Annotated in this window: 98 protein-coding genes, 2 tRNA genes and 1 pseudogene (1 of these 101 only partly in view); 46 read left to right on the forward strand and 55 right to left on the reverse strand. The window is 47.3% G+C overall.

The window, feature by feature from the left end; genetic code table 11:
- The 4 genes in view from recG to CIK89_RS09940 are tightly spaced (at most 56 nt apart) and all read right to left on the reverse strand, a layout consistent with a single transcriptional unit that may run on beyond the window.
- Positions 1-1303, reverse strand: partial view of an ATP-dependent DNA helicase RecG gene (gene recG, locus CIK89_RS09925; RefSeq protein ID WP_094391202.1) — the 5' portion only. The gene continues 797 nt to the left of window position 1, outside the view; 1303 of the gene's 2100 nt are visible here — the first part of the coding sequence; its start codon is at positions 1301-1303; its stop codon lies beyond the left edge, outside the window.
- Positions 1300-1959 carry a 2-C-methyl-D-erythritol 4-phosphate cytidylyltransferase gene (locus CIK89_RS09930; RefSeq protein ID WP_094391203.1) on the reverse strand — a complete coding sequence of 220 codons (660 nt, stop codon included), beginning with the start codon at positions 1957-1959 and terminating at the stop codon, positions 1300-1302. The genes recG and CIK89_RS09930 overlap by 4 nt, the downstream gene beginning before the upstream one ends.
- A complete protein-coding gene (locus CIK89_RS09935) occupies positions 1956-2519 on the reverse strand; it encodes a DJ-1 family glyoxalase III (protein WP_094391204.1) in 564 nt (187 codons plus the stop codon). The genes CIK89_RS09930 and CIK89_RS09935 overlap by 4 nt, the downstream gene beginning before the upstream one ends.
- A 56-nt stretch (positions 2520-2575) precedes the next feature.
- Positions 2576-3289 carry a pyridoxine 5'-phosphate synthase gene (locus CIK89_RS09940; protein WP_094391205.1) on the reverse strand — a complete coding sequence of 238 codons (714 nt, stop codon included), beginning with the start codon at positions 3287-3289 and terminating at the stop codon, positions 2576-2578.
- A 125-nt stretch (positions 3290-3414) separates the two neighbouring features.
- Here CIK89_RS09940 and CIK89_RS09945 point away from each other — a divergent pair, with 125 nt between their 5' ends.
- Positions 3415-4302, forward strand: a complete 888-nt coding sequence (locus CIK89_RS09945; RefSeq protein ID WP_094391206.1) for an NAD kinase — start codon at positions 3415-3417, stop codon at positions 4300-4302.
- 24 nt (positions 4303-4326) lie between these two features.
- Here the strand turns inward: CIK89_RS09945 and CIK89_RS09950 are convergent, their stop codons facing one another.
- Positions 4327-4701, reverse strand: a complete 375-nt coding sequence (locus CIK89_RS09950) for a desulfoferrodoxin (RefSeq protein ID WP_094391207.1) — start codon at positions 4699-4701, stop codon at positions 4327-4329.
- Between the two features lie 179 nt (positions 4702-4880).
- The gene (locus CIK89_RS09955) at positions 4881-5861 is read right to left on the reverse strand and encodes a bile acid:sodium symporter family protein (protein WP_094391208.1); all 981 of its coding nucleotides are present in this window, start codon (positions 5859-5861) and stop codon (positions 4881-4883) included.
- Positions 5862-6239: 378 nt separating this feature from the next.
- On the opposite strand from CIK89_RS09955, the gene CIK89_RS09960 reads away from it, so the two are divergent.
- From CIK89_RS09960 to greA, 9 genes are all read left to right on the forward strand, one after another.
- Positions 6240-7061 (forward strand): ABC transporter ATP-binding protein, encoded by an 822-nt coding sequence (locus tag CIK89_RS09960; protein ID WP_094391209.1) that lies wholly within the window; start codon positions 6240-6242, stop codon positions 7059-7061.
- A 16-nt stretch (positions 7062-7077) separates the two neighbouring features.
- Positions 7078-7914 carry a hypothetical protein gene (locus CIK89_RS09965; RefSeq protein WP_144007399.1) on the forward strand — a complete coding sequence of 279 codons (837 nt, stop codon included), beginning with the start codon at positions 7078-7080 and terminating at the stop codon, positions 7912-7914.
- Between the two features lie 17 nt (positions 7915-7931).
- Positions 7932-8300, forward strand: a complete 369-nt coding sequence (locus CIK89_RS09970) for a GntR family transcriptional regulator (RefSeq protein WP_094391302.1) — start codon at positions 7932-7934, stop codon at positions 8298-8300.
- Between the two features lie 135 nt (positions 8301-8435).
- On the forward strand, positions 8436-9146 hold the full coding sequence (locus tag CIK89_RS09975; protein ID WP_094391211.1) for an ABC transporter ATP-binding protein: 711 nt from the start codon (positions 8436-8438) through the stop codon (positions 9144-9146).
- Positions 9147-9152: 6 nt separating this feature from the next.
- Positions 9153-10415, forward strand: coding sequence for an ABC transporter permease (locus tag CIK89_RS09980; RefSeq protein ID WP_094391212.1), 1263 nt, complete (start codon positions 9153-9155; stop codon positions 10413-10415).
- A gap of 36 nt (positions 10416-10451) precedes the next feature.
- A complete protein-coding gene (locus tag CIK89_RS09985) occupies positions 10452-11696 on the forward strand; it encodes an ABC transporter permease (RefSeq protein WP_094391213.1) in 1245 nt (414 codons plus the stop codon).
- Between the two features lie 41 nt (positions 11697-11737).
- Positions 11738-12853 carry an efflux RND transporter periplasmic adaptor subunit gene (locus tag CIK89_RS09990; RefSeq protein ID WP_094391214.1) on the forward strand — a complete coding sequence of 372 codons (1116 nt, stop codon included), beginning with the start codon at positions 11738-11740 and terminating at the stop codon, positions 12851-12853.
- A gap of 4 nt (positions 12854-12857) precedes the next feature.
- A complete protein-coding gene (locus tag CIK89_RS09995) occupies positions 12858-14198 on the forward strand; it encodes a TolC family protein (protein WP_254046310.1) in 1341 nt (446 codons plus the stop codon).
- Positions 14199-14243: 45 nt separating this feature from the next.
- A complete protein-coding gene (greA, locus tag CIK89_RS10000) occupies positions 14244-14711 on the forward strand; it encodes a transcription elongation factor GreA (RefSeq protein ID WP_094391215.1) in 468 nt (155 codons plus the stop codon).
- A gap of 117 nt (positions 14712-14828) precedes the next feature.
- On the opposite strand, the gene CIK89_RS10005 is transcribed toward greA, so the two are convergent.
- Together CIK89_RS10005 and CIK89_RS10010 are read right to left on the reverse strand one after the other, a co-directional pair.
- Complete coding sequence (locus tag CIK89_RS10005; protein WP_094391216.1) at positions 14829-15032, reverse strand: hypothetical protein; 204 nt, start codon at positions 15030-15032, stop codon at positions 14829-14831.
- 64 nt (positions 15033-15096) lie between these two features.
- Entirely contained in the window at positions 15097-15678 is a 582-nt protein-coding gene (locus CIK89_RS10010; RefSeq protein WP_094391217.1) for a hypothetical protein, read from the reverse strand.
- 203 nt (positions 15679-15881) lie between these two features.
- Between CIK89_RS10010 and CIK89_RS10015 the strand changes: the two genes are divergently transcribed.
- On the forward strand, positions 15882-16103 hold the full coding sequence (locus CIK89_RS10015; RefSeq protein ID WP_094391218.1) for a DUF4248 domain-containing protein: 222 nt from the start codon (positions 15882-15884) through the stop codon (positions 16101-16103).
- A gap of 462 nt (positions 16104-16565) precedes the next feature.
- Here CIK89_RS10015 and CIK89_RS10020 read toward each other — a convergent pair whose 3' ends face one another.
- From CIK89_RS10020 to CIK89_RS10035, 4 genes are all read right to left on the reverse strand, one after another.
- Positions 16566-16766, reverse strand: coding sequence for a hypothetical protein (locus tag CIK89_RS10020; protein ID WP_371591490.1), 201 nt, complete (start codon positions 16764-16766; stop codon positions 16566-16568).
- A 15-nt stretch (positions 16767-16781) separates the two neighbouring features.
- On the reverse strand, positions 16782-18005 hold the full coding sequence (locus CIK89_RS10025; RefSeq protein ID WP_256387357.1) for a phosphoribosylaminoimidazolecarboxamide formyltransferase: 1224 nt from the start codon (positions 18003-18005) through the stop codon (positions 16782-16784).
- A 63-nt stretch (positions 18006-18068) separates the two neighbouring features.
- Positions 18069-19763, reverse strand: coding sequence for a hypothetical protein (locus CIK89_RS10030; RefSeq protein ID WP_094391220.1), 1695 nt, complete (start codon positions 19761-19763; stop codon positions 18069-18071).
- 6 nt (positions 19764-19769) lie between these two features.
- Positions 19770-20888, reverse strand: a complete 1119-nt coding sequence (locus tag CIK89_RS10035; protein ID WP_094391221.1) for a CHASE2 domain-containing protein — start codon at positions 20886-20888, stop codon at positions 19770-19772.
- Positions 20889-21048: 160 nt separating this feature from the next.
- Here CIK89_RS10035 and CIK89_RS10040 point away from each other — a divergent pair, with 160 nt between their 5' ends.
- On the forward strand, positions 21049-21276 hold the full coding sequence (locus tag CIK89_RS10040) for a hypothetical protein (RefSeq protein ID WP_371327193.1): 228 nt from the start codon (positions 21049-21051) through the stop codon (positions 21274-21276).
- Between the two features lie 68 nt (positions 21277-21344).
- Here the strand turns inward: CIK89_RS10040 and rplS are convergent, their stop codons facing one another.
- Positions 21345-21704: a 50S ribosomal protein L19 gene (rplS, locus tag CIK89_RS10045; protein ID WP_094391223.1), complete on the reverse strand. Its 360-nt coding sequence runs from the start codon at positions 21702-21704 to the stop codon at positions 21345-21347.
- Between the two features lie 189 nt (positions 21705-21893).
- Between rplS and CIK89_RS10050 the strand changes: the two genes are divergently transcribed.
- On the forward strand, positions 21894-22655 hold the full coding sequence (locus CIK89_RS10050) for a 5'-nucleotidase C-terminal domain-containing protein (protein WP_094391224.1): 762 nt from the start codon (positions 21894-21896) through the stop codon (positions 22653-22655).
- 72 nt (positions 22656-22727) lie between these two features.
- Entirely contained in the window at positions 22728-23555 is an 828-nt protein-coding gene (locus CIK89_RS10055; RefSeq protein WP_254046670.1) for a bifunctional UDP-sugar hydrolase/5'-nucleotidase, read from the forward strand.
- A gap of 38 nt (positions 23556-23593) precedes the next feature.
- Here CIK89_RS10055 and CIK89_RS10060 read toward each other — a convergent pair whose 3' ends face one another.
- On the reverse strand, positions 23594-24343 hold the full coding sequence (locus CIK89_RS10060) for a porin family protein (protein WP_094391306.1): 750 nt from the start codon (positions 24341-24343) through the stop codon (positions 23594-23596).
- Positions 24344-24552: 209 nt separating this feature from the next.
- Between CIK89_RS10060 and CIK89_RS10065 the strand changes: the two genes are divergently transcribed.
- Positions 24553-24723: a 4Fe-4S binding protein gene (locus CIK89_RS10065; RefSeq protein WP_094391225.1), complete on the forward strand. Its 171-nt coding sequence runs from the start codon at positions 24553-24555 to the stop codon at positions 24721-24723.
- A gap of 93 nt (positions 24724-24816) precedes the next feature.
- Positions 24817-25182, forward strand: a complete 366-nt coding sequence (locus CIK89_RS10070; protein ID WP_094391226.1) for an MmcQ/YjbR family DNA-binding protein — start codon at positions 24817-24819, stop codon at positions 25180-25182.
- 183 nt (positions 25183-25365) lie between these two features.
- Here CIK89_RS10070 and CIK89_RS10075 read toward each other — a convergent pair whose 3' ends face one another.
- The 11 genes from CIK89_RS10075 to CIK89_RS10125 form a co-directional block, all read right to left on the reverse strand.
- Positions 25366-26481, reverse strand: a complete 1116-nt coding sequence (locus CIK89_RS10075; protein ID WP_094391227.1) for a DUF418 domain-containing protein — start codon at positions 26479-26481, stop codon at positions 25366-25368.
- 294 nt (positions 26482-26775) lie between these two features.
- On the reverse strand, positions 26776-28203 hold the full coding sequence (locus CIK89_RS10080; RefSeq protein ID WP_094391228.1) for a hypothetical protein: 1428 nt from the start codon (positions 28201-28203) through the stop codon (positions 26776-26778).
- A 48-nt stretch (positions 28204-28251) separates the two neighbouring features.
- The gene (locus CIK89_RS10085) at positions 28252-29211 is read right to left on the reverse strand and encodes a PstS family phosphate ABC transporter substrate-binding protein (RefSeq protein ID WP_094391229.1); all 960 of its coding nucleotides are present in this window, start codon (positions 29209-29211) and stop codon (positions 28252-28254) included.
- A 1-nt stretch (position 29212) separates the two neighbouring features.
- The gene (locus tag CIK89_RS10090) at positions 29213-30037 is read right to left on the reverse strand and encodes an energy transducer TonB (RefSeq protein ID WP_094391230.1); all 825 of its coding nucleotides are present in this window, start codon (positions 30035-30037) and stop codon (positions 29213-29215) included.
- Positions 30038-30070: 33 nt separating this feature from the next.
- Complete coding sequence (locus CIK89_RS10095) at positions 30071-30715, reverse strand: biopolymer transporter ExbD (protein ID WP_094391231.1); 645 nt, start codon at positions 30713-30715, stop codon at positions 30071-30073.
- Positions 30716-30718: 3 nt separating this feature from the next.
- Positions 30719-31345: a biopolymer transporter ExbD gene (locus tag CIK89_RS10100; protein ID WP_094391232.1), complete on the reverse strand. Its 627-nt coding sequence runs from the start codon at positions 31343-31345 to the stop codon at positions 30719-30721.
- Positions 31346-31375: 30 nt separating this feature from the next.
- A complete protein-coding gene (locus tag CIK89_RS10105) occupies positions 31376-32206 on the reverse strand; it encodes a MotA/TolQ/ExbB proton channel family protein (RefSeq protein ID WP_094391233.1) in 831 nt (276 codons plus the stop codon).
- Between the two features lie 181 nt (positions 32207-32387).
- Positions 32388-33581: a pyridoxal phosphate-dependent aminotransferase gene (locus CIK89_RS10110; RefSeq protein WP_094391234.1), complete on the reverse strand. Its 1194-nt coding sequence runs from the start codon at positions 33579-33581 to the stop codon at positions 32388-32390.
- A gap of 111 nt (positions 33582-33692) precedes the next feature.
- A complete protein-coding gene (locus tag CIK89_RS10115; protein ID WP_094391235.1) occupies positions 33693-34904 on the reverse strand; it encodes a bifunctional 3,4-dihydroxy-2-butanone-4-phosphate synthase/GTP cyclohydrolase II in 1212 nt (403 codons plus the stop codon).
- A gap of 83 nt (positions 34905-34987) precedes the next feature.
- The gene (locus CIK89_RS10120) at positions 34988-36916 is read right to left on the reverse strand and encodes an LptF/LptG family permease (protein WP_094391236.1); all 1929 of its coding nucleotides are present in this window, start codon (positions 36914-36916) and stop codon (positions 34988-34990) included.
- A 134-nt stretch (positions 36917-37050) separates the two neighbouring features.
- Positions 37051-37446 (reverse strand): START-like domain-containing protein, encoded by a 396-nt coding sequence (locus CIK89_RS10125; protein ID WP_094391237.1) that lies wholly within the window; start codon positions 37444-37446, stop codon positions 37051-37053.
- A 130-nt stretch (positions 37447-37576) separates the two neighbouring features.
- Here CIK89_RS10125 and CIK89_RS10130 point away from each other — a divergent pair.
- The 7 genes from CIK89_RS10130 to rodA all read left to right on the forward strand — a co-directional run bounded on the left by CIK89_RS10130 (position 37577) and on the right by rodA (position 44508).
- A tRNA-Met gene (locus CIK89_RS10130) sits at positions 37577-37650 on the forward strand.
- A 520-nt stretch (positions 37651-38170) separates the two neighbouring features.
- Positions 38171-38764 carry an IMP cyclohydrolase gene (locus CIK89_RS10135; protein ID WP_094391238.1) on the forward strand — a complete coding sequence of 198 codons (594 nt, stop codon included), beginning with the start codon at positions 38171-38173 and terminating at the stop codon, positions 38762-38764.
- A 34-nt stretch (positions 38765-38798) separates the two neighbouring features.
- Positions 38799-39821: a rod shape-determining protein gene (locus CIK89_RS10140; RefSeq protein ID WP_094391239.1), complete on the forward strand. Its 1023-nt coding sequence runs from the start codon at positions 38799-38801 to the stop codon at positions 39819-39821.
- A 6-nt stretch (positions 39822-39827) separates the two neighbouring features.
- The gene (gene mreC, locus CIK89_RS10145) at positions 39828-40694 is read left to right on the forward strand and encodes a rod shape-determining protein MreC (protein ID WP_094391240.1); all 867 of its coding nucleotides are present in this window, start codon (positions 39828-39830) and stop codon (positions 40692-40694) included.
- 8 nt (positions 40695-40702) lie between these two features.
- Positions 40703-41200 (forward strand): rod shape-determining protein MreD, encoded by a 498-nt coding sequence (gene mreD / locus CIK89_RS10150; RefSeq protein WP_094391241.1) that lies wholly within the window; start codon positions 40703-40705, stop codon positions 41198-41200.
- 4 nt (positions 41201-41204) lie between these two features.
- On the forward strand, positions 41205-43058 hold the full coding sequence (mrdA, locus tag CIK89_RS10155; protein WP_094391242.1) for a penicillin-binding protein 2: 1854 nt from the start codon (positions 41205-41207) through the stop codon (positions 43056-43058).
- Positions 43039-44508, forward strand: coding sequence for a rod shape-determining protein RodA (rodA, locus tag CIK89_RS10160; RefSeq protein WP_094391243.1), 1470 nt, complete (start codon positions 43039-43041; stop codon positions 44506-44508). The genes mrdA and rodA overlap by 20 nt, the downstream gene beginning before the upstream one ends.
- Positions 44509-44553: 45 nt before the next feature.
- Here the strand turns inward: rodA and CIK89_RS10165 are convergent, their stop codons facing one another.
- The 7 genes from CIK89_RS10165 to CIK89_RS10195 all read right to left on the reverse strand — a co-directional run bounded on the left by CIK89_RS10165 (position 44554) and on the right by CIK89_RS10195 (position 55545).
- Positions 44554-45018, reverse strand: a complete 465-nt coding sequence (locus CIK89_RS10165; RefSeq protein WP_094391244.1) for a gliding motility lipoprotein GldH — start codon at positions 45016-45018, stop codon at positions 44554-44556.
- Positions 45011-46369, reverse strand: a complete 1359-nt coding sequence (locus CIK89_RS10170) for a regulatory iron-sulfur-containing complex subunit RicT (protein ID WP_094391245.1) — start codon at positions 46367-46369, stop codon at positions 45011-45013. Before CIK89_RS10170 ends, CIK89_RS10165 begins: the two co-directional genes overlap by 8 nt.
- Before the next feature lie 84 nt (positions 46370-46453).
- Positions 46454-47566, reverse strand: coding sequence for a DNA polymerase III subunit delta (locus CIK89_RS10175; RefSeq protein ID WP_094391246.1), 1113 nt, complete (start codon positions 47564-47566; stop codon positions 46454-46456).
- On the reverse strand, positions 47563-48519 hold the full coding sequence (gene metF, locus CIK89_RS10180) for a methylenetetrahydrofolate reductase [NAD(P)H] (protein ID WP_094391247.1): 957 nt from the start codon (positions 48517-48519) through the stop codon (positions 47563-47565). Before metF ends, CIK89_RS10175 begins: the two co-directional genes overlap by 4 nt.
- 316 nt (positions 48520-48835) lie before the next feature.
- On the reverse strand, positions 48836-50512 hold the full coding sequence (locus CIK89_RS10185; RefSeq protein ID WP_094391248.1) for a glycoside hydrolase family 43 protein: 1677 nt from the start codon (positions 50510-50512) through the stop codon (positions 48836-48838).
- Positions 50513-50666: 154 nt separating this feature from the next.
- Complete coding sequence (locus CIK89_RS10190; protein ID WP_094391249.1) at positions 50667-54713, reverse strand: two-component regulator propeller domain-containing protein; 4047 nt, start codon at positions 54711-54713, stop codon at positions 50667-50669.
- Between the two features lie 759 nt (positions 54714-55472).
- Positions 55473-55545, reverse strand: a tRNA-Pro gene (locus CIK89_RS10195).
- A gap of 118 nt (positions 55546-55663) precedes the next feature.
- Here CIK89_RS10195 and CIK89_RS10200 point away from each other — a divergent pair.
- Positions 55664-56917 (forward strand): 3-phosphoshikimate 1-carboxyvinyltransferase, encoded by a 1254-nt coding sequence (locus tag CIK89_RS10200; protein ID WP_094391250.1) that lies wholly within the window; start codon positions 55664-55666, stop codon positions 56915-56917.
- Positions 56918-56936: 19 nt separating this feature from the next.
- Entirely contained in the window at positions 56937-60140 is a 3204-nt protein-coding gene (locus tag CIK89_RS10205; protein WP_254046665.1) for a tetratricopeptide repeat protein, read from the forward strand.
- Positions 60141-60497: 357 nt separating this feature from the next.
- On the opposite strand, the gene CIK89_RS10215 is transcribed toward CIK89_RS10205, so the two are convergent.
- Entirely contained in the window at positions 60498-61280 is a 783-nt protein-coding gene (locus CIK89_RS10215) for a hypothetical protein (protein WP_144007400.1), read from the reverse strand.
- 306 nt (positions 61281-61586) lie between these two features.
- Here CIK89_RS10215 and CIK89_RS10220 point away from each other — a divergent pair, with 306 nt between their 5' ends.
- Positions 61587-63113 (forward strand): hypothetical protein, encoded by a 1527-nt coding sequence (locus CIK89_RS10220; protein WP_094464403.1) that lies wholly within the window; start codon positions 61587-61589, stop codon positions 63111-63113.
- Between the two features lie 939 nt (positions 63114-64052).
- Here CIK89_RS10220 and CIK89_RS10225 read toward each other — a convergent pair.
- From CIK89_RS10225 to CIK89_RS10240, 4 genes are all read right to left on the reverse strand, one after another.
- Positions 64053-67196: a glycoside hydrolase family 2 TIM barrel-domain containing protein gene (locus CIK89_RS10225; protein ID WP_094391254.1), complete on the reverse strand. Its 3144-nt coding sequence runs from the start codon at positions 67194-67196 to the stop codon at positions 64053-64055.
- A gap of 23 nt (positions 67197-67219) precedes the next feature.
- Complete coding sequence (locus tag CIK89_RS10230) at positions 67220-69559, reverse strand: family 20 glycosylhydrolase (protein WP_371593431.1); 2340 nt, start codon at positions 69557-69559, stop codon at positions 67220-67222.
- Positions 69560-69590: 31 nt separating this feature from the next.
- Positions 69591-71582, reverse strand: a complete 1992-nt coding sequence (locus CIK89_RS10235; RefSeq protein ID WP_094391256.1) for a glucosamine-6-phosphate deaminase — start codon at positions 71580-71582, stop codon at positions 69591-69593.
- 139 nt (positions 71583-71721) lie between these two features.
- The gene (locus tag CIK89_RS10240) at positions 71722-72690 is read right to left on the reverse strand and encodes an ROK family protein (RefSeq protein WP_094391257.1); all 969 of its coding nucleotides are present in this window, start codon (positions 72688-72690) and stop codon (positions 71722-71724) included.
- Positions 72691-73500: 810 nt separating this feature from the next.
- Here CIK89_RS10240 and CIK89_RS10245 point away from each other — a divergent pair.
- The 4 genes and pseudogenes from CIK89_RS10245 to tsaE all read left to right on the forward strand — a co-directional run bounded on the left by CIK89_RS10245 (position 73501) and on the right by tsaE (position 76229).
- On the forward strand, positions 73501-73698 hold the full coding sequence (locus CIK89_RS10245; RefSeq protein WP_094391258.1) for a hypothetical protein: 198 nt from the start codon (positions 73501-73503) through the stop codon (positions 73696-73698).
- Between the two features lie 29 nt (positions 73699-73727).
- A pseudogene (locus CIK89_RS10250) lies at positions 73728-74036 on the forward strand (alpha-L-fucosidase); the annotation flags it as partial.
- A 218-nt stretch (positions 74037-74254) separates the two neighbouring features.
- Entirely contained in the window at positions 74255-75799 is a 1545-nt protein-coding gene (locus CIK89_RS10255) for a bifunctional response regulator/alkaline phosphatase family protein (RefSeq protein WP_094391260.1), read from the forward strand.
- A 19-nt stretch (positions 75800-75818) separates the two neighbouring features.
- On the forward strand, positions 75819-76229 hold the full coding sequence (gene tsaE, locus CIK89_RS10260) for a tRNA (adenosine(37)-N6)-threonylcarbamoyltransferase complex ATPase subunit type 1 TsaE (protein ID WP_094391261.1): 411 nt from the start codon (positions 75819-75821) through the stop codon (positions 76227-76229).
- A gap of 97 nt (positions 76230-76326) precedes the next feature.
- Here the strand turns inward: tsaE and CIK89_RS10265 are convergent, their stop codons facing one another.
- The 3 genes from CIK89_RS10265 to dnaE all read right to left on the reverse strand — a co-directional run bounded on the left by CIK89_RS10265 (position 76327) and on the right by dnaE (position 80787).
- Positions 76327-76647 carry a hypothetical protein gene (locus CIK89_RS10265; protein ID WP_094391262.1) on the reverse strand — a complete coding sequence of 107 codons (321 nt, stop codon included), beginning with the start codon at positions 76645-76647 and terminating at the stop codon, positions 76327-76329.
- Between the two features lie 19 nt (positions 76648-76666).
- Positions 76667-76981 carry a thioredoxin gene (trxA, locus tag CIK89_RS10270; protein ID WP_094391263.1) on the reverse strand — a complete coding sequence of 105 codons (315 nt, stop codon included), beginning with the start codon at positions 76979-76981 and terminating at the stop codon, positions 76667-76669.
- A gap of 80 nt (positions 76982-77061) precedes the next feature.
- On the reverse strand, positions 77062-80787 hold the full coding sequence (dnaE, locus tag CIK89_RS10275) for a DNA polymerase III subunit alpha (RefSeq protein ID WP_094391264.1): 3726 nt from the start codon (positions 80785-80787) through the stop codon (positions 77062-77064).
- A gap of 142 nt (positions 80788-80929) precedes the next feature.
- On the opposite strand from dnaE, the gene CIK89_RS10280 reads away from it, so the two are divergent.
- Genes CIK89_RS10280 through CIK89_RS10290 form a run of 3 tightly spaced genes read left to right on the forward strand, consistent with a single transcriptional unit; the run spans position 80930 to position 82733 of the window.
- On the forward strand, positions 80930-81619 hold the full coding sequence (locus tag CIK89_RS10280) for a phosphatidylserine decarboxylase family protein (RefSeq protein ID WP_094391265.1): 690 nt from the start codon (positions 80930-80932) through the stop codon (positions 81617-81619).
- A 28-nt stretch (positions 81620-81647) separates the two neighbouring features.
- On the forward strand, positions 81648-82349 hold the full coding sequence (gene pssA, locus CIK89_RS10285; protein WP_094391266.1) for a CDP-diacylglycerol--serine O-phosphatidyltransferase: 702 nt from the start codon (positions 81648-81650) through the stop codon (positions 82347-82349).
- Positions 82350-82364: 15 nt separating this feature from the next.
- On the forward strand, positions 82365-82733 hold the full coding sequence (locus CIK89_RS10290; RefSeq protein WP_094391267.1) for a DUF4834 family protein: 369 nt from the start codon (positions 82365-82367) through the stop codon (positions 82731-82733).
- Between the two features lie 80 nt (positions 82734-82813).
- On the opposite strand, the gene pyrH is transcribed toward CIK89_RS10290, so the two are convergent.
- The gene (pyrH, locus tag CIK89_RS10295; RefSeq protein WP_094391268.1) at positions 82814-83524 is read right to left on the reverse strand and encodes a UMP kinase; all 711 of its coding nucleotides are present in this window, start codon (positions 83522-83524) and stop codon (positions 82814-82816) included.
- Positions 83525-83575: 51 nt separating this feature from the next.
- On the reverse strand, positions 83576-84277 hold the full coding sequence (locus CIK89_RS10300) for a biotin--[acetyl-CoA-carboxylase] ligase (RefSeq protein WP_094391269.1): 702 nt from the start codon (positions 84275-84277) through the stop codon (positions 83576-83578).
- 571 nt (positions 84278-84848) lie between these two features.
- On the opposite strand from CIK89_RS10300, the gene CIK89_RS10305 reads away from it, so the two are divergent.
- A complete protein-coding gene (locus tag CIK89_RS10305) occupies positions 84849-85301 on the forward strand; it encodes a nucleoside deaminase (protein WP_094391270.1) in 453 nt (150 codons plus the stop codon).
- 42 nt (positions 85302-85343) lie between these two features.
- On the opposite strand, the gene CIK89_RS10310 is transcribed toward CIK89_RS10305, so the two are convergent.
- Together CIK89_RS10310 and xylE are read right to left on the reverse strand one after the other, a co-directional pair.
- Positions 85344-85700, reverse strand: a complete 357-nt coding sequence (locus CIK89_RS10310; protein WP_094391308.1) for a response regulator — start codon at positions 85698-85700, stop codon at positions 85344-85346.
- 22 nt (positions 85701-85722) lie between these two features.
- A complete protein-coding gene (gene xylE / locus CIK89_RS10315) occupies positions 85723-87177 on the reverse strand; it encodes a D-xylose transporter XylE (RefSeq protein ID WP_094391271.1) in 1455 nt (484 codons plus the stop codon).
- A gap of 510 nt (positions 87178-87687) precedes the next feature.
- Between xylE and rpsO the strand changes: the two genes are divergently transcribed.
- Complete coding sequence (rpsO, locus tag CIK89_RS10320; RefSeq protein ID WP_094391272.1) at positions 87688-87957, forward strand: 30S ribosomal protein S15; 270 nt, start codon at positions 87688-87690, stop codon at positions 87955-87957.
- Positions 87958-88092: 135 nt separating this feature from the next.
- Here rpsO and folK read toward each other — a convergent pair whose 3' ends face one another.
- Genes folK through CIK89_RS10350 form a run of 6 tightly spaced genes read right to left on the reverse strand, consistent with a single transcriptional unit; the run spans position 88093 to position 92456 of the window.
- Positions 88093-88560, reverse strand: coding sequence for a 2-amino-4-hydroxy-6-hydroxymethyldihydropteridine diphosphokinase (gene folK, locus CIK89_RS10325; RefSeq protein ID WP_094391273.1), 468 nt, complete (start codon positions 88558-88560; stop codon positions 88093-88095).
- Positions 88553-89695, reverse strand: coding sequence for a tRNA preQ1(34) S-adenosylmethionine ribosyltransferase-isomerase QueA (gene queA / locus CIK89_RS10330; protein ID WP_094391274.1), 1143 nt, complete (start codon positions 89693-89695; stop codon positions 88553-88555). Before queA ends, folK begins: the two co-directional genes overlap by 8 nt.
- Before the next feature lie 14 nt (positions 89696-89709).
- A complete protein-coding gene (gene truB, locus CIK89_RS10335) occupies positions 89710-90432 on the reverse strand; it encodes a tRNA pseudouridine(55) synthase TruB (RefSeq protein ID WP_094391275.1) in 723 nt (240 codons plus the stop codon).
- A 56-nt stretch (positions 90433-90488) separates the two neighbouring features.
- Positions 90489-91286: an undecaprenyl-diphosphate phosphatase gene (locus tag CIK89_RS10340; RefSeq protein ID WP_094391276.1), complete on the reverse strand. Its 798-nt coding sequence runs from the start codon at positions 91284-91286 to the stop codon at positions 90489-90491.
- Positions 91283-91549 carry a DUF3098 domain-containing protein gene (locus tag CIK89_RS10345; RefSeq protein ID WP_094391277.1) on the reverse strand — a complete coding sequence of 89 codons (267 nt, stop codon included), beginning with the start codon at positions 91547-91549 and terminating at the stop codon, positions 91283-91285. Before CIK89_RS10345 ends, CIK89_RS10340 begins: the two co-directional genes overlap by 4 nt.
- A 28-nt stretch (positions 91550-91577) precedes the next feature.
- Positions 91578-92456, reverse strand: coding sequence for an ABC transporter permease (locus CIK89_RS10350; protein WP_094391278.1), 879 nt, complete (start codon positions 92454-92456; stop codon positions 91578-91580).
- 120 nt (positions 92457-92576) lie between these two features.
- Between CIK89_RS10350 and CIK89_RS10355 the strand changes: the two genes are divergently transcribed.
- The gene (locus CIK89_RS10355) at positions 92577-93353 is read left to right on the forward strand and encodes a radical SAM protein (protein ID WP_094391279.1); all 777 of its coding nucleotides are present in this window, start codon (positions 92577-92579) and stop codon (positions 93351-93353) included.
- 769 nt (positions 93354-94122) lie between these two features.
- Here CIK89_RS10355 and lpxA read toward each other — a convergent pair.
- The 4 genes from lpxA to CIK89_RS10375 all read right to left on the reverse strand — a co-directional run bounded on the left by lpxA (position 94123) and on the right by CIK89_RS10375 (position 100986).
- Entirely contained in the window at positions 94123-94905 is a 783-nt protein-coding gene (lpxA, locus tag CIK89_RS10360) for an acyl-ACP--UDP-N-acetylglucosamine O-acyltransferase (RefSeq protein ID WP_094391280.1), read from the reverse strand.
- Between the two features lie 90 nt (positions 94906-94995).
- Entirely contained in the window at positions 94996-96390 is a 1395-nt protein-coding gene (locus CIK89_RS10365; protein ID WP_094391281.1) for an efflux transporter outer membrane subunit, read from the reverse strand.
- A 42-nt stretch (positions 96391-96432) separates the two neighbouring features.
- Complete coding sequence (locus tag CIK89_RS10370; RefSeq protein ID WP_094391282.1) at positions 96433-99693, reverse strand: efflux RND transporter permease subunit; 3261 nt, start codon at positions 99691-99693, stop codon at positions 96433-96435.
- Between the two features lie 81 nt (positions 99694-99774).
- The gene (locus CIK89_RS10375; protein ID WP_094391283.1) at positions 99775-100986 is read right to left on the reverse strand and encodes an efflux RND transporter periplasmic adaptor subunit; all 1212 of its coding nucleotides are present in this window, start codon (positions 100984-100986) and stop codon (positions 99775-99777) included.
- A 446-nt stretch (positions 100987-101432) separates the two neighbouring features.
- Between CIK89_RS10375 and CIK89_RS10380 the strand changes: the two genes are divergently transcribed.
- Together CIK89_RS10380 and CIK89_RS10385 are read left to right on the forward strand one after the other, a co-directional pair.
- Positions 101433-101858, forward strand: coding sequence for an Hsp20/alpha crystallin family protein (locus CIK89_RS10380; RefSeq protein WP_094391309.1), 426 nt, complete (start codon positions 101433-101435; stop codon positions 101856-101858).
- Between the two features lie 229 nt (positions 101859-102087).
- Positions 102088-102630 (forward strand): sigma-70 family RNA polymerase sigma factor, encoded by a 543-nt coding sequence (locus tag CIK89_RS10385; protein WP_094391284.1) that lies wholly within the window; start codon positions 102088-102090, stop codon positions 102628-102630.
- An 89-nt stretch (positions 102631-102719) separates the two neighbouring features.
- On the opposite strand, the gene CIK89_RS10390 is transcribed toward CIK89_RS10385, so the two are convergent.
- Positions 102720-104186 carry a CCA tRNA nucleotidyltransferase gene (locus CIK89_RS10390; protein ID WP_094391285.1) on the reverse strand — a complete coding sequence of 489 codons (1467 nt, stop codon included), beginning with the start codon at positions 104184-104186 and terminating at the stop codon, positions 102720-102722.
- A gap of 97 nt (positions 104187-104283) precedes the next feature.
- On the opposite strand from CIK89_RS10390, the gene CIK89_RS10395 reads away from it, so the two are divergent.
- From CIK89_RS10395 to CIK89_RS13860, 8 genes are all read left to right on the forward strand, one after another.
- A complete protein-coding gene (locus CIK89_RS10395; protein ID WP_094391286.1) occupies positions 104284-104742 on the forward strand; it encodes a hypothetical protein in 459 nt (152 codons plus the stop codon).
- Between the two features lie 68 nt (positions 104743-104810).
- On the forward strand, positions 104811-105359 hold the full coding sequence (locus tag CIK89_RS10400; RefSeq protein ID WP_094391287.1) for a DUF1599 domain-containing protein: 549 nt from the start codon (positions 104811-104813) through the stop codon (positions 105357-105359).
- A complete protein-coding gene (locus CIK89_RS10405; protein ID WP_254046666.1) occupies positions 105356-107428 on the forward strand; it encodes a BT_3928 family protein in 2073 nt (690 codons plus the stop codon). Before CIK89_RS10400 ends, CIK89_RS10405 begins: the two co-directional genes overlap by 4 nt.
- On the forward strand, positions 107386-108099 hold the full coding sequence (locus tag CIK89_RS10410; protein WP_254046667.1) for an SPOR domain-containing protein: 714 nt from the start codon (positions 107386-107388) through the stop codon (positions 108097-108099). Before CIK89_RS10405 ends, CIK89_RS10410 begins: the two co-directional genes overlap by 43 nt.
- Positions 108100-108681, forward strand: a complete 582-nt coding sequence (gene folE, locus CIK89_RS10415) for a GTP cyclohydrolase I FolE (protein ID WP_094391289.1) — start codon at positions 108100-108102, stop codon at positions 108679-108681.
- Between the two features lie 36 nt (positions 108682-108717).
- Positions 108718-109293, forward strand: a complete 576-nt coding sequence (locus CIK89_RS10420; protein ID WP_094391290.1) for a hypothetical protein — start codon at positions 108718-108720, stop codon at positions 109291-109293.
- Between the two features lie 357 nt (positions 109294-109650).
- Positions 109651-111576, forward strand: a complete 1926-nt coding sequence (locus tag CIK89_RS10425; protein ID WP_371593433.1) for a sialate O-acetylesterase — start codon at positions 109651-109653, stop codon at positions 111574-111576.
- A gap of 4 nt (positions 111577-111580) precedes the next feature.
- On the forward strand, positions 111581-114481 hold the full coding sequence (locus tag CIK89_RS13860; RefSeq protein WP_254046668.1) for a family 43 glycosylhydrolase: 2901 nt from the start codon (positions 111581-111583) through the stop codon (positions 114479-114481).
- Positions 114482-115343: the final 862 nt, after the last annotated feature.

Genomic DNA, 115343 nt, shown 5'->3' on the forward strand with positions numbered 1-115343 from the left:
TAGCCAGGGTGCGGGGAATGGGTGTGGCTGTCATTACGAGGATATGTGGCGGATTGTCGCTTTTGCTCCATAGTTTGGCGCGTTGTGCCACACCGAAACGGTGTTGTTCATCGACCACCACCATGCCCAGTCGTGCAAACTGTACTGTGTCTTCTATCACGGCATGGGTGCCCACGAGAATCTGCAACGTCCCGTCAGCCAGATCGTTGAGCACTTGTTCTCGCCGTTTGCCTTTCACCATACCCGTCAGCAGTCCGACGCTGATGTCCATGCCCTCAAGAAAGCTGCTGATGGTGCGTAGGTGTTGTTCGGCAAGAATCTCGGTTGGCGCCATGATACAGGCTTGATAGCCATTGTCGAGTGCCATCAGCATGGTCATGAGTGCCACCAGTGTCTTGCCCGAACCCACGTCGCCTTGTAGCAACCGATTCATCTGTCTGCCCGAAGCAGTGTCTTTGCGTATCTCACGGAGCACTCGTTTCTGTGCTTCGGTCAGTTGGAAGGGCAGGTGGTTATGGTAGAAACCGTTGAAGCACTCGCCGATATGCGAGAAAACATAGCCGCGGTATTTGCGCCGATGATCGCTCGCGTACCTTAATATATTAAGCTGAACGTAGAAAAGTTCTTCAAATTTGAGTCGCAGCCGTGCGCGTTCCAGTTCTTTGGCATTGTGCGGATAGTGAATCTGTCGCAACGCCTCGTCTCGGCTGATGAGGTGGTTGGGGCGCGTGATGAAGTCGGGTAGTGTCTCGGCAATAGGCTGCTTGAGCAAATCGAGTAGTGTTTTGGTCATCTTGTCGAGCGCCCGTGAGTTCAACCCACGTTTCTTCATCTTCTCTGTCGTATTGTAGTAGGGTTGCATCCCCATATCCGAGAGTTGGATGTTTTCGGCAGGTTCAAGGTCAGGATGCACCACCTGTACCCTGCCGTTATATATGGTGGGTCGCCCGAAAACGATGTATGGAATGCCCGTTTTGTAGCGTTTGGGCACATCCTTGGCATAGTTGAACCAGGTAAGGTCTATCACGCCCGTGCCATCGGAAAGGTGAGCCACTACGCGCGTCTTGCGGTGTCCCATGTCAAACGACTCGAAACTGAGTATTCTGCCGCATACTTGGACAAACGGCATGTCGCCCGTCAGTTCGTGGATGGTATAAATTCTACTTCTGTCGATATGTTTGTAGGGGTAATATTGCAACAGGTCGCCAAGGGTATTGATGCCCAGTTCTTCGCTAAGCACCTTTTTGCGGTTGGGTCCGACCCCCGCCATATACTGGATATCCTGTTGCAGTATGTCGGTCATCGGCAGAGTGTTTCGGCAATAGCCAAGTCAAAGGGAGTGGTAATCTTGATATTTTCTCGGTTGCCCTCTACCATTGTGATGGCATGTCCATAGGACTCTACCACCGACGCATCGTCGGTAAACGCCTCGGAGAAAGGTTGGCGGTTGGCAGCCTTCAGTAGTTGGATGTCGAAAGTTTGTGGAGTTTGCACCAAACGGTAGTCGCCTCTGGGCTTTGTGCCCTCGGTGATGTGGCGTAAAGTCTCAACCACCGGAGTCACCGGAATCACCGCTTTTGCCGTGCGTGCCGTGTCGTAGCAGCGGCGAATGACGTCGATAGCAGGGAATGGGCGCACACCGTCGTGCACACCGACCACACCCTGTGCATCATCGGGGATGAGTGCCAGTCCGTGTTGCACACTATGGAAGCGAGTCTCGCCGCCGTCAGCCAACATGTAGGGCACGTCAAACTGATACTGCCCACACAGCTCATGCCAGTAGGCCTGTTGGGCTTTAGGCAACACAAGGATAATCCGGAGCGCTTCCGAAAAATGGTGGAAGCGTTCGATAGTGCGCATCAGCACGGGTTTTCCGCCGATGGGGAGAAACTGTTTGGGAATGTCGCTGCCCATGCGCAGTCCTTTGCCACCGGCTACGATGATGATATAGTCGGTCATCCCATGAGGTGTTTATAGCGCATACCTTCTGCAATGGCATCTGCCACATCCACACCTTTGAGCTGTGCCAGCAGTTCGTAGGCAAATGGGAATGCTGCCGCAGGCCCTTCACCGGTGGTGATATTGCCGTCGATGGTCACCAGGTCAGCCGTGTAATGCGTGTTGGTCATATTGCCTTCAAATCCCGGATAGCATGTGGCTTTCTTACCGTCGAGCAGTCCGATAGCTGCCAATACTACTGCAGGCGATGCGCAGATGGCTGCCACGAGTCGTCCCTCTTCCGCCTGCTTGCACAGTGCTTCGCAGAGCGGCTTGCATTGATAGAGGTTGGTAGCACCAGGCATACCACCCGGCAGAAACAGCAGGTCGGCATCAGTCAAGTCGCACTGTTCGAAACAAGTATCAGCCTCGATGTTCACACCGTGTGCTGATGTCACAACGTTCTGACCGGTAACGCTGACGGTAGTGACTTCGATACCGCCACGACGCCAGATGTCAACAGGGATAAGCGCTTCGATGTCTTCAAATCCCGTAGCAAGGAATACGTATGCTTTTGCCATAGTTATATCATGTGTTGGTTAGTTTTCTGAATATGATGCCCATAGTGGCTGTATGCTTATTTCAGTGCGATGAGATATTTCTCGACGGTAGGTTTCAGTCCCATGTAGAGTGCATCGCAGATGAGTGCATGTCCGATGCTCACCTCGTCGGTCCAAGGAATGCGAGAATGGAAATAGTGGAGGTTTTCGAGCGAAAGGTCATGGCCGGCGTTGAGGCCTAAGCCTATGCGTCGTGCCTCCTCTGCAGCAGCCACAAAAGGAGCAATGGCAGCCTCTCTGTTGCTGTTGTATCCTGAAGCGTAAGGCTCGGTGTAGAGTTCTACGCGGTCTGCTCCGCATGCCTTTGCCCCTTCCACCATCTTCGGATCAGCATCCACAAAGATGCTGGTGCGTATGCCAGCCTGTGAGAAGGTGTGGCAGATGTCGGTCAGGAAATTGCGGTTTTCCAGTGTATCCCAACCGTGGTTGGAGGTGATTTGGTCGTGACCGTCGGGCACAAGTGTCACCTGTGTGGGTACAACTTCCAGAACCAATTTGACAAACGAGTCGATGGGATTTCCCTCGATGTTAAACTCTGTGGTGATGATGGGGCGCAGGTCGCGCACGTCCTGATAGCGTATGTGACGCTCGTCGGGGCGTGGGTGTACGGTAATGCCTTGTCCACCAAACGATTCGATGTTGCGTGCAGCCTCGATGACATCAGGGTTGTTGCCTCCTCGTGCATTGCGCAGAGTAGCCACTTTATTGATGTTTACGCTTAGTTTTGTCATCTTCTTCAAAAATTTGTCTTAACAGATAGTGATGTTTCGCCAAAAAATACTAATTTTGTGGCGTATATTCAGCGCAAAGGTACTAAAACTTTGTGAATTAACGCCTAATAAATTAGATTTTTTATATGACTTCAAGAAAACTGCGATTTGCCATTGTCGGCAACACCTACCAAGCTAAAAAGTCAGCATCTGTACAAAAGATACTGAATTGTTTAGCTATGCATGAGGCTGAAGTATGTATGGAGCGCGAGTTCCATCGATTCCTCGTTCATGGTCAGCACCTGTCACTTGATGGGGTAGAGGTGTTTGACGGCAATGATTTTGAAGCAGACTTTACGGTGTCGATGGGTGGTGATGGCACTTTTCTGAAAACCGCTTCTATGGTGGGAGAAAAGCAAATTCCCATCATCGGTGTCAACACTGGAAGACTTGGATTCCTTGCAGATATCAATCCACCGGAGATAGATCCCATGGTGCAAGCCATCTATGAGGGCGACTATGCTATCGATACCCGCACGGTGCTACAGGTAGAGACCGACGGACAGCCGTTGGCAGGATGTCCTTTTGCGCTGAATGATGTGGCTATCCTCAAGCGTGATGTGGCAGCGATGATTACTGTGCGCACCACGATCAATGGCGACTACGTGACAACCTATCAGGCTGACGGACTGGTCATCAGTACGCCAACCGGCAGTACGGCGTATTCCCTTTCAGTGGGCGGTCCGATCATCGTGCCCGGCACCCATGTGTTTTCCATCACGGCGGTAGCTCCCCATTCGCTCAATGTGCGTCCTTTGGTACTTTCCGAAGATTCAGAAATCACCCTCACCGTAGAGAGCCGTTCCCACAATTTCCTGGTGGCACTCGACGGTCGTTCGGAGAAATTGCCCGATTCCACCCGACTGACGCTTCGCAAAGCCCCATACCGGGTGAAGGTAGTGAAGCGCGCAGGTCAGAAATACTTCCATACCCTGCGCGACAAAATGATGTGGGGAGCCGATCAACGCGGATGATGCATGGATGGCGGGAATGATTTGTCAGCCTCTCCAGAGTCCGTGGAGGTTGCAGTATTCACGTGCCGTAACCATTTTCGCATCGGTTATGAATTCAGCCACAGGAGCCTCTCCGGGCTTCAACTCATGGCGCATCACGTCACGGTCGGTCAGCAGTTCAATCCATTCGATGTGGTGTTCAGGTGTCATGGGGTGTTCCACACTCCCCACGCTGACGCGGTAGCCGCCTTCAATGCGCTCTACTATGGGCACATGTTTCTCTACAGCACCATCGATACCTTTCTCGTTCATACGCTGCATGATTTTTCCGCAGCATGACATTTCTGCACCTTCGTGCAACACCTCTACGATATTTCCGCAGATGGTGCATCGGTAAATTTCTCTTTTCTTTGTTGCCATAGCTCTGAATAATTTAGTTTATAATATGGTTATCACCACAAAGTTACGGATTAATCCGTTACCTTGTGTCGTTTGATAGGTTTTCTTGTGTTTTTTTAACCATCATCCCACCATTCCAATCCATAGATTGAAAAGGTGGGACGATGTGATGTAGGTATGATAGGCTATGTGTTACTGCTTCAGTTGGTTTGCTCCTTGCGCTTGTCATACTTCAGGTAAAGCCCGGCAAGGATGGTTCCTGAAATGCTGTGCCACGCACAACTGATGGCGCATGGCAATACGGCGAGCGGTTGTGCAGCAAAGAAATTGCTTGCCAATACCGTGGCAAGACCGGCATTCTGCATACCCACCTCGATACTGATGGTGCGCTTCTTGGCAGTATTGAAACCGGCTGCGCGTCCGGCAAACCATCCTAACAGATAGCCCAATGAATTGTGGCAGAACACCACGGCAAAGGTCCAGAAGAAGAGCATCACGCCGCCTTCCAACAGATCGTCATGGACTGTAGAGATGACACCGCCCACGATGATGGCGAGACAAGTGACGCTAATGCCCGGCATGAGACTCTGTATGGTGGGAAAACATGCCTTTCGGCTGTAGATCTTGTTGAGTGCACAACCTATTGTCACAGGTATGATGGTCACAATCAGAATATTGATGAACATGCCGACGGCATCGATGTGGATGATTTCGCCTGCTGTAATCTGCATCAGCAGTGGTGTCATTACCGGTGCAAGGAGTGTTGAGGCACATGTCATGCCTACCGAGAAAGCCACATCGCCATGGCAGAGATAACTCATGATGTTGCTTGACACACCACCCGGACAGCATCCTACCAAGAGAATGCCCAAGGCTAACGGGGCATCGAGGTGCCATACATGTACCAGCAGCCATGCTACGGCAGGCATGATGAAAAATTGCGCACAGGTACCAATCAATACGTCAAACGGCCGTTGTGCCAGGATGCGGAAATCATCGGTGGTGAGCGTCAGACCCATGGTGAGCATGATGATGCCGAGAATGACGGTTTGGGTTGTGCCACGCACCCAGTCGAAGAGATGCGGGAAAAAGAAGGTGACGAGTGCCACGCCTATGACAAATACTGAAGCGTGGGCAGCCAACAGGCGGCTGACAGCCTGCATGTGTTTTATTGTGTTCATGTCTTTCTTTGTTGTTGAAACGGTTTGCAAAAGTACTCCATTTCTTGCAAACAAGCAAACAAAAAGCAGTTTTCTTGTCCAACAAGCGTTTCTCGAAGATCGTAAGTCCATGGATTGCGGTACGCATCGACAGCTGTGTACGACGTGTCGCACGGGCTGTTCGTGGAAACAGTCCTTGCGTAATACTGAAATGAATAAATCCCACCACAGCGGCACATCTTTTCCACCTCATCGCCCGATGCTCCTTATATATATTAAGGTGTAAATGTTAAATGTTGTGTGCAGTGCAAAAAAAATGGCTGAAAATGTTGGATGGTATTCGAATAATACATACCTTTGCGGTGTACTATTACAGTAATACACCAAACACGCAAGTATATGATACAAGTAGAAAACTTAAGTTTCAATTATGTTGGAACGAAACGTGAGGTCTTTTCCGACTTCAGTCTGCAACTGACAGACAACAAAATCTATGGGCTTCTTGGCAAGAACGGCACAGGCAAGAGTACGTTGCTCTATCTGCTTTGTGGCTTGTTGCGCCCCAAGAAGGGTGGTGTGTTCATTGACGGAGTATTAGCCAGCGACCGCCGGTCCGCTATGTTGGGAGATATTTTCATGGTACCCGAAGAGTTTACGCTACCTCCAGTGACCCTCGACACCTACGTGAAGATGAACAAGGGATTCTATCCGCATTTCAGCGAAGAGGTACTTGAACGCTGTCTGGCAGACTTTGAATTGTCTCGCCAAACCAAGCTCCACCAACTCTCGATGGGTCAGAAGAAGAAAGCCTTCATGAGTTTTGCACTTGCCACAGGCACTCGCTTGCTCCTGATGGACGAGCCTACCAACGGTCTCGACATCCCCTCGAAGAGTCAGTTTCGCAAGGTCATAGCTAACAATATGACCGACGACCGCATCCTGATTATCTCCACCCATCAGGTGCACGACATAGAGTCGTTGCTCGACCACGTGCTGATCCTCAGTCAGAGCAATCTCTTGCTCAATGCTTCGGTAAGCGATATCAGCGATGACTACAAGTTTGAATACCGCACACCGGCAGAGATGGACGATAGCGTGCTCTATGCAGAACCCAGTTTGCAGGGTAATGCCGTGATAGTCCGCCGACAGCCCTCCGACCATGAAACACCGATGAATCTCGAATTGCTGTTTAATGCAGTAATTAATGGAAAACTGAGATAAACAAACCAAATTAACAATGAATACAAAGAACAATAATTTTCAATTCAGCCGATTGCTGATGGTGATGCGTTGGGATATGTTTACCAACTTGAAGAGCTATCTGAACATGATGCTTGGCATGACCTTCGCCCTGTTGCCCTTCTTTATCATGCAGCTGTATCAGTTGAGCAAGCAGTATCAGCTTTTTCCCGATACCATCGACCTTAGCTATTGGGGGATGTCACAATATGTTTTAATGATTTTCAGCATAGCCATGTATATGATGGCCACACAGATATTCATGGTGATGAAGACCACTGGACAGCGCGAACAGTTTCTGATGCTGCCAGCCAGCAATCTTGAAAAGTATATCAGCAGATTCCTTTTCTCTACGCTTGGTGCTGCCGTCGCAATGATCACCGCCATCGTAGTATCTGACCTGGTGCAACTGATATTCAGTTTCGTACTCCTGCCCGGTCACCATCAGAGCGTATGCCTCTCTATCATGGCATTGCTATGGAAAATATGGACTACTTTTATAGAAAGCATCGATTCCGCCGGTGCCCTAATGCTGTCTCTGCTGATCATGACCTGTGGAGTGCTCGTCCATAGTTTCTTTATCCTTTGTGGAACCCTCTTCCGCAAGCACACCATTGTGGTGTCAGGCATCCTCTTCATCGTGATGATCTATCTGGTGATCTATGTGATTGAGAGTGTACCAGGCACTATAACGACCTGCCTGATGCATGGTGACAACAGCTGGATCTTTTGTCTCCTCATAGCCGAACTGCTGCTCGCAGGTTTTCAGTATTGGCTATCCTATAAGGTGTTCACCCGTATGCAGGTCATCTGCAACAGATGGATCAATTTATAAACAAAAAGAAAACTGCTATGAATTTCAGTAATGATAAAGCCATCTATGTACAGATAGCCGACCGCCTCTGTGATGAGATTCTGGCACAAATGTATGAGGAAGACGGACGCATTCCCAGTGTCAGAGAATATGCTGTGCTATTGGAGGTCAATGCCAATACCACGGTGAAGGCCTACGACCTGTTGGCTGCCGAGGGTGTCATCTATAACAAGCGCGGACTGGGCTATTTTGTGGCAAAAGGTGCAAGAGACCAGATACAAACGGTGAGAAAGACCGAGTTTATGAAGCAGCACCTCCCCGAATTGGCACGACAGATGAAGTTGCTCGGCATCACTATCAATGAAGTGGATGAGGCATTGCGCCAAGCACTCGACGCACAGCCTTGATGTAGCACAGAAACGGCTGTCATAGAAAAAATATCAGCCATGGTGCAACTTTTTTGCGCTATGATGCGTCAAACAGACATTAAAAACTCAAACCACACAATCGGTTTGAAACAATGAAACATAAAAACCAACAAGATGATTCACCTCAGTGACCTCAACAAGACCTATCAGGGCGTACAACCGCTCCACGTGCTCAAGGGCATCAACCTCGACATAGCCCGTGGCGAGTTTGTGTCCATCATGGGTGCATCAGGATCAGGCAAATCGACTCTGCTCAATATCCTCGGCATCCTCGACAACTATGATTCGGGCGAATATCTGCTCAACAACGTATTGATACGCGACCTCAGCGAGACCCGTGCCGCAGAATACCGCAACAAGATGATAGGCTTCATCTTCCAGTCGTTCAACCTCATCTCGTTCAAGACTGCCGTGGAGAATGTCGAACTGCCACTCTTCTATCAGGGCGTGGGCAGACGCAAACGCCACCAGATGGCGATGGAATATCTCGACCGCCTCGGTTTGGCACCCTGGGCAGACCATTATCCCAACGAGATGTCGGGCGGACAGAAGCAACGTGTGGCTATTGCCCGTGCCCTCATTACCAAACCGCAGATCATCCTTGCCGACGAACCGACGGGTGCGCTCGACTCTAAAACGAGTGTCGAGGTGATGGATCTGCTCAAGGAGCTCCATCAGAAGGATGGCATGACCATCGTCGTGGTGACCCATGAGAGTGGTGTTGCCAACGAGACCGATAAGGTCATCCATATCAAAGACGGACTGATAGGAAGTATAGAAAACAATTTCGACCACCACCTCGTGTCGAAAGACTATGTGAAATAATACATTATGCGAGAACTCATCAAAGAAATATGGAGCACGTCGAAGCGCAACAAACTGCGCACCTCGCTCACCGGTTTTGCCGTGGCATGGGGCATCTTCATGCTCATCTTCCTGTTGGGCGCAGGCAACGGACTCATCAATGCACAGTTGCAACAGTCTGACAGACGACTCTCCACCTCGATGCAGGTGTATGGAGGCTATACCTCTAAAGCCTATCGCGGACTGAAAGAAGGTCGTAACATACAGTTGCGCACCCAAGACCTCGACATTACCAATCGTGCTTTCTCCGACAATACCCAGGAGGTGGGTGCCCTGTTGTCGAAGTATGGGGTCAATATCACCTATGGCGACAACTACCTCTCTGCCCAAGACCTGTCGGGTGTGTATCCCAGCGACCAACGTATCAATAAGGTGGAACTGCTGGCAGGCCGCTTCATCAACGATATTGATATGAAGGAGCGCCGCAAGGTCATCGTGCTCTGCGAAGCACAAGCCAAAGAGTTGACCAAAGACCCTCGTGCCTTGATAGGCAGGCAGGTCAACGTCGGCAACATCTCGTTTCAAGTGGTGGGCATCACCAAGGACGACAAGCAGAGCAGAAACCAGAGCGCCTGCATACCCTACCACACCCTCAATGCCATCTATATGGGCAATGCCGGCTGGGTAGGCGTCATCCAGTTTGAAATCAAGAACCTGGTCACCGAAGATCAGAACGACGCTTTTGAGAAGCGCTACCGCGCCACCATTAACACCCAGCACGATGCCGACCCTGCCGACGAGTCTGCCATCTACATCTGGAATCGTTATATGGATAATATCCAGATGGCAAAAGGCATCCGTATGATACGCGTCGCCCTGTGGGTGATAGGCATCTTCACGCTGTTGAGCGGCATAGTGGGTGTGTCCAATATCATGCTCATCACCGTCAAGGAGCGCACACGTGAGTTTGGCATCCGCAAAGCCATTGGCGCCAAGCCCTGGTCCATCCTCAAACTCATCATCACCGAGAGCGTCATCATCACCTCCTTCTTCGGCTATATAGGTATGGTGCTTGGCGTAGCCGCCAACGAGTATATGGATGCCACCATCGGCCACGAGGTGATAGACACCGGACTCTTTCAAGCCACCATGTTTGTAGATCCCACCGTAGGTCTCGACGTCTGCTTCCAAGCCACCATGCTCATCGTACTGGCAGGAACCGTTGCCGGACTCATCCCTGCCGTCAAGGCAGCCCGCGTGCGACCGATAGAAGCCTTGCGGGCAGACTGACCTGATGTATCATTCAGATAAAACATATTCATTCCTATGAAATTTGATATAGATTCCTATCGCGAGATACTCGACACCATCACCCGCAACAAGAGCCGCAGCTTCCTCACAGGATTCGGTGTGTTCTGGGGTGTGTTCATGCTCATCGTCCTTATAGGCGGCGGACAGGGACTGAAGGAGATGTTGCAGTCTAACTTCGCAGGCTTTGCCACCAATACCGCCATGATATGGACGCAGAACACCACCAAGCCCTACAAGGGATTCCGCAAGGGCCGCTATGTGTCTATGGTGGAGAATGACATGACGCGCTTGCGCCAGCAGGTGCCCGAACTCGACATCATCACGCCCTATATGTTTGGCGGCAACAAGAAAGCCGTGGTGGGGGAGTACTCCTTCGATGCCACCGTCGCCGGTGTGGACCACGACTATGCCAGGGTGGCACCGCCCGTGATGTACTACGGGCGCTACATCAACGAGATGGACGTCAGACAGGCGCGCAAGGTGTGTGTCATCGGCAAGGAGGTGTATAAGAAACTCTTCCCCGGTGGTGGCGACCCCTGTGGCAGGCGCATCCGTGTCGATGCCGCCTACTATACCGTGGTGGGTGTTGACTACAAGGTCAACGGCATCAATATCAGCGGACGCCCCGACCAACTCGTCACCATCCCCTACACCCTCTTCCGTAAGACCTACAACACCGGTGACCAGATCCACAGTCTGGCGGTGACGGGCAAACCTGGAGTGGTGATGAGTACGCTGACCGACCGCATCCGCACCGTCATAGCACGTGCCCACATGATCGACCCGACCGACGAGAAAGCCATCACCACCTTCAATACCGAGGTGCTCTTCGCCATGCTCGACAATCTCTTCAACGGTGTCAACTTCCTGATATGGCTCGTGGGCATAGGCACGCTGCTGGCAGGTGCTATCGGTGTGTCCAACATCATGATGGTGACGGTCAGGGAGCGCACTACAGAGATTGGCATCCGCCGTGCCATCGGCGCCACACCGAAGATGATTCTCTCGCAGATCATGTCGGAGAGCATCGTCCTGACTGCCGTGGCGGGCATGAGTGGCATCCTCTTCGGCGTGGGTGTGCTTCAACTCATCGAACTGGCAAGCACTGAAGACGGTATCCTTGCCGCCCATTTCCAAGTGGGCTTCTGGACGGCTATCATCGCCACCCTGCTGCTCAGTCTGCTGGGCGGACTGGCAGGACTCGCTCCCGCATGGCGTGCCATGAGCATCAAACCCGTTGATGCCATGCGCGACGAATAAGCACAGCTAACCATATAAGAAAACAAAAACATATAAATGATATGAAGAAATACTCAAAACTCATCATCGCAGCCATTGTTGCCTTGGTATTCATCGGAACCTTCGTGTTCCTCTATCAGAAATCGCTGCCCAAGGAGGTGCAGTATAGTGAATATACTCCGAAGGTGGAGGATATCCTCAAAACGACCGTCATCACGGGCAAGATAGAACCGCGCAACGAGGTGAACATCAAACCGCAGATCAGCGGCATCATCACCGAGATATGCAAGGAGGCTGGCGACTATGTGCAGGCTGGCGAAGTCATTGCCAAGGTGAAGGTCATCCCCGACATGGGACAGCTCAGTTCGGCGGAGAGCCGGGTGCGCCTGGCTACCCTCAATATGCGACAGGCTGAGGTCGATTACAATCGCGAGAAGAATCTCTACGACCAGAAACTTGTCTCGGCTGACGAATACGACAAGGTGCGACAGCAGATGAAGCAGGCCGCCGAAGAGGCGAAGGCTGCACAGGATGCCCTTGAGGTGGTGCGCGACGGTGTGTCGAAGTCTAATGCCAACGCTTCATCCACCCTCATCCGATCTACCATCAGCGGTGTCATCCTCGACATCCCCGTCAAGGTGGGCAACTCCGTCATCCTCAGCAACACCTTCAACGACGGTACTACTATTGCATCGGTGGCAAACATGAACGACCTCATCTTCCGAGGCAATATCGACGAGACCGAGGTGGGACGCCTCGTGGCGGGCATGCCCATGAAGATCACCATCGGTGCCATGCAAGACCTGAAGTTTGACGCCAGTCTGGAATATATCTCTCCGAAAGCCATAGAAAACAACGGTGCCAACCAGTTTGAGGTGAAGGCTGCCGTCCATGCTGTCGAGGGCGGCAAGGTGCGGTCGGGCTATAGTGCCAATGCCGAGATTGTCCTGGCAAAGGCGTCAAAGGTCATCGCCGTACCGGAGAGTGCCATCGAGTTCAGTGGCGACTCTACCTTCGTCTATCTCGTCCGCGGTACTGCCGATAAGAAGACCTATACCCGCCAGGCTGTGGTCACCGGACTGAGCGACGGCGTGAATATCGAGATTAAGAAGGGACTCTCCCTCAAAGACAGGGTGCGCGGTCCGCAGATCATTGCCGATGATAACAAGGAGGAATAAGCGTATGAAACACCAGATCATTTCTCGCACAGCTCTCATGGCAGCAGCCCTGCTGACTGCTGCCGCCATGCCGGCGCAGACTCCGTCACAGCGCCAGTGGACGCTCCGCGAATGTGCCGACTATGCCGTGGCACACAATATCAGCATCCGTCAGCAGCGCAACCAGTGCAGCCAACAGGCGGTACAGCTCCATACGGCGAAGCACCGCCGCTTGCCCGACCTCTATGCGTCGGCAAGCGAATCGTTCTCCTTCGGTCGCGGACTGACCATGGAGAATACCTATGCCGACCGCAATACCAGCAGCACCTCGCTGGCGCTCTCTGCCTCCGTGCCGCTGTTTACGGGGTTTGAAATCCCCAACACCGTCAAACTCCGACAACTCAACCTCGAAGCTGCCACACAGGATTTGGAGAAAGCCCGAAACGATATCCGCATGCAGGTGGCTCAGGCATACGTGCAGATCCTCTACAACATGGAGATTGCCGATGTGGCTCAACGCCAGGTGACTATCGACTCCATGCAGGTGGCGCGCCTCCAGTCGTTTGTCGATCACGGCAAGGCGAGCATCGCACAGCTCTCCCAACAGCAGGCCACCCTCGGACAGGCGCTTTCCACGGCTACCCAGGCAGCTGGCAACGTCCGACTGGCGCTGCTCGACCTCTCCCAACTGCTCGAACTCCCTTCGCCTGACGGTTTCCAGATTGTGCGCCCGGCGACAACGGCGATTGCTGCCATTCCCGCCAGTCCCGAAGTAGTGTTTGCCGAGGCTGTTGCCCTCAAGCCGGAGGTTCAGGCAGAACAGCTGCGGCTCCATGCCTCCGACCGCAGCATCCGCATTGCGCAGGCAGGCTATTACCCCACGCTGTCGCTCAACGGCGGACTGCAGACCAATTACTACAAGACGAGCGGATTGGCTGCCGACGGGTTTGGCAAACAGTTGAAAAACAATTTCGCTCAGTATATCGGAATCAGTCTCAGCATCCCCATCTTCAACCGCTTCACCACGCGCAACAGCGTGAGGATGGCACGTCTCGACCGCGACAACCAAGCCCTCCAACTCGACCTCGTGAAGAAGCGCCTCTATAAGGAGATCCAACAGGTGTATTACAATGCCGTGGCAGCACAGGCCAAATACGAGAGTAGCCTGCTGGCGTGCCAGTCGGGCAGCGAGGCTTTCACCCTTACCCGGGCGAAATACGAGAACGGCAAAGCCACCGTCACCGAGTTCAACGAGGCCAAGAGCCAGCTCCTCAAGGCAGAGAGCGACCTGGTGCAGGCGCGCTACGAGTACCTCTACCAGACAGCCCTCCTCGATTTCTACCGTGGCAAGCCCCTGCAGTTTTGAGGGTGCATCATCCCCTCCGTCATCAACCCCTTTTTATTATCTATTATGGAATACATGTCACAAGAAGGCTTCGACAAGATAGCCAACGAACTCCACAACCTTGAAACCACAGAACTCTCCCGTGTGCGCGACGCCATTGCAGAAGCGCGCGACAAGGGCGACCTCAGCGAAAACTTCGAGTACCATGCCGCCAAGCGCGAGCAGGGTCGCCTGTTGGGGCGCATCCGTTTCCTGCAGCGCGTGCTGGAGAATGCACGCGTCATCGACCCTGCCCTGCTCAAGACCGACAGCGTAGGACTGTTGAGCCGCGTTGCCCTCACCAATATCGGCAACAACCACTCCATGACCTACACCGTAGTGAGTCCCCACGAGGCCAATATGGCAGAGGGCAAAATCTCTATCAAGTCGCCCATCGCACAGGCGCTCCTCAACCATCGGGCTGGCGATGAGGTCACGGTGCGCGTGCCTGCCGGCACTGTGCGCCTCCGCATTGACAGTGTCGAGTTAGGGTAGGGTGCGCGTGTCGTAAAAAAAAACAAAAGCAGGGGCGCATCGCGCGTCCCTGCTTTTCGAGTGTGTGTAAGGTCAATAATTGTCAAGAAATATAGCAATTCACTAAGAACTCTCAAACTAACTGTGCTTGCCCAGCCGTTGGTCTATCACGCAATCCACTCCGATAAGGCTGCCGGAGAATATCAGACACTGTGCCACAAACCACAATACCGACTCGCTGATCTCGCCCGTGGGCGGAGTGAAAAATCCCATGAAGGCAAACACGATGGCTGTGATGATGCAGGTCAGCGATGCCGTCTGCTTATAACGGATACTCTTCATGATAAGAATCTGCTGTTAGGGCAGTACCCCTCTCGCCTCAGGGAGCGAGGCACTGCGGTTAGGTTCATCCCTCCACTCCGCTACCGCCGCTTGGATTCTGTTCGCCAGAGGTGCTGCCAGCTGACGAGCTACCGCCACCACCGTTTGACCCCGGGTTGTTGTCGGTCACTTTTCCAGGGATGGGCAAGAGTCCCTCCTTGTTGGCCTCCTTGATACCCATGCACTCGTAGGCGTGGCGGTCTGCGCGAGTCGTTGAGGTGTTGTTAAACTTACCGCCGAGCTTCTTGCCGCTGAAGGGGAGGAAGCGGAGGTTCACACCGGCAATCTGTGCCACATCAAACTTGGATGGGTCGCTGACCGCCTTCTTGCCGTCGTTGCGGATGGAGTTGTAGAACGTTCCGAGTTCGCCCAGCTTCACCTTGTAGCCCTGCGCCAGCAGTTCGTTGATGCAATCAACCATTTTGGTCATCACTCCGACCACCACGTCGCGGGTATAGACTGATCCGTGGTCTGAGATGTGGGCTGCCAGCTCGTCAAGGTTCACGGTGCCCTGCGAAACGGGTTTTGCGTAATACTTGCCGTAAAAGTTGCTCTTGGAGTTCATGCTCTTCTGCAGGCAGTAGCGAATAGTAGTCAGTGTACTCATAATAGAAACGAATTTAGTTAAACAAAGAAGAAAATTATCGTCTGCAAAGGTACGGGTATGCTTTGGCGAAATGTCAGTTAATGTCACTTATTGTCACTTATGCCGTGTTAAAAGAACTTAAAGTCGGGCGCTGCGCCTCGCTTCTTTTGCCCCGTTGCGGCAAAGGCAGTAACTTTGCGTAAAAATAAAATCATCTGATCATCATGCCTACACTACGTCCCTACACCTCCATGAGCCGCACCTGTCTGGCACAGCTCTACTGCCCCGATGTCACTCCTCGCCATGCCTGGCGCACGCTGAAAGCATGGATGGATCGCTGCCGTCCGCTCATCGCCCGCCTCCGATCGCTCGGTTACGACGGCCGTCAGCGCATCCTTTCGCCTGCCATGGTAGCCGCCATTGCGGAGTATCTCGGAGAGCCTTAAACCGCCGAACGTCAATCGACGAGGGCGATTGGCGTTTTCTCCTTCGACGATTGGCGTTATCGCCACCGCCGAACGGCATACCTCGCGCGCGCCCCTGTTTACTGCCGATTCGGGCAGTTGCCCGAAAACGGTTACGATTTGAAACCCTTGTTGCGTGTGAATAGAAACTTTAACAGAAGTGTTAATGCGAATTAACGTTTTTTTGCTAACGCAAAGGTTCGTACCTTTGCAGCCGAAGTTCAGCCTCACGGATACAGCGGTATTCGGTCAAGTTACATACGGTGTAATCCTTTCCTCCGCCCCGATTTTAGGAAGACATCTGAGGTGTGCCACAAGGGAACAATTTTGTATTGTTTTTTTTGTATAATATTTTCAATAATAAACACTCAAGCGCAGCAACCCCGAAGGAATTTCGTAGTTTGCTGCGCTTGATGGTATGTGACAGTGCCCGACGGTGGGCGATTATTTCTTTTGGCGGTTGGCGCGCTGCTCACGGTATTTTGCCTTCTGGCGCGCTGAACCGCTGCCATGGGCGCCGGTGATATACTTCTTCTTCTTAGCCTTGGTCTTTACTTTGCCGTCGTCGGCTTTCGGACCGCCGCCCTTTTTGAAGCTGATGCCTCGCTCAAGGATCTGAGAGAAATCGTCGTCGTTCATGTTCATAGGGCAATGGGCTGTTTAGTGGTGGAACAGGCGAACGCCAGTGAACGCCATGGCAATGGAGTATTTGTCGCAGGTCATGATGACATGGTCGTCGCGAACGGAACCGCCAGCCTGGGCGATATACTCTACGCCGCTCTTGTGGGCGCGCTCGATATTGTCGCCGAAGGGGAAGAAGGCGTCGGAACCTAACGCCACGCGGGTGTTCTGGGCAATCCAGGCTTTCTTCTCTTCAAGAGTCAGCACTTCGGGCTGACGGGTGAAGAACTGCTGCCAGGCGCCGTCGCGCAATACGTCGTCGTGCTCGTCTTCTGAGAGATAGACGTCGATGGTGTTGTCGCGGTCGGCACGGCGGATGCCCTCCTTGAAGGGGAGCGCCATGACTTTGGGATGCTGGCGCAGCCACCAGATGTCAGCCTTGTTGCCAGCCAGACGGGTGCAGTGGATGCGGCTCTGCTGACCGGCTCCGATGCCGATGGCCTGTCCGTCTTTCACGTAGCATACGGAGTTGCTCTGGGTGTATTTCAGCGTGATGAGGGCGATGATGAGGTCGCGCTTGGCTTCGGCAGTGAAGGTCTTGTTTTGCGTGGGGATGTTTTCAAAGAGTGCGGGGTCGTCGAGCTTGATCTCGTTGCGGCCCTGCTCGAAGGTGATGCCAAACACCTGTTTGCGCTCGATGGGTTCGGGCACGTAGCTGGGGTCTATCTTGATGACATTATAGGTGCCCTTGCGCTTGGCCTTGAGAATCTCGATGGCTTCGGGGGTGAAGTCGGGGGCGATGACACCGTCGCTGACTTCGCGCTTCAGCAGGGTGGCGGTGACAGCGTCGCAGGTGTCGGACAGCGCCACGAAGTCGCCATAGGACGACATGCGGTCGGCACCGCGGGCACGGGCATAGGCGCAAGCCACGGGCGACTCGTCGAGTCCGGCAATGTCGTCAACGAAATAGATCTTTTTGAGCGTGTCGCTCAGAGGGAGACCTACTGCAGCGCCAGCAGGAGATACGTGCTTGAAGGAAGCGGCTGCCGGCAGACCGGTGGCTGCCTTGAGTTCTCTGACAAGTTGCCAGGCGTTGAAGGCATCCAGAAAATTGATGTAGCCAGGGCGGCCGTTGATAACCTCAATAGGGAGTTCGCCCTCGGTCATGAAGATGCGCGAAGGCTTTTGGTTCGGATTACATCCGTACTTGAGTTGTAGTTCTTTCATTGTTGTGTAGTGTGTATATTCCTTGTTTCCGGCCACAAAGTTACTAAAAATGTGGCAGAAAGTTGCATCTTACGGCGTCTTTTAGCGTGGGAGGTCTGCTTACTTGTTTTCGAGCAAGATGGCTTTGGCCTCGGCATTGTTCATGCCCGGCATGGTTTCGCCTACATGGGCGCCGATATAGGTGGGGTCGCAAACGGTGAATTTCTCGCCCTGGAGCATGATGCAATCGCCCTTGACATCATCGGTGAACTGTACTGCCATGGCTAAATGGCCGGGGTAGTGGATGAGGACGCAGCGCAAGCCGAGCAGGTCGCGCACCATGCGCGAGAGCAGGATGGAACGGTCTTCGCAGTCGCAGTAGGGGTAGTAGAGGGTTTCTTCGGGGAAGAAGGCGCGGTCGCAGCCCCACACCTTGTCGTCGTACTCATAGACGAAGGCAGTCTGGACGAAGTTTAACAGGCGCTCCATGGCTTCAAGTTGGCTGAGTCCTGCTATCTTTTCTTTCATCGCCGCCATGAAGGTCTGGCTGATGGCTTTGGGCATCGGCATGTTGGCATACATCGCCCAGAGGGTCTGCTGATTCTCGTTGATCATCGACGGGGGATAGCTGGCGTAGAAGGAGAGCGCTTTCTTGTTGACGGTGGCTTCGACGAGTACCTTGGGGAAGGCTGCCGACTTCAGGCTTCGTGGCGCTGAGGCTTCGTAGTCGAAGCGCTGTTCTTGGGGCAGGAGCATGGAGAGGGGTTGCTCCTGTGGGAAGGGAACTTCGCAGATGTAGAGTTTCTCAGCGTTGCCGCCGTAGGGATAGTAGTAGCAGTCTCCGATGGTATAATAGGACCGGTTGAAGAGCACGTGTTTGCTGCCGAAGAGCATGAAGAGGCGGTTGTCGGCAATGCCCATGCGCATCTTGTAGCCACTCTGACAGTAGAGATACGCCATGAGCAGGGTGGCTTCGTTGCTCTTGCCCAGGCAGGCCTGTGAGGCGCTGTCGAGCAGGTGGAGGTATGCCCAGTCGCTGAACTGATGGTCGCGACGGAGTTGGAGACAGTCGTGGAGTGTGTTGTTGTAGGCTGGCGTGGCGAGCCTGACCCACAGGTCGGCAATGGCATCCTTGTTGACAGCAGGCAGGCGGAAGCGCTCCTCGTCGCCGAAGCGGATGCGGCACTGGGTGCCAAAGACGGTGAAATCGACATACTGTGGTGCGTCGCCCTTGGGTTGCTCTTCGATGGGTTCGATGGGTTCGGGCTGCGGTTCAGCCTTAGGGATGGTGACCACCACGGGCTTGATGGGCAGCACGCGGTCTTCCTGGGGTCGCGGCTGCGGCTTGTCCTCCTGTGGCTTGATGACGGGCGGCACGTCTTTCTCCTTGGGTTGCGGGATGGGGGCATCGGCATCAAACTGCTTCCAGGCTTCGCGCAGGAAATTGGCATAAGCCTCGTTGATCTGGTTGCGGAAGTTTTCAAAGTCCTGTTGCATCGACTGGTTGAAATCGTCGAAGTTGGCGTTGAGGTCGCCCATGAAATCATCGAACGACTCATCGGCATCGTTCTCCTGCGTACTTTCAGCCTCCTTGACTTTCTGCTCGCGCGTCACGGTGGCAGGGTCGCTCGACCGCTTCTGGGCTATCTGCTGCTTGCCCTGTGCCTTCTTCTTCAGAAAGTTGATATACTGCTGGGTGAGCTGGATGGTGGATTTCTTGCCGTTGGAGGTGCTCTTCTGAGCATTTTGCGCCGTGGCGGCAAGGGTGATCAGGGCAAGTGCAACCAGTAGGGTGGTGATTCTTTGAGTCATCATATCGCATTATTTTGAGTTGTATGCCTCAATACTTTCTTTGATGATGCCCTCGGCCAATACCAGGAAGGCTATGGCGGAGAATGCCCATCCGAAGTTGAGACTGAAATTGTATTTGCAGAAAAGGATGAAGCCGAGCCATACCCATACTGCCATCCAGAGGAACATGAGATAGCTGCGGAAGAAGGTGGCAGAGAGCAGGAAGCGCCAGAAGCGATTGCCGATGCGGCTGACCCGATTCTTATAGAAGGAGAATATCGTCTCGGTGAAGAAGACGAGGAGGAAGGCTATGATCCACTGCTGCCATCCGCTGGCACTCTTCACTTCTGTTTGGTTGATGAGGGTGTCGATGGCATAACCTAACAGTTCCACTCCGGCAATCTTGCCGAGGGGAGTGTAGTGCATGTCGTACTCGTCTTTCATGGCACCGAAGAGCACCACCTTGCCGCGGATCAAATCGCCGCTCTTGCTCACATCTTCGGGATTGATCACGCGATAGTGGCGGGGCGAGAAATTGATGTTCAGGTCTTTGTCGAGGGGCTTGTAGATTTCTTTTCCCTGATAGGTGTTGACCACCTTGGTGATGAACGAGGGCTGGAGCTTGCCCTGATAGCGGCGCCCAAGACTGAGTTGGCGCTTCAGTCCTCCGTAGAGGTTGCGCTGCATATTGGTGAAGCCCTCCATGACGGGAACGGCTTCGGCAAAGAAGGAGTGGACCGATTCGGCATAACCGATGCTGTCGTTCTGATAGTCGAGCAGTTTGTAGGAATAGACGATGTTGTCGTATTTGGCAGCTGTCTCAAAGATCATGGCATCGCCCAAAGTGTCTTCCTTCAGTCCTTCAAACACCACATCGACGCCTACCACGCGGGGTTTCTGCTTGCCGATGGCATCGAGTGTGGCTGCTATCTCACGGCGGCTGTAAAGGTCGGACATATCGACAATGACAATGTCGGGACTGTCTTCGAGGATGTCACCATCCTGGAGGATGTGGTAATAGACGTCGGTCATCTCGAAGTCGGTTACCACCTGGGCTATGGGATTGAATACCGTAAGGTTGAACGCAAAGAGGGCGAACAGACCTGCAACGGCAAAGGACAGAATGGTGACGATGAGGTTGCGTATCATAAAGCGTGGTGTCAGTTTTGAGTTGTAGTATTTGCAAAATTAAACATTATATTTCAGATGCACAACCCTTGTTGACCATTTTTTTTGTTGATGTCAAGATGTTAACGGCTGATTTTTACGGAATGAACGATATTCTTTACCGAATGACACATTTTGGGGGATGTTTCGTTTGGTCGTCAGAAACATTTCTTGTAATTTTGCAGCCGTTATGGAGAAAAAGAGACATGCGCTTCGAAAACTGCTGGAGGCAGTGGAGAAGGAGTTGGTGAAGAAGCCCAACCGTAAGACGCTTGACCGACTGGCGCTCCTGGCAGGATTCCAGGACTGGCAGTCGTTTCAAGATGCACTTCATGGGGATGATGATGGGACTTCCAACTATGAGGACTAAAAAAGAGAGAGACACCGTTGCCTGATGGCAGGATGTCTCTCTCCTTATCTTTCTTTTGTCGCAAAGTCTTATTTTGCGATAGCGGTACGCTTCTCCTTGATGCGTGCTGCCTTACCAGTGAGCTTGCGCAGATAGTAAAGCTTAGCGCGGCGAACCTTACCAACCTTGTTCACTTCAATGCTGTCGATATTGGGCGACTCGATAGGGAAGATACGCTCTACACCTACAGTGCCAGACATCTTGCGAACAGTGAAACGCTTTTTGTCACCATGACCGTTGATCTTGATTACAACACCACGGTAGAGCTGGATGCGCTCCTTTGAACCCTCGATAATTTTGTAAGCGACAGTGATCGTGTCACCAGCCTTGAACTCTGGAAACTTCTTGCCGGTTGCAAATGCTTCTTCAGCAATTTTAATTAAATCCATTTTGTTTTTTAAATTAAATTTGTTGTATCGTTCCTACGCAACATAACAGGCAACTCGTTACTTCCTGCCAGCGATTACGTGGAAAGCGACTGCAAAGTTACGGCTTTTTCACGACACTTGCAATTTTTAGTTCTTCTTTTTTGCTAATTATCCGCTTTTTCGTACTTTTGCAGGAAAGACAGATTCGTTATGAAGAAAATTTTAATTACTTTTGCAGCTGCCACAATCATGGTGTCTGCATGCCATACTGGCTATCAGGTGGCATCGGTAGAAAGACAGCGTATCTTAGTGGATGCTCGCTATGATGTGCATCCTGACAAAAAAGCTGTGGGGTTTCTGGCTCCCTACAAACAGACGGTGGATAGCGTGATGGGACCTGTCATGGGACGTTCTTCCCACTATATGACGGCGCAGCGTCCAGAGGGTGACCTCTCTAATCTGCTGGCTGACATCCTGGTGTGGGCAGGCGAGAGCTATGGTGAGCAACCTGTATTTGCCGTATATAATATGGGTGGTGTGAGAGCTGCGTTGCCTAAAGGGGAAGTGACTTACGGTGATGTCCTCGATGTGGCACCCTTTGAAAACAAGATTGCGTTTGCCACGTTGTCGGGCGCTGATGTGTTGCAACTCTTCAGAGAGATTGCCCGAGTGGGCGGTGAGGGATTGAGCCATTCTGTGCGGTTGGTTATCAGCAGAAAGGGCGAACTGCTCGATGCCACCATCAATGGCGAACCCATAGATCCGGCTAAGGACTATCGCATCACCACTATCGACTACCTCCTCGGCGGTACGGATAATATGACGGTGTTTAAGAAGTGTCGCAATATCAATTCGCCACAGAATGCGGAAAACAATTCGCGGTTTGTGATTATGAACTATTTCCGTGAACAGACACGACTCGGACGTGAAGTGGATGCTAAGATTGAAGGCCGTGTGACTGTAAAAGACTAACCCGTAAAAAAGATGAATATCATGGATAAGAAAGATATGCTATATAATAAGGTGATGATACTGGTGGCTGTGATGCTTCCTGTCTGCCTGTGCTTTGCTGTGCCCACAGAGACAATGGCAAAGAAACCTAAGAAACTTGTCATTCTGCATACCAACGATACCCATTCCACCATTCTGCCCGTCAGCGAGCACTTGCCCGATACGATGAAGGCGGGACGTGGCGGCTTTGTGAGACGTGTGGCTATGATCAAAGAAGAGCGTAAGCGCAATCCAGACCTCCTCTATTTCGATAGTGGAGACTTCAGTCAGGGGTCGGCATACTATACCATGTTTAAGGGGGATGTGGAAATCGGTCTGATGAATCTCATGGGACTGGATGCCGTTACGATAGGCAACCATGAGTTTGATTTCGGACTGGAGAATATGGCACGACTGTTTCGTATGGCGAACTTCCCTATCGTGTGTGCCAATTACGACTTCACCGGTACGGTTTGTGAAGATGTGGTGAAACCCTATGTCGTTCTTCATCGCAACGGACTGAAAATTGGGGTGTTCGGACTGTCACCGAAGATGAAGGGGCTTGTGGCTGACAAAAACTGTGAAGGGGTGAAATATCTCGACCCTATAGCAACAGCACGCAAAACAGCTGAGGTGCTGAAGAAGAAAGAAAAGTGTGATGTGGTGATTTGCGTGTCACACATGGGATGGGCTGACGGAAAGGAATATGATGCCAACGTGATACAAGGGTCACGCTATATAGACCTCGTACTGGGGGGACATACCCATACCTATATGAAACATTTGGAATATGTCAAGGACCTTGACGGACATGACGTGCCTGTAGATCAGAATGGTAAACATGCCATCTACGTGGGACGCATTGTGATGAATCTGAAGTAATCGGGCTAGCAGAGATATTGACCCGGTGACGACGGATTCTATTCAAAATAGAAGGTGAGCACCACCATCTTTGTCTGCGCGCTGCTGACACTGCCGGCGAAAGCCTGCTTGTTGGCATCGCGCAGACGGTCTTTATGCCCTCGGTCAAGACTATTGCCCAAACCATAACAGAACTTGAGTTCGGGAATCCACTTGAAGTAGGGTAAGTAGAAATCACAGCCCAAGCCCACTTCGATCATGGTGGTGAAGCGCTTCAAACGGATATAGTCGCTCGAAGGACTCGTCAGATTTACCATCGGACTGATGCCAGCGGTAAGGTAGGGGCGATAGTTGTTCCAACGCTGGGCACTGAACTTGAGGCTTACAGGCACTGCCAGATACGTGTTTTTCAAGTCTTGCGTATATGGGTGGGGATGCCCTTCTGCATCGGTATCCTTCAGATCATGGAATGTGATGTGGTTGGAACCGAAGTGGAGGGCAGGAGATAAACGGAGCGACAAATGCTCGTGTAAGCGCCAATCGGCAAGTACACCGACGGTGAAACCGGTATTCCATCGTTCAGCATCAGTCACGATGAGACGCTCGTGGGGTGTTCCGTCCTCGCTCATGATGGCTTGAAGCCCCACGTTATCCATCTCGATGTCTTGCAGGTGGGTGCCTACCAGTATGCCGAAATGCAATGGGCGCTGATCGATATAGGGTTTGTTCTGCACTCTACGCTGCTGGGCTAAGCCTGTAAGCGTTGTGGTCAGAAATATCGTCAGTAGTATCGTGATTCTAGTCTTCATATTCACAATAACGCTCATTATTAGTGATTTATTGTATTCTCCATGTTTTTTCTTTCCCTATCGCCATGTCGTGATCATTTGTTTTGGGCTTTCTACAATACAAAAAAAACTAAAAAACAATCATCAAAATTAGGTAGTTTCGAAAATAATATATACCTTTGCATCATCAACATTTAGTATTTACATTTAACTAAACAAATATTAAGATTATGGCATACGTAATTGGTGATGACTGTATCGCATGCGGTACATGTATCGATGAGTGTCCCGTAGGAGCTATCTCTGAGGGCGACAAGTATTCAATTGACCCAGATGCTTGCACCGAGTGTGGAACTTGCGCTGGTGTTTGTCCTTCAGAGGCTATCAGCCTGCCTGCATAAGACAATACAAGTCAATAAAGAAATAAGACCCTTCATTTATTTTGAAGGGTTTTTTTATTTCATCACATTCAGAAAACTAACCTTTCAAAGACTATGAATATTGAAACGGTGAGAGACTATTGTCTGTCACTTCCGCTTGTCACAGAAGACTTCCCTTTTGATGACCAGACGCTTGCGTTTCGTATCATGGACAGAATATTTGCGTGCATGGATATGGAACGTCCTGAGTGGGTAACTATGAAATGTAATCCAGACCGTGCACTTGAACTACGAGAAGAATACGTTGAGATTGAAGGGGCATGGCATTGGAACAAAAAATACTGGAACCAAGTCAATCTCTATGGCCACCTTGACGATGAGTTGATACGGTCGCTCATACGACATAGTTATCGTGAAGTGGTGAGAAAACTCAAAAAGGCTGAAAGGCTTGAACACCCCGAAATTACAGACGTTTGTTGAGGTGCTTTCGTCCCTTTTATACCAAATATAACAGATTATTCGCCTACGACTCTATCCGAAACCGGCCGTTTATTACATGCAGGACAGTATTATATGTACAATGACCGATTTGCGTTTATAAAAGTCCAACAATCCCTCTATCTTTGCTCGACAGTAGCTTTCGTGTTAGACCATGGCAGACTCTTACAGCCAAGTCAGTCGTTTCCATAACTCTTCTAAAGGTCCTCGGCTATGATGCCTGAACCAATATTGACAGAATAAATATTGAACGATGACCATAACGATGCCGATAAGTGCTGCATAAGTGGTTCCTACTTTGTGGTAGTATCCAAAACCATAACCACAGAAAATAATGGTACCTATAATGGATTGCAGCAAATAGTTGGTCAGGCTCATGCGACCAAACAGACAGAGATGATGCATTACGCGTTGAAATCTTGGATATGCATACCAGAGGGTGACTATGGTAGAGACGATGCTTGACAGGATAACGAGATTGTAGATAGGAGATAGCCATTTTTCCAATGAACCAAACGGTGTCAGACTCATCAACACAGTAATCCCAACGGAAACAATCAGCACCTGATACCAATAATACAGGTGTTGACCTTCGTTGTAGAACAACCTATGTCTGCCCAACTGCATGCCGAGGATGAATAGGCAGAGTATTTGTGTCAACCGGCCTGTATAGACGAAAAAGAATACGTCGGTAGGGAAACCCAACTTCAAATTGATGAGCGTATTGTGCCAAAAACTGCCATATTGGTGTACTTCACTCATTGTCCCAAACATCTCCCAAAGGTGCGTAGGGTCTATTTCATATCCTGACAATAGGCACATGAGTTCTATCGGTTGAAGCGCTAGGAAGATAATGATAGTCCATACCCAGCGCGATGATAGATGGCTGATGGGGATGAGTAATAAGCCAATGAGTGCATAAATGATGAGAATGTCACCATCATAGAAGGCTACATTGACGATGCCAAAACAGAGTAGGAGGGACATACGCCACGAGAAACGCCAGTCGAACGACTGATGCTTTTGTTGCTGGTTGTCGTTCATGATGAAGAAACTCAAACCGAAAAGCATGGCAAAGATACCATACATCTTACCAGATAGTAGCCATGCCAATGTGTCTGCAACCTGTTGGTCGATTGGCAATGTGTTTGAAATGGGCTGTGACGTGAAGATGTTGAAATGCTCCACAGCATGATAGATGATAATACCTGCCACGGCTATTCCGCGTAAGGCGTCAGCCACGTCAATACGGGTATTGGGTATTCCTTTTGTCTTGTACATAACGATGTGTATTGTTGATGGTGCAAAAGTAGGCATAAAAAGTGAATTGCACAATAGCTCGCTCGTCTTATTCCGTCAGATGAAAACTTTTTCAGATATACCGCATCTTAGTAATTGATGTTATCAAACTAATGATATTCATAATTTAAATTTTCTTGTGATACCCTATGCATAACGGCGTGCTATTTGCACTACGTCTTCTATCATAAATAGTTGGAATGTCTCGAAAAAAAGGAAGAACCATCTTGCGATTGGCCCTTCCTCCCAGTTTAGTCCTTGAAAAATTGGGGTTGCTTATTTAACACCAAGTACTTGTTTGGCAATATCGTTTTCTGGATCGATTTTCAACAGCTTGTGTGCAAATTCTGTTGCTTTTGCCTTATCGTCCTTAGCTACATAGTAGTAAGAGATCATATAGCGATATGCCTCGATCAGACGGGCATTGTCTGCCTTGTCTTTTGTCTCTTTAGGTGCAATCATCTCTTCCAACTTCTGATAGAAGGGAAGTGCGAGACCCAGCTTCTGGTCGGGGTCTTGATATGAGTTTACACGTGCACGCATGAACGTTGCATATTCGATGGCATTCTCATAGCGGTTCTGCAAGTCTTCATATGCTAAATCAGCGTTCTTCAGTTCTTCTTTCTGAGCATCACCTTCCAAGGTTCCTGCTTTCTGGGTGTGAAGCTGACCGAGTTTTGCCAAATCGTTGGCTGTTGGTTTCTCTACAGTTGCAATGTACTCCTTGTGGTATTTGATGGCGTTGTCGAAGTCATCTTTGTTGAGATATGCCTCGGTAATCTGTTCAATGATACCAGCACGCTTATCCTTGTTGTCCATGTCGGGCTGGGCAAGCGCCTTCTCGTACATCTCAATGGCTTTGTCACTCTGCTTAGCACCGTTGTAGGCATTGCCATAGTAAGTGTAGTCGAAGTAAGAGAACTTTGCTGAGTCTGACTGGTTGAAGAGGGCATCTGCATATTTCAGAGCCTGATCATATTCCTTAAGGTCTGTACTGTTGAAGAATGCCAGACGGTTGAAAGCAGCGCTACGTGGCTTGCGGGTCAGACCATATTGAGCAATCTCAAGACTCTTCTGATTCTGCTGTTTGAAGAATGCAGACATGGCATAGTCGCTCAAGTCGCTATCCTCCATCTTCGTCATATCAGCCTTATTGTAGTATTCAAGAGCCTTCTCGAAATCGTTGGCGAGATAGTAGATACGACCTGCAATAGCATCAACAGCTACATCAGGACGCTGTGAGCGGAGCTCCTCAAGTACGCTGATTGCCTCAGAGGGACTGATCTTGCGATATACGTTGGCATACTTGAAATAAGCCTCAGGGTTCTTAGGATCAGCATAGCGAGCCTGTGTGTAGTAAGAGGCTGCTTCACCACCATTGTCACCCAATGCCTGAATATCACCCAGCATGATGAATGCCTCCGCATTCTTGTTCTTGCTGGCTGCGAGAGTGTAGTTAGCAAAAGTACGAGCATTAGCTGTATCCTTGGCTGCATAGAATGCCTTGGCAAAAGCCAACAGGTTGGCAACGTTCTTTTTGTTCTTCTTATAGTAGTTCTTCATCTGCTTGTCGAAGTCGGCAGGTTTGCTACTAATCATCTGTTTTACTGCAGCTACGTCGGCTGCGGTGCCATCCTGGGCGTTGGCCTGTGTGCTGAATCCTATCATCAGCGCACCCATCATTAGGTATTTAATTGTCTTCATAATCTCTTTTTTTATTATGTTAGTTAGACATAAATTTGTTTCTTCTCGTTATTTCACTATCACACTACGTGTTGTCATGTTGCCATAAGCAGGCAGAATTGACGAGTGGTAGATGATAAGCTGACCCTTGGGCGATGCGATATAATTGCTGAAACCGAAAGGCAGACCGCGATAGGAATCATTCAGCAAGCAATATATGGTACGTATCAATGGATAGCTGTCATCATAGATGTAGTATTGATAGGGCTTGTAGCTATTTTCTGGGGTGGCTGTCTCCATACGGCTGACAGACATCACACGGATATTCTTCTTAAAGGTGACGTTGGTCGTGTCACGTTTGTCGTTCAACCAGTTTGAACCGATGATGCCAATGGCATTCTTGGTGCTTTCCACATAGTTGATGACTTCGGCAGATTTCTCTACAGCCTGAATGTTAGGACTGTTGATGGGCTTGCCTCCCAATATGGAATCCTGACAATAGCGAACGGTGCTGGATTTCGGATGGTCGAATACCACTTCTATATCGCCTTGCTTTGAACCAGGATAGATATCACTCCACTTCTTGGCTTCACCACGGAGTATGCGGGCTATATCCTTGACGGTGATACAGGTGTCGGGATTGGATCTGTTGATGATTAGTGCCAAACCATCGTAAGCAATGGGAGCAGACTTCATCGACTTGTATCCTAAGTTTTTGAGTGTGTTAAACTCGTTTTTGGTGTATTGACGAGAGGTAATGGCGAGAAATATCTTTTCCTCCATCAGCATTTTTACGGCATCTTGCTCATTTGTATAGATGGCAGTAAGCTTGGCTTTAGGATGGTCGTTGTTGAACATCTCTACCTCTTCATCGATAATGGGTGCGAAACTATTATCAGAGGCGAAACTAATCGCCCCTGATGATATAGTATCTGCACGAAATTTTTTCGGCTTGCTGTCTTTGCAGGCAGCAAGTCCGAAAATAATTAGTGCTAATCCAACGAAAATGTTGAATGTGTTTCTTCTCATATTACTGAAGTCTGAAGGTTACAGGAAGGGTGTACTTTACACGTACAGCCGAACCATTCTGCTTACCAGGAATCCAGCGTGGCATGCTCTGCACAACGCGCTTGGCTTCCTTGTCGAGTGAAGAGTCAACTGACTTCACAACTTTCACGTCCGTGATAGAACCGTCGCGCTCAACGATGAACGATACGATTACACGACCCTGAATGCCGTTTTCCTCAGCTACTACTGGATATTTGATGCTCTTGTTCAGATACTCGAACAGGGCAGACTGACCACCAGGGTAAGAAGGCATCTGTTCAACAACGTCGAACACCTTGGCTACTTCTTCCTTTGGAGGCTCTGGCTGTGCGATAACCTCTTTAGCTTTCAGCACCTCACCGGCAGCATCGTCATTACCTTTCACGTCGAAAGAACCGATAGCAGTCTTAGTCTTGTTGAGGTCATCCTGTGACTTCAACTCTTCATCAGGCTTTACTTCGGAGTCCTTCTTGATGACAGGAGGAACGAATTTTACCGAACTCTTTACTTTTTCAACAGGTTTGGCTTCCTCGATCTTCACAGGTGCTTTCTTCTCAACTTTTACCTCTTTCTTGGCAATCTGTGAGAGCTCGACATCTGCTGAAATCTCTTCCTTGCTGTTTGCTTCAATGATGGCGTTGACACCTACGATAAGACCGATGGCAGCAGCCAGGATCACCATGATGATAATTGAATACACGTTACGTGATCCTGTGTTCTTGCGCAGCTTGTAAGCACCGTATTCCTTGTTTCTTCCTTCGAAGACAAGGTCAACCCATCCATTGTCAATCAAATCTATTTTAGACATAGTTTCTTGCTTTTAGATGTTACTTAATGTCATTTACTTGATACCCTTAGCTTTGAGAAGCTTCATGTCGTCGGGGCTAATCTCGTCGATGACGTACTTACCGATACTGCAAATCTGCATCTCATCCAGTGCAGTGACCATGTTCTCGTAGCTTGACGCATCGGTCGGCTTGATAATAATGGTCAGTGTAGGAACTTTCTCGCCATTGAGCAGTTCACCGTTACGAATCTTTGACAACTCATTGTTGTAAGTAGAATCGGGCATTTCTGTCTCCTTCTTTTTCTTGTCCAACTCAAGTTTTGCCAGGCGAATCTTTGCTACAGGAATGATACCTTCCTCTGTACGATGCTCGGTAATGATCTTACGGATACCATCTTTACCCCATGTAGTTTCCTTCATGCAGGTTGGATCGTCATACTTGGGAATACCCTTGATGTAGTAGATTTTGTTGTCGCCACCAAGATAAAAAGTAATGGTGTGTGACTCTTTGGTTGCGTTCTTATCCGCATCGCTGATGTTCTTGTCGTTACTTGGCATGGTCAGCTGCATGGCCTGCGGCTTGCTCAAAGACGTACAGAGCATGAAGAACGTGATAAGAAGCATCATCATGTCCACCATCGGCGTGAAATCGACGCGTACATTGACTTTCTTCTGTTTACTTGCTTTTTGCTTTGCCATTCTTTACTCCTCCGCTTCTTTAAACGATGTAATCAACTGATAACGGTTCTCATCCATAGAGCGCAGTTCTGACATGACGGTCTTAACAACCTTATAAGGTGTCTTTGAGTCTGCATTGATGCAGATCTTCATGTCTTCACCTGCGTCGAGCGCAGTTCTTACCCACAACTGGAATTCACTCATGCCTTTTGTACCGTCACCATTGGCGATACTGTCGGTGGGAATACCTTTGGTGGCCAGTGTCTCAGCCAACTTGCTCTGAGGCAGTGAGAGATACTGTTCCAACTCGTTCATGGGTACACCAAACTGTGTCTCTTCCAAGAACTTCTGCTGAAGGGCAGGGCTGAGGTTTACACCGAACTTGTCGGTCATATCCAACAGCGTTGTCTTCAGATAGTTCACATTGTCCATGCTCATGAACACCTTACCCTGAGGGTTGATGGTGATGTTCAGAACATTGTTCTCTGGAACCTTGACCTTAGCGGCTGACTGTGGTGTGTTGACCTTTACTGGTTCATTCTTCACGAATGTAGATGTCATCATGAAGAACGTCAGCAAAAGCACCATCACGTCAGACATTGGGGTCATGTCTATCCAGACGTCGCTTTTCTTAATTTTTACTTTACCCATAGTGATAAAATTTTAAAGGGTTAGCAAAAATTAAGCCTCTTCTGTGTGGTTTGCTTCGTAAGTCTGAGCAATTGAGTAACCAACCTCGTCGAGGGCGAATGTCAACTTGTCAATCTTGTTGGTGTAGTAGTTGTAAGCTACAACAGCTACCCAAGAGGTCAAAATACCAGATGCGGTATTAACCAGGGCCTCAGAAATACCGAGTGACAGAGCCTGTGAGTCAGCACCACCACCAGCGGCCAGAGCGGCGAATGAACGGATCATACCTACAACGGTTCCGAACAGAGCGGTCAGAGTACCGAGGGTAACGATAGTAGCGATGATAGGCATGTTCATGGTCAGAGTAGGCATCTCCAGCTGAGTAGCCTCTTCGTGAGCCTGCTGGATCTTAGCTACTTTCTGAGCCTTCTTGATACCAGAAACAGCTTCCATCTCCTTGTAAGCACGGAGAGAAGCACCTACTACGTTAGCAACAGAACCGCGCTGCTTGTCGCAGAGCTCCTGAGCCTTTACGAAATCATTAGCGTTAAGAGCAGCCTTGATGTTAGCCACGAACTTAGGGAGTTTGCCCTTACCAAAAGCGGTGTTCAGAGCCAGACCACGCTCGATAGACAGAGCGATTACTGAGAACAGCAGGGTAAGGATCACAGGTACAACGACACCACCTTTGTAGATGGTACCCCACATGTTACCGTCGATAACTTCACCGTTTGCAGGGTTGATGTGATCTGCATTACCGAGGAAGTACTTGAAGAAACATACTGCGAGAACGAAGCAGACAGCGATAATCCAGAATGCTCCTTTTACTCCCTGAAAGCCCTGGCCCTTCTTGGCGGGGGCTGCTTTTTTTGTAGTTGCCATAATTTTGAATGTAATTTTAGTTATTAAATAAAGTTATATATCTTTCTGATTTAGCGTACTTTGCGGTTTCTAGACAGTCGTAATAAAGCAGTTTTGCCTCTATAACTGAAAGCAAAGATAATCATTTGCGCCGTACAATTGTTATAATTAAGAACTTTTAACTAGTTAATAATTCTTTTTTTTATTTCAGCAGGGCTAATGTCTCCTTGATTCTGCGCATGGCTTCGATGATATTTTCGTCGCTTGTTGCATAGCTCATGCGGAAGCAGTCTGGATCACCGAATGCGTCACCGCCAACGGTTGCCACGTGACCTTTTTCGAGGAGGAAGAGGGCGAGGTCGCTGGAGTTGTTGATGGTGGTGCTTTCGTAACTCTTTCCATAGAAGCTGCTGCATTTGGGGAAGAGATAGAATGCACCTTGCGGTACGTTGACTTCGAGTCCTGGTATGTCTTGCGCGAGCTTGACAATAAGGTTGCGGCGGCGTTCAAAGGCCTGACGCATCTGCTCTACGCATTCCTGACTTTGTGTGTATGCGAACTCTGCTGCTTTCTGACTTACGGAGCATGGACCGCTGGTGTATTGTCCTTGCAACTTGTTGCAACCTTTGACAATCCATTCGGGTGCGGCGATGTAACCGATGCGCCAACCTGTCATAGCATATGCTTTTGATACTCCGTTGACGATGATGCTGCGCTCTTTCATGCCGGGGAACTGGGCGATGCTCTCGTGGTGTCCTACGTAGTTGATGTGCTCGTAGATTTCGTCTGCTAATACGAAGAGGTCATCGTGACGTTTGATAACTTCTGCAAGTCCTGCAAGTTCTTCCTTGGTATATACGCTACCTGTTGGATTGCTTGGTGAGCAGAGGATGAGCAAGCGTGTCTTGGGGGTGATGGCAGCTTCAAGTTGTTCGGGAGTCATCTTGAAGTTTTGCTCGAATCCAGCTTCTACGATGACAGGTGTGCCTCCTGCCAATTTTACCATCTGCGGATAGCTTACCCAATATGGGGCAGGTATGATGACTTCGTCGCCGGGATTGACAAGTGCCATGACGGTGTTGCAGACGCTCTGCTTGGCACCGTTTGATACAAGTACCTCGTTGACGGTATAGTCAAGTCCGTTTTCGTTTTTGAGTTTTTCTACGATGGCCTTGCGCAAATCAGCGTATCCAGGTACTGGTGAGTATCTGGAGTAATTGTCGTCGATAGCTTTTTTTGCGGCCTCTTTGATGTGGTCCGGTGTGTTGAAGTCAGGTTCTCCGACGCTCATGTTTATAACGTCGATGCCTTGCGCTTTCATCTCTGAGCTCTTCTGCGACATTGCGAGTGTTGCAGAAGGAGCCAACCGTTGGAGTCGGTCTGATAGTTGTGCCATGTTATTTTTGTATAAGTAGAATTGTTTGCAAAATTAGTCAATTATTTCTTTTTTACGAAAGAAATTAGTTGATTTTTACCTTTTTCGTATTAAAATACAATGAATTGGTTATTATTTGAGGTGCAGGGTGTGTCCCATGCGGTTTTTCTTCGTTTCAAGATAATGTCTGTTGAACTTGTTTGGAGTTACTTCAATGGGGACATTTTCAACGATTTCCAGTCCGTAACCTTCAAGACCGACGCGTTTTACGGGGTTGTTGGTGAGCAGTCGCATCTTGCGTACGCCGAGGTGGCGGAGCATCTGTGCGCCACAGCCATAATCTCGCTCGTCGGCTTTGAAGCCAAGGTGTAGGTTGGCATCTACTGTGTCGAGGCCTTCTTCTTGCAGTTTGTAGGCTGCAATCTTGTTCATCAGTCCGATACCGCGACCTTCTTGCTGCATATAGATTACCACGCCTTTGCCTTCTTTTTCAATGGCTTGCATGGCTTTGTGAAGTTGTTCTCCACAGTCGCATCGCATGGAACCGAGGATATCGCCAGTCATGCATGATGAGTGTACGCGTACGAGTACAGGTTCGTCTTCTTTCCATTCGCCTTTGATGAGTGCCATGTGTTCCAGCCCATTGCTGTTTTGGCGGAATGGGATGAGTCGGAAATGTCCGTATTCGGTGGGCATATCTACCTCTTCGCCTACTTCGATGATAGATTCTTTTTGCAGGCGGTAGGCTATCATGTCTTTGATGGTGATAACCTTCAAATCATGCTTTCTGGCAAATGCTATAAGTTCTGGCAGACGAGCCATGGTACCATCGTCGTTCATGATTTCCATGAGTGCTCCGGCGGGATAGAGTCCTGCCATGTGACAAAGGTCGATGGCGGCTTCGGTGTGTCCGCATCTGCGAAGTACTCCGTTGTCTTGTGCATAGAGTGGGTTGACATGTCCGGGGCGTCCAAAAGTCTGTGGTGTGGCGTTGGGGTCGGCTAATGCCTTAATGGTGGCAGCGCGGTCATGTGCAGACACGCCAGTCGAGCATCCTTCGATCTTGTCGATGGTGACGGTGAATGGAGTGCCGAGCAGCGAGGTGTTGTCCTGTACTTGGTGTGGCAGGTCGAGTTCGATGCTACGGCTGATGGTGACAGGTGCGCAGAGTACGCCACGTGCGTATTTCAGCATGAAGTTCACCATTTCTGGAGTGATTTTCTCTGCTGCACAGATGAGGTCGCCCTCGTTCTCGCGGTCTTCATCATCTACAACGATGACGAATTTGCCTTCGCGGAAGTCGTGAATGGCTTCCTCTACGGTATTTACTTTGAGTTTCTCCATATTGTAATTTTCTTTTTATACCTTATTTATATATAAATATTATGTTTCTTATGGTTATTGAATTCCTGTTTTGTCGTGATTGTCTAGGTTTTTTTCAGACTATTATAGTCTGTACCTGTTATTTCGGCTATTCGTTTGACAATGAGTTCGTTGTTTGTTGTGATGGCCGTGAGGTCTTTATACAATCGGAACCTGAACTGGCACATGCGGAGGTAGAATATGATGCCTGTTGGTAAGAATATTCCCGTGATGGCGTTGAGCCATTTGCGCCGGAAGGGCCGAGTGTGTGCATGGGTTGCAACGATGGGGAATCTGTTGAGGTAGGTAATGATGGCACGGTCTCGTGTGTTCATCAAATCTCGTATGATGTTTTCCTGCATTTCGTTGATGCGCTCGATGTTCTGGTCGTTGCCTGGACGGAAAAATACCTTGATAGGGTTGGGTAGGCGCAGCAGCCTGTGTTCGGTGTTATACTGTTGTATTTCGTTGTTGATGTGTAATAACAGCTGTGCATCGTTGATGTAGGATGGATCTTCGATGATGACCTCCTTACTGCTGATGTGTCGTTTGGATCTCAGGCCGAGTATGCGCATGAGAATTGATTTGTAGAGGTCGATATTGAATACTACCGAGTCGTTGTTGGCCTTGTAGGTGAAGAATACTGCGATGGGGGTGAGGATTGCTGTTCCCATGAGTTTTCCGAACCATACTGTCCAGTTGTCGTCACGTGCCATTTTCATTCCTGTGTTCTCGAGTATGAAGTATATGATGAACACGATGACTGATATGATTACCGGTATTCCCAGTCCACCCTTGCGGATGATGGCTCCGAGCGGTGCTCCGATAAAGAAGAATATGAGGCACGATAGTGATAGTGTGATCTTGTTGATGGCTTCTATCTCGTGCAATCTTTCGTTTCGGTTGAGATAAGTAGAATAGTCGGCTTTGAAATCGAGGTCTATTGCTGCCATTTGTGCATTGTCGGCAGCTCGCTTGATGACACTCTGTTTGACGTCAACCGGTAGCTTTGTGAAGGCTGAGTCGAAATTGAGTTGTCCTTTACTGATGTCTGCCATGACTTTGAGAGAGTCTTTCTTGTTGAACGAAGGCAGTCGCAGGTAGTTGTTTTGTGCTTCGTGAAAGACTGCGTGTCCTACCGAATCGTTGAATTCCCTAATGGAGTCTAAGTCGTGGAGTATCTGGCGCATGCCTTTTGAGCGTGCGTCAGTGGCTATGCCTCCTGCGTCAGCCATATTGAAGTCGCCGTCGAAGTCGAGTAGGATGCGCTTCTTGGAGAATGTCTCTCGTCGGTAGGGCACATTGGCAGGGCCGGCAATGTCTTGTTGTCTCATGTTTTCAAACCATTCGCCGCTGTAGAGTGTCAGCAGAATGTGTTTCTTCTCTGCGGTGGATTGCATGGTGCCTGAGTCTGCCAGGATGATGGCATGGTCGTCGTAGCCGCCGTTGATGCGGAATATCATGAGTCCGTAGAGTTTTCCTGTGTTGAGGTCTTTTTTCTGAACGTAGATATTTGAACCGCTTACGCCATCATAGAAGATTCCTTCTGGGATTTCCACTTCGGGGTTTTTCTGCTTCATCGACATGAGCAGTTGTCGGAATGACACGAACGACTCTGGTCCCACTACTTCTTGGAAATAGAACGAAATGCAACTGATGCAGCAGACAATGGCGATGAGTGACCGCATGGACTGTATGAGTGAGATTCCGGCAGCTTTGATGGCGGTAAGTTCTGAGCTCTCACCGAGGTTGCCGAAGGCAATGAGTGAACTTAGAAGAATGGCAAGAGGGAAGGCCTGAGGCATGAGCATCAGTCCCATATACCAGAAAAACTGTGCCAGAATATCGAGCGACAGTCCTTTTCCGATCAGTTCGTCCACGTATCGCCATAAGAACTGCATCATAAGCACGAACTGGCAGATGAAGAAGGTTCCTACGAATAGCAGTCCAAACTGCTTAGCGATAAATATGTCTAATTTCTTAATTCGAAACATTCATGAATGTGCTTTCAGACTGCAAAATTACTATAAAAATGTCAGAGCACGGCAATAATTTCGTTTTTTTTATCGTTTCAGGCGCATATATAATGTATGGCCATGGTTTTATGGTCGTCGTGAAGGGTGTGCGACTATAGTCCGCTGACACGGTGCAGGCGCTCCATGTTGTCGTCCCAAAGGTTGCTGAGGTCGTCGATGTCCTCGTCGTCGGCATAGTCGGTAATGACAAGATTGATGTGTCCGGTCAATTCGCTCTGTTCGATGCGTATTTCCCAGTATGCCTGTGGGTCTACTTCCTGATAGTCCCATTTTAGTCGGATATAACAGGGCTTGACGATTTCCAATACTTCTGAGACTTTTGTGTCGCGTTCAGTCCAGGGTTTTCCCCAGGTAAAGGTCCAGTGGTTTCCGTCTTCCGTCACGCTGTCTGCAAGCCATTTTTGCATGCCTGCTGCATTACCAATCATGTCCCAAACTATTTTTGGCGATTTTGCTGAAACGGAGTATTCTTTCTTTAGAATATGCATGGTTTCTTCGTTTTTTGGTTTGTTTCTGTTGCAAAAATACAAAAAAACACTGAAATAGCAATGTTTTTTTTGAAAAAAATTTTGGTATTTAAAAAGATTGTATTACCTTTGCACCCGCTTAACAGCCAATGGCGGGGTAGCTCAGCTGGTTAGAGCGTCGGATTCATAATCCGGAGGTCGAGGGTTCGGGTCCCCCTCCCGCTACTGAATAATTTAAATTGTCCTTTGCAATTGTAATGGTTGCAAAGGTTTTTTTGTTTCAATTCTAAGTGAGCGCAACTCGCTCTTGTCATCCTTTCTTCGGCTCACCCGATAAATCTTCTCCTAATGTCCTCCCATTCTTGTTCGCAAGTTTTGGAACTTTATTTGGGACTTACTTGGGACTTACTTCGGACATATTGCGAAAGTATCGATGTCGGCTTATTGACGATTAGTCCCGAACGCATCCCGAACGCATCCCGAACGCATCGGTGCGCTAATAGATTGATGAAAATAGAGATTGCCCTTCAGTTTGAAAAACCTTGGTTGCAATATGTTTGCAGACTGTAAATCGCTTCTCTTTGGAGCCTATGTAAATGGCTCGTGACCTATTCCATATCAGTAAAATGCGATAAAACCCGATTTTTTTCATAAAACAAGATACAATGTGGCGTCTTTTTTGTAATTTTGCAGAGCGTTTTGAGAAACGCAGGTTTAGACAAACATTATAACGTTATATCATTTTATGGCAGATTCAAAGAAAATTAAGACAGCGCTGATCTCCGTGTTCCATAAAGATGGACTCGAAGAACTGCTTAAAAAACTCAACGAAGAGGGCGTAAAGTTCCTCTCTACTGGCGGTACACAGACCTTTATCGAAAGCCTCGGCTATGCATGTGAAAAGGTAGAAAATGTAACAACCTATCCTTCTATTCTTGGCGGACGTGTCAAGACTTTGCATCCTAAAGTGTTTGGTGGAATCCTCGGTCGTCGCGACAATGAAGGTGACCGCGAGCAAATGGCACAATATGAGATACCCGAGATCGACCTCGTTATTGTGGACCTCTATCCTTTCGAGCAGACTGTAGCCAGTGGCGCAAGCGATGCCGATATTATCGAGAAGATTGATATAGGCGGTATTTCGCTCATCCGTGCAGGAGCCAAGAATTTCAACGACGTAGTTATCGTGCCTTCAAAGGCAGAATATAGTGTGCTGCTCGACATCCTCAACAAGCAGGGTGCAGAGACCACCAAGGAGCAGCGCCGCATGTTCGCTACTCGTGCTTTCGGCGTCAGCAGCCATTACGACACCGCTATTCATGCGTGGTTCGAGAAATAAGCATACTACAATTTAACGAACGAAACAGACTAATATGGGATTTTTTAGCTTTGTCCAGGAAATAGCCATGGACCTTGGAACGGCAAACACCATCATTATCAGTGATGATAAGATCGTTGTTGATGAGCCGTCCGTAGTGGCTCTCGATCGCCGCACCGACAAGATGATTGCCGTAGGCAATGAGGCCAAGATGATGTATGAGAAGACTCATGAGAATATTCGCACCATCCGTCCTTTGCGCGACGGTGTGATTGCCGACTTCTCTGCCTGCGAGCAGATGATGCGCGGACTTATCAAAATGGTGCATACTGGTTCAAGACTCTTCTCACCCTCACTCCGTATGGTCATCGGTGTACCTTCGGGATCCACCGAAGTAGAACTTCGTGCCGTTCGCGACTCAGCAGAACATGCCGACGGACGTGACGTATATCTGATTTTCGAACCCATGGCAGCAGCCATCGGTATCGGTATTGATGTTGAGGCACCAGAAGGTAACATGATTGTTGATATAGGTGGTGGCTCTACCGAAATTGCAGTAATCTCACTCGGCGGTATCGTCAGCAACAACTCCATCCGTACTGCCGGCGACGACCTTACTGCCGATATTCAGGAATATATGGCACGTCAGCACAATGTGAAAGTCAGCGAGCGAATGGCAGAGCGTATCAAGATCAACGTAGGTTCTGCCCTTACCGATCTTGGTAGCGAAGCCCCTGAGGATTATGTTGTGCATGGACCTAACCGCATTACCGCATTGCCCATGGAAGTGCCCGTATGCTATCAGGAGATTGCGCATTGTATTGACAAAACTATCGCCAAGATTGAGAATGCAGTACTCTCAGCACTTGAGAACACTCCACCTGAACTGTATGCCGACATCGTTAAAAACGGTATCTATCTCTCAGGTGGTGGAGCACAGTTGCGAGGACTCGATCGTCGTCTGACAGACAAGATCAATATTCCATTCCACGTAGCAGAAGATCCATTACACTCAGTAGCAAGAGGTGCTGGCGTCGCTCTGAAGAATATCAACCGTTTCTCATTCTTGATGCGATAACACGAAATGCAAAACCTGCTGGAGTTTCTGCAAAAGTACCATCATTGGTTTCTTTTCGTATTGCTTGAAATCGTCAGCCTTGTATTGCTGTTCCGATACAACAGCTATCAAGGTAGCGCATGGCTATCATCAGCCAACGCCGTGGCAGGACATGTCAATAGCGAAAGAGCAAGGGTGGAATCGTTCTTCTCGCTCACCAAGGTCAATAAAGACCTTACCTTGCGCAATTTCTACCTTGAAAGACAGGTGACACAGCTGCGAAAACTATATGCCGAGCTTACCGGCGATACAACCGCAGCAGAACGACAGGAACTCCAAATGCTCAGCCATTATGAGCTCATACCGGCCAAAGTGGTTACCAATGAGCTCAACCGTCCAGACAACCTGATGACCATCGACCGTGGAGCAGCCGATGGCGTCGAGGTTGGAATGGGTGTGGCATGCGGACAGGGAATTGTTGGCATTACTTATCTCGTCTCCGACCATTATTCCGTCCTCATCCCAGTACTCAATACTACTTCGCGCATCAGTTGCGCCATACGAGGAAGAGGATATTTCGGCGTATTACGATGGGATGGAAAAGATCCTAACGTAGCCTATCTTGAAGATATTCCCCGACATGCACGTTTTAATCGAGGAGATAAGGTGGAAACCAACGGATACTCCAGCATCTTCCCACCAGGAGTTATCGTAGGAAAGGTTAGCACAGTCTATAACTCTGCCGACGGACTATCATATCGCGTCAAGGTGGAACTCTTTACCGACTTCGGTTGCATTCGCGACGTTGTCGTCATTAGCGATAAAACCATCGGGGAACGCACACGGCTGCTTCAGGCTGCACGCGATTCCCTCAAACTTAATGTGAAGGAATAAAAAGGCAAATGTCTATCGATGTGTTGAAACGGGCAGGACTGTTCATCGCCTATGTCTTGGTACAGGCGATGGTACTCGGGCGTATCCATCTCTTCGGATTTGCTACCCCGTTGCTTTATGTCTATTTCGTGGTCAAATTCCCACGCAACTACCCTAAATGGGGAATCCTTGTATGGAGTTTCTCGCTTGGATTGGCTATCGACATCTTCTGCAACACTCCTGGGGTGGCAGCAGGAGCTCTGACACTTATCGGAGCTTTGCAACCTTATATCTTCCAACTCTTCGTGCCACGAGATTCTGTTGACGATCTTGTACCAGCCATCCGGACAATCGGATTAGCTAAGTTTGCATACTACGTCACCATACTCGTCCTGGCCTACTGTATTGTATTCTTCTCGCTTGAAACATTCTCATATTTTGATATAGTGGAATGGATGATGTGTGTATTTGGTAGCGCTGTATTTACTTTAGCGCTGATAATGACTTTCGAGAGCGTTAGAGGATAAATATATGAAGGATTTCGAACTCGATTACAGACACTTTGTTATCGGCGGAGTAGCCATACTCATCGTCGTTATCTATATCATACGCCTCTTCTTTCTGCAGATTATGAGTGATGACTACAAGAAGAATGCCGACTCAAACGCATTCCTCAAACAGGTGGAATATCCATCACGTGGTGTCATTACCGACAGACATGGAAAACTGCTCGTCTATAATCAACCCGCATACGACGTCATGGTCGTGGTCAACGAAGCGAAAAACCATCTCGACACCCTCGAACTCTGCAAAGCACTCAATATTACTAAAGAGGAGTTTGACTTGCGCATGAACAATCTTAAAGACCGCTCAAAAAATCCAGGTTACAGTCGGTTCACACAGCAGATGTTCATGAGCCAATTATCAGACAAGGACTTCTCTGTCTTTCAGGAGAAAATGTTTCGTTTCCCAGGATTCTATGTTCAAAAGCGAAGCATCCGACAATATCAGTATCCTTATGCAGCCCATGTACTTGGAGATGTGGCAGAGGTTTCGCCATCGGATATTGAAGAAGACAATTACTATATCCCAGGTGACTACATCGGAAAATTGGGAGTAGAGAGAAAATACGAAAAACAATTGCGAGGTGAGAAGGGGATGAAAATCCTGCTTCGCGATGCTCATGGCAGAATACAAGGACGTTATCAGAATGGCGCACTCGATAGGCGCCCCGTTCCGGGAAAGAACCTTACCCTTTCTATTGATGCAGACTTGCAGGCTTTGGGCGAGCGACTAATGGAAGGAAAAATAGGAAGTATCGTTGCCATCGAACCCTCTACAGGTGAAGTGCTCTGCATGGTGTCTTCGCCATCTTATGATCCAAGAAGCATGGTAGGACGTCAACGTTCAAAAAATCATCGAATCTTGACCGCAAGCCCACTTAAACCATTGCTAAACCGAAGCATTATGGGACAGTATCCGCCAGGTTCTACTTTTAAAACCACACAAGGACTAACCTTCGCTTCGGAGGGTATTATTAGTCCTGCCCATACCGCATTCCCTTGTTCTCATGGCTTCAACTTCAAAGGACTTCATGTGGGATGTCACGGCCATGCTTCACCCCTAAGCCTTGTTCCTGCACTATCCACATCTTGTAATGCCTACTTCTGTTGGGGACTCTATTATATGATGGGAGCCAAGAGTAAATATGGATCTGTACAGAATGCTATGAACCGTTGGCGCGACTATATGGTGAGCATGGGATTTGGCTACCGTCTCGGTATCGACCTGCCAGGTGAGAAACGAGGACTAATACCTAATGCAGATTTCTATGACAACGCCTATCGTGGATCGTGGAACGGACTGACTATTATTTCTATATCCATTGGCCAAGGTGAGGTTAATGCCACACCATTACAAATAGCCAATCTCGGTGCTACAATAGCCAATAGAGGATACTTCTATGTGCCCCATGTAGTGCGGAAGGTACAAGACGAACCTCTTGACACACTCTATAGACGCCGCCATTATACCATGGCCAAACGCCAAGCCTACGATTATGTAGTAGCAGGAATGCGGTCATCGGCTGTTGGTGGAACATGTCGTGAGCTCTCACGTTACGATATTAATGCATGCGGAAAGACAGGTACGGCACAGAACCGAGGTCATGACCACTCGGTATTTATGGGTTTCGCCCCAATGGACAATCCAAAAATTGCCGTTGCCGTCTATGTAGAGAACGGTGGATGGGGAGCCACATATGGTGTACCTATCGGTGGCTTGATAATGGAACAGTATATTCACGGCAAACTCTCAGAAGCTTCGATGAAGCGTGCTGAAGAGTTCCAACATAGACATATAGCTTATGGCAACATCGGCAGGTAGAAGACAAGGCAATAGTGTGTTGCGTTCCATCGACTGGTGGACGATATTGATATATATCGCTCTCCTGTCGTTTGGCTGGATTAGCGTATGTGGAGCCAGCTATGATTATGGTGACACAGACATCTTCAGTCTGAGCACTCGTTCGGGTATGCAGATTATCTGGATAGGCACTTCTATTACGTTGGGCTTCGTCATATTGATGTCCGATGACAGGTTCTACGACACTTTTGCCTATGTCATCTATGCGCTATTGTTGTTGTTGCTCTTTGCTACTATATTCAATCCCCATCAGATTAAAGGTTCTCGATCGTGGTTGGTATTAGGTCCACTACGCTTACAACCTGCGGAATTTGCAAAGTTTGCCACGGCTTTGGCTTTGTCGAAGTTTATGTCAACCTATGGTTACAACATTCATCAATGGAAACATTTTGCTGCTACATTAGCAATCATCCTGTTGCCTATGATGTTTATCGTGCTTCAACGTGAGACAGGATCAGCATTGGTTTATCTTGCTTTCTTCCTGATGTTCTATCGTGAAGGAATGCCCGGTTCTATTCTGTTTACTGGTGTTGCCGCCGTTATCTATTTCGTAGTAGGCATTCGTTATGCAGACGTTTACCTTGCAGGCTCACCGACCAGTGTCGGAAAGTTTGTGGTGTTATTGCTTATCCAACTGTTTACAGCCGGCTTGGTATGGGTCTATGGCAATAACAGACGATTGGCATGGCGCATTGGATGGATAAGTCTTGGCATTACTCTTTGCTCTCTCATGTTGCTACGTTTGCCTTTCGATATTGTCTATATCCAGTTGATAATGACCTTCATACTTGTTGGTTATCTTGTTTGGGAGGCATTGGGCACACGTTTACGCAACTATTATTTCATAGCTCTCTTTACCTTGGGCTCCGTCTTTTTCTTTTATGGTGCCAGCTTTATCCTTAACAATGTGATGGAGCCACACCAACGAACACGTATCAATGTGCTATTGGGATTGGAGGAAGACCTTAAGGGTGCTGGCTATAATGTGCATCAGAGTGAGATAGCCATCGGTTCTGGTGGACTTGAAGGCAAGGGCTTTCTGAATGGTACGCAAACAAAATTGAAGTTTGTGCCAGAGCAGGATACCGATTTTATTTTCTGTACTGTAGGTGAAGAGGAAGGTTTCTTGGGATCTGCAGGAGTTTTGTTGCTGTTTCTTGCACTTGTTTTGCGACTTATAAAATTGGCTGAGCGTCAACCGTTTCGATTTGGTCGTATTTATGGTTATTGCGTGTTGAGCATATTCCTATTCCATGTCTTTATCAATGTAGGCATGGTATTGGGACTGACACCAGTTATCGGTATTCCACTTCCGTTCTTCAGTTATGGTGGTTCTTCACTATGGGGATTTACCATATTACTATTTATCTTCCTGCGCCTTGATGCCGGAAGAAATCTCATTCGCTCATAACCATATGATGCTAATTGAAATCAAATAGACAACTTCTGTGTTTGGTTATTGGCGTATTAGGGTGACCCCAATGTCGGTAATGCCAGGTAGCATTTCACGCTTCATATCGTGCCGTATGGTGATGTGAAGTGAGTCTTCTGCTTCTAATGGTATTGTGGCGAGTTTGAACTCGTATTGGTAATGGCTCACGCCTTGTCCTTTGACATTACCGTTATGGTCTATAAGTTTGCAGTTGAGTGTGTCTCTATAGTTTTTTCCCGATTTTACTGCTGTTTGATCTACAATGAGTGTGAGTCCCATAAACGGGTATTCTCCGGTGATGCGCAATCCTACTTTTTCCTGATAATTGCCACTTATTTCAAGGGGAGAAACATCAAACGAAATAGTGTCGTTACGTTCCCATCCTTTTGTTGGTACATGTTCATAATGACTATACACCATATTGAGGTTGCAAGCAGCAACCAACAATATGGTGGATAGGGTCATAGTGTATCGTATCAGTTTACGCATTTTCGTTGTTGTCCTGATGTCTTGGCTTGTGCTGTTGAGGCTGTTGCTGCTTGTTGCGGCGCTGTTGGCCGTTACCTTGTTGGCGGTTAGGGCGAGGGCCGCGTTGCTCGCCGTTAGGCTGGCGTGGACCTTCGCTTTGTGGCTTAGGAACATTACCTTGCCCGCGTCGGTTGTCGTTTTGTGGGCGCTGGTTGTTGTTGGGTTGTTGTCCTGCATGGTCTTGCTGCCGAAGTGCGCTGTTGTCAGCAGATTTCTTAGCTGGTTTTTTCTTCTTTTTCTTGCTCTTATCGAAGCGATTGATGTTCTCCTGAGTAGCCAGGTCGAGCGATCTTTTATCGTTTTGCTTCTGTTCGCCTTCTACGAGAGACAATGGCTTTTCGCCCTTGCGGTTCATTTCTATGATTTGTTTGGCACGTTCTGCGGTGATGGTTTCCAAGTTTGCTGCCAAGTTTTTGTCGGTCGAGTAGGTGACGAGACCTGCCAAAATATCGGTTTTGAAGAGGTGATATTCAGCGTCCTGAGTAATCAACACGATGTCTTTTGAAGGCAGTTTTCTACTTGCCTCTACGTAGTCATCGACTTCATAGTTAAGGCAACATTTGAGTTTGGCGCACATACCAGCCAGTTTTTGGGGATTGAGTGAGATGTCTTGGAAGCGTGCTGCACTGGTACCAACGCTTACAAAGTTCTTCATCCAAGTGGCGCAACAGAGTTCTCTGCCGCATGGTCCTGTTCCACCGATGCGTCCAGCCTCCTGTCGTGCACCGATCTGTTTCATCTCGATACGTACGTGGAAGGTGGCTGCGAGGTCTTTGATAAGCTGTCTGAAATCTACTCGCTCGTCAGCGATATAGTAGAAGATGGCCTTGTTGCAGTCGCCTTGATACTCTACGTCACCGATTTTCATCTTCAACCCAAGGTTTTTGGCTATCTGACGACTCTCAATCATGGTGGCGTGTTCGCGGCTTTTGGCTTCTTTAAATTTATCCATGTCCACCGGGCGTGCTATTCTGTAGATACGCTTGATGTCATCTGCACTTTTCAGATGTGCCTTCTGCACCTGCAATTTTACCAGTCTTCCTGTTAGTGTTACCACGCCGATGTCGTGTCCAGGATTGGCTTCTACTGCCACAACGTCGCCTTTCTTAAGCTCCAATTTGTTGACGTTGTGGTAATATCCCTTACGTGTGTGCTTGAATTGCACTTCTACCAAGTCGGTAGTATCGATATTGCCCGGTACGTCAGCGAGCCAGTCGTAGGTATTCAACTGTCGGTCTTGACGCCCCACAGCCTGGTGACAGAGTCCGCGTGTGCAACCTGTTTTTATTTCGAGGTCTTTTGCTTTTTCCATGCTTTATATGATGTATTGAATGTATGCTAATGCTTTTGTTATTGTTGCTTGATGATATGTTGGTGTTCTTTTCCGAGCGGATAGTTATTTCTGTATGAGTAGCACAATCATTTGTATGGCGAGATGGAAGAATACGATTTTTGCATTTGCATTTTGTCCGATGTCGCGTATGGCGAGTGTGATGAGATCGCTGATTTCTATCACATTGGCTTCGTTAATGTATCGTGCGAATTTTTTTGCGAAGTCTTCTTCGCGCTCTGTCATATAGCAGAGGTCGCGTTCGCCAAAGTTGTACATGAAGTTTTCGCGTACCAATCGCAGGGCATATTCAAGGAATCGCTTCTGTTTCTCTCGTCCTGCTGTTGCCATTCGTTCGCTCCATGTTTTCATGTCCTTTACCCGTCTAGCGTATGCCATACGCATCAAGGTTTGAAACATATCCAGGAAGAACTCGTTTTCTGAGTCAGCCTTTAGTGCTTCCAAGGCTTTCAGCCAACTGCCTCCTGCCATGTGTGCCACTCGTTCTGCCTTATCGGTCATGAGTCCACGCTGTTCTATGAGAGCATCTGTTATGTCTTTGTCGGCAATGCGTTTCACGTCGATACGTTGTACGCGGCTACGAATAGTTTCCAACAAACGGTCTGGAGCTTCGCAAACGAGCAGGAAAACGGTCTGTTGCGGCGGTTCTTCGAGCAGTTTCAGTATTTTGTTGGCACATTCTATGTTCATTCGTTCCGGTAGCCAGATAAGGCTTATTTTGTAGCCGCCTTGACTCGATTTTAACGAGAGTTTATGCGACAGAGCATCGCTTTCTCCTGCGGTGATGATGGCTTGTTGGTTGGCTGCGCCCATGTGTTCCATCCATTCGGTCATGGTGAAGTAAGGTCCGCCTTTAATCATATCGTGCCATTGTCGTATGAAATCGTCAGACACTGGTTTGTGGTCTGCGCTCATAGATGGCAATTTGATGGTAGGAAAGGTAAAGTGCAAGTCGGGATGCTCCCATTTTGCCAACATGGCAGCATCGTTGGCATTGCGTCTGAGCAGGTGTGCGGCAAAAGCCATAGCTAATGCCATTTTTCCACATCCCATCGGTCCGCAGAGCATGATGGCATGCGGCAGGCGTTGTTCGTCCACCAGTTGTAGCAGTCGCTGTTGTGCTTCTTGCTGTCCTATCACCTGTTCAAATCCTGTCATAACAGTCGTTTAGTTATCTCTACCACCGAGTCAACGGCCGATACAGTATAGAAGTGGATATTCTGAATGCCGTGAGCGTAGAGCTCCTGACACTGTGCGGTAGTCCATTCGATACCCAATTGTCGGGCCTGTTCGTCTGTTTTACATTTGACAATCTCTTTGGCAAGTGCCTCGGGAATGTCGCAATGGAATGTTTTGGGTACTACGGTCAACTGGCTGAGTTTAGCCATTGGCTTGATACCTGGTATGATGGGAATGGTGATTCCCATTTGTCTTGCCTTCTCTACAAAGTCGAAATATTTCTCATTGTCGTAGAATAGCTGTGTTACTGCATATTGTGCGCCCAGCTCCTGCTTTTGCTTGAGATACTCCATGTCGCGTTCCAAGTTTGGCGCTTCTTCATGTTTCTCAGGATAGCTTGCCACTCCAAATTCAAATTTGGTGCCTGGGTGTTTGATGGTAGTGCCGTCTGCAAAAGTGCCATTGTTGAATCGTACCACTTGTTCTATGAGGTCGGTGGTGTGCGCATGTCCTCCTGGAGTGGGGGTGAATCGGCTGTCTTCTTTGGCTTTGTCACCTCTGAGGAGCATGAGGTTTTGTATGCCAAGGAATTGTAGATCGAGCAGTTCATATTCAATGTCCTCAATGGTCATACCGCTACATATCACGTGTGGTACTACAGGAATGTTGTAGCGTTGCTGTATGGCAGCTGCAATGGCCACTGTGCCTGGGCGTCTGCGGAGGCGAAGTCGCTCAAATTGCCCATTTTTCAATTCCCTGTAAATATATTCGCTGTGATGTGTTGTGATGTTGATGAAACCGGGGTTGAATACCGCCAATTTGTCTATTGTTCTGAACAGTGCTTCGGTGCCGTTGCCTTTCAACGGTGGAAGCACTTCGAAGGAGAATCCGCGCTCTCCGTTATTTTGTTTGATATACTCTGTTACTGTCATTCTTCGTTACTATACACAATTCGCTACAAAATTACAACAAAATGTGCTAATGACCAAAAGTATTCGCTGTTTTCATTTGATATACGTGCTTTTCCGCGACCGTTTTCGATTGAAAACATGTTGTTTAATGCTTGAAGAGACGCTTACCTTTAGTTATCATCTCCAGACGACCGAAAACTCACCTAAAGGTTTTATTAAATAGCTTTGATATTTGGATATCTTGATAGTTGTAAAAAAAAACAGGCGGCAAAACCTGTATCTCTTGGTTTTGTCGCCTGTCAAACGTGTATAATTGATGATTGAGTATGAGTCCTTTTTAGAACGGGCGCTTGGCTTTTGGCTTCATGTCTTTGTCCGATGAGGCATAGAGGCCTATGCATGCTCCGATAAATCCGCCACTCTTCTGGGTGCTGAGGTTAGAACCGTCAACACCGCGTGCCAGTATCATCCATTCGCCATTGCCTTCAGCATAGAAGAAATCATAGTAGCGGTCGTGGGCTTCCACTTTCAATTTCAATGTCCCGTTTCCGATGTAAGCTGATGCAATGGGCATGGTGAATCGCTCACTGCGTGTCAAGGTGATCATAGTTTTACCACCAACTAGTGTCTTACCGAATACGATGTTGTGGTCTTCTTTCTGTAACAAAGCAATACCTGCAATGTCCTTATCGTTGCGAGGAGTGAAGTCGAGCGTAGTTTCTGCAGTAAATGTGCCATGTTGCTGACGTGCCCAAACGGCAGAAAGTGGTTCACGCTGGTAGATATTGCCCGGCATCAGAGTCAATGTGAGATGTCCGTCGCCAGTTTTCCAGAAACCTTCTGAGTTTCTCAGGCGCATCCATCTGCTGTCGAGAGTAGCCTTGTCGAAATGGTCTTCGTAAGTAAAGTTGCCACTGAAATAATTGTTTTCAGTAGGTTTCAAACCAGCTTTTTCTCCCACAGGGCTTATGGCTTTGTTGGGTTCAAGAATGGTAGGCCATCCGTCTTTCCATGTCACAGGTAACAGGTATGTGTCGCGTCCTGTGTTGTACATGTCCTGCTCGTAGGGGCGGCAGCCAAGGAATACAGCCCACCAATTTCCCTTTTCATCCTCAACAAGATCAGCATGTCCGGCACTTGAAACAGGGTTCTGACGGTCAGCCTTCAGGCCTGTGCGCTGTGTGAGGATGGGGTTGTGTGGACATTCTTCCCAAGGACCATTAGGATTTTTGGCTCTGAGAATTACCTCGCTGTGCCAGGGGCCTGTGCCGCCTTCTGCGCACATCAGATAATAGTATTTCTTATATTTAAAGAGGTGTGGACCTTCAATCCAAATAGGACGTTCTTCTACATGTGTTCCTCCGCGCAATATCTCTTTGAAGTCACCTTTGATACTGTCGCCTTTCACGTCAAATTCGAACATTCGGATTGACCGTTGTCCTTCATAGTCGGCACCGCCAACTACAGGACCGTTGTGTACGATATATCCCTTGCCGTTGTCATCAAAGAAGAATGATGGGTCAATACCGTCAATCTTTGGCAGGTAGATAGGTTCGCTCCATCCGGCAGCTGGATTTTTGGTCTTGACAAAGAAGTTGCCGGCTCCTACATTAGTGGTAATCATATAGAACGTCTTATTCTTCTTGTTGTAACTGATGGCAGGTGCAAAGATACCGCCTGATACATTCTGTCCTTTCAGAGGAACCTGCGATGGGCGGTCGAGTACGTGTCCGGCAGGTGTCCAATTAACGAGATCCTTACTGGTAGATAGAGGAACACCAGGGAAGAAAGTGAATGAAGAGTTGACCAGATAGTAAGTGTCTCCTACACGGCATATTGACGGGTCTGGATAGAAACCTGCCAGGATAGGGTTGTAATACTGGTGTGTACGGTCAATAGACTCACTAAACCGGCTGTCGTTGCCGGTGTAACGGAAGTTGGAAAACTGTGCCGTTTGTGCCGATGCCGTTGTGGCTATTGCCATGGCGATGGTGGCGATAATGTTTCGTCTCATGTGCTATGATATTGTTTAACTGTTAGCATTAAGTTATCGATGCTGCAAAGTTACACATTTCATTGCACACAGGCATTTTTCCTTGTTACGGAAAGTTTGTGCTATTGCCCATTTTTGCTTTTTAGCATATATTCCTTGTTACGAAAAGTTTATGCTATTGTTCATTTCCATTATTCATGTATTCTCGTGGTGAGCAACCATATAGGTTTTTAAACATTGTGCTGAAGCTTGCAGCATTAGAGAATCCGCAGAGATACATCACTTCGGTAATGTTGCGCTTGGAGGTGCGCAGCATCTTAGCAGCCTGTTTCAGTCGGATGTTACGCACAAAGCTGTGTGGTGTTTGGTTGGTCAGCTCCTTCATTTTGCGGTGCAGGTGTACACGACTGATACCAACTTTCTGTGCTATAATATCTACGCTGAGGTCTGAATCGCTGAGGTTCTCGTTGATTACTTGCATGATGCGTTCCATCAAAGCTTCGTCTGGTGTCTGTACCGTAACCTCTTCGATGCGTGATTCCTGACTTTCGTTGCCATTGAATTTATTGCGGAGTGTGCGTCGTGTAGTCAGTAGATTGATGACTGTGCGACGCAAGATGTCCATATTGAAAGGTTTCAGAATATAGGCATCTGCACCGGTTTCAAGGCCTTCCAACTGATCTTCTTCTCGGCTTTTTGCTGTAAGCAGGATGACGGGGATGTGGTTGGTATTGACATTGGCTTTGATTTTTGAGCAGAGCGTCATACCGTCCATTTCCGGCATCATCACATCTGATATAATCAAATCGGGTTGCAATTTAACTATTTCGAGTAGCGCTTCCTTGCCGTTATGATAGGTTAGTACCTTGAAATCATCGGCAAATTGTGTGCATAGAAAGTCTCGGATATCGTCTTCGTCTTCGACGATAGCCAGTGTGGCTTTTCCTCCTTTGGTGTTATTTGTTAGTTCTTCTGCCTCCGTCTGGGGGGTGGTCTCCATAGTCATTGCCCGATTGTTTTCCAGTTCCATCTCTTGCAATAGGGTAGGCTCGTCTTTTATGTCTTCTTCGTTGACCATCTCCTCTGGCTTGAGGTGTGCATTACCTAATGGAATACGGATAGTAAACTCGCTACCATGGGTGAAGTCGGATCCCTCTGACTCTTCGTTGTTTCTTGCCACGATGGTGCCATAGTGAAGTTCTACAAGTGAACGGGTAAGGTCCAATCCGATTCCTGTGCCGATATTGCGGTCGTTGGGATTGGTCGGACTTTGATAGAAACGCTGGAATATGGTTTCTATTTTATCTTTTGGTATGCCTATACCATTGTCTTTTACAGAAATATAGGCATGGTGTTCGGTATGTGTAAGTCGGATGATAATATGACCTCCGGTGGGTGTAAACTTGAAAGCATTCGACAGTACATTCATGATTACTTTGTCGAAATTGTTGCGGTCAATCCATACTGGGAGTGTTTCCGAGTCGTGTTCAAACTCGAAGGTGATGTTTTTGTTGGTGGCTTGTTGTAGGAAGAGTTTGTATTCATCGTTGATGAAAGCCACGAGGTCTGTCTGACTCATGTGCATGGTCATTTGTCCCTTGTCAATCTTTCGCAGGTCCATCATTTGATTGATGAGGTGTAGGATGCGCTCAGAGTTTTTCCTGATAATCTCGTAGATACCTTGCCGTTGCGGGTCTTTGTCGTCTTTGATAAGTGAGAGCAACGGAGTGATGATGAGTGTCAGCGGTGTGCGTATCTCATGGCTGATGTTCATAAAGAAACGTAGTTTGGCTTCGCCCATTTCTTCGGCATGGATGTGGTTTTGTAGTAGCATGCGGTCTTGCTCCAGTTTGTGTCGATGCTTCATGTATGTCCATAATAGCAACATGGCAATGATGAAGTAGATGAATCGTGCCAAAACGCTGGCATACCATGCTGGATGTATTTCTACTGTAAATTCACGTATGGGAGTTTCTTGCTGATTGTTGATGGCTTTGACACGGAAGTTGTATGTCCCTGCTGGCAAGTGTGAGAATGTCACCTCGTTGATACCTGGTTGCATGAAGTGCCAGTCTTCTCCGTTGATGCTGTAGGCATAGGCAATTTGCTCCGTATTATTATAGGTGAGGGCAGAAAACTGTAGGGTGAAAGAGTTGTCATCGTGTGCCAAATCAAATTTCTTAGAGTAGAATACGCGTTCTTCAGTAATGGTATAGCTGCCCGATTCCATGCCGGGATATACGGTGCGGTTGCCTACGATGAGGCGTGATATACATACGTTTGCTTTCCAAGAGTGTAGTTTTAGCTTGAGTGGATCAAACCAGTTGAGACCTCCGGTTCCTCCGAGCAGTAGCAATCGACCGCCATCAGCGGCAAAAACTGCTCCGTCGCTAAACTCATTGCTTTGCAGTCCGCTTTCTAAGAAATAGTTGTTGGTTTTTCCCGTTTTCACATGCAGTCGGCATAAGCCATGTATGGTGCCGATCCAAATATCGCCACGTGCATCTTCCGTCACAAAGGCAATGCTGTTGTCGGGCAGTCCGTTGTCTGTATTGTAGAGCTTTGCTTCTGTACTTCCGTTGGAATAGCAATATACTCCATTTTCTGTTCCATACCACACGTTGCCTCTGCTGTCTGCAAAAACACAATGTGAGAACGATCCGTAATTGACGCAGTTTGTGGAGAATTTGCTTACCCAGTTGTTTGTGGCAATATCCATGCATGCCAAACCTACCGATGTGGCAACGTAGATATATTTATGGTCGGGCGACAGCGCAAGTTTCATGATATAGTCGTTGGGAATACTATTGATATGTCTGTCGCTGTCGGCTTTTGGTAATTGCCTGAATATTTTCAGGCTGCCGTCGGGCCGGCGACATATCAGTCCACTTCCCATAGTGCCTATCCAGATATTCCCGTTGCGGTCTGCTTTTATGTCAAAGACGCTGGAGTTTTTTCCTAAAGGCAAATCAAAGTTGTGGTAGTTGCCAGATGGATCTACGTATCCGCATCCGTCTTCATAGTTTCCTACCCAGATATTGCCATGTAAGTCTTCGCAGAGTGAAAGAATGGCCAACGGTTGTTTCACTACATGGGTTGAAGATATTGGCATTGAGGTGCCGAAGTGCAGTCGGTAAAGTCCGTCTTTGTCGGTTCCTACCCATACTGATCCGTCTTCGCTTCGTAGCACGCTTGTCACACTGTTCTCGCCTATCATGTTTCGAGAGCCTAAGCGGAATCCCATATATCCGAACTCGTAGGGTCTGGTGGGTTGCATGAATACACCTTTCTGAAACATACTCATCCAGATGTTTCCTTCTGCATCTTCGATGATGCTTGTCACTTTTGTTTTACTCAGATTGATGCGGTTGCAGAAAAACGGATTGTTGGTCAGTTTTCCTGTAGCAGGTTCATAGACGTAGAGTCCTTCGCCGTTGCACCCAATGTAGATGTTGTCATTGTGTGCAATATAGATGTTGTTGATGGCTAAGCCTGCCGTACCAGCCACATGGGTGAATCGGTCTGTCTGTGGTGCCATGACAAATAGCCCTTGTCGCAAGGTGGCTACGTAGATGTTGCCTTGTCGGTCTTCGGCTATCTCGCGTATCTGCAAACCAGCAGTTCCTGGTACATGCATGGTCACTTTTCCACTGGTTTCCTGTCTGAGTACGTCTCCATCGGAACAAACCATCCATAGCCTGTTGTTATGATCTTCGAAAGTAAAATTTATATATTTATATTGGTCGATGACTCCACCTATGCTTTCCGCCTTGTTTTTGTCAATTACACGCAGCAAACCAAAGCCAGAAGTGCATACGAGCACATCGCCATTGTTGCGTGTATAGATATATTGGATATAGGTGGTAATCTCTTTTCCGTTTACCAGCATAGGTATTTTTCTAAACTCATAACCGTCGTAGATGAACAGATTGTTGTTGGTTCCAAGGTAGATGTTACCTTCATGATCCTGTCCCATGCAGTTCACGTAGTTGTTGATGTTGTGTCCGTTCTTGTCGGTACTATTCATCACGGTGAAGTTGTAGCCGTCGTAGCGGTTGAGTCCGTTTCGTGTAGCAATCCAAATAAAACCGCGTTTATCTTGTAATACTTGGTTGGCAAAGTTGCTCGACAATTGGTTGTCTGTATCGAATAGTTTTCCTATCTGTGCACTCATCGGCATCAGAAACAGGCTGATGATAAGTGTAAAAATGGTTCTTAGCATTTCGTCTTAGTTATGTAATATGGTGCAAAATTACATAAAATAATCGTTAAAGTGGGTTGAAATGGCCATTTTTTTGTCTGAAAGTCGAAAAAGTTACAAGAAATAAACTTTTTGCGACTTGATTTAGTATTACTAAAGTTTAGGGTACTTACGACAAAGAGTATATCGAAATAACGTCGTATCTTTGCATCGTAGTTATTAGTTTTAGTAGTTTGGTAATATTATTTAGGGTAAAAAAAAGAAATGATAGTTTTTAAAGCTAATTGACTGGTGTTCCACCAGAGCTACGAAACGGAGATATTATGGTTTTTTAAGGAAAATCATGATTAATTGGTTTTTAGAAATGGTGCGTAGGGATACGTGCCATTTCTTTTATAATAGTATGTCTATTGAATTCAATTGCGCCATATAAAATCATCATGTCATAATCCACCACCTTCCTTCGGGATGACTTCGGGATGTGTTCGGGATTCGTTTTGAAAACCTTGGGACTGTCTGCGTATTTACTTGGGAGTATCTGCGTATTTACTTGGGAGTATCTGCGTATTTACTTGGGACTGTCTTCGTATTGCCTTGGGAGTATCTTCTTGATGCTTTTGGGATAGCATTTGTTGTACATTCGAAATGTCTGCGTAATGTGTCGGGAGATTCTTTTTATTGGTTTGTCGATATGAGTCAACGGCAGGTTGAGGGAGCTTTGAATAATGGCGGAAAACCAAAAAGAGCCGCATCCCATAAGAGATACAGCTCTTGTCTTAGTCGGGATTACTGGACTCGAACCAGCGACCTCGCGCCCCCCAGACGTGTGCGCTACCAACTGCGCTAAATCCCGATAAGCGAGTGCAAAGGTACATCTATAATTTGTAATATCCAAATTTTTGTTTCACTTTTTTTGTATTTATCCCCAAAAACACTACCTTTGTATCTCTAAACAAACCTAATTATAATATATGCAATACGAAATAACAGCTCCAAAGGAATTAAAACATACAGCAATCCTACCTGCATCGAAGAGTATTTCCAACCGTGCGCTCGTTATTCATGCGCTGGCTGGAGGCTCTATCTTACCCGAAAACCTATCGGATTGTGACGATACCCAAGTGATAATTTCCGCTTTGCGCGATAATCCTTATGAGATCAATATCAAGGCTGCAGGTACTGCCATGCGCTTCATGACAGCCCTGCTTTCGGTGAAAGAAGGCGAGGAACACGTGCTGACTGGTACTGAACGCATGAAACATCGCCCTATTCATGTGCTTGTTGATGCGCTGCGCTACCTTGGTGCTGACATCACCTATGTGGGAGAAGAAGGCTTTCCGCCTCTGCTTATCAAGGGTCACCGCCTTGATGGCGGTCTGCTCGAAGTGCCAGGCAATATCAGTTCACAGTTTATTTCCGCCCTGTTGATGATAGGTCCGACCTTGCAACAAGGCCTGACGCTCCGCTTGAAAGGTGATATTATCTCACGACCCTATATCGATCTGACCCTATGGACCATGCGCGAGTTTGGTGCCGATGCCGAATGGTCAGACTATGAGACTATTACGGTGAAGTCCCAACCATACCATGACCGTGCCTACCGTATTGAGAATGATTGGAGCGGCGCATCCTATTGGTATGAGATGATGGCTCTGGCAACTGGCGATGACGACGAGGTGATCCTCAACGGACTGATGGATGCCTCTAAACAAGGCGATTCCTCGGTGCGATATATCTTCAGCTTGCTCGGTGTGAAAACACAGTTTGCCACAACCGAACAGGGCATTCCCACCAAGGTGACCCTTCGCCATTCAGGCCGTTGCGTACCCCGTTTGGAATACGACTTTGTCAATTCGCCCGATTTGACCCAGACCTTTGTGGTCACTTGCGCTTTGCTTGGTGTGCCATTCCATTTCCGTGGACTTGCCACCCTTAAGATTAAGGAGACCGACCGCATATCGGCATTGAAGACAGAAATGCGCAAATTGGGATTTGTCATCTATGATATCAACGACAGCGAACTCGTATGGGACGGTGAACGTTGCGAGCCAGACTATGCCGACGGTATCGATACCTACGAAGACCATCGCATGGCGTTGGCCTTTGCACCTGCCGCATTGCGTTTCCCCAGTCTGCGTATCAACCATCCAGAGGTGGTCACCAAGTCGTATCCCCACTATTGGGACGACCTTCGCCATTGTGGTTTCCAAATCCAACAACGATAATTCTTAATCGCTATATGCTATGAGCTTTCTCCTCTTCGCCCTCATTGCCATCGGAGCCCTCGGCCTTTTGGCGGCCTTGCTGTCTATTGGCGACAGCGATAGCCCCGTGGTACATGGCGATCACGACTGCGCTTCCTGCACAAGCCACGATGACGGTTCGTGTAAGATAGCCTGTATGATGGAGGAGTCTCGTCGGCGAAAAGAGGAAAAAGCACGTGTTGCTGCATCTGCTGATACCGATGGAGATGATGGCGATGACGGCAATTGCGTGACCGATGTTCATAGCGACGAGTCAGACGAGGATACAGATGACGCGTCAGACGATAGGCCTTCGGCCACAGATCGTCTGCCACTTACTCCCATCATACTGCTGCTCGCCATACTCGTTGCCGCCTCGTGTTCTACACAGCGAAATAACAGTCAGACACGAATGTGGCATGCGTTCAATGCTCGCTACAATACCTATTTCAATGCATCGCAAGCCTTTATCGAAGGATGCGACGAACAGGAACGCGGCAATCGAGACGACTATACCCAGTTGTTGCCAATCTATGCGGTGGGCAACAAGCAGAGCCGCAGTATCGGAACAAGTCATTTTGACCGTACGATAGAGAAGTCGGAGAAAGCCATTCGCCGTCATAGCATCAAGCGGCGCCCCGAATGGAACAAGCAACGACGCAAGACTAAAGCCGATATAGAGTGGCTCAATCGCCATGAATACAATCCGTTTCTCTGGCGTGCTTGGCTTCTTTTGGGCAAAGCACAGTTTCATGAAGGAAATTTTGAAGAGTCTGCTGCCACCTTTGGATATATGGCACGGCTATACAAAACGCAACCCATCATCCTTGCCCGTGCTCGGGCATGGCAAGCCAAATGCTATGCGGAGATGGGATGGCGCTACGAAACCGAAGATCTCATCACCAATCAGCGCCGCGACAGCATACCCCGTCAGGCTGTGGCAGATTGGGATTTTACCCTTGCCAACCATTATCTTCGCACCGGACAATATGCCGATGCCACGCGTTATCTCATGCGTTGCATACGTCATGAGCGTCGCCGCCAACGCAAAGCCCGTCTCTGGTATATTGTGGGACAGATCGAACAACATCAAGGTCATTCCCAACAGGCATTCGAGGCTTATCGCCATGTGGTTCGTCTGCAACCGCCTTACGAATTGGAGTTTAATGCACGCATCTCACAAACCGAGGTGATGGCCTCTGCCGATGCTAAGGGTATGATACGTAAGTTGCAACGAATGGCTGCGTCAGACAATAATAAAGACTATCTCGACCAAATCCATTATGCCATCGGCAATATTCGTTTAGCCCAGCGCGATACGTTGCAAGCCATTGCATCATACGAAGAAGGTGCCCGTCGATCTACCAGAAATGGCACCGAGAAGGGAGCTTTACTCCTCCAATTGGCGCAACTCTATTGGCAGCGTGAAGCCTATGCCGATGCACGCCGATGCTATAGTGAGGCTGTGGGACTTATCGATACCGCCCTTCCATACTATAAGGAAGTGAATCGCAGGTCGGAAATTCTCGACCAGTTGGTCCCCCTGACCGATGCTGTCCATCTGGAAGACTCGTTGCAACGCTTGGTTGCCATGCCTGAAGCAGATCGCCTCACGGTGATAGACCGCCATATTGCGGAATTGAAAAATGCCGAACGAGAGGCCAAACGCGCACAGCAGGATGCAGAAATGCAAAGTCAATGGGAGACGCAAAACGCCCAAAATAATGGTATGTCGGCTGTCGGTAATGATACAAAATCCTCCACTTGGTATTTCTACAATCCGCAACTTGTCAGTCAAGGTCGCATTCGTTTTGAACAACTTTGGGGCAAACGCCCCAACGAAGACGATTGGCAACGCAGTAATCGTTCCGTCGTACCAACGTTGAATGGTGAAGCTGACCATGAAACAGAGGTTGATGCCGATTCCGCAAAAACGACAGCTTCTGCAACAGATACCGGGAGCGATACCACCCAGCTCAATCCCTTTACTCGCGAATACCATTTGGCACAACTGCCTTTCACCGCCGAACAAAAAGCTGAGAGCGATCGCAAGATGCGCGAAGCACTATTGCCTGCTGCGGTCATCATGAAAGATAAGGTGGAAAATCTCGCCTTGGCCCGTCGCATGTTTACCTATCTTGTAGATCGATGGCCCACCGATTCACTCAACGATTTGGCATGGTATCATCTCTATCTGATGAATGCACGTGAGGGACGGATGGCTGATGCTGATTCTGCTCTTGTGCGATTACAACGTCAGTATCCGCAAAGCGAGTGGACCCAACTGCTCTCCAATCCTTATTATGCCGACAACCAGCGTTTTGGTCAACATTTAGAAGACTCGCTCTATGCTGCTACTTATGAGGCTTTCTGTCAGGAACGTTACCAAGAAGTGGCAGCCAATGTGCAACTCTCTGCCCAGCGTTTCCCCCATGGTGCCCATCGTTCCAAGTTCTTGTTCGTAGAAGCTTTGAGCCTGCTTAACGAGGGTAGGGTAGATAAGTCGGCGCAACAACTGAAACAAGTAGTAGAGGACTATCCTGATAGTGAGGTCGGCCCAATGGCTGGTCACATTCTCCGTGGACTTCAGCAGGGCCGCCGACCACAGGGCACTATGCGCCCCAAGGACGATATCTGGCGACAACATGCCTTGGCAGAATCTTCAGACAGTACGGTCGTTGATACGCTCAGCCTTCGTCGCGATGTGCGTTTTGCTTTTGTTTTAGCGTTCCATCCCGATAGTGTGAACCAAAACCAACTGCTCTATGAATTGGCACGTTATAACTTCACTTCCTATCTGGTGCGCAATTTCGAGATTGCTGTCAATAGTGAGGATCCCGTTCATCGACTCACCGTTAGCGGTTTCCGTTCCTACGATGAGGCTTTGCAGTATGCCCGCCATCTTTATGAGACCCCACAGATGACAGTTCGGTTGAAGGGATGTCGTCGCATCATCATTAGTGAAGACAACTTGCCGTTGCTCGGCACACAGTTTAGTTACGACGACTACGACCGTTTCTTCCAAGAAACGCTTGCTCCCGTCAAGACCGATTCCCATCCGTTGCTCAACAGTCCCGAAACAATCGTTGAGCAGTCTGCCGACCGTGAAACCGATGATGATGCCGATGAAGATCAGCTTCCCATGCCGTCCTCTTCTCCCGACCAACCCATCGTCATCGATTTCGACGATGACTTCTATCGGTAGGGAGGAGCGATATAATCTCCAGTTTTAGTCTGTAGTTTATACCGCTCCAATCCTGTAATTTGCTCAATAATATCGTATCCACCCCTTTGCTACGATGTAGGCAAGGATCATCGCAATGCAGTATAGTGCCGATATATACCATGATTTCTTTTCTTTAATATCGCTCATAAGATACATGCAGAACACGATGAAAAATAGGGCGGACACTATATTGAGCGTATAGATGAATACTTTATAGTCTATAATGTGGTATGTTACCAATACCCCTAAGAGCATCCAACATATAAAGAAATACGACCATACCGCCCGTTTTGATAAATGATTTATTTTCATATTATAATCTTTTGGCTTTATGATTTAGTTTTCTGTTTTTTTTATGCTATCTGTTTCTTGATTGGTATAACCATTGGTGCATGCTCTGTATAAGGCCTTTCCTGTCTTATCACATTCAATATATTGATATGTAGAGTATGCAATTCCAAGTGTAGCCAAGAATGGAGTGCTAAAAAATGCTAGTGAACAACCTACGAGATAATCTCTTAAACAAACCCTTCTACCTTTATTAAAAACTCCTAAACAATCCTTGCTAGAATTAAAAGATAAAATATCCTTGTCAGTACTACTATTAATGACAGCAGACATATAAATCAAACATAATTGCTCTTTAGGGCTTAACGACGGATTGGCTAGTATGCTCTCAATATCAATAATTGAATAGTCACCATTTTCTATATTTTGAATAGTATGACAAAACTCGTGTGAGGCACTTTGATTTAATAAAGAATTACGTTCATCAATTGTAAGTTCGTTAATATTCTGATATTGTTGTTCCTCTTCTAAATTATAGTTCAAAATATCTTGGTGTTCCTTACAAAATGCTATCAAATCAATTTTGATTTGCTGGAACAGTTCGTCATTTTCAAATTCGTCATAACCTATGACACTATTTAAGTCTCCTGTCCTAGTGAAGGATTTGGTGTTGAATTTGTTCCATAATGAACATTGTTTTTCATAAAATGACTTGAGCTCTTTTTGATATACCTTGTTTTGATCAAACTGTGAGCTGTTCTCTGCAAAAGGTTTGCACGCAAAAATGATACCTATCATTGTTGCTAACATAATTAAGCATGTTTTTTTCATTTTCTTTTTATTGTTTTAAGTTAATTATTATTGATGTGTACATCATTTATTTGTAAATAAGCGATAATAATGTTGTTGCTGTGGCAAAATTATAAGTGTTTTTTTTAGCGAAAAAGCATTTAACATATATTAATATATCAAATGTTGCATCTGTTATCTGTTTGTAAAAGTCAGAATATGAAGTGGTTGTAGCGAATAATAGAAAAGACTATATGCGAAAATTGCAACATGTAGAAGTAATATTCCCTTGTGATTTTAACGGAAAAAGCTTAACTTTGATGCCGAAATAACAATAGGCAAGCACAAATGAAATTGTTACTATGTATATTGACATTGCTTGGCACCCTTGTAGGCTGTCTGAGTAGTGAACATCGACAACTTGTGGCTGTCGATTGCCTATTGGATGAAGGTATGACAGACTCTGCCGTTGCTATGCTTTCTACGATGAAAATCGGTGATATACAACGTTGCCAAGACTCTGCATATTATGAACTGTTGACGGTGGCGGCTGCTGTCGAAACAGGACGAGGATGTGATGATAGACAACGGATGGACCGATTGACATTGTTGTTGTCCAACGAGCGTCTTATAGCTTACGCCTACCATTATGAGGCTTTGGTACAGTATAATAAAGGATATGTGTTTAATGCTATATGTGATGAAAGGATAGCAGAAGACTTTGCAAAACATACTGGTGACGGCAGATTGAAATATCGCATACTGACTGCATTAAGCCTTTTCCACTTTGAAAACGATAATAGTAAAACCTCGCTGATCTACGATTATGGCCGGCTTATGCTTGCTCAACAGGTGAACAATCCACAATGGGTGGCTCACACATTTACTCGTATGGCAGCCAATTATGCCGTGCTTCACAAGAACGATAGTGCTGCATACTATCAGAAACGAGCGCAAACAAAGCAGAAAATAATGGATGATGAGCATCGTGCCTTGCTATGGACCACGCAGGGAATGCTCACTGAAGGAAAGCCCGACCAGGCTTTGCGATGTTATCGGCGAGCTTTGCAAATCAAATCCAGTCCCCGTTGTCGTATTCTTCTGGCACAACTCTATGAGAGCCAAGGTTACACCGAACGGGCTGTGGCAGAATGGCATCAGGCACAGAACAATGCCACCCTGCAACAGCAAGTGACGATACAAAAAGCCTTGCGACAGTATGCACAGCAAGACAACAATATGGTATTGGCCGACCAATTGGCTTCTAAGATCATCACCTTGAATGATAGTTTGACTAAATTGTCGAGACATTCGCTTGCGGAAGCTGCCGAGTATAAGGCAGACAATGACCTCGCTCTGATGAATTCGGTAGATGAACAGATACGTTTGCTCTTTATCATTATTGCCGTAACAATGGGACTTATCTCCGTTGCGTTGCTCTCTTTTGTCATAGTCCGACGTAGCAAATGGCATATGAAAAAGATGCATGAGCGGGCGACGGTCATGGCAAAGAATGAAATCAAATCGAAGAAAGAAGTAAAGAGACTGACTCGAAATATTTTCGATCTCCATCATAAGCACAACCAGATAATGGTTGACGGACGCCGTTGTTACGAACATATCAAACGTGGCGATACCGTGGTGATGTGGGACAAGAAAGATTTCCAAAATTTTATGGAGTACTATCGTAGTCAGGATCCAGACTTTGTGTTGCATCTCGAAACTGATTATAACCGCCTCTCGGTAAAGCTCCAGTTCTTTGAAACCCTTTATCGTCTTGGCTATAATGATGAAAGTGTGGCAAAGACGATGGGCATTTCTTATAATACGGTACGTGCAAACAAAAGTCGGATACGCAGCAAACGCATTAATTGAAAATGATTTTGCAACACACGAAGATGCCTGAAGTCATTATATAACCAAATGAAATATCAGTTGGCTTTGGTGCATTCCTCTCACGCGCATGCGCACGCGATGTTGCAAAAAATCGACCACTCGACCACCGGTGTGGTATAAAATGTTGAGGCACAATGTTTTTAGGCGGGTGGTCGATGGTGTTGTATTGGCGATTTCGACCACCCATCGACCACCCATAATTATTTGTTGACAGCATTCTAAAACTACAAACCCGATAGAAACCGATGCATGAAATGAAGTTGTTGACGCTTGATAACACCCCTTCCCAATATCATAAAATACTTGCTCCCAATATTTGATAATACCCTTTTCCAATAGCTGACAACACTTGTTTCTAACGTTGAAAAGGCTCTTGTCTAACGTTTGACAACACTCTTATCAAACGTTGGATAATGCCTTTATCAAACGTTGGATAATACTTTTATCAAACGTTGGATAATGCCTTTGTCAAACGTTGGATAATACTTTTGTCAGCGGTTTGAAAAACCCTGAAAATAATATTCGTTTACAACGTGTGGACGTATACCTCACGATTGTTGGGTGTTTGACAGATGCTCGACAGGTGCTTTGTAAACCCGAATGTGAATCGTTGAATATGGCAATAACGCTTTGTAATACAGAGAATTGCCAAAATGTGATATTCGGAGCTATATGTCCTTATGGAAACAGAAATGATAGTGTGTCACCTTCGGCGTGTTGTACCGGAAATTTATTAGTTTTATTGTCAAATAGCAACAAGGCAAATCATGATTCGGAAGAAATAGGATACGTAGAAAGATAACAATGGAAAAAGAAGAACCGCTTGACTGGTCCTCAGCGGATGGGTCAAGCGGTTTTACCCTAAAAATAAACCTAAAATTCCAATACTAATGTTCTGTTTTTTGCCAAATGTGTTTCCTATTTAGCTTTTATTTTAAAGGTAAATTCACGGTCTGCATAGTGGAGACGATATTTCTCCATTGGTTTTGCTCCCCAACTGTTAATGCATCCCAAACCATATTGGCGTTGCTGGATGTGAAGCTGAACAAGTCCTTTTTCTACCAAGTCGCCACTATGTTGTCCCCAAGCATGCTCTCTCTTGATGCCAGAATCCAAATCTTCTACCAGGTATGGAATGGCGCTGCACTCCATGGGGGCGTTGCCTTCGAAGGTCAGTCCCTTGCCAGTAGCGGGATTGAAGATAGAGAAATAGCGGATGTCGGTATGGTTACCGCTCTCTTGTGGACGAACGTATGGATAATACTCATCCTTCACGTTAGCCTCATATTTACCGATAAAGGCTGAAGAGTGGCGGTCGATATAGTTTTCTTCGGGACCTCTTCCGTAGTATTCCAACTTAGAGAATGTTTCGGGCATCTGTAACTGCATACCATATCTGAACAGATCGGCTACCTTAGCCTCCTTGTCGGTGGTCATCTTCTCGGTGACAATCACCTCGCCGGCGGTATTGATGCGATAGGTAAGCATCAGCTGTGCCTTCACTTCAGGCATGTCAAACTGGGCGGTAAGCACCACGTTGTCGGTGCCGACAGACTTGTAGAATGAGGTCAACTTCATCTGTGGATTTCTCCAAACGCGCAACTCTTTCTGCAAAGATGCGCCAAAGTCGTTGTCGGTAGGTGCACGCCAGAACTCAGGCTTCATGCTTTCGCGGAACTTCAGCATGGGTTCGCCATCCACATCGAGATAGTCAATCATACCTGTAGCCTTGCCAACTGTGACAGTCATTCTGTTGGCAGTCACCTTCACATAGGCGTTGGTTTCTTCCACCTCAATGTTGCTTGCAGCTTGCATCTTGCCGTTTTTGGCAGGTGCTTCGGCCATTTCAGGAGCCTCCAGCTTGTCGAACTGATACTCGCTGACAATGAATTGCTGGCGTGAAGTCACTTGGCCTTTATCAACCAGAGCTTCTGTACCGTCGCTGGCAAATGCGAAGTTGACGGTGATTTCCTCTTTGGCATGTTTCGATTCAGCCTCACCAATAGCATATTTCAAAGCGTCGCTCTTGATCAATTTGGTGGTCTGAGGAGCGATACCCTTTGCCTCTGGAATCTCAACAACGGTGAGCTTCTGACCGTTGGCATAGACGGTGGCAGTCAGATTCTGGTTATCGATGGTCTTGAAGAAATTCTCATTATACACCTTGAATGCACCGTTTACAGCATCGAAATCGTTAATCCAGATGTTCTGATGATAATACTGAATCTCATAAGCGTGAGGATTCAAACGACGGTCGGGAGCAATGATGCCATTGCAGTTGAAGTTGTAGTCGCTGGCAGGATAGCGACCGTAGTCGCCACCATAGGTGAAGATTTCCTTACCGGTGATGGGGCTCTTGTCGCGCAGACCCTGATCTACAAAGTCCCAGATGTAACCACCTTGGTATTTTGGATACTTGCGGATGAGATCCCAATACTCCTTGAAACCTCCCTCTGAGTTACCCATGGCATGGGCATATTCACACTGGATGTAGGGCTTTGTGCCATCGCTTTGGCAATACTTCTCGCTTCCTTTATAGTCAACATACATAGGACAATGGATGTCAGTCTTGCTGTCGTATCCGCCACGCTCATACTGTACGGGGCGTGTGGTGTCTTGTGCCTTCACCCAATCATAGGCTTTTTCAAAGTTGATACCATAGCCACCCTCATTACCCAAGCTCCATACGATGATAGAAGGATGGTTGATGAAGCTTTTCACATTGCCTTCGTTGCGCTCAATGTGGGGCAGAAGGTATTCTGGGAATTTAGCAAGCGACTTCTCGCCGTAGCCCATACCATGTGTTTCGAGATTTGCCTCGGCAGTGATATACAATCCGTATTCATCGCAAAGGTCGTACCAACGTGGGTCGTCTGGGTAGTGGCAGGTGCGAACAGCATTGATGTTCAGTCGCTTCATAATCTTGATGTCCTGAATCATGCGCTCTACGCTAACCAGATAACCACCGTCCGGATCTACTTCATGACGGTTGGCACCCTTGATGAGGACAGGCTGTCCGTTGATCAGCAATTGTGCATTCTTGATTTCCACGTTGCGGAAACCGATCTTCTGTGGAATCACTTCCAATATGCCCTGCTTGTTTTTCAGCGTAATAAATGCTTTGTAGAGGTTGGGAGTCTCGGCAGTCCATGCCTTTACGTTAGGCACTTTGATAGTACCCTGCGCTCCAGAGGCCTCGGCAATCTGTTTGCCATCCTTGTCAAACAAGGCAATCGCAACATCGGTCTTACCGCCCTTCAGTGAAACGTTATAGTTCAACACACCGTCGCGATAGTTGTTTTCCAGTCCAGCATCCAAGCGGATGTCGGCAGCATGCAGTTTGGGACGTGCATAGAGATAAACTTCGCGTGCGATACCTGTAAAGCGCCAGAAGTCTTGGTCCTCGAAATAGGAACCGTCACACCAGCGCATCACCTGCATGGCAATCAGGTTTTTGCCAGGTTTGAGATATTTGGAGATGTTGAATTCAGCAGCAACCTTGCTGTCTTCGCTATAGCCTACATACTTACCGTTGACCCAAAGAGTCAGGTTGCTTGTAGCAGAACCTACGTGGAAATATACGTCTTTGCCTTTCCAATCCGTGGGAAGGTCGAATGTGCGACGGTAAGAACCGGTATAGTTGTTGGTCTCGCTGATATAAGGTGGATTAGGGTCAAACTGAGTTGCCCACGCATAGCCCACGTTTTTATAGGTGGCATCACCGTAACCGTTCAGTTCGAAAAGTCCGGGAACGGGGAAGTCTTTCCACTTTGAATCGTCATAGTTGACTGCAAAGAATTTTGCGGGACGCTTGTTGTGGTCCTTTACAAAATTGAATTTCCACATGCCCTCCATCGAAAGATAGTTGGCAGACTTCTTTTTGTCAAAGCCTTGAGCCTTGTCCTGCGACTCGTATGCAAAGAAAGATGCACGACGCGGTTCGCGGTTTTGCTGATTGATGTCCACATTTTGCCAGCGTGACTCATTCTGAGCCCATAGGCCAGTACTTACAGAAAGCATGGCGAGGCAAATCGATACTTTTACAATTCTTCTGAAATTCATAGATCTATAATTATTGTTTTAAATTATCTGAATAGTTGAGAGCCACCAACAGCGGTAAACTCCTTTTCGTTGTCTTTACGCATTTCAATAGCGGTACTGCTCCACCATGAAGGCCATCCTCCAATGATATTTGCCAAGAAGACAACCTTGATGGGGTGTAACCCTTTGGCCAATGCCACAGAGCTGTCGTTCATCGTACTTGCCTTTACGTCGCCTTCGTTGTTGACGACGAGCTTGTTGTCAATCCATACTTGTTCCAAACGCGACGAGAGGTAATACACTCCGTCCTCAGGAATGTTGATGTAACCTTCGGCAATAGCAGCGTAATTGTTAGCTCCGCGCAGCGTAGCACCATCATCTTTACGTTGGATTTTAATCTGTTCCAGATTGCTGATGATGGATTTTTCCCATTCTGCATCAGTCCAGTTCAGGTCGTCAACCTTTAGGAAATTACCCTTCACACGACTCATCTGCAATCCAGATTTTACACCATCAATCTTAATGGCAGGTGCATAGGTCTGCTTTTCAACATTGACTGTTCTGATGCGGCTCATCTTGCCGGAAAGCAAAACCGTTGCAATCTTGATGATGGTATTGTCGCTTACCTTGATGGGCGAGGTGTAGATGGTTGACGATGGAGTAGGAGTGGTACCGTCAAGCGTATAGACCATCTTGATAGGACGTGAGGTGGTGAAGGTCACCGTAGTGTCTTTAGTGATGACGACCTTGTCGCAAGAACCCCATGGCTGTTCGGGCAATGGGATATGATAGCGCACGCGATGTTCGTCAAGACGTATGCTGTTGACATCCAAACGGCGGCTGAAATCCTCGAAATTCTTGCGATTCATGGGCGACCATGCAATCTCTGCAAGTGCCAGCGCACGTGGATACATCATATATTCCATTTTGGCATTGGTGTACATATACTCCGACCAGTTGTTGCATTGTACGCCCAAGATATGATGAGCCAGTCCCAACGACTTGATGGTGTCGGGCACAGGATTGTAGTTGTATGTTGCCGACAGATATCTGGGAGGACTTGGGATGGTTACGGGTTCCACTTTGCTGTCTCCCTGATACCAGTCAAGATACATACCGTCGCTGCCAGGAGTCATGATGACGTCATGTTTCTGCATGGCAGCCTGTATTCCACCTTCCGTTCCGCGCCACGACATCACGGTAGCATTATCGCTCAAGCCACCTTCCAATATTTCGTCCCAACCGATAATCTTTCTGCCGTAGCCCTCCAGCATCTTTTCTACGCGCTTGATGACATAACTTTGCAGTCTTTCTTCAGCAGAATGTTTGCCGTCGGCCTGTAAGCCTTCGCTTTCTATGCGCTTCTGACAGGCAGGACAACTCTTCCAGCTGGTCTTCGGACACTCGTCACCGCCGATATGGAAATACTTGCCGGGGAAGAGCGGCACAATCTCTTTAAACAGGTCGTCTAAGAAATTGAACATATCTTCCTTACCTGGACACATCACGATATCCTCAATGCCCCAGACTGTGCGTGGAGTCCATTGCTCACCTTTGCAGGACAGATAGGGGTAGGCTGCAATGGCTGCCATCATGTGGCCGGGGAGGTCTATCTCTGGAATGACGGTAATATAGCGCTTTGCAGCATAGTCAACGATAGACTTAATATCTTCCTGAGTATAGAAACCGCCGTAGGTAGAACCGTCGCCTTCGGTGCGCAGACTGCCAACGGAGGTCAGTTTAGGATATTTCTTGATTTCTATGCGCCAGCCTTGGTCCTCGGTGAGGTGGAAGTGCATCGTGTTTACCTTGAACATGGACATCAGATCCAACTGTTTCTTCACATTCTCCACCGTGATGAAATGGCGGCATGGGTCGAGGTGGAAACCGCGATAGCCGAAACGTGGGGCGTCTGTGATGTCGCAACATTGTGCAGCCCACTTCACTCCGCTTACCATAACGGGACTTTCTATCTGCGCGGGCAACAGTTGCATAAAGCTCTGCATGCCGTAGAAAGCACCTTTGCCAGTCTTCGCCTTGATAACCACACCTTTGGAAGTGACCGTGAGGCGGTAGCCTTCGTCTGCCATCTTCAAGGAGGGAGTGATTTGTATGGAGATATGTCCCTTCTTCTCGCCAAGACTTACGGCATATCCTGTTGAGGCTTTTAGCTTGTCGGCAAGATATTGGGCTATGTTTCTGCCTTCGGGTGTTTGATAGGAGATGGTTACTGTTTGTGGTAACACAAATTCCCCTTTCATGACCTGCGTCTTGACAGGAACAGGGATGATATTGACATCGCCAGCGCATGCTGGAGTGGTGTTACCACCCAGCATTATAGCGCAAACTGCCAACGAACAAAATATCTGATGAATCTTTTTCATGTTCATGAATAGTATTGTTAGTTGTTTTATCTTATAGCGGTTTGTATTCTACGAAGGCTTCCATAGCCTCATAGCAAGCCAATCCTAAATGGTCATAGAGCTTTGCGGTAGCGCGGTTGCGGTCTTCGGCTCTCTGCCAGAACAGGCGTTCATCGTTGCCTAAGAATGGTGCACTCTCCATTTGGGATTGGTGCTTGAGAATAGAGTTGCGCTTTGCTCTCAATTCCTCTGGACTAAGTGGAACGCACATCTCGATATTCTCTATTTCCCATTCTGCCCATGCGCCACGGTACATCCAGATACGGCAGTCTTTCAACCACTCAGCACCTGCTTCCTTCTCAAGATCAATGGCTGCGAGTACCGCATCGGTACATTTCTTGTGTGTGCCATGAGGATCGGCAAGGTCGCCTGCCACATAAATCTGATGAGGCTTTACCTTCTGCAATAGTGCTCTTACGATTTCTACGTCCTTTTCGGTCATAGGCAACTTCTCTATCTTACCGCTTTCGTAGAAAGGCAAATCAAGGAAGTGTACGTGGTCGAGGGGTATTTGATTGTAGGTGCATGCGGTACGAGCTTCACCGCGACGTATCAATCCCTTGATGGTCAGCACGTCTTTAGTATCGAAGTCACTTTCTTTCTTGTTGGCAAAGAACGACTTGATTTCTTTGTATTTGGTAGAGATGACACTATCCTTAGAGTCGGTGAAGAGCTGGTTGAAGCCGTTGATGAAGTGCATGAATCGTGTAACTTCCTCGTCGCCAACAGCAATATTTCCCGAAGTTTCATAGGCCACGTGTACGTCGTGATTCTGTTGTACCAATCGACGAATGGTGCCGCCCATAGAAATCACGTCGTCATCGGGGTGTGGGGAGAATACGATGACGCGCTTGGGGTATGGGGTAGAGCGCTCTGGACGATAGGTGTCGTCGGCATTGGGCTTACCGCCGGGCCAGCCTGTGATAGTATGCTGCAGATCGTTGAAGATCTTGATATTGGCGTTATAGGCTGAACCGTATAGGGCCAAGAGCTCGCTCAATCCGTTCTCGTTATAGTCTTTATTGGTCAGTTTCAATATGGGTTTGCCGATTTTCTGGCAGAGCCAAACCAAGGCAGAACGGATCATCTTGTCTGTCCATTGGCAAGATGTGACCAGCCAGGGGTGTACGATGCGGGTAAGTTGGCATGCTGCGCCTAAGTCAAGAACAACATGAGCATCTGGGTGAGTCTGTAGAAATGACGCAGGAAGTGTGTCGGTGAAAGAGTTTTCCACTACTTTCTGCATGATCTCTGCCTTTTCCTCACCCCACGCGGTAAGATATACGGTCTTGGCAGAAAGCAGGGTGGCAATACCCATGGTGAGTGAGCAGGGAGGGATGGTCTCCTTGGTTTTCTCACTTGCTTCCATTTCCTTACGTGAGATGTTGCCTATCAGAATGATGCGAGTCATCGACTGGATGCTTGATCCTGGTTCGTTGGCTGCAATGTTTCCTGAACGGCCAATGCCGATAAGGGCAATGTCTAAACCACCGAACGACTTGATGCGCTGTTCGTAAAGGCGGCAGCAATCCTGTACGCTCTCTTGCGCTACAAAACCGTCGAGCGTGAAGATGTTTTGTTCTTCAATATCTATATGGTCGAGGAAATGCTCCTTCAACTGGTTGATGCTGCGGATAGAGCTGTCCTTCTGGAGCGGATAGTATTCATAGGCGTTGAATACGACTACATTGCGGAAACTCAGTCTCTTTGTCTGATAACGGCGGATAAGTTCTTCATAGACTGCGATGAGCGACGAACCTGTGCCCAATGCCATTACATAAAACTTTCCTTCATGTTGTGCTGCTTTGATGCCGGCTTCGATTCCGTCGGCAACATGACTGGCACCTTCTGCCATAGAGGCAAAGATGTCGGTATGAATCTTCTCCATTCTGGAGATTTCGGAGTATTCTACGGTAGTCTTTGGCTTGTAGAATTCAACTGGAACTTTGTTAAGTACGATCTGTGAACTAAGATTGAGTCTCATAGTCAATATCAATTTTAAATAGGATGTCTTTTTAGTCTTTATACTCTCGTCACAGTTTTGCTAAACATGTTTAGTTCAATTCATGGCTTGAGGATAACTTTCTGTTGTTGTTATATATCTGATGAGGTCTGTTAATTGTTTATTTTAAGTCCCATGCTATGGCTGAGGCACCCAAAATGGCGGCTTTAGCACCATCAAGACCGCTCATCAAGAATCTGGCCTTACCTTTATATAATGAAAGGACATTTTCGTTATACGCTTCTTCTATCGGACGGAGCAACAGTTCGCCTGCCTGGGCAAGACCGCCGAAGAAGATGAATGCTTCGGGACTTAGGAATGTTGCGATATTGGCGCAAGCGATACCGATTCTTCTTCCTGTCTGTTTGAATACTTCTTGAGCCATGGTGTCTCCTGCCATTGCTGCTTTATATACTTCGTATGATGTGAGCTTGTCGGTGGCAATATCTCTCAGAGAGGTGGCTTCTGGTGATTCTTCCAACATGGCTATTGCTGTGCGTACTACTCCCGTTGCAGAACAATAGGTTTCAAGGCAACCTTTTCTGCCGCAGCCGCAGGGTCTTCCGTCTGGCTCAACAATCATGTGGCCCAACTCTCCGGCAAATCCGTCGAATCCGTAGATGAGTTGACCGTTGGCCACAATTCCTGAACCTACGCCTGTGCCTAATGTCAGTTCTACAAAGTTGTTCATGCCAACAGCCACTCCATATTTCATCTCGCCCATGGCTGCAGCCTTGGCGTCGTTGGTCACTACAACGGGGATTCCTAATTCGTTGACAAACATATTGGCTAATGGCACAATACCTTTGGCCCAAACCAGATTTGCTGCGTGTTCTATAGTGCCTTTGTAATAGTTACCGCATGGAGCACCAATGCCCATGGCACGGATCTTTTCAATACCACCGACTTGTTCGGCTATCTGTTTGATAACTTTTACAGATTCCATGATATACTGATCTACACTTGGGTAAGCTTGTGTCTTGATAGAAGTAGTGGCTATAATCTCGCCTTTGCTATCGACGACACCAAACACGGAATTGGTTCCTCCCAAATCCAAGCCTATCACTAAAGATTTTGCGCCGTATTCCATAATTCAATTGCCTTATTGTTTTTGCTTGAGTAATACCGTTGATGGGTGCTAAATACTCGTTTATAAACAAATTTAATAACAGTTATAAAATAACTAAAATATTTTATTTTGCAAAGTTACAAGTTTTATCATATAATGCAAGCGTTTTATGGTTAATATTTCTAAAACGTATCATTTTTTTTTCTGAGATGAGGTCTTAATGGCTTGAAATCGTTGTGTTTTTGCTTGTGCAGGGCCTGTTTGTAGTGGCTTGTGGATGGTGGGTGCTCGATTGGGCGTTTGTGGTTTTAGTCATTGGCATGTGAAAATTTGGTTTGTTTTTCACAAGTGTATTGATTTTCTTTATCTTCGGGATGGTTTCGGGATGTCTTCGGGTTGTGGTTGGTAGTGTGTGAGAGGAGTTTTTGCATAAATCCAAAGTAAGTCCCAACTGCCTCCCAAGTAAGTCTCATTTATTAGCAGAAGGTCATGGGAGTATGCTGGGAGAAATTGTTGGTGTGTAACGTATGATGCGTTTGCTGGTGTAAAAACAAGGCTGTGCTTCTTTGCTTGTATTCTATATATAATTAAGGTGTAGGGTGAATTGTTGCTGAAAAGTTTAGATGAAAACAGATAATTTTTATCGGTTTAAGATTTATTAACTACAAAAAAATAGTTATGAATATTAAAAAAGACTATCTTTGCAAATAAAAAATATTGTTTATGTTTTGTGATATAATTAAAAATATTAAAAATATAAATAAGTAATCCTCAGTTCAAGGGCGTATATTGGAGAAATTTGTCTCGCAAGGTGCCTTTACAATACCTGAGATGTCGAAGGCGGTCGGAGTAAGTCTTCCTACTACTACATGCGCCATCAACGAACTCATGAAGGCAGGGCTTGTAAGAGAGGCAGGGAAGAAAGATAACTCTGCCGGACGCATACTAATGGTCTATGACCTCATGCCTCAAAGGACTTGCCGGCATTACTGGAGCCTGCCTCATGGCAAGATACAGACTGTTGAATAAACTATAATAAATAAAATATCAATAACTTAAAACAACCAACTTATGCCTTCATCCACTTCGGTCTCAATACATTCAACGATAAGGAATGGGGATATGGCAATACTGATGTGAAGACATTCAATCCCAAAAAGTTGGATTGTGAACAGTGGGCAAAAACCTTGGTTGCCGTAGGTATGAAGGGCGTAAGTATTACCGCCAAGCACCATGATGGTTTCTGTCTTTGGCCAACACATACCACCGACTATTGTATCCGCAATACTCCATACAAAAACGGAGAAGGCGATATCGTTGGAGAACTATCCAAGGCATGTGAGAAATACGGACTGAAATTCGGAGTTTCCTCAGCAAATTCATCGAAATTGCCGACCAAATTCATTGAATTTCCTCAGCAAATTCATTGAATTTACTTTTCTATCTGCTATTTTAATCAGTGATAGCTGACGTTTTGGGGCAGTCCATGTGAGGTCGATGACCAAGGCAGATGGCATTTATCAGTAGCGAAAGCAGGTTATTTCAGAAAAAAACACTAATTTTGCACACATATTGATAATAAGCAATGACCAACGGACGAATACTTTGGGCTGACGATGAGATGGAACTGCTCCGTTCTCATCTGCTCTTTCTGGAAAGAAAGGGCTACGATGTCGTGACCGCTACCAACGGTACCGACGCCGTAGAACTCTGTAAGCAACAGCAGTTCGATGTGATTCTGCTCGATGAAATGATGCCCGGTATTACCGGACTGCAAGCGCTCGAACGCATCAAACTGATACAACCCACGGTGCCCGTAGTCATGGTGACGAAGAGCGAAGAAGAGAATATCATGAACGAAGCGGTGGGCCGCAATATTGCCGACTACCTCATCAAACCCGTCAACCCCAATCAGATTCTGCTCTCGCTCAAAAAACTTATCCATCGTAAAGAACTGGTGGCAGAAACTACGCAAACTGCCTATCAGCAGCATTTTCAGCAAATATCCATGCAAATGATGGATTGTTGCTGTTGGAACGATTGGGCTGCGCTCTACCGACAACTCGTAGATTGGGAACTCAAGCTCGTTTCGGCTGATCCAGCACTGGCAGACATGCTTCGCATGCAGAAGGCAGAAGCCAATCTCGGATTTGCCAAATTCGTGAAGCGCAACTATGTCGATTGGATGCAACACCACGATTTCATGATGAACCACGACGTCATGCAACACCACATATTGCCTATGCTCAAACAGGGTGAGAAAGTTTTTCTCGTGGTGTTCGACAATTTCCGCTACGACCAGTGGAAGGCTATCGAAACCGAACTGACCGATTACGACATCACCGAACAACTGTGTTGCAGCATTCTGCCCACTGCCACGCAATATGCTCGCAATGCCCTCTTTGCAGGAATGATGCCCAGCGAAATCAAGCAACGCTATCCCGATTGGTGGACTGAAGAAGATGCCGAAGAGAGCAAAAACCTCAATGAGCCACACCTCATACAAGCTTTCCTCGACCGCGTGCGTCGTCGCGATACCTTCTCCTATCATAAGATCAACACCACCGATGAAGTCGAACAACTCTTGGCAGAAGCCGACGAACTCTTGCAACGCAACAGCCTCAATGTTGTGGTGGTCAATTTCATCGATATGTTGTCGCATGCCCGAACCGAATCAAAGATGGTGCGCGAACTCGCTCACGATGAGGCTGCCTACCGTTCGCTGACGCTCTCTTGGTTTCGCCACTCCGCCATCAGCCAGTTGCTCCATCGGTTGTCACAGACAGACTGTCGCGTTGTGCTGACCACCGACCACGGCAGTATTCGCACCGATACACCGGTGAAAATCATTGGCGATCGCAATACCAACACCAATCTGCGCTATAAGTTGGGACGCAACCTCGCTTGTGAAAGTCGCGATGTGTTTACCGTCAAAGACCCTAAGAGCGTCTTTCTGCCCTCGCCAAATATAAGCACCAGTTATGTGTTTGCCACGGGCAACACCTTCCTGGCCTATCCCAACAACTACAACTACTATGTTGCCTACTATCGCAACACGTTCCAGCACGGCGGCATCTCTATGGAAGAGATGATCATCCCACTGGTCACACTGAAAGGAAAAAACAGATAACAGATAAAACAATAAAGATATGGAAATCACTATCAACGGTCTCGACACCATACGCAGCGCCGCACGGCAGTTTATCGAGAATATCGGTAGCTCGCGTGTCTTTGCCTTCTATGGCAAGATGGGTGCAGGAAAAACCACATTTGTCAAAGCACTTTGTGAAGAACTGGGGTGTGACGATGTCATCACTTCGCCCACCTTTGCCATTGTCAACGAATATACTGACGGCGAACAACAACCTGTATATCACTTCGATTTCTATCGCATTAAGAAACTCGAAGAGGTCTATGATATGGGATACGAAGAGTATTTCTACTCAGGGGCACTTTGTCTGATAGAGTGGCCCGAACTCATTGAAGACGTATTGCCCGATGATACCGTCCGCGTCACCATCGAAGAACAAGCCGACGGTAGTCGTCTGCTGACGTTCTGATCCGTCTCAACCATATCATAACAGGAGGCAATCACCGACTTCAGGTCGTGATTGCCTCCTGTTCTTGGTATGGCGGTAGCAGAACCGAGAGTGGCTCCTACAGGTTTTGTTCCTGCCAGTCGAAATCGGCTTGCACCACAAAGAACACGTCTTCTACCGGATAATCCTTCTCGTGGTACTCCTTGGCATGCTTGGCCACATAGTCTGCCACATCCTGAAGGTCTATCTCTACTTCCGCATCGGTACACTCCAGCATACCGCTGTCGTAGTAATACTCCACGATGAGATCCATCATAGTACGGATATCATCGGTGGTGTATCGGTCTTGAAGCTCGCTGGACAAGGTGTGGAGAATATATTCCGCCTCACGGGCATCGTTCTCTTCGTCCATGAGAAGCTCTTCTTCAATGCTTGTCATTGTTGTCAGGGTATTGGTACTACAGCAGATTTTCAATCTTCTCCTGCAACTTAGTCTTGGATTGGGCACCTACCAACTTGTCAACAACCTGTCCGCCTTTGATGAACAGCAGGGTGGGGATGTTGCGAATGCCCAGTTCGGCGGCAATATCTTCACACTCCTCAATATCACACTTAGCCACATTGACGCGACCTTCATATTCTTTTGCCAACTCTTCTACTATAGGAGCTATCATGCGGCAGGGGCCACACCATGTGGCCCAGAAATCTACTACAAGGGGCAGATCGCTGTTTTTCAGCTCTGCAAAGTTTTCGTTTGTGACATTCAATTCCATAATTGTAAGTTTGTTAATTAATACTATAGGTATTTATACACTCATGGGTTAAAAGGCAAATATCGTGCCATTTTCCCCGTTTAGTTAATCTTATACGACAGGGCAGACGATTGCTCTATATAGTTGAGCAATGCGGGTTTCACATCAATAGCGGTCGATTGGCTGCGCAACAGTATGCGGCGGCGCTTGCTCTGATCCACAAATTGGAAGAACAGCTGGGTCTTGCCAGGACTCTCGTGAGCCAGTTCGCCTAGTTCGGTCACTATCTGTGAGTCGAGTTGCGATACGTCGATAGAGATGGTGATGCGCTCAATGGCTTTGTCCTTGACACTCTGCATGTATTCTACCGAGGAGACGCGCAGGTCTTTAGGGCCGTTGTCATCTTTATTGCCATACTGAGAGTAGCGCGAAACCACCTTGCCGGTCACATAGACCGTGGCTCCCACTTCAAACATGCCGCGCATCTGTCCCCAGCTTTCGCCGAATAGTGCAAGACGCCCTGAACCTTCAAAATCCTCGATGGTGACAAAGCCGCAGGGGTCGCCGCGCTTGGTAAACTTCTGTTCCACATTGGTGACAATACCGCCCAGCACCACTGTTTCGCGGTCTGCCAATGCATTGATGTCTGCCAGTTCGGCACATTTGGTGTTGCAAAGTGCGTCAATTACCACTTTATATTCATCGAGCGGATGGGCAGAAAGATAGATGCCCACCAGATCGCGCTCCTTGTTTAGTCGCATAATGTTGCTCCACTGTTCGCCTTTGGGAATGGGCGGTGTGGCTATCTCCACAGCGTTTTCACCACCAAAGAGTGAGTTGCGCGCCTCTTGCTGCTCGGCCTGATACATCTGTCCGTAACGCACAAGGGTGTCGAGAAACGATTCGCCCTTGTTGTTCTTTGCGAAGAAATTTTCGCGCGGAATACGGAAACCGTCGAAGCCACCGCTCAGCGCAAGACTTTCTATCGTCTTGCGGTTGACAGCGCTGAGGCTTACACGCTGCACAAAGTCGAAGATGTCCTTGTAAAGACCGTTTTTCTCGCGCTCGGTAATGATGGCTATGGCGGCAGGGTCGCCCACGCCTTTAATGGCTGCGAGACCGAAACGTATCTCTCCTTTCTTGTTCACACCAAACTTCTGATAGCTCTCGTTCACATCGGGACCCAGTGTTGCAATGCCCATGGCCTTACATTCATCCATCAGTTTGGTGATTTCTGTAATCTGATCGCGACGTCGGCTCATGATGGCTGCCATAAACTCGGCAGGATAGTTGGCTTTCATATAGGCTGTCTGGAATGCCACCCATGAGTAACATGCCGCATGTGACTTGTTGAACGCATAGGATGCAAACTTCTCCCAGTCTGCCCATATCTTCTCCAATACCTTAGGATCGTGTCCGTTTTTCTTGCCGCCTTCGATGAATTTAGGCTTCATCGCATCAACGATGTCCTTTTTCTTCTTACCCATCGCCTTACGCAGCGCATCACTCTCACCACGGGTGAAGTCTGCCAACTGACGTGACAACAACATCACCTGCTCTTGATAAACGGTGATGCCGTAGGTGTCTTTCAGATATTTCTCCATGCAGGGAATATCGTAGGAAATTTCCTCTTTACCGTTTTTACGCGCGATAAACGATGGGATATAGTCCATTGGACCCGGTCGGTAGAGGGCGTTCATGGCGATAAGGTCTTCGAAAACGGTAGGGTGGAGCTCGCGAAGATACTTCTGCATACCTGCCGATTCAAACTGGAAGGTACCGATGGTGCGTCCTTGCTGATAGAGTTCGTAGGTCTTGGCATCGTCTATCGGGATGGTATCGAGATCCACTTCTATGCCACGGGTCTGCTTGATAATGGCACAGGCCTCCTTCAACTCCGACAGTGTCTTCAGTCCAAGGAAGTCCATCTTGATCAGTCCGGTCGATTCAATGACGTGACCATCGTATTGGGTGCAGTTGGTTTTCTCACCCTTGAAATCGGGGTCGTCGGCAGTAGATACCGGCACCCAGTCGCTGATGGGGTCTCGACAGATGATGAATCCGCAGGCATGGATGCCCGTACCGCGCACCGTTCCCTCCAACATCTTCGCATATTTGATAGTGTTTGCCATCTTCGAATCGGTCGATACCTCGGCATCGCGCAGCTCCGGCACGCAGGCTATGGCATTGGTGAGGTTCATCTTTTTGCCATCGGGCAACTTGTCGGGAATGGCTTTACAGAGGGCATTGGCTTCGGCAAGGGGCAGCTTTTCCACGCGAGCCACGTCCTTCAGAGAGTTTTTGGTTGCCATCGACGCATAGGTAATAATATGCGCACAGTTCTCATGACCGTATTTATCTTCCACCCATTTCAGCACTTTACCACGTCCGTCATCGTCGAAGTCGGTATCGATATCAGGGAGTGAGATACGGTCGGGATTGAGGAAACGCTCAAACAGCAGGTCGTATTTCAACGGGTCAATCTTTGTAATTCCCAGACAGTAGGCTACCACAGAACCGGCAGCAGAGCCACGTCCAGGGCCTACCATTACACCGAGTTCATCGCGTGCAGAGTTGATGAAGTCTTGCACAATGAGGAAGTAGCCGGGGAAACCCATCGTCTTCATGATGTGCAGTTCAAACTTTACACGGTCGTGCACCTCGTCGGGGATAGGGTCGCCATAGCGGTTGCGGGCACCCTCATAGGCGAGTTTTGCCAGATAGTCGGCTTCATACTTGATACGGTATATTTTGTCGTAACCGCCAAGTTTCTTGATTTTCTTCTCTCCTTCCTCTGGCGAGAGAGGGTTTTCACCATTCTCGTCGGTGGTAAACTCGTCGTAGAGTTGTTGTTCGGTGTATTTCTGGCGCCATTCTTCTTCGGTACCAAACGATTCAGGGATGGGGAAGAAAGGCATGATAGGGTCGTGGTCGAGACTGTAGATCTCAACCTTATCGAGTATTTCGGTTGTGTTCGAGAGGGCTTCGGGAATGTCGGCAAACACCTCGTTCATCTCTTCGCGGGTCTTAAACCACTCCTGTTTGGAGTAGAGCATACGTGTAGGGTCGTCCAAATCCTTACCCGTAGAGAGGCAGAGCAAGTGGTCGTGGGCCTCGGCATTCTCTTGATCCACAAAGTGGGCATCGTTTGAACAGACGAGCTTGATGCCGTATTCGTGTGCCAGTTCTATCAATACCTTGTTGGCTTGTTGCTGCAAAGGGAAGGTTTCGCGGTTGGCACGCTGGTGGGGATCGCGCACCTCATGGCGCTGCAGTTCAAGATAATAGTCGTCGCCAAACACGCGGTGATACCATTCCAAAGCTTCGCGTGCACCAGCCATATCACCGTCAAGAATCTTTTTGGGCACTTCGCCGGCAATACATGCCGAGCAGATGATGAGTCCTTCGTGGTATTTCTCCAAGTCGGCACGGTCGGTACGAGGGCGCATATAGAATCCATCGACCCAGGAATTGCTCACCAGTTTGATCAGATTCTTATAACCTTTATAATTCTTAGCGAGCACAATGAGGTGGTAACCGCCCATGTCTTCCTTGCCTTGGCGATTCTCCTTGCTACCACGGCGAGCCACATACATCTCACATCCGAATATGGGCTTGAAAGGCTCGAGACCTTCCTTCTTACGTCCCTTGTTGACACCGCCCACATAATCGTGGAATTCCTTGATGCCAAACATGTCGCCGTGGTCGGTGATGGCCATGCCGCGCATGCCGTTCCCAACGGCTTTATCCACCAGTTTCTTAATGCTCGACTGACCGTCGAGAATAGAGTAATAGGTGTGGACGTGTAAATGTATGAAATCTTGCATATCTATTGTTTATTGTTTGATAAATGTGGTGTAAAGTTACGCTTAAAAGGTGAGAACTCCAAAAGAATGGAATAAAAAATTTGTGAAATAGATAAAAATAGCGTACCTTTGCAGATGGAATAAAACAATCGTACCACTACGTATGGGAAAAAGACTAAAGAAACTTAAGAAAATTAGAATACACCGTGAAGGTACAAGCGAATTGGCCATTAGCATGATACTTATCATTGTTTTGGCTATCGGATTGTGGTTTGCCTTCGATACGAAGATTCCTTTTTGGATTAGCATACTTGGTTTGGGCACGGCATGGATGCTGGCGCTCAATTTCTATCGCTGTCCTATCCGTTATTTCAATGGAGATACCCACAAGATGGTCGTGGCACCTGCCGATGGAAAGATCGTTGTAATTGAGGAAGTGGATGAGAATGTCTATTTCCACGATAAGCGTTTGCTCATCAGCATCTTTATGAGTCCGCTCAATGTGCATGCCAACTGGTTCCCCGTTGACGGTAAGGTGAAGTTTGTGAGTCATCACAATGGAAATTATCACAAGGCTTGGTTGCCCAAAGCCAGTGAGGAAAACGAGCATGCAGACATCATGATTACCACTCCAGAAGGTGAGGATGTGCTGGTCAGACAGATTGCCGGTGCTATGGCCCGTCGCATAGTTACCTATGCAAAGGCTGAAGAGGAATGTAACATCGACGAGCACTTAGGCTTCATCAAGCTCGGATCGCGTGTGGATGTCTATCTGCCAATAGGTACAGAGGTGCGTGTCCGCATGGATCAGCCTACCACTGGCGACCAAACCGTATTGGCGGTATTGAAGTAATACAGTTACATTTTACGAATTCTACATTATGAGCATCAAAAAACATATTCCTAACACCATTACCTGTTGCAATCTCATCTCTGGGTGCATCGCAACATGTATGGCATTCTACAGCGAATGGGATAAGGCATTGCTGTTTATCGTTATTGGTGCGGTATTCGACTTCTTCGATGGTATGAGTGCACGCCTCCTTGGTGTTAGCTCACCCATTGGTAAGGAACTCGACTCGTTGGCTGATGACATCACTTTTGGTTTTGCACCTTCTGCAATCCTCTTCGACTATCTGTATTGTCAGGTTGAAGGCATGGGAGGATTATATTCCCTGTTGCCTTATGTCGCCTTTGTGATGGCTGCCTTCTCAGCGTTGCGCTTGGCTAAATTCAATCTCGATGAGCGTCAGACCACATCGTTTATCGGTGTGCCCACTCCTGCAAATGCCCTCTTTTGGGGGTCTTTGATTGTGGGTAGTGGCAAAGCTATTGAGGCATTACCCTACAGCATTTATGTTGTGGTGGCTGCCATCTTCTTCACCAGCTATCTGCTTATCGCTGAGATTCCCCTTTTCGCTTTGAAGTTTAAGCATTGGGGATGGCGTGGCAACGAGGTGAAGTATATATTCATTCTCTCTTGCATTCCATTGCTCTTACTACTCCAGGTCAGCGGCATTGCCGTTATCATTGCCTGGTATGTGGTATTGTCATTGTTTACCAATATCAACAAGAAGAAATAAGTAAACCCTATAGTCATGCTTAAAGCCATAGGAGGAATGATCCTCTTTGTTTTTTTCTTTATCGTGTTTCTTGTCCTACTTGTGGGGGGACAGGTGTTGCGAATGATTCGCCGCATGCAGAGACAGATGCGTGATGCAGCAGGCGAACATGCCAGACAGTATCGCAACGAGACTGGACGGCAGCGCCAACAGTATGATCGTCGTGCACAGACGGCTGGTTATACCAATAGTCGATGGGAGAATGAAACGGTAGAGGAAGATCCTGTCGAGGTGCATACCACGACACAATTTGGTGAAACCATCATAGACCGCAGAGGTCGTGAAAACAAGAAGATCTTTGATGATGGCGATGGAGAATACGTCGATTTCAAGGAAGAGAAATAATCCAAATAGTATATCAATATAACAAAGCGAGCCGCAACATTCTGTGTTGCGGCTCGCTTTGTTGGTATAAGTAAGTGGGATTAAGGATGTACGAGGGTTCCAATTTCCTCACCGTCCATGACTTTCTTCAGATTGCCCACCACGTCCATGTTGAATACATAGATAGGCAGATTGTTGTCCTGACACATGCAGATCGCGGTAAGATCCATGACCTTCAAACCGCGTGACAATACTTCTTTATAGGAGATTTCGTCAAACTTAGTAGCGGTTGGGTCCTTTTCGGGGTCGGCGGTATAAATACCATCCACGCGTGTGCCCTTCAGCATCACGTCGGCTTCTATCTCTATGCCACGCAGACTACTGCCGGTATCGGTAGTGAAATAGGGGTTGCCAGTACCTGCAGAGAAGATGCATACCTGTCCTGCTTCCATCGCCTCGATAGCTTTCCATTTGGTGTAGAATTCGCCGATAGGCTCCATGCGGATGGCTGTCAGCACCTTGTTCTTCACACCGATAGCTCCCAAAGCAGATGATAGTGCCAGCGAATTGATTACTGTGGCACACATGCCCATCTGGTCGCCTTTCACGCGGTCGAAGCCTTTCTGACTGCCGCTAAGTCCGCGGAAGATGTTGCCACCGCCGATGACGATACCAATCTGTACGCCCATCTCACTGACTTCCTTAATTTGTCGGGCATAGTCGCTGAGGCGTTCTGCGTCGATGCCGTAACCTTGATTGCCCATCAAACTCTCACCAGAGAGCTTCAGGAGGATTCTTTTAAATCTTGCCATATTATCTTTGTTTTTTATTGATTATTGTCTATCATCATGTAGTAGGGGTGTTCAGATCACAAACGATACTTCTTTGAAAGCATAGCGGCGTCGCTCCCCATCTTCGGTCATCAGTACCAGGTGTCCGTCTTCCTCCACATCTTCTATGCGTGCCATAAAAGCGCCTTGCGCATCGCAGTAGGGGTGAAAGCCTTTTCGGCGGTATAGGGCCTGCATGTAGCGTTTCCTTACATCCTGCAGCATATAGCTTTCAATGTGACAGATAATATCTTCCAATAGTGCTTGCCGGTTGGTTTCCTGTCCGGTTATCTGCCAGAGCGATATGGGGTTTGGGGCATCGCTTTGAAATTCGCGTTGGTTTACGTTGATGCCTATGCCCGCAATGCTATCGCATATCTGCATGCCTTTCAGTCTGTTTTCTATCAGCATGCCACAGATCTTAGCATTTCGCCAATAGATATCGTTAGGCCATTTCACGCTTAAGTCGCCTATATATTGTCCTAATGCGTCGGTCACCGCCAGTGATACTGCCATAGAGATATGAAACTGTCGGTTGGCTGGTACGTGTGTGGGGTGCATCAATACCGAGAACGTGAGGTTTTTGCCTCGTTCCGATTCCCAATGGTTTGATCCTTGTCCGTGTCCATCTGTCTGATAGTTTGCCCATACCACACAGTCTTCATCACCGCCATGTTCTCTCAGCCATCGGTTCGTGGAATCTGTCTCCTCGATATACACTATTTTTTCTTTCATAGTACAAAGGTAGTGCAAACCGAATGGAATACAAAATAAAAACTCGTTTTTATTTTTATTCCTGAGGTGCCGCCTACTTAAGAAATCCTTTCAAAGGTAGTGCAAACCGAATGGAATACAAAATAAAAACTCGTTTTTATTTTTATTCCCGAGGTGCTGCCTACTTAAGATGGTAATCACTGGTTAGTGAAAACCAAAATCGGATGGTGGTCGAATGGTGGTCGAAAACCCCACAAAATGACAATCGACCACACCTATAATAGATTGAAGGATAGTATGATGCAAGTATCGGTGGTCGAGTGGTCGGATTTTTTTGAAAACTGAATTAACTATATGTGTAGGTGGTACGACCATTCGCCTGTGATTTCTCTTGCTTACAACAGCAGGCAACTTGCTGTTTTGATGGCTGTTTGATAGCAGGTGTATGATGATAACGCGTGCGCGTACGCAAGCATGTGTACCTTTATTAAATGAAACAAGGTATATGAAATTTTAGTGTGAAAACGGTTTTCTTCTGCATTTATGATCCTTTTCTGAGGATATTCAACTATTTTTTTGTAATTTCGCAACCATGACACAAGAAGAACAATTGAAAACCGACGAACGCTATATGCGTATGGCATTGGTGGAAGCTGAAGCTGCTGGAGCAGCAGGTGAAATACCTATTGGTGCTGTAATCGTATGTCAGGGCAGGGTTATTGCCCGTGCCCACAACCTCACGGAAACTCTCAACGATGTTACTGCGCATGCTGAGATGCAAGCCATAACGGCAGCTGCAAACGAATTGGGAGGAAAGTATCTGACCGATTGCACACTCTATGTTACCGTAGAACCCTGTCCTATGTGTGCAGGTGCATTGGGCTGGTCGCAGATTCCGCGTATTGTCTATGGTGCTGCCGACGATAAACGAGGATTCCATGTCTATGCCCCCAAGGCATTACACCCTCGTACAACGATAAGTGGCGGCATTCTTGAGGAAGAATGTCGCCAACTTATGCAAGATTTCTTTAAAAGCAGACGATAGTTGTCATCGTGTGACTATCGTACTGGTAGTGAGGTTTCGGATTTATTCACCGATATACTTTGCGATGGTTTCCAAACACTTTTCTCTGCTAAATGGCTTCGACATGAAATCGCAGCAGCCTGCTTCAAATGTGGCTTGGCGGTCGGTTTCAAAAGCGTTTGCAGTCAATGCGATGATGGGGAGGTCTGGATGTTTCTCCTTGATGAGGCGTGTTGCCTCAAGACCATCCATCACGGGCATCTTCATGTCCATCATGATTAAGTCGAATTGTTGTTGGTCAGACAGTTCAACAGCTTCTTTGCCGTTGCTGGCGCGTACCACTTCATATCGATTTCTCAATACGTAAGTCATCAGCACGTAGTTGCTTTCGTTGTCTTCTGCTACTAAGATACGTTTCATATTCATTTCTTTTGTTTTATTCTTATTTTCTGTCTTTCCAGAGTTTGGTCATATCCTCCAAGGTCTTGCCTTTGGTCTCAGGTACCAACTTCCATACGAAGAGGGCTGCCAGCACACAGATAACACCATAGAGGCTATAGGTGAACCAATAACCCAGACTGTTGGCCAAGGGGACAAACGATGTTGATACGATCCAGTTGAATATCCACTGGAAGGCTACGGCAATGGCTACTGCTGCACCGCGGATGGTATTGGGGAATACTTCGGCGATGAGTACCCAGCAGATGGGACCCCATGAGAACATGAATGATGCTGAATAGATCATGATAGATACCATGCAGACGAGCTGCAGTTCGGGATTGCCGAAGGTGCATGCTACACCGATAGCACCTATTGCCATGCCGAGAGAACCAACGATGAGCAAGGGCTTACGACCGAGCTTCTCTACAGTGAAGATTGCTACACAGGTGAAGCTCAGATTGACGATGCCGTTGAATACGGTAAGCATCATAGGATTGTCGAAACCCATGGCTTCATAGATGCGTGGGGCATAATAGAGCACAGCATTGATACCTACTGCCTGTTGGAATACCGACAACATCACACCAACAAAGATGCAAAGGAATCCGTAGGTCATGAGTTTCTCGGTCTTCTCTGTTACGGTGTTCTTAATGTCAAACAGAATCTGTTTGGCTGCTGCTGCACCATTGATCTTTGCAAGGATGCGCTCTGCTTTGTCATCTTCGCCAATCATAGCAAGATAGCGTGGTGTCTCAGGTACAAAGCAGATGAGGATGGCAAACAGTCCGGCTGGAATCATTTCCGATCCAAACATATAGCGCCAGCCAGTCTCGATAGCCCATTTGGCTTCTGTGCCGTTGAGTATTTCGTTCAAACCGCCACCAACACTTGCAATGGCTGGGGCAATATGGTCGCCAAGGATGAAGAAGTTGACGAAATAAACCACCAACTGTCCGAAGATGATAGCAAACTGGTTCCATGATACCAACATGCCACGAATACCACTTGGCGCAATCTCACCAATATACATGGGGCAAACAGCAGAGGCAAGGCCTACGCCGATACCACCTATCACACGATAGAGATTGAACACGATGAGCAGGGTGAGGGTGGGTTTGCCTTCGGGCAACAACATGCTCTCAGGACACATAGAACCCCATGCCGATATGAAGAACATGGTGCCGGCGAATATCAATGAACGTTTTCTTCCAAATTTTGTAGCGAGCAAACCAGAGATGGCTGAACCGATGATACAACCGATGAGGGCACTTGAACTGGTGAAGCCATGCCAGAAATCGGTATATTGGAAGTCTTTAGCTCCCATAAAGAAGGCTTGAAGTCCTTTCTCTGCGCCAGAGATTACTGCGGTGTCATAACCAAAAAGAAGGCCGCCTAATACGGCAACCATCACAATAGAAATCAAATAGGATCTGCTTCCTGTTTGCTGCTGTTCCATAGTTTTTGTTTTATAATTATTGAAGTGTATGATTTGTTTGCACAAAAGTAACATTTTTTTGGAACTAACACGGCCTTTTTGCTTGCTTTTTAACGTTTTTTTGAGGAATAATGCATAAATGCATACGTTATAGGGGATTTCCTGCTAACAGGCTGCGTTTTGGTGATTGATGTGCTCTTTTTCTAGTTCCTATTAAAAATTGGGAAACGAATGGGAAAATAAAGGTAGCAGAAGGGAGATGTTCCTACCTCTAATCTTCCATAGTCATGGCACTTTTTCTCGCCATGGCATAATTAAAGCGAGCTTTATTCTGCTCATGGTTTAACGAAAACGTCCAATTTTAGCTACTCGCATTATGAAAATAAATAATTATATAAGGTTTTATTTGGTTTTTCGCTCACTTATTCGTACCTTTGCACCCGCATTTGAAAATGTGAACCGCCGTGATGAAGACGGGGAGCATCTGAAAGATGTCATATTATTAACAATTTAATTAAATCATCAACAATTATGTATTTAGATTCAGCTAAGAAGAAAGAAATCTTCGAGAAGCACGGACAGTCGGCTACTGACACCGGTTCTATCGAAAGCCAGGTAGCTCTGTTCACCTATCGCATCAGTCACCTCACCGAGCATCTGAAGCAGAACCGCAAGGATTTCGGTACAGCTCGTAGCTTGACCAAAATGGTAGGTCGTCGTCGTAAACTCTTGAAGTATCTCTACAACAAGGACATCAACCGCTATCGTGAACTGATCAAAGCCCTCGGACTGCGTAAGTAATAACGAAAGGTACATAACAAAAATTATCCCGCTGACTCGTAAGAGAAAGCGGGATAATTTTTGTTATAGCATATTGACGTGATGTTTATCTACCGTCAGCATGATGCTTGATTACATTGTAGTATCAATTATTCGCTACAGAACTTTTCGCAGAATTTCGTGAAGGGGAATCATTACGAAATCGCGTTCTTCCATTAACGGGTGGGGAATGACTAGCTCGGCACTGTCTATTCGCAGATCGTCATAGAGCAGTATGTCGATATCTATTGTGCGGTCAGAATAGCCATGATGGCTATCGGTTTTGCGCTTACGACCCATATCGCGTTCAATGGCTTGCGTCAGCAGAAGCACTTCGTGGGGCGTATGATTGGTGTGACAACATACTGCGCCGTTGAGGAAACGGTTGGAAGATTCAAACCCCCAAGGTTCGGTCTCTATCCATGATGATCGACGAATGACCTTGCCGATGCGGCGACCTATCTGTCTAACTGCCTCGTCGAGCATTTCCTGACGGTTGCCCAGATTGGAACCTAAAGCGAGATACACCTCATGGAGGTGATCGTCGCTTGTTGTCTCTGTCTGTTGCTGAGAAATGTTAGTCATTAAGGATGAGCATTGCATCGCCATAGCAACCGAACATGAAACCATTTTTGACGGCAGCTTCGTAGGCGTTGTAGATGAGATCGTAACCACCGAAGGCGGCGGTTGCCATCATCATGGTTGATTCGGGATGATAGAAATTGGCTATCAGCGAATCTGCCAGATTGAAGTTGTAGGGTGGGAAGATGAACTTATTGGTCCAACCAGAAAACTCTTTCAACATGCAGTCGGTGCCGACGGCGCTCTCTGTAGCACGTAGGGTAGAAATGCCGACGGCGCAGATTTTACGGCCTTCCTTCTTGGCATTATTGACTGTAGAGCAGGCTTTACTGTCGATAATCATCTGCTCGGAATTCATTTTGTGCTTGGTGAGGTCTTCTACCTCAATGGCGTCGAAACTGCCAAGACCACAGTGTACGGTGATGTAGGAGAAGTCGATACCACGGATTTCCAAACGTTTCATCACTTCGCGGCTGAAATGGAGACCTGAGGCTGGAGCGGTAACAGCTCCTTCATGGCGGGCATAGATGGTCTGGAAGTTTTCTTCGTCTTCGGGAGTTACATCACGTTTGTCAACGATATAGCGTGGTAGTGGGGCAGAGCCCAAGGCAAAGAGCTCGCGCTTAAACTCATCGTGGGGACAGTCGTAGAGAAAACGCAATGTGCGTCCACGGCTGGTGGTATTGTCGATGACTTCTGCTACCATAGGCCCGTCTTCATCGAAGAAGAGTTTGTTGCCAATACGTATCTTACGTGCTGGTTCTACGAGTACGTCCCAAAGACGCAGTTCCTCATTGAGTTCGCGAAGCAGGAATACTTCAATCTTTGCGTCGGTCTTTTCTTTGGTGCCATAGAGGCGTGCAGGGAACACCTTTGTATCGTTGAGAATCATTACGTCACCTTCATCGAAATAGTTGATGATGTCGCGGAATAACAGCGGTTGATTGGTGTCGTTTCCTTCATCATCTTTCTTGAAGATGTCGAATGTTTCGCTTTTGCGGTGTACAACCATCAGGCGACATTCATCGCGCCGATATACTTTATCAATGGTTCCGTCTTCATTTTCGAATGCTTTGTGTGGTGGCTCAAGGGCTACCTGTGACTCGGGCAACTTGAATTTAAATTGTGACAGTTTCATTGCTTATAGTTTTTTTAAGTTGTTTTTTTCTTCTTGATGTCTTCTATGTCTTGTTGGGCAAGCCATGCAGGGAAATCGTCCATCTGGATGCAATGTTCGATGCTGACTTCGCCCAAACGGGTGCGGCATAGTGCGGTGAGGTAGGCACCGCTTCCTAATGCGCGACCGATGTCGCGTGCAAGCGACCGGATGTAAGTGCCTTTTCCACATACCACTCGGATGGAGAGCTGCATGAGCTGTTGGTCGAATGACGTTACCTCAATCTCGTCGATATGTACGGTTTTGGCTGCAAGCTTCACTTCTTCGCCGTTGCGCTTCATGCGGTAGGCACGTTCACCGGCTACCTTGACTGCCGAATACTGTGGTGGCACTTGCTGGATATCACCGAGAAATTGTGGCAGCGTGTCGTCGATGAGCTGGCGTGTGATATGCTGGGTGGGGTAGGTCATATTGACGGTATGCTCTTTGTCGTAGCTGGCTGTGGTAGCACCGAGTTGCAGCGTGGCTGTATATTCCTTGGTGTGGTACTGCATGCGCTCAATCTCCTTGGTCATTTTGCCGGTACATAGTATGAGTACACCAGTGGCAAGGGGATCGAGTGTTCCTGCATGTCCCATCTTCACTCGTTTTACGCCAATCTTACGGGATACGAGATAGCGGATGTGTGCCAACGCGCCGAAACTCGACATGCGATAGGGCTTATCGATATAGATGACTTCTCCTTGTGTAAAATTCATATATTTTATTTAGAATATGTCCTAACCAGGTCAGGGGCATAAGGTAAATGTGAGTATTAAATGAGTGAGCAGATGATGGTGATAGCACCTGCTATGGCACAATAGATACCGAAATAGATGAGCTTGCCTTTCTTCACGATGTTGATCATCCACTTGCAGGCAAGGCATCCAGACAAGAAGGCTGCAACGAATCCTACTACCATGGGGAAGGTGTCGATGCCGCCAAGGGCTTCTTCTCCTTTCAGTCCTTTCAATAGGTCGAGTAATGCCTCACCAAGGATGGGAGGGATGACCATGAGGAACGAGAACTGTGCCATCTTTTCTTTCTTATTGCCTAATAGGAGACCTGTGGCAATGGTAGTGCCAGAACGGGAGAGTCCGGGCAGTACGGCAAGAGCCTGACCTAAACCGATGATGAAAGCATGCAGTGGACTGATGTTTTCACGCTGACGGGGCTTGGCAAAGTAGGAGAACGACAGAAGTAGTGCTGTTACGAGAAGCATGCAACCTACTATGAGCAGGCCCGAACCGAATATTTCCTCTACTTGGTCTTTGAAGAACACACCCACGATGCCCACAGGTATCATAGAGATGATGATGTTGAGGGCGTATTTGGTTTCATCGTTCATCTGGAATTTGAAGAGTCCTTTCAGTATCCAGTCGATTTCTTTCCACAGAATAACTAAGGTGCTCAATACCGTGGCAACATGTACCATGATGGTGAAAGTGAGGTTGTCTTCACCGTTGATGTCGACGAGATAGGCGCCAATGGCGAGGTGACCGCTACTGCTGACGGGGAGATACTCTGTCAGTCCCTGGATGAGTCCGAGTATAAGTGCTTCAAACCAATTCATTGTGCGCAACCCTCCTCTGTTTCGTTAGCTGTTGTCTCGGTGTTTTTGGGCTTGCGCATCACACCATAGATCATGAATACAAACCCGAACAAGCAGGTGATAGGAGCTATGGTGATGCGGCGTGTGCTGAAGATGTCGGCATTGTATGCCTCTAAGTCGGAACCGCTGCCACTCATCAGAATGAATCCGATGATGACGATAGCCATGCCTAATGCCAAAAGCAGATAGTTGGTGCGGTCAAAAGCGAGATTTCTTTTGTTCATAATGTATTGTTCGCAAATTGATGTGTTGTCAGATTTTGTAGAGTTCGCCAGCTGTCATTCTCAAGAAACGGTTGACGGCAAGCCATGCACAGAGGGCTGTGATGAGCAAACCGAAGAGAAATACTGCTACGCCGGTGATAGTAAGTTCCACCCAAGTGATGACGGTTAGTATGCCAGGCTGCATCACGTAGAGTCCGTAGAAGCATCCGCCCAATACGGCAATGGCTATGAGTGCAGCGATGATACCCACTCCCATGGCATGGTAAAGGAACGGACGACGGATGAATCCCCAAGAGGCACCCACAAGTTTCATGGTGTGGATGAGAAAACGTCGTGCATAGACGCTAAGTCGGACAGTATTGCTGATGAGCGAGAAGGAAACGCATGTCAGCAGGATGGCAAGCACAAGGAGGATGATGCTGATACGGCTCAGATTGTAGTTGACTTGATCCACAAGGTCTTCCATATATGCTACGTCGCTAATGCGGGCATCCTTGCGTAACTCTTTGGATATGATGCGCAAGGAGTCGCGGTTGGCGTAGTTGGCATTGAGCCATATCTCCAGTGTGGCAGGAAACGGGTTGAAGCCGAGAAACTCTGATGGGTCGCTGCCCAACTCCTTAATCTGTTCGCGCTGTGCCTGTTCTTTACTGATATAGTCGATATGGTGTGACCATGGCTTATGATAGAGATCGCGGCAGAGCAGGTGCCCCTGATTGACCGTGACATAGTCTTTCAACATGACGCTCATGGTCAGATTTTCTTTCATGTGGTTGGATAAGTTGCGTGCCAATAGTACGGAGAATACCACCATTCCAAGCAAGATAAGCACCATGGCGGTACTGATGCATAAGGTGACTCCCTGCATACCTCTACGACAACTGATAGCTTTTCTTTTTTTTGCCATTGTTCCTAAATGTCCGTAATATACCTAATTTCTTGCAAAATTACAATAATTCACTCAGATTGCAAAACAAATTACGTTTTATTTGCTAATTTTGCAGTCGATAACAAAACATTTGGATTTATGAGTACAATTATCTATCCATCTCCCATCTTCGGTCCCATTCATAGCCGACGCTTGGGTATTTCGCTTGGCATCAACCTGCTTCCTGCCGATGGCAAGGTTTGCTCGTTTGACTGTATCTATTGTGAATGTGGGTTCAACGAGGATCATCGACCTAAACAAACGATGCCTACAAGGCAGGATGTTGCAGAAAAACTCCAACTGACACTACAGCGTATGAAAAGCGAGGGACAGTTGCCCGATGTGCTGACGTTTGCTGGTAATGGTGAACCGACATGTCATCCCCATTTTCCGGAAATTATAGATGATACCATTCGTTTGCGTAATGCATATTGTCCGGATGCCAAAGTCTGTGTGTTGAGCAACTCTACGCAGATTCATCGTCAATCGGTACATGATGCGCTGATGAAGGTGGATGACAATATTCTCAAACTCGATACCGTGGATAGCGCTTACATCCATCGGGTGGATCGTCCGGCTGGCAACTATGACGTCAACCAGATTATTGAACGTATGAAGGCTTTCAACGGACATGTCATCATTCAGACGATGTTTATGCGTGGGGATTGTAATGGTGAAAGTGTGGATAATACTGCTGAGGAATATGTGGTTCCTTGGCTTGAAGCGGTCAAGACGATTGCACCTCAACAAGTAATGGTTTATACGATAGACCGAGAAACACCTGCCCATGGACTTCTCAAAGCTACCCATGAACAGCTTGATGCCATTCGGGATCGGGTTATTGCAGTTGGCATCCCTTGCTCAGCAAGTTATTAAATGCATTACGGGGGCGTTTTGTATTTGTTTGGCATAACCAGAAAGAGTCCGGAAATTGAAGTCTGCCATTCTCGTCAGGTTTGACATTTTTTCGTCGTGTCTTCGATAACTTCTCGTTCATCTTTCGTTCTTAGATAGATCCTCGTTCGGTTCTCGATCGGTCTACGATAGACTAACGAATAACGAACGAGAGACGAACGAGAAGCGAACGAGAAGTTAACGAGAACCAGTCGGGTGTTAATTGAAGACTCATGGTCCTTCTGTTGTAACCAGTTTGGGTTGTTGAATGTCGTTTCTGTAAACATAAACACCTTTTTTAATTGTACGATCAATAGTTTGTTACCAAGGTGCCTTCTTGTTTGAGAATTTATTCTCAGGTTGGTTTGCAAAGATACAATATCACAAAACCCAGATGTCCGCCTTTGTCACTCTCTATGCTTGTTTTTTATTTTATTTAACTTATTTATAGACTCTTTTGCATAGACTCTGCGTAAAAAATAACTAAACGCCTTTGATAGAGATGAGTAGTCGATCAATAGATGCTGTATCTTTTGTGGATAACAAGTCCATAATTGGTTGTTAGATGGAATGCAAAAACAATTTATCGATATTTGCTGATTTTGCTTTGAGATCCTAACAAAAACAAAATCATCCACAATACCAAATGTCTCGGTATTGCGGATGAAAGTATTATGATGTTCTGGCTACAAACAAACTGTAGTGGATGGTTACTGTTTGTTGTGCTCGGTGGAATTACCAAGCGGTTGGACTACATCTTAGAGATGATGCCAAGTTTGGTACCTTCGATAAACGAAATGATGTTGCGCACCTCTGGACCATCGGGCACCTGATCCTTGATCTGGTTGACGGCATCAAAAACTGATGTTTGACCGTGGAATACCAAGCGGTAGGCGTTGGCAATATGCTTGCGAACACGTGGGTCGAAACCTGCTGCTTCCATGATGACATTGTTAGGACAGCTGTATTTCACAGGTTTGCCACTTGCGATGATGTAGGGAGGAATGTCTTTCGAAAAGGTAGTACCTGCCTGGATCATGGCGAGGTCGCCCACACGAGTCTTGGCATTCTCCACCACCGAAGTGCTGTAGATGACACCATTGCCAATGACGCAGTCACCGGCAATCTTCGTACCATAGCCGAATACACAGCCATCACCCACTACAGTATCGTGGGAGATATGTGCACCTTCCATCAGGAAGTTCTTATTGCCCAATACGGTTTTGCTTCCTGCGTATGTGCCACGGTTGATGACAACATTCTCGCGGATGGTATTGTTGTTGCCAATTTCCACAAAGCTCTCAGCACCTTCGAAATTGAAATCCTGAGGTAAGGCAGCAATAACTGCGCCTTGGAACACTTTGTTGTTATTGCCCAAGCGTGTGCCGTTGAGGATACTTACGAAGGGGTAGAGTACGCAGTTGTCGCCAATCACTACATCGTCTTCGATATAGACAAAGGGGTATATTTTGCAGTTGTCGCCAATCTTTGCTTTGGGCGAAACGTCTGCTTTGGGACTGATAATACTTGCCATAATTTCTGATTTATATATTTATATAGATCCAGCAGCTAAATCGCCATGACAATGATGGTTGATATGCTTCCTGGATGTATCATCCGATGATTATTTTGCGCCACCTCCTAATGCATAGTAGAGATTTACCACTGCCTGCATCTTGTAGAAGTCATCAGCTACCTTTGAGAGTTGTACGTTGAGCAGTGAAGACTGCGCCTGGATTACCTCCAGATAAGAACCGCCAGCCTCTGACATCAACTTACGTGTATCCTCCACATTCTTCTCGAGTACGGCGATGCGTTTAGCCTCCACCTTACCCTTTTCGTCAGAATAGTTGTAGAGCACAAGGGCATTGCTCACCTCGCTACCAGCCTTCAGTACGGTGTTCTGCCAAGTATTGTAAGCCTGCTCGTACTGCATCTTAGCCACCTTCAAGCCGGCAATGATTCTACCATTCTGGAAGATTGGCTGAACCAATGAACCAACAGCAGAAAGCAACCACTTGCCTGGATTCACAATACCTGCACCAGCAGAATTGGTGAATGCACCTGTACCAGAGATGGTGATAGATGGATAGAACTTGCTGCGGGCAGTCTCTATGCCATAGAAGCACTGAGCCAGATTCATCTCGGCTGCGTGAACATCAGCACGGTTGTTGAGCAACTGGATGCCTACACCGGTAGAGAAGGTTGCAGGAAGACTCTGATTCTCCAGCTTGCCACGGGCAATGGAATGAGCCTGGTCGCCGATGAGAAGACTCAGGGAGTTCTCTGTCTCACGAATCTGGCGCATCAGGTCGGTCTTCTGAGTCAACACTGCATAGTAGTTGCTCTCGGCAGCCTGCACGGAAGTTCCGCGATAACCAATCTTGGTATCCTTCAGCACCTTCATGGTCTCCCAGGTATCCTTGGTCAATCCTTCCATATTGTTAACCAGCTCCACCTGCTTGTCGAGCATCAACAAGGTATAATACATGTTGGCGATGTTGGCGATGAGGTTGGTCTGTACAGACACCTGATAGTCCTTCAACTGGAGCAGAGCCATCTGGGCACTGCGCTTCTGAGAGAGCAGGTTGCCGAAGAGGTCAACCGTCCAACTGGCTGTAACAGGCAAGCTGTAAGTCTTGGTAGCAGCGTTACCATCCCAGGAAGCGATAGTTCCCTGAGGAGTGAAAGACAAAGAAGGCACGAATGCCAACTTGGCACATTTCAACTGTTCCTCTGCCATCTTCACGTTCAAAGCCGCATTGAGGAGGTTGACATTATTGTTCAATCCCTTCTCAATGATCGACTGGAGCTGAGGGTCGGTGAAGACGCTGCGCCAAGGGATGTTGGCGAAGGTAGTAGTATCCTTTACAGCCAAAGTATCTGTATCAGAAGCTACATCGCGAACGATACCGCTGGTCTTCACATCCGGACGCTCATATTTTCCGTAGAGAGTCTTGCAGCTGCTCAGAGAGAGCGCTGCGAGACACAGTATGATGCATGTGATATTCTTTTTCATCTTTTGCTTTGCATTTATTATTCTACACTTGCGTGTTCTACCTTATTTCTTTGAATCTTTGCGGGCAGAAGCCTCTGCATACTGAGCCAGTTCTGCAGCAGCCTCTTCGTTGTCTTCATCGTCGAAACGGAGCGGAGAAATCTTCTCTTGCAACCATTGGAATAGGGCGAATAGCGCAGGTACGATGAATATCTGGAGTAGGGTGCCAATCAGCATACCGCCTACAGCAGAAGCACCTAGAGTCTGGTTACCATTCTTACCTACACCTGATGCGAACATCAGTGGCAATAGACCGATAATCATAGCTAATGAAGTCATCAAAATAGGACGCAGACGAGCTCCTGCACCCAGAATGGCAGAGTATTTAATGGCCATACCCGTACGGCGACGCTCAAGGGCGAACTGTACGATAAGGATGGCATTCTTCGCCAACAGACCAATCAACATAATGAGTGATATCTGCATATAGATATCGTTAGCGTGGCCGAAGATGTTGGTGAAGGTGAATGCACCTGCCAGACCGAATGGAATAGAGAGTACTACCGACAATGGCAAGATGTAACTCTCGTACTGGGCACTCAGAATCAAGTAAACGAATACAATACAGAGTGCGAAAATCAGACCAGTAGAGTTGCTTGATTCAGCCTCTGAACGGGTCAAGCCAGAATACTCGTAGCTATAACCTTCGGGCAAAGTGGTCTTAGCCACTTCGGCAATTGCCTTCATACCATCACCTGAAGAATATCCCGTGTTAGGCGTTACTGATACGTCCATAGACGTAAACAGGTTGAAACGGGTGATGTTTGAAGGACCATAAACCTTCTTCAGATTAACAAACTCGCTCACGGGAGACATCGTGCCGTTGGCGCAACGCACATAGATTTTGCTCATATCGTCAGGACGCATGCGGCTTTCGGGACCTGCTTGTATCATTACACGATAGAGTTTACCGTATGAGTTGAAGTTGGAGGCGTAGAGTCCGCCGAGGTAGCCCTGCATGACAGCAAGTACGGATGATGGCGAGATGCCTGCCTGTTTGGTCTTAGCCACATCCACATCCACCATATACTGGGGATAGTTAGGGTTATACTGGGTCTGTGCAGTCTGGATTTCCGGACGGTCGTTGAGCTCCTTTAGGAAATTCTTTACAATATCAAAGAAACGGTTCAGATCACCACCGGTCTTGTCCTGCATGGTCATTGTAATACCACTCTGGGCAGAGAATCCTGAAATCATTGGCGGTGAGAATGCAAGGATCTGAGCATCCTTGATGGTTGCGGTCTGTTTGTAAATCATACCCAAAACTGAAGTATATTCCATGGGGTTGACGAACAATGCTTCGATGCCACCACCTGTCAGCGCACTCTTGATGCGATGGAAGAATCCACCTGGACGCTCCTCAAAAGGTTTGAGTTTGATGATGATAGTACCTTGGTTGGAACCGGCACCAGCGATAAAGCTATAACCCATGATAGCTTCACGGCGCTGGATGGCTGGGTTGGCTTCCAGCATTTTGTCGATTTGCTTCACTACTTCGGTTGTGCGCTGCTGTGTAGTACCTGGGGCTGTAGAGATACAAACAAACAGTGTTCCAGTATCTTCGTTAGGTACCAAACCTGTTTTGGTGACACCCATTAGTGCTACAAGAGCTATAATACCTGTTGCAACAACACCTCCGGCGATGACGCCATGCCCAATGACCCACTGTACACCTTTCTTATATTTATTGGTAATCTTCTCAAACTGATAGTTGAATCCTGTATGGAAACGGTCGATGATCGACATTTTCTTCTCATGTCCTTCTTCGTGTGGTTTCAGGAAGATGGCACAGAGTGCAGGAGATAGTGTCAACGCATTGACGGCAGAAATTACGATAGATACAGCCATGGTCACACCAAACTCACGGTAGAAATATCCTGAGGTTCCACCGATGAATGATACAGGAACGAACACGGCTGACATTACCAATGTGATAGAGATGATGGCGCTCGAAATTTCGTTCATGGCATCGATAGATGCTGTAAGTGCACTCTTATAACCCTGGTCGAGTTTGGCATGGACCGCTTCAACCACCACGATGGCGTCATCGACCACAATGGCGATAGCCAACAACAAGGCTGACAGCGTCAATAGGTTGATGGAGAAACCGAATATCCATAGGAAGAAGAATGTACCAATCAATGCCACAGGTACGGCAATCATAGGTATTAGAGTAGATCGGAAGTCTTGCAGGAAGACATATACCACGACGAATACCAACAAAAGGGTGATAATCAGCGTAAATACTACTTCCTCAATAGAAGCAAAGAGGAATTCGGTGATGTCCTGCTCGATGGTGTATTTTAGGCCAGGAGGGAAGTTCTTGCTCAGTTCTTCCAGTTCCTTCTTAACATCGGTTGCAATCTGTGTGGCGTTAGAACCAGCAATTTGCTGTACCATACCCATTACGGCAGGTTGGCCGTTGTTGAGCAGGTTTACGCTATATACCAGACCGCCCAGTTCTACCTTGGCAACCTCGCCGAGGCGGAGTGTCTGACCAGAAGTATTGCTCTTGATGAGGATGTTCTCATACTCAATAGGAGTCTTCAAGCGACCCTTGTAACGCAGGGTGTATTCGTACTGCATATCAGAACTTTCACCAAAGCTACCAGGGGCAGCCTCGATGTTCTGTTCCGCTAAAGCATTGGAGATGTCAGATGGTACGAGACCAAACTCCTTCATTTTCTCAGGCTTCAGCCATATACGCATAGAGTAGTTACGGGTAGAAGGGCTCTGCACATCACCCACACCATTGATACGCTTCAACTGTGGAACCACGTTGATCAAAGCATAGTTGGTCACAAACTGGTCATCGTAGCGTCCGTCGTCTGTGGTTAGCGAGAACAGAATCACGTTAGAACTCTGACGTTTGGTAACCGTAACACCTACACGTGTAACCTCGGCAGGCAACAAAGACAGTGCCTGTGATACACGGTTCTGCACGTTGACGGCAGCCATATCAGGGTCTGAACCCTGTTTGAAGTAAACGGTGATGCTGGCATAACCTGAGTTTGACGCAGAAGAGGTCATGTAGGTCATGTTTTCCACACCGTTGATACTCTCCTCCAGCGGGGCGATGACTGAATTCAATACCGTCTGGGCATCGGCACCTTGATAGGTGGTAGATACCGAGATAGTAGGCGGCGCGATATTTGGATACTGCTCAATAGGTAGCGATATCAAGCCGATGGTACCCAGCAAGACGAAGAAGATGGAAACCACCGTCGATAGTACTGGGCGTTTTATAAAGTTTGTAAATGTCATAATTTACTATTTTCTTTATACCTTATATTATAAATGGTTATTTGCTGAAGAATTGCTTCTTGCTTGATAGTGATGATGCAATTACTTCTTGCCGCTCATGGCTTTGGCAAACTCATGGGCATTGTCTTGCGACTCTGCGAGCTTGGCTGCTTCGGCTATCTTCTGATTGTAGCGCTCTAGTGTGATAGGCTTAATCTGTTGGCCATCAGTCAATTTGGTAATGCCTTTTACAACGATGCGGTCACCGGTACGGAGTCCAGAGGTCACAATGTAGTTCTTGCCGTCATCTTGTGGATTTACTTTGATTTCTGTATATTTCACTTTGTTGTCTTTGCCTACGGCATAAACAAAAATTTTATCCTGTACTTGAGAACATGCTTCCTGTGGAACAACGATGGCGTTGCTGTTGTCGTTAGAAATAACGATAGAGCCAGAACCACCGCTCTTCAGCAGTTTGTCGGGATTGGCAAAGTGTGCAATCAGCGATACGGCACCTGTAGAAGCATCGATGACGCCACTCATTTTTACAACCTTACCCGGTTGTTCGTAGAATGAACCATCTGCAAGTTGCAGTTTGACGGGAGGGAAGGCTGCGATGGCAGCCTGCATATTGCCGTTGTTTTTGCCCATATTCAAGAGTTCAGACTCAGATACAGAGAAGAAAACTTCCATGGTACTGATGTTTGAAACGGTGGTCAATGCCTGGCCAGAAGCGCTAACCAAAGCACCTTCTTTGAAGGGGAGACTTCCCACAACACCAGCCGAAGGACTCTTTACTACACACCATGCCAATTGTTCGCGAGCTGATGCCAATGCAGCTTCTGCCTGTGCAACCTGTGCTTCTGCGGTAGCAAGAGTATTGGCTGCGGTTGAAAGTTCGTACTCACCGATAATGTGACTATCGAAAAGATTCTTGTTGTTTTTGTAAGTCAGCTTGGCGGTGTTAGCCTGTGCCTTTGCCGTATTGACTGCGGCCTGACATTGACGGACAGCAGCCTGATAGGTCTCGCTGTCGATAGAGAACAATGGTTGACCGGCTGATACCGTTTGGCCTTCATGGACAAATACTTTTGTGATGAATCCTGAAACCTTTGGGCGAACCTCAACATCCTGAATACCTTTAATGGTGGCGGGGTACGTGGTTTGTAAAGCAGCACTTGATGTGCTGATGGTGCTTACGGCAAACTCGTCGTCACTGAAGTTGGGCAGACCATCCTTCTTGCTTCCTCCACATGAGGTTAAAATCGCGATTGCAGCAAAAACCGCAATGGTAATAACGTTTTTACTTTTCATACCTATTTATTTAAACTATTCTTAAATTCAATACTATTTGTTTGTGTACTGGAAAACCGAATATTTAAGTTTGGTTTTCGAAGTGCAAAGATACATAAAAAAAAATACTCTTATATATAATTATATAATATATATAATACATTTAACAATATTTATGCTACGCAACCAATAAATGCCAGATATTTGCCTATAAAAGACGGAAAACATATGTGGTCCATAGTGTTGGTCGGTAATTGTTGTTCGTGAGGAATATAAACGAGTGAATAGCATGCTATTTTATATACAAAACGACAATATGACACACAAAGGTGACAATGTGACATGTTTTATTGGTGTGGCATGAGACTTGCATTAATTGTTAGTGAACGCGGAAGCGAAGGCAGAGGCGCTCGGTAAACAACATATAAAACAGAACAATTAAACAAATAAAATTAGGAGGTATGATTATGTTACCAGTAATGTTTAAAAACAGTTGGTTCCCAACAGTGTTCGATGATTTCTTCAACAGTGATGCAATGGCAACTGCCACAACGACCGCTCCGGCAGTCAACGTCAGAGAAGATCTTAATGAATATACCATGGAGATGGCTGTGCCTGGTATCAAAAAAGAGTATTGTCGTGTACAGTTGACCGATGACGGCAACCTTCATGTAGCCATTGAAAACAAGATGGAACATAAGGATGAGGATAAGAAACAGCATTATCTGCGTCGTGAGTTCAGTTATACAAACTATCAGCAGACTTACACTTTGCCTGACGATGTAGCTAAGGATAGAATTTCTGCTAAGGTTGACAACGGTATTCTTACTGTGGTGATGCCTAAATTGAAGAAGGAAGAGAGTAAAGTGGCACGTGCAATTGAGATTGCATAACGTAGCTGAAAGTATAGTCACTTTAACATAAACGTATGTAGCGGGCTGCAAAATTCGTTTTGCAGCCCGCTATTTTGTTATGTCTGTATCTCCTTGTTTATATAAACTGTTTTTTTTTAGTTTTGTTGAATATATGATAAGGGTTTTGCTTGCATGATTGATGAAGTTTGGTGGTTTGCGGAATTATTCGTATCTTTGCAAGGTAGAATAATGACTAAAAATAGCGAATATGACAGATAAAGAAAAACTGATAACAGATAATATGGGGTATGTGGTCACATTGGCGCGCCAATATTCCTGCGAACTTCTTGATACAGATGACTTGGTGAGTGAAGGAACTATCGGTATTATCAAGGCGGCGGAAAAGTTTGATCCGAATCGGGGTAAGCCTTTTGTTACTTTTGCCGCACCTTATATTCGTACCGCCATTGAAGCTGCTATACGTCGAGTGACTGGTGAAGTGACAGTGAAATCGACGGACGAGAGTATCCCTGCAGGGTCACGTAATAATTATACGCTACTAAATGTGTTGGAGGATAAAAACTCGCAACGGGCTGATGCCGAGATGGAACGGGAACTGTTGAAGTCAGACTTGGAGCGTTGTATCTATCTGCTCGACCAGCGCGAGGCAGCAGTCATTAAAAGGTATTTCGGATTAGGTTTTGATCGTATGACCATGGCGGAAATTGGTGGTGAACTTGGGTTGAAGCGTGAGCGTGTGCGCCAAATACGCGACAAGGCTTTGCGCAAACTGCACAAAGCCTCGTCGTAGAAGATAATGCCGATGGTGGTATGGTACCATTTGGCAGACTGTCACGATCAATAGATTGTAGTGTTGTGATAGTTTCTATTTTTCTATGGTCATTGTTGCTCCTGATGTTCGGTGGAGAGCCCCATGGCATTGGCGCGCTCCATGAGCAGACGCATCAATGGTTCACGTTCATTTTCCACCCGATTGTCGAGTACGGCATCTTTTAGGTATTGTTTGAGTGTTCCCACCTCGCGAGAGGGTTTCAGATGGAACATCTCCATGATTTCGTTGCCGTCAATTACAGGTTGTAACAACCGTTTATAATCCTTTTCTTGTAAATCGGTGAGTTTTTCACGCACCATGCGGAAATTCTCCAAAAACATTTGTTTGCGCACCTCATTCTTTGAGGTGATGTCGGCTTCGCATAGGGTCATTAGATCGTTGATGTCGTCACCGGCATCGTTGAGCAGGCGTCGAACGGCAGAATCGGTTACAATCTCATCGGCAATGGCTATGGGTCGCATGTGCAGTTCTACCATTTTCTGTACGAAACGCATCTCGCTGCCCATAGGCAATTTCAGCCGGCGGAATATCTCCGGCACCATTTTTCCACCAAGATAGTCATGGTTGTGGAAAGTCCATCCAGCCTTAGGCTCCCAACGCTTGGCACGCGTTTTTCCGATATCGTGGAGTAACGCCCCCCATCGCAACCATAGGTTATCGCTATGCTGGCAGACGTTTTCCAGCACTTCCATGGTGTGGTGGAAATTGTTTTTATGAGCCCGGCCTTCTTTCTTTTCTACAATGTCGAGTGCGGAAAGTTCAGGAAGCATGCGCTGTAATAAGCCGCTACGTTGTAGGTATTCGAAGCCAATGCTTGGGTGTGGTGCCATCATGATTTTATTGAGCTCCACCTCGATACGCTCTCCGCTAACAATCTTGATACGGTCTACCATGCGTTCCAAAGCTTCAAACGTATCGTCCTCAATTTGAAAATTGAGCTGAGTGGCGAAACGAATGCAGCGCATCATACGCAAAGGATCGTCGGAGAATGTGATTTCAGGGTCGAGTGGAGTAGCAATAATGCGGTCTTCCATATCGGCAATACCGTCAAATGGATCTACCAATTCGCCGAATCGAGCGTTGTTGAGGCAGATTGCCATAGCATTGATGGTGAAATCTCGACGGTTTTGATCATCTTCCAGCGTACCGTCTTCCACAATAGGCTTGCGTGAATCGTGGCTATAGCTCTCTTTGCGAGCTCCCACAAATTCCACTTCCATGTTTCCCATCTTTACTTGTGCTGTGCCAAAATTACGAAATACCGAGAGGTGTGCACGCCATCTGCCAGTCTTTGGGTTTTTTCCCAAATTCTTTTGCAGTTGTCGGGCCACTTCAATGCCACTGCCTACGACAACTACGTCAATGTCGTTGCTGGGGCGTTCGAGGAATATATCACGAACAAATCCGCCCACAACATAACATTCTAACCCCAGTTCGTCGGCGGAAGCACTGATTTGGCGGAATATCGGCTTATCGAGTATTTTAGCCAGTGCAGCGTCTGAATATAGCTTCATGATGGTATGTTTTTCTACTTTGTCGTGTGCAAAGGTACGCAAATTTCATCTATTTCGGCTGTTCATTGCGCATTTTTTTGTAACTTTGCACCTTAGAATGACGAAGAAACTGATTATCATACTATCCGCAGTGCTATTTATAGTGGCTTGTGGCAATACCAACAACAAAGCGAAAGCATTGCTCGATGAAGCGCGTTTGGCACTAGACGAACGGCGTTACGATGATGTGCTTGCCAAGATTGACACCTTGCGCAATAAATATCCACGTGCCATTGAAGAGCGAAAACAGGCTTTACCGCTATGGCAAAAAGCAGAACTTTTGCGCACTCAAGACGAACTGGCAGTAGTTGATTCCCTGTTGGCGGTGGTGGGAAGTGCTTACAATGAAGTCCGTCAACTGCAAAATCAGGCCGATAAATCAGGTGATCAAGAGGCATGGAAGCGCCACAACCGCACAGCGAATCAGTTGAAAGCGCGTAAAGACTCGCTTCAGAATCGCTTCGATGTGGCATGTGCCAAAATCAAGTATATTCATAAAAAGCAGAAAGAAATATAATAAATAGGCATTTTCCTGACGCTAAACCTTGGTGATATGGTAGGAATTTTTTAATTTTGCAATCGATTATGACAAAAGATAACCACACGACAGAGGCCCAGTTTGAACAGGTGATGAGTGAATGTCGCACCTTGTTCACCAAGAAGTTGCATGATTATGGAGCTTCATGGCGAATACTGCGCCCACAGTCGCTTACCGACCAATTGTTTATCAAGGCCAAGCGCATACGCTCCTTGGAAATTAAGAAGGAATCGCTTGTGGGCGAAGGCATACGACCAGAATTTATAGCCCTCATCAACTATGGCATTATTGGATTGATACAGCTCAGCCACGGATTTTCTGATACTGTCGATATGCAACCCGATGAAGCCCTTGCACTCTATGACAAGTATGCCGATGATGCCTTGCAACTGATGATACGTAAGAATCACGATTATGATGAGGCATGGAGATCCATGCGTGTCAGCAGTTATACCGATTTCATCCTCACCAAAATAGAACGCATCAAAGAGATAGAGAACATCGGTGGAGACACCCTTGTCAGTGAAGGCATTGATGCCAATTACATGGACATCATCAACTATGCCGTCTTTGGAGCAATCAAGTTGAGTGAATGATGGTTAGAAAAATAGCAGTAAACGTTGCCCGTTTGGTCATCGCAATGACATTTATCCTATCAGGATTTGTCAAAGCTGTAGATCCGCTGGGCACACAATATAAGATTGTCGACTATCTCAAGGCAATGCAGCTGGGGACATTTGTACCCGATTTCCTCACACTTACTGCATCTGTACTTTTGTCGGCAGTGGAATTTGGATTGGGCATCTGTATGCTCTTTGCTATACGCCGTCGGTTGGTGTCACTACTTGCACTTTGCATGATGATTCCCATGACGGCATTAACACTATGGTTGGCAGTGGCCAACCCTGTCACCGATTGTGGGTGTTTCGGCGATGCTGTCACCCTCACCAATTGGCAGACATTTACAAAAAATGTGGTGCTTCTGGGTTGTGTCGCTATCGTGAGATACAGGCCGCTTGATATGATGCGCTTTGTATCGAAGACCAATCAATGGATTGTGACCAACTATTCGATGCTCTTCATCTTTGCTGTATCGGCATGGTCGCTATATGATTTGCCACAATTTGACTTTCGTCCTTATCATGTAGGAACCAATATCTTGAAGGGAATGGAGATTCCAGAAGGTGCAGAAATGCCAACCTTCGAAACGACATACCTGATGGAGAAGGACGGTAAGAGGCAGACATTCGATATAGACCACTATCCTGATTCTACCTGGACTCTTATCGAGGCCAATACTCGACAACTGACCAAGGGATATGAACCGCCCATCCACGATTTCTATATCAATGACATAGAAACAGGAGAAGACATCACCATGCAACTGTTGGAACAGAAGGGATACCTATTCCTGCTGGTGACACCACATCTTGGGAGTGCAGACGATAGCCAGTTTGACCGCATCAACGAACTCTATGAATATTCGCGCGATCATGGTTACCGCTTCTATGGACTCACCGCAAGCGATGAAAAGGCCATAGGACAATGGCGCGACATGACAGGGGCTGAATACACTTTCTGTCAATCAGACGAAACGGTGTTGAAGACCATCATACGTAGTAACCCAGGACTATTGTTGCTGAAAGACGGAACAATCGTGCGCAAATGGAGTCATAACAATCTGCCACAACTCGATGAAGAACAGGCAAACAAGTCTTTGGAGCAGTTGGATATTGGACATCTGCCAAAAGATACCACTCCAAGAAAGATACTTGATATCGTATTGTGGTATATGTTGCCCCTCTTCCTACTGACCATAGCAGACCGACTCTGGGCTTGGTCGAAATGGATGAAACGCAAAGAAGAAACAAACAAGATATTTAAACTCTTAAGAAAAAAGAAAATGAGAAAGAAAATTGTAGCAGGAAACTGGAAAATGAACCTGAACCTGCAAGACGGTGTGGCTTTGGCCAAAGAACTTAACGAGGCACTTGCTGCCGACAAACCCAATTGCGATGTTATAATCTGCACACCATTCATCCATCTGGCTTCTGTAGCTCAGGTGCTTGATGCCAATGTTATTGGCCTCGGTGCAGAAAACTGCGCTGACAAGGAAAAGGGTGCTTATACCGGTGAGGTTAGCGCTGAAATGGTTAAGAGCACTGGTGCACAGTATGTTATTCTGGGCCACTCAGAGCGTCGCCAGTATTACAGCGAGACTCCAGAGATCCTGAAAGAGAAGGTGCAACTCGCACTGAAGAACGGTCTTAAGGTTATCTTCTGTATCGGTGAAACTCTCGAAGAGCGTGAGGCTAACAAGCAGAACGAAGTAGTGAAGGCTGAACTCGAAGGAAGCGTATTCAACCTCAGCGAGGAAGAATTCCGCAACATCGTTATCGCTTACGAGCCAATTTGGGCTATTGGTACCGGTAAAACCGCTACCGCAGAGCAGGCAGAAGAAATCCATGCCTATATCCGCTCTATCGTAGCAGAGAAGTATGGTGCAACTGTGGCTGATGACACAACTATCCTTTACGGTGGTAGCTGCAAAGCCAGCAACGCTCCTGAACTCTTTGCAAAGCCCGACATCGACGGTGGTCTTATCGGAGGTGCTTCACTAAAATGTGCAGACTTCAAGGGCATTATCGACGCTTGGAAGAAATAAGGCTCAAACCAACCGGACTCAAGATGAAGCATCAGACTCTTCGTCGTGACCGTTGGATAGTCACCATGATTCTGTGTATCGGCATGGCAATCCATGCCGGTGCACAGTCTTTTACACAACGCATCCAGAAGAAAGTGGATGGTCAGGGTACTGTTACCATTCATCATAGTCAGGAGATAGACCGACTGGTCAATGTGCAACCCACATCGCCCAGCAGTACTACAGCAACTAAACCTTCTGCGGATAAGGCTGTGTCAAGTGGCAAATCCAATACTCCGACACCATCAGGTGCAGACAAAAACAGCGGCAACCCTTCTACTGCTAATTCCCCAATAGCGAAAGTTAATGCGCCGGAGAGTAGCAGTGAAGCAGAGGTCGATATGTCTAAAAAGGTGATGCGTAATGCCCAAAAAGTCATGGGCTATCGTGTACAGGCCTTTGCCGGTGGCAACTCACGTCAAGATCGTCAGAATGCCGAACGCACCCGCAACGCTATCAAAGCTCACTATCCTCATGTACCTGTCTATGTGCATTTCTATTCTCCTAGATGGATTTGTCGTGTCGGCAACTACCGTACATACGAGGAAGCGCACCATATGTTGGTTAACCTGCAACGGCTTGGCTATAAGCAGGCATCCATTGTGAAAGGAAAAATAACCGTACAGTATTAAATGAATCCAGAAACAGAATATAGAGAAGGACTTGACCAGTTGGCCGAGCACTACCATGAAGTGTTGTCGCTACTGGGTGAAGATCCCGAACGAGAGGGATTGCTTAAGACCCCCATGCGTGTGGCAAAGGCCATGCAGGTGTTGACACGTGGCTACAAAATGGACGCTCATAAAGTGCTGACCGATGCACTTTTCAAGGAAGATTATAGTCAGATGGTCATTGTCAAGGACATCGATTTCTTTTCATTGTGTGAACACCATATGTTGCCTTTCTATGGTAAAGTGCATGTGGCGTATATTCCAAATGGATATATTACTGGCCTTTCAAAGATTGCCCGTGTAGTAGATATCTTTAGTCATCGCCTTCAAGTGCAAGAGCGTATGACCCTGCAAATTAAGGAATGTATCGAACTGACCTTGCATCCGCTAGGTGTGATGGTTGTGGTCGAGGCTCAGCACATGTGTATGCAGATGCGTGGTGTAGAGAAAATAAACTCTATCACTACCACGAGCGACTTCAGTGGTGCCTTCAACCAGGCCAAAACTCGCCAAGAATTCATGAACCTCATCCATAATAAGTAACTCCTAATCATTCATAAAACTAATAAACATATACCCATGGCAGCCAATCAGAAAGAATCATACAAGACCAATCAGAACCTTCTGCAAGAGTTCTATCACAGTTGTTTCGGCAAGATTATAATCCTGTTGCTGATGATGGCACTGTTGCTGTTTGTGGCATTGATTACCCGTCCTACAAAGCAGCAGATGCTCGATGAGATGGAAGACAACATTCGCGAATGCCTCCAGGAAAACGATAGCATCAAGGCAGATGGCGTTGATGATGTTGTCAACAACTTCTGCAACATCTTCACAACTGCCGGTGAGTTAGCCTCCGACAGTGATGTCGTTGCTGCTTACAAGAAGTTTAACCGTTTGGAAGTATACCAGCATCCATTCTATTCTACCGCACACATTATTAATAATATTCATCCCAGTGGCGTCCGTGTCGGTATCGGTGTGTTTGGTGTTGTCATTCCTACGGTGAGTTATAAGGATTTGATACTATTTGTCAGTCCAATCAAGAACTACAACAAGACACATATTATCACTCCACCGGTTATTACCGATGATGACTTGGGTGAGAATCCCAATGTGCAGGAATACCATTATTTGGGTGATCCTGATCAGTAACTGTCAACAGAAGCGGCCTTCTCATAGTGTCGCACGACTGATATATTCATTTATTCCCAGTTGCACCTATGGTGTGGAAGGAATATTATTATCCCTACCATCATCTGTTGCTTTTGGGTATTTGAAAACTATTTTTTGACCTCATGAACAATTTTGGATAAAAGGTGTAACATAAGACAAAGACCGCACGTGGAATAATTGCTATATTTGCAAACGAAAGCCGTTGCGCTGACTGCTGACTGTATGAAGAAATCCACAGTGCGTTTGTCATGGGACGGCAGGTAGTGATACTAATTCAAACCTAAAATACCAATAATGATGAAAAGACTCAAACTTATTATCAGTATGTTGCTGTTGATGATATTGCATGTCAGTGCATCGTCAGCAGACCAGACGGTCTTATCGGTTGGAGTAGATCCTAATTTCCAAATCTATCTCTGCTTGGGACAGTCAAACATGGAAGGCAATGCCACTCCTGAGGCATGTGACCGTGTAGGTGTAAATCCCCGCTTTGTGTCGATGAATGTATTTGACGATGAAAAGGCTGGATGGCACAAATTCCAATGGCGCACAGCTGTTCCGCCATTGGTAGCACCTCAGACAGGTCTTACTCCTGCCGATTACTTCGGTCGTCGCATGGTGGATTTTCTGCCCGAAGAAGTCAGGGTGGGTGTGGTAATGGCAGCTGTTGGCGGCGCCAGCATCGACCTGTTTGACAAGCGCCTCTATAGCGATTACCTCAAGAAACAGCCCGATTGGATGAAAAACTTTGCTCGCCGCTATGATGGCAACCCTTATGCTTGTTTGATAGCAGCCGCTCGTGAGGCCATGAAGCAAGGTGTCATTAAGGGAATACTCTTCCATCAGGGTGAGACCAATACTGCCGATCCAACATGGCCAGCACGTGTAAAAACGGTCTATGATGATATTCTTGCCGACCTCGGCCTGCAAGCAGTCGACGTCCCATTGCTGATGGGCGAGGTGGTTCAGACCGATCAGGGAGGACACTGTGGTTCACACAATGCTATCATAGATGATATTGCCAAGACCATACCAACCGCTCATGTGATATCGTCGAAGGATTGCCCTCAGCGTGGCGATGGACTGCATTTCACCGCGGAAGGCTATCGAATCCTTGGCAAACGCTATGCCGATGTAATGCTTCAACTATTGGGTGCCCCCAAGCAGATGCATGCTTCTGCCAAAAAAGGTAGTTTGGCAGAAAATGCTATTGAAGGCAACGAATTTCCTCGCATTGATGCCCAGCATCGTGCTTATTTCCGTCTGCATGCTCCCGAAGCACGTGATGTGAAGGTAGATATCTGTGGCAAGAAATATCCCATGTTGCGCGATTCCAACGGCGAATGGTATGGAGTGACCGATCCGTTGGTTGTTGGTTTCCACTATTATGTCTTCAATGTAGATGGTGTCTCGGTTACTGATCCTGCTTGTGATACTTATTTCGGATGCCACCGTCTGATGAGCGGTTTGGATGTTCCTGAAGGTGACGAGGGTAACTATTACCATCCCCAACAGGGCGTGGCACAGGGACAAGTACGCTCTTGCACTTATTTTGCAGCTTCGCAAGGCAAGTTCCGTCGCGCCATGGTATATACGCCAGCCGAATACGAACGTAATAAGAGCAAGCGCTATCCTGTGCTCTATCTGCAGCATGGCATGGGTGAAGATGAAACCGGATGGAGTCATCAAGGCCACATGAACCATATTCTCGACAATCTGATAGCCACTGGCGAGTGTGTGCCCATGATAGTTGTTATGGAGAGTGGTGATGTGAAAGCGCCCTTCGTACCTAAGGGTGGAGCGACTCCTGATGCATCGCGCAACGGTTATGGTGCATCGTTCTATCAGGTTCTCAACGACGACCTCATCCCGATGATAGACAAGACCTTCCGTACTAAAACCGATCGCGAAAGTCGTGCAATGGCAGGACTGTCTTGGGGCGGTTTCCAAAGTTTCAATACCGTATTGACCCATCTCGACCGGTTTGCATATCTTGGAACCTTTAGTGGTGCCATATTCGGTGTTGATGTAAAGACCTGTCACAACGGTGTGTTTGCCGATGCTGACCGTTTCAACAAGCAGATGAAGTATATGTTCATGGGTTGCGGTACGGAGGAAAACTTCGGTACAGGCAAGATGGTCAACGACCTGAAGGCCCTTGGCATCAATGTTACTTATTATGAGTCGAAGGGTACTGCCCACGAATGGCTCACCTGGCGTCGTTGTCTTCGCCAGTTTGTTCCACACCTTTTTAAGAAATAAAACGATGAAATCAAACAACAACATTCTTTTTCTCGCCATAGCTTTGGCATCCTCTACTGCAGCCTTGGCACAGAATCCTATTATTCAAACCCAGCTGACTACCGATCCAGCTCCTTTGGTGTGTGGTGACCGCATCTATGTATATACCGGCCACGATGAAGACCATGCCGATTTCTTCTGGATGAATGAATGGCGTGTGTATTCTTCAACCGATATGGTCAACTGGACTGACCATGGTTCACCACTCAATCAATCGTCATTTGCTTGGGCTGACGACCGTGCATGGGCAGCACAGGCAATCGAGCGCAATGGAAAGTATTATTGGTATGTCTGTGCCCACTCCAAAATAACCGGTGGCATGGCTATCGGTGTGGCTGTAGGCGACACACCGACAGGTCCTTTCCGTGATGCCTTAGGCAAACCATTATTCGATAACGGTTCGTGGGACAATATAGACCCCACGGTTTTGATAGATACCGATGGTCAGGCATACCTCTATTGGGGCAATCCGCATCTCTACTGTGCCCGTCTTAACGATGATATGATATCTATCCGTGGCGAAGTGGAACGCATCGAACAGCGTGTTGAAGGCTTCGGCGCTCCCGATATGGAAAAGCGCGACAAAAATGTAAAATACAAAGATTGCTATACTGAAGGTCCATGGATTAGTAAGCGTGGCAACAACTATTACATGCTCTATGCCGCAGGTGGAGTGCCCGAACATATTGCTTATTCTATGAGCAAGACGCCTACAGGACCTTGGAAATACATGGGCAACATCATGCCACTGCAGGACACAGGTTCGTTTACCAACCATTGTGGTGTAGCTGATTTCAAGGGACATTCCTATTTCTTCTATCATACCGGCAAGTTGGGAGGTGGCTTTGGTCGCAGCGTAGCAGTTGAAGAGTTTACCTATCAACCAGATGGAACATTCCCTATCATCAATGCTACAGCCGAAGGAGTGCGTCCTATAGGTACCCTTTGCCCATACAATCGTGTGGAAGCAGAGACTATGGCATGGTCGAAGGGCGTTAAGTCAGAGTGGAATGAAGATACCGGTGTGTATCTTTCAGATATTCATAATGGCGATTATATCAAAGTGCGTGAAGTGGATTTCGGTCAGCAACAACCGTTGCGTTTCGAAGCTCGTGTGGCAAGCGCCCTACAAGGCGGATGGCTTGAAGTGCGTACCGACAGCGTGACAGGTCCACTTGTGGCACAAGTGAAAGTGCCCTATACCGGTGGATGGGAGAAGTGGCAGACTGTAGAGACACTTGTAGAGCGTCCTCTTGTGGGCAAACACGATCTCTATTTCGTATTCAAAGGCCTGAAAGGTCTCAAACTCTTCACCTTCGACTGGTGGCGTTTCGATCAGAATCAAGTGGCAGCAGAAGGTATGATGCACAATCCTGTGCTGTGGAGCGACGTGCCCGATCCCGATGTGATTCGTGTGGGTGACACCTATTATATGGTCAGCACCACCATGCATCTCATGCCCGGAGCTCCTATCATGGCTTCGAAAGATCTGGTCAACTGGGAGATTGTCAACTATATCTTCCCCCGACTGACCGGCTCGCCACGTTACGATATGCGCGAAGGTACTGTCTATGGGCGTGGTCAGTGGGCCACTTCGCTGAAATATCACAATGGTAAATTCTATGCACTCTTTGCACCAAACGATAATTCTGACGGTGAAACCTATCTCTGTGTGGCTGACCGTGCAGAGGGAGAATGGACCATTCATAGCCGTATGCGACACTTCCACGACGCTACGTTGATGTTCGACGATGACGGAAAGGGCTATATCGTGTATGGTACAGGAGAAATCATGCAACTCAATGACGATTTGACCGATGTGGTAGAAGGCAGTCATCATATACTTTTCAAACGCGATAAAACCGAAACCAACCTACTTGAAGGCTCTCGCATGATTAAGCACAATGGTAAATACTACCTGCTGATGATATCTTTGACCAATGGACATCCGCGTCGTGAAGTGTGCTATCGTGCAGACCATATCTACGGTCCATACGAGAAAAAGGTTATTCTTGAAACCGAATTTGGAGGTAAAGGCGGTGTGGGACAAGGCACCATTGTCGATACACCCGACGGACGTTGGTATGCTATCATCTTCCAAGACCGTGACGGAGTGGGGCGCACACCAACGCTCGAACCCGTTCGCTGGCTCGACGGATGGCCTATCTTGACCGATTGGGATGGTAAGATTCCCTATTTAATGCCTGTTCCTGTGAAGGGATTTGAGAAGAAATCCATAGTCTATAGCGACCATTTTGACAGCGATAAGTTGGCGCTGCAATGGCAGTGGAACCACAATCCAGTGGATGAGGCATGGTCGCTGACCGATCGCAAAGGTTGGCTCCGACTGAAGACATCACGCATCGCACCACACATCTTCCTTGCTCCCAATACGCTGACAAACCGTACCGAGGGTCCTGCATGCCAAGGAACAATACATCTGGATCTGAGCAATATGAAGGATGGCGACGTGGCTGGACTCTCTGCCTTCCAAGGCGATGCAGCCTTACTGTCGGTTGTGAAGAAAGGCAAACGCCTATATATTGTAGCAACGAAAGAGTCGGTGGAGTTGACCGATAAGGATAAAGCTGTTGTGGGTGTAAAGCGAGAGGAAGTGTTCCGTCGCGAACTCAAGGGCAAAGAGGTTTGGTTGCGCATGGCGTGCGACTTCCGATTGGGCAAAGACCTTGCCACACTGTCGTACAGCGCAGATGGTAAACAATGGACAGATGCCATCAAAGATTTCCGTATGATTTATGATTATCGCCGATTGTTTATGGGCACACGTTTCGCTATCTATAACTTTGCCACACGTCAGACAGGTGGATGGGTCGATGTGGATAGCTTCGACTATCAGCGTGACTGATAGACTGTAACCTGCAAGATAACATCTAAACATATAAGATGGTTCGTCCGATGCTGTCGGACGAACCTCTTTTATTTCTATACGCGCACGCGCACGCGATGTCGCAAGAAATCGACCACTCGACCACCAGCGTGTTGTAACAGGTTGAGCAATATTGTCTTATGTTGGTGGTCGAATCGTTTTTGATGGTTGTTTTCGACCACCTTTCGACCACCACAAGTGTTGTTTGTTGTAAGCGTGAGGTTGACATAAAGACGATGTTTGTATTTTGCCAGAGTAAATCATGATGCTGAAAATGTTTACCAAATGTTTGGCAATACCTTGGCCCTATATTTGGCAATACTTTTGTCTAACGTTTAAAAGACTTCTTTCCAATGTTTGAAAAGACTTCTTTCCAATGTTTGAAAAGACTTCTTTCTAACGTTTGATAATACTTTTATCCAACGTTTGACAATACTTTTATCCAACGTTTGATAATACTTTTATCCAACGTTTGATAATACATTTATCCAACGTTTGATAATACTTTTATCAGCGGTTTGAAAAACTCTGAAAATATCGTTCGCTTTGAAGATGGTCGTGTTGCCAACAATTTTTATAGTGTGGTCGAAGCATGGTCGAAAATACCGTAGCAACCGCCATCGACCACAGCTTAAGTTGTTGAATTGTAGCGCTTTGAGCTTTATGTGTGGTCGTGTGGTCGAATATTATTGAAAACTGAAAAAAATATATGCCCTTATGGTATCTTTGCGTGTTGCGCTATTGTCTGAAAGAGGAACAGGCATTTAGGCAATAAAAAATTGATTTACCCGGCAATTCACGTGGAATTGCCGAGTAAATCAACATGTTTTCCTCTTTTGTA

It is taken from the genome of Prevotella sp. P4-119, assembly GCF_002251345.1.
In the GTDB taxonomy this organism is placed as follows: domain Bacteria; phylum Bacteroidota; class Bacteroidia; order Bacteroidales; family Bacteroidaceae; genus Prevotella.

What these genes read in the sequence shown, in the direction of transcription:
- CIK89_RS10220 (WP_094464403.1), top strand. Translation starts at nt 61,587, where the DNA reads ATGAAATTGTTACTATGTATATTGACATTGCTTGGCACCCTTGTAGGC.
- CIK89_RS10020 (WP_371591490.1), bottom strand. Translation starts at nt 16,766, where the DNA reads ATGAACATGAACGACGACGATTTCTCTCAGATCCTTGAGCGAGGCATC.
- CIK89_RS10380 (WP_094391309.1), top strand. Translation starts at nt 101,433, where the DNA reads ATGTTACCAGTAATGTTTAAAAACAGTTGGTTCCCAACAGTGTTCGAT.
- rplS (WP_094391223.1), bottom strand. Translation starts at nt 21,704, where the DNA reads ATGGATTTAATTAAAATTGCTGAAGAAGCATTTGCAACCGGCAAGAAG.
- CIK89_RS09985 (WP_094391213.1), top strand. Translation starts at nt 10,452, where the DNA reads ATGAAATTTGATATAGATTCCTATCGCGAGATACTCGACACCATCACC.
- CIK89_RS10235 (WP_094391256.1), bottom strand. Translation starts at nt 71,582, where the DNA reads ATGAGACTCAATCTTAGTTCACAGATCGTACTTAACAAAGTTCCAGTT.
- CIK89_RS10135 (WP_094391238.1), top strand. Translation starts at nt 38,171, where the DNA reads ATGGCAGATTCAAAGAAAATTAAGACAGCGCTGATCTCCGTGTTCCAT.
- CIK89_RS09970 (WP_094391302.1), top strand. Translation starts at nt 7,932, where the DNA reads ATGAATTTCAGTAATGATAAAGCCATCTATGTACAGATAGCCGACCGC.
- CIK89_RS10005 (WP_094391216.1), bottom strand. Translation starts at nt 15,032, where the DNA reads ATGAAGAGTATCCGTTATAAGCAGACGGCATCGCTGACCTGCATCATC.
- CIK89_RS09955 (WP_094391208.1), bottom strand. Translation starts at nt 5,861, where the DNA reads ATGAACACAATAAAACACATGCAGGCTGTCAGCCGCCTGTTGGCTGCC.
- CIK89_RS10065 (WP_094391225.1), top strand. Translation starts at nt 24,553, where the DNA reads ATGGCATACGTAATTGGTGATGACTGTATCGCATGCGGTACATGTATC.
- CIK89_RS10375 (WP_094391283.1), bottom strand. Translation starts at nt 100,986, where the DNA reads ATGAAAAGTAAAAACGTTATTACCATTGCGGTTTTTGCTGCAATCGCG.
- CIK89_RS10040 (WP_371327193.1), top strand. Translation starts at nt 21,049, where the DNA reads ATGTTTCGTTTGGTCGTCAGAAACATTTCTTGTAATTTTGCAGCCGTT.
- CIK89_RS10170 (WP_094391245.1), bottom strand. Translation starts at nt 46,369, where the DNA reads ATGGAAAAAGCAAAAGACCTCGAAATAAAAACAGGTTGCACACGCGGA.
- CIK89_RS10185 (WP_094391248.1), bottom strand. Translation starts at nt 50,512, where the DNA reads ATGAGACGAAACATTATCGCCACCATCGCCATGGCAATAGCCACAACG.
- CIK89_RS10075 (WP_094391227.1), bottom strand. Translation starts at nt 26,481, where the DNA reads ATGTACAAGACAAAAGGAATACCCAATACCCGTATTGACGTGGCTGAC.
- CIK89_RS10240 (WP_094391257.1), bottom strand. Translation starts at nt 72,690, where the DNA reads ATGGAATACGGCGCAAAATCTTTAGTGATAGGCTTGGATTTGGGAGGA.
- tsaE (WP_094391261.1), top strand. Translation starts at nt 75,819, where the DNA reads ATGGAAATCACTATCAACGGTCTCGACACCATACGCAGCGCCGCACGG.
- CIK89_RS13860 (WP_254046668.1), top strand. Translation starts at nt 111,581, where the DNA reads ATGAAATCAAACAACAACATTCTTTTTCTCGCCATAGCTTTGGCATCC.
- CIK89_RS10095 (WP_094391231.1), bottom strand. Translation starts at nt 30,715, where the DNA reads ATGGCAAAGCAAAAAGCAAGTAAACAGAAGAAAGTCAATGTACGCGTC.
- rodA (WP_094391243.1), top strand. Translation starts at nt 43,039, where the DNA reads ATGGCAACATCGGCAGGTAGAAGACAAGGCAATAGTGTGTTGCGTTCC.
- CIK89_RS09940 (WP_094391205.1), bottom strand. Translation starts at nt 3,289, where the DNA reads ATGACAAAACTAAGCGTAAACATCAATAAAGTGGCTACTCTGCGCAAT.
- CIK89_RS10290 (WP_094391267.1), top strand. Translation starts at nt 82,365, where the DNA reads ATGCTTAAAGCCATAGGAGGAATGATCCTCTTTGTTTTTTTCTTTATC.
- lpxA (WP_094391280.1), bottom strand. Translation starts at nt 94,905, where the DNA reads ATGGCAAGTATTATCAGTCCCAAAGCAGACGTTTCGCCCAAAGCAAAG.
- CIK89_RS10395 (WP_094391286.1), top strand. Translation starts at nt 104,284, where the DNA reads ATGACGAAGAAACTGATTATCATACTATCCGCAGTGCTATTTATAGTG.
- truB (WP_094391275.1), bottom strand. Translation starts at nt 90,432, where the DNA reads ATGAATTTTACACAAGGAGAAGTCATCTATATCGATAAGCCCTATCGC.
- CIK89_RS10370 (WP_094391282.1), bottom strand. Translation starts at nt 99,693, where the DNA reads ATGACATTTACAAACTTTATAAAACGCCCAGTACTATCGACGGTGGTT.
- xylE (WP_094391271.1), bottom strand. Translation starts at nt 87,177, where the DNA reads ATGGAACAGCAGCAAACAGGAAGCAGATCCTATTTGATTTCTATTGTG.
- greA (WP_094391215.1), top strand. Translation starts at nt 14,244, where the DNA reads ATGGAATACATGTCACAAGAAGGCTTCGACAAGATAGCCAACGAACTC.
- CIK89_RS10255 (WP_094391260.1), top strand. Translation starts at nt 74,255, where the DNA reads ATGACCAACGGACGAATACTTTGGGCTGACGATGAGATGGAACTGCTC.
- CIK89_RS10200 (WP_094391250.1), top strand. Translation starts at nt 55,664, where the DNA reads ATGCAATACGAAATAACAGCTCCAAAGGAATTAAAACATACAGCAATC.
- CIK89_RS10425 (WP_371593433.1), top strand. Translation starts at nt 109,651, where the DNA reads ATGATATTGCATGTCAGTGCATCGTCAGCAGACCAGACGGTCTTATCG.
- CIK89_RS10080 (WP_094391228.1), bottom strand. Translation starts at nt 28,203, where the DNA reads ATGAAGACAATTAAATACCTAATGATGGGTGCGCTGATGATAGGATTC.
- dnaE (WP_094391264.1), bottom strand. Translation starts at nt 80,787, where the DNA reads ATGCAAGATTTCATACATTTACACGTCCACACCTATTACTCTATTCTC.
- CIK89_RS10225 (WP_094391254.1), bottom strand. Translation starts at nt 67,196, where the DNA reads ATGAATTTCAGAAGAATTGTAAAAGTATCGATTTGCCTCGCCATGCTT.
- CIK89_RS10090 (WP_094391230.1), bottom strand. Translation starts at nt 30,037, where the DNA reads ATGTCTAAAATAGATTTGATTGACAATGGATGGGTTGACCTTGTCTTC.
- folK (WP_094391273.1), bottom strand. Translation starts at nt 88,560, where the DNA reads ATGACTAACATTTCTCAGCAACAGACAGAGACAACAAGCGACGATCAC.
- CIK89_RS09930 (WP_094391203.1), bottom strand. Translation starts at nt 1,959, where the DNA reads ATGACCGACTATATCATCATCGTAGCCGGTGGCAAAGGACTGCGCATG.
- CIK89_RS10100 (WP_094391232.1), bottom strand. Translation starts at nt 31,345, where the DNA reads ATGGGTAAAGTAAAAATTAAGAAAAGCGACGTCTGGATAGACATGACC.
- CIK89_RS10310 (WP_094391308.1), bottom strand. Translation starts at nt 85,700, where the DNA reads ATGAAACGTATCTTAGTAGCAGAAGACAACGAAAGCAACTACGTGCTG.
- metF (WP_094391247.1), bottom strand. Translation starts at nt 48,519, where the DNA reads ATGACAGTAACAGAGTATATCAAACAAAATAACGGAGAGCGCGGATTC.
- CIK89_RS10105 (WP_094391233.1), bottom strand. Translation starts at nt 32,206, where the DNA reads ATGGCAACTACAAAAAAAGCAGCCCCCGCCAAGAAGGGCCAGGGCTTT.
- CIK89_RS10405 (WP_254046666.1), top strand. Translation starts at nt 105,356, where the DNA reads ATGATGGTTAGAAAAATAGCAGTAAACGTTGCCCGTTTGGTCATCGCA.
- CIK89_RS09945 (WP_094391206.1), top strand. Translation starts at nt 3,415, where the DNA reads ATGACTTCAAGAAAACTGCGATTTGCCATTGTCGGCAACACCTACCAA.
- mrdA (WP_094391242.1), top strand. Translation starts at nt 41,205, where the DNA reads ATGAAGGATTTCGAACTCGATTACAGACACTTTGTTATCGGCGGAGTA.
- CIK89_RS10050 (WP_094391224.1), top strand. Translation starts at nt 21,894, where the DNA reads ATGAAGAAAATTTTAATTACTTTTGCAGCTGCCACAATCATGGTGTCT.
- CIK89_RS09935 (WP_094391204.1), bottom strand. Translation starts at nt 2,519, where the DNA reads ATGGCAAAAGCATACGTATTCCTTGCTACGGGATTTGAAGACATCGAA.
- folE (WP_094391289.1), top strand. Translation starts at nt 108,100, where the DNA reads ATGAATCCAGAAACAGAATATAGAGAAGGACTTGACCAGTTGGCCGAG.
- CIK89_RS10340 (WP_094391276.1), bottom strand. Translation starts at nt 91,286, where the DNA reads ATGAATTGGTTTGAAGCACTTATACTCGGACTCATCCAGGGACTGACA.
- CIK89_RS10410 (WP_254046667.1), top strand. Translation starts at nt 107,386, where the DNA reads ATGTGCAGACTTCAAGGGCATTATCGACGCTTGGAAGAAATAAGGCTC.
- CIK89_RS10390 (WP_094391285.1), bottom strand. Translation starts at nt 104,186, where the DNA reads ATGAAGCTATATTCAGACGCTGCACTGGCTAAAATACTCGATAAGCCG.
- CIK89_RS10030 (WP_094391220.1), bottom strand. Translation starts at nt 19,763, where the DNA reads ATGATGACTCAAAGAATCACCACCCTACTGGTTGCACTTGCCCTGATC.
- trxA (WP_094391263.1), bottom strand. Translation starts at nt 76,981, where the DNA reads ATGGAATTGAATGTCACAAACGAAAACTTTGCAGAGCTGAAAAACAGC.
- CIK89_RS10245 (WP_094391258.1), top strand. Translation starts at nt 73,501, where the DNA reads ATGTCGAAGGCGGTCGGAGTAAGTCTTCCTACTACTACATGCGCCATC.
- CIK89_RS10365 (WP_094391281.1), bottom strand. Translation starts at nt 96,390, where the DNA reads ATGAAAAAGAATATCACATGCATCATACTGTGTCTCGCAGCGCTCTCT.
- CIK89_RS10175 (WP_094391246.1), bottom strand. Translation starts at nt 47,566, where the DNA reads ATGACAGGATTTGAACAGGTGATAGGACAGCAAGAAGCACAACAGCGA.
- CIK89_RS09965 (WP_144007399.1), top strand. Translation starts at nt 7,078, where the DNA reads ATGAATACAAAGAACAATAATTTTCAATTCAGCCGATTGCTGATGGTG.
- pssA (WP_094391266.1), top strand. Translation starts at nt 81,648, where the DNA reads ATGAGCATCAAAAAACATATTCCTAACACCATTACCTGTTGCAATCTC.
- CIK89_RS10070 (WP_094391226.1), top strand. Translation starts at nt 24,817, where the DNA reads ATGAATATTGAAACGGTGAGAGACTATTGTCTGTCACTTCCGCTTGTC.
- CIK89_RS10265 (WP_094391262.1), bottom strand. Translation starts at nt 76,647, where the DNA reads ATGACAAGCATTGAAGAAGAGCTTCTCATGGACGAAGAGAACGATGCC.
- CIK89_RS09990 (WP_094391214.1), top strand. Translation starts at nt 11,738, where the DNA reads ATGAAGAAATACTCAAAACTCATCATCGCAGCCATTGTTGCCTTGGTA.
- mreD (WP_094391241.1), top strand. Translation starts at nt 40,703, where the DNA reads ATGTCTATCGATGTGTTGAAACGGGCAGGACTGTTCATCGCCTATGTC.
- CIK89_RS09975 (WP_094391211.1), top strand. Translation starts at nt 8,436, where the DNA reads ATGATTCACCTCAGTGACCTCAACAAGACCTATCAGGGCGTACAACCG.
- CIK89_RS10305 (WP_094391270.1), top strand. Translation starts at nt 84,849, where the DNA reads ATGACACAAGAAGAACAATTGAAAACCGACGAACGCTATATGCGTATG.
- CIK89_RS10060 (WP_094391306.1), bottom strand. Translation starts at nt 24,343, where the DNA reads ATGAAGACTAGAATCACGATACTACTGACGATATTTCTGACCACAACG.
- CIK89_RS10385 (WP_094391284.1), top strand. Translation starts at nt 102,088, where the DNA reads ATGACAGATAAAGAAAAACTGATAACAGATAATATGGGGTATGTGGTC.
- CIK89_RS10015 (WP_094391218.1), top strand. Translation starts at nt 15,882, where the DNA reads ATGCCTACACTACGTCCCTACACCTCCATGAGCCGCACCTGTCTGGCA.
- CIK89_RS10350 (WP_094391278.1), bottom strand. Translation starts at nt 92,456, where the DNA reads ATGGCAAAAAAAAGAAAAGCTATCAGTTGTCGTAGAGGTATGCAGGGA.
- CIK89_RS10115 (WP_094391235.1), bottom strand. Translation starts at nt 34,904, where the DNA reads ATGGAGAAACTCAAAGTAAATACCGTAGAGGAAGCCATTCACGACTTC.
- CIK89_RS10345 (WP_094391277.1), bottom strand. Translation starts at nt 91,549, where the DNA reads ATGAACAAAAGAAATCTCGCTTTTGACCGCACCAACTATCTGCTTTTG.
- CIK89_RS09950 (WP_094391207.1), bottom strand. Translation starts at nt 4,701, where the DNA reads ATGGCAACAAAGAAAAGAGAAATTTACCGATGCACCATCTGCGGAAAT.
- CIK89_RS10280 (WP_094391265.1), top strand. Translation starts at nt 80,930, where the DNA reads ATGGGAAAAAGACTAAAGAAACTTAAGAAAATTAGAATACACCGTGAA.
- CIK89_RS10215 (WP_144007400.1), bottom strand. Translation starts at nt 61,280, where the DNA reads ATGAAAAAAACATGCTTAATTATGTTAGCAACAATGATAGGTATCATT.
- CIK89_RS10190 (WP_094391249.1), bottom strand. Translation starts at nt 54,713, where the DNA reads ATGCTAAGAACCATTTTTACACTTATCATCAGCCTGTTTCTGATGCCG.
- CIK89_RS10035 (WP_094391221.1), bottom strand. Translation starts at nt 20,888, where the DNA reads ATGATACGCAACCTCATCGTCACCATTCTGTCCTTTGCCGTTGCAGGT.
- CIK89_RS10355 (WP_094391279.1), top strand. Translation starts at nt 92,577, where the DNA reads ATGAGTACAATTATCTATCCATCTCCCATCTTCGGTCCCATTCATAGC.
- CIK89_RS09980 (WP_094391212.1), top strand. Translation starts at nt 9,153, where the DNA reads ATGCGAGAACTCATCAAAGAAATATGGAGCACGTCGAAGCGCAACAAA.
- CIK89_RS10165 (WP_094391244.1), bottom strand. Translation starts at nt 45,018, where the DNA reads ATGCGTAAACTGATACGATACACTATGACCCTATCCACCATATTGTTG.
- CIK89_RS10230 (WP_371593431.1), bottom strand. Translation starts at nt 69,559, where the DNA reads ATGAAAAAGATTCATCAGATATTTTGTTCGTTGGCAGTTTGCGCTATA.
- queA (WP_094391274.1), bottom strand. Translation starts at nt 89,695, where the DNA reads ATGAAACTGTCACAATTTAAATTCAAGTTGCCCGAGTCACAGGTAGCC.
- CIK89_RS10205 (WP_254046665.1), top strand. Translation starts at nt 56,937, where the DNA reads ATGAGCTTTCTCCTCTTCGCCCTCATTGCCATCGGAGCCCTCGGCCTT.
- CIK89_RS10125 (WP_094391237.1), bottom strand. Translation starts at nt 37,446, where the DNA reads ATGCATATTCTAAAGAAAGAATACTCCGTTTCAGCAAAATCGCCAAAA.
- CIK89_RS09960 (WP_094391209.1), top strand. Translation starts at nt 6,240, where the DNA reads ATGATACAAGTAGAAAACTTAAGTTTCAATTATGTTGGAACGAAACGT.
- mreC (WP_094391240.1), top strand. Translation starts at nt 39,828, where the DNA reads ATGCAAAACCTGCTGGAGTTTCTGCAAAAGTACCATCATTGGTTTCTT.
- pyrH (WP_094391268.1), bottom strand. Translation starts at nt 83,524, where the DNA reads ATGGCAAGATTTAAAAGAATCCTCCTGAAGCTCTCTGGTGAGAGTTTG.
- CIK89_RS10110 (WP_094391234.1), bottom strand. Translation starts at nt 33,581, where the DNA reads ATGGCACAACTATCAGACCGACTCCAACGGTTGGCTCCTTCTGCAACA.
- CIK89_RS10300 (WP_094391269.1), bottom strand. Translation starts at nt 84,277, where the DNA reads ATGAAAGAAAAAATAGTGTATATCGAGGAGACAGATTCCACGAACCGA.
- CIK89_RS10400 (WP_094391287.1), top strand. Translation starts at nt 104,811, where the DNA reads ATGACAAAAGATAACCACACGACAGAGGCCCAGTTTGAACAGGTGATG.
- CIK89_RS10420 (WP_094391290.1), top strand. Translation starts at nt 108,718, where the DNA reads ATGGCAGCCAATCAGAAAGAATCATACAAGACCAATCAGAACCTTCTG.
- CIK89_RS10085 (WP_094391229.1), bottom strand. Translation starts at nt 29,211, where the DNA reads ATGAGAAGAAACACATTCAACATTTTCGTTGGATTAGCACTAATTATT.
- CIK89_RS10120 (WP_094391236.1), bottom strand. Translation starts at nt 36,916, where the DNA reads ATGTTTCGAATTAAGAAATTAGACATATTTATCGCTAAGCAGTTTGGA.
- CIK89_RS10055 (WP_254046670.1), top strand. Translation starts at nt 22,728, where the DNA reads ATGCTTCCTGTCTGCCTGTGCTTTGCTGTGCCCACAGAGACAATGGCA.
- CIK89_RS09995 (WP_254046310.1), top strand. Translation starts at nt 12,858, where the DNA reads ATGAAACACCAGATCATTTCTCGCACAGCTCTCATGGCAGCAGCCCTG.
- CIK89_RS10140 (WP_094391239.1), top strand. Translation starts at nt 38,799, where the DNA reads ATGGGATTTTTTAGCTTTGTCCAGGAAATAGCCATGGACCTTGGAACG.
- CIK89_RS10010 (WP_094391217.1), bottom strand. Translation starts at nt 15,678, where the DNA reads ATGAGTACACTGACTACTATTCGCTACTGCCTGCAGAAGAGCATGAAC.
- rpsO (WP_094391272.1), top strand. Translation starts at nt 87,688, where the DNA reads ATGTATTTAGATTCAGCTAAGAAGAAAGAAATCTTCGAGAAGCACGGA.